At 60.8% G+C, this 115343-nt stretch carries 89 protein-coding genes and 2 pseudogenes (1 of these 91 only partly in view); 23 read left to right on the top strand and 68 right to left on the bottom strand.

The window, feature by feature from the left end:
* Window positions 1-31: 31 nt before the first annotated feature.
* The 4 genes from L6R21_15645 (at window position 32) to L6R21_15630 (ending at window position 3245) form a co-directional block, all read left to right on the top strand.
* Window positions 32-1639 carry a polyamine aminopropyltransferase gene (locus L6R21_15645; GenBank protein ID MCK6560626.1) on the top strand — a complete coding sequence of 536 codons (1608 nt, stop codon included), beginning with the start codon at window positions 32-34 and terminating at the stop codon, window positions 1637-1639.
* A 12-nt stretch (window positions 1640-1651) separates the two neighbouring features.
* Window positions 1652-2002, top strand: a complete 351-nt coding sequence (locus L6R21_15640; GenBank protein MCK6560625.1) for a DnaJ domain-containing protein — start codon at window positions 1652-1654, stop codon at window positions 2000-2002.
* A 60-nt stretch (window positions 2003-2062) separates the two neighbouring features.
* Entirely contained in the window at window positions 2063-2458 is a 396-nt protein-coding gene (locus L6R21_15635) for a YbjN domain-containing protein (protein MCK6560624.1), read from the top strand.
* A gap of 73 nt (window positions 2459-2531) precedes the next feature.
* Entirely contained in the window at window positions 2532-3245 is a 714-nt protein-coding gene (locus L6R21_15630; protein MCK6560623.1) for a PspA/IM30 family protein, read from the top strand.
* Window positions 3246-3401: 156 nt separating this feature from the next.
* On the opposite strand, the gene L6R21_15625 is transcribed toward L6R21_15630, so the two are convergent.
* The 4 genes from L6R21_15625 to L6R21_15610 form a co-directional block, all read right to left on the bottom strand.
* Window positions 3402-5144, bottom strand: coding sequence for an SAM-dependent methyltransferase (locus L6R21_15625; GenBank protein ID MCK6560622.1), 1743 nt, complete (start codon window positions 5142-5144; stop codon window positions 3402-3404).
* A 1-nt stretch (window position 5145) separates the two neighbouring features.
* Complete coding sequence (locus tag L6R21_15620; protein ID MCK6560621.1) at window positions 5146-5748, bottom strand: restriction endonuclease subunit S; 603 nt, start codon at window positions 5746-5748, stop codon at window positions 5146-5148.
* A 62-nt stretch (window positions 5749-5810) separates the two neighbouring features.
* Window positions 5811-6089, bottom strand: a complete 279-nt coding sequence (locus L6R21_15615; GenBank protein MCK6560620.1) for a hypothetical protein — start codon at window positions 6087-6089, stop codon at window positions 5811-5813.
* A gap of 654 nt (window positions 6090-6743) precedes the next feature.
* The gene (locus L6R21_15610) at window positions 6744-9098 is read right to left on the bottom strand and encodes a DNA internalization-related competence protein ComEC/Rec2 (protein ID MCK6560619.1); all 2355 of its coding nucleotides are present in this window, start codon (window positions 9096-9098) and stop codon (window positions 6744-6746) included.
* A 388-nt stretch (window positions 9099-9486) separates the two neighbouring features.
* Here L6R21_15610 and L6R21_15605 point away from each other — a divergent pair, with 388 nt between their 5' ends.
* Genes L6R21_15605 through L6R21_15595 form a run of 3 tightly spaced genes read left to right on the top strand, consistent with a single transcriptional unit; the run spans window position 9487 to window position 18094 of the window.
* Window positions 9487-10257 (top strand): hypothetical protein, encoded by a 771-nt coding sequence (locus L6R21_15605; GenBank protein MCK6560618.1) that lies wholly within the window; start codon window positions 9487-9489, stop codon window positions 10255-10257.
* Window positions 10258-10313: 56 nt separating this feature from the next.
* Window positions 10314-15410 (top strand): putative Ig domain-containing protein, encoded by a 5097-nt coding sequence (locus tag L6R21_15600; GenBank protein ID MCK6560617.1) that lies wholly within the window; start codon window positions 10314-10316, stop codon window positions 15408-15410.
* Between the two features lie 29 nt (window positions 15411-15439).
* Complete coding sequence (locus L6R21_15595) at window positions 15440-18094, top strand: protein kinase (GenBank protein ID MCK6560616.1); 2655 nt, start codon at window positions 15440-15442, stop codon at window positions 18092-18094.
* Window positions 18095-18131: 37 nt separating this feature from the next.
* Here the strand turns inward: L6R21_15595 and L6R21_15590 are convergent, their stop codons facing one another.
* From L6R21_15590 to modA, 6 genes are all read right to left on the bottom strand, one after another.
* Window positions 18132-18521 (bottom strand): hypothetical protein, encoded by a 390-nt coding sequence (locus L6R21_15590; protein ID MCK6560615.1) that lies wholly within the window; start codon window positions 18519-18521, stop codon window positions 18132-18134.
* An 80-nt stretch (window positions 18522-18601) separates the two neighbouring features.
* A complete protein-coding gene (locus L6R21_15585) occupies window positions 18602-20116 on the bottom strand; it encodes a sigma-54 dependent transcriptional regulator (GenBank protein MCK6560614.1) in 1515 nt (504 codons plus the stop codon).
* Between the two features lie 324 nt (window positions 20117-20440).
* On the bottom strand, window positions 20441-21934 hold the full coding sequence (locus tag L6R21_15580; protein MCK6560613.1) for a hypothetical protein: 1494 nt from the start codon (window positions 21932-21934) through the stop codon (window positions 20441-20443).
* A gap of 87 nt (window positions 21935-22021) precedes the next feature.
* Entirely contained in the window at window positions 22022-22519 is a 498-nt protein-coding gene (locus L6R21_15575) for an SRPBCC domain-containing protein (protein ID MCK6560612.1), read from the bottom strand.
* 81 nt (window positions 22520-22600) lie between these two features.
* Complete coding sequence (gene modB / locus L6R21_15570) at window positions 22601-23293, bottom strand: molybdate ABC transporter permease subunit (protein MCK6560611.1); 693 nt, start codon at window positions 23291-23293, stop codon at window positions 22601-22603.
* Between the two features lie 12 nt (window positions 23294-23305).
* Window positions 23306-24085: a molybdate ABC transporter substrate-binding protein gene (gene modA / locus L6R21_15565; protein ID MCK6560610.1), complete on the bottom strand. Its 780-nt coding sequence runs from the start codon at window positions 24083-24085 to the stop codon at window positions 23306-23308.
* A 643-nt stretch (window positions 24086-24728) separates the two neighbouring features.
* On the opposite strand from modA, the gene L6R21_15560 reads away from it, so the two are divergent.
* Both L6R21_15560 and L6R21_15555 read left to right on the top strand, forming a co-directional pair.
* The gene (locus L6R21_15560; GenBank protein ID MCK6560609.1) at window positions 24729-25988 is read left to right on the top strand and encodes an adenylate/guanylate cyclase domain-containing protein; all 1260 of its coding nucleotides are present in this window, start codon (window positions 24729-24731) and stop codon (window positions 25986-25988) included.
* Between the two features lie 429 nt (window positions 25989-26417).
* Window positions 26418-27968 (top strand): hypothetical protein, encoded by a 1551-nt coding sequence (locus L6R21_15555; protein ID MCK6560608.1) that lies wholly within the window; start codon window positions 26418-26420, stop codon window positions 27966-27968.
* A gap of 54 nt (window positions 27969-28022) precedes the next feature.
* Here the strand turns inward: L6R21_15555 and L6R21_15550 are convergent, their stop codons facing one another.
* From L6R21_15550 to L6R21_15450, 21 genes are all read right to left on the bottom strand, one after another.
* Window positions 28023-30344, bottom strand: a complete 2322-nt coding sequence (locus L6R21_15550; protein MCK6560607.1) for a M28 family metallopeptidase — start codon at window positions 30342-30344, stop codon at window positions 28023-28025.
* Between the two features lie 148 nt (window positions 30345-30492).
* A complete protein-coding gene (gene gmhB / locus L6R21_15545) occupies window positions 30493-31047 on the bottom strand; it encodes a D-glycero-beta-D-manno-heptose 1,7-bisphosphate 7-phosphatase (GenBank protein ID MCK6560606.1) in 555 nt (184 codons plus the stop codon).
* Window positions 31040-31636 carry an SIS domain-containing protein gene (locus L6R21_15540; protein ID MCK6560605.1) on the bottom strand — a complete coding sequence of 199 codons (597 nt, stop codon included), beginning with the start codon at window positions 31634-31636 and terminating at the stop codon, window positions 31040-31042. The genes gmhB and L6R21_15540 overlap by 8 nt, the downstream gene beginning before the upstream one ends.
* 180 nt (window positions 31637-31816) lie before the next feature.
* Window positions 31817-33388 (bottom strand): capsule assembly Wzi family protein, encoded by a 1572-nt coding sequence (locus L6R21_15535; GenBank protein ID MCK6560604.1) that lies wholly within the window; start codon window positions 33386-33388, stop codon window positions 31817-31819.
* 212 nt (window positions 33389-33600) lie between these two features.
* A complete protein-coding gene (locus L6R21_15530) occupies window positions 33601-34980 on the bottom strand; it encodes a glycosyltransferase family 4 protein (protein ID MCK6560603.1) in 1380 nt (459 codons plus the stop codon).
* 42 nt (window positions 34981-35022) lie between these two features.
* Window positions 35023-35763: a class I SAM-dependent methyltransferase gene (locus L6R21_15525; GenBank protein ID MCK6560602.1), complete on the bottom strand. Its 741-nt coding sequence runs from the start codon at window positions 35761-35763 to the stop codon at window positions 35023-35025.
* A 104-nt stretch (window positions 35764-35867) separates the two neighbouring features.
* Window positions 35868-37271, bottom strand: coding sequence for an undecaprenyl-phosphate glucose phosphotransferase (locus L6R21_15520; GenBank protein MCK6560601.1), 1404 nt, complete (start codon window positions 37269-37271; stop codon window positions 35868-35870).
* Between the two features lie 81 nt (window positions 37272-37352).
* Window positions 37353-38726: a glycosyltransferase family 4 protein gene (locus L6R21_15515; protein ID MCK6560600.1), complete on the bottom strand. Its 1374-nt coding sequence runs from the start codon at window positions 38724-38726 to the stop codon at window positions 37353-37355.
* Window positions 38727-38809: 83 nt separating this feature from the next.
* Complete coding sequence (locus L6R21_15510) at window positions 38810-40270, bottom strand: undecaprenyl-phosphate glucose phosphotransferase (protein MCK6560599.1); 1461 nt, start codon at window positions 40268-40270, stop codon at window positions 38810-38812.
* Between the two features lie 218 nt (window positions 40271-40488).
* On the bottom strand, window positions 40489-42594 hold the full coding sequence (locus L6R21_15505) for a hypothetical protein (protein MCK6560598.1): 2106 nt from the start codon (window positions 42592-42594) through the stop codon (window positions 40489-40491).
* A gap of 73 nt (window positions 42595-42667) precedes the next feature.
* Window positions 42668-43414, bottom strand: a complete 747-nt coding sequence (locus tag L6R21_15500; protein ID MCK6560597.1) for an FkbM family methyltransferase — start codon at window positions 43412-43414, stop codon at window positions 42668-42670.
* Between the two features lie 61 nt (window positions 43415-43475).
* Complete coding sequence (locus L6R21_15495; protein MCK6560596.1) at window positions 43476-45815, bottom strand: DUF3604 domain-containing protein; 2340 nt, start codon at window positions 45813-45815, stop codon at window positions 43476-43478.
* Window positions 45816-45920: 105 nt separating this feature from the next.
* Entirely contained in the window at window positions 45921-47447 is a 1527-nt protein-coding gene (locus L6R21_15490; GenBank protein MCK6560595.1) for an alkaline phosphatase family protein, read from the bottom strand.
* A gap of 97 nt (window positions 47448-47544) precedes the next feature.
* Window positions 47545-49215: an alkaline phosphatase family protein gene (locus L6R21_15485; GenBank protein ID MCK6560594.1), complete on the bottom strand. Its 1671-nt coding sequence runs from the start codon at window positions 49213-49215 to the stop codon at window positions 47545-47547.
* A 25-nt stretch (window positions 49216-49240) separates the two neighbouring features.
* Complete coding sequence (locus L6R21_15480; protein MCK6560593.1) at window positions 49241-50440, bottom strand: glycosyltransferase family 4 protein; 1200 nt, start codon at window positions 50438-50440, stop codon at window positions 49241-49243.
* A gap of 144 nt (window positions 50441-50584) precedes the next feature.
* Window positions 50585-51820: a glycosyltransferase family 4 protein gene (locus L6R21_15475; protein ID MCK6560592.1), complete on the bottom strand. Its 1236-nt coding sequence runs from the start codon at window positions 51818-51820 to the stop codon at window positions 50585-50587.
* Window positions 51817-53181 carry an O-antigen ligase family protein gene (locus L6R21_15470; GenBank protein MCK6560591.1) on the bottom strand — a complete coding sequence of 455 codons (1365 nt, stop codon included), beginning with the start codon at window positions 53179-53181 and terminating at the stop codon, window positions 51817-51819. The genes L6R21_15475 and L6R21_15470 overlap by 4 nt, the downstream gene beginning before the upstream one ends.
* Window positions 53182-53271: 90 nt before the next feature.
* Window positions 53272-54225 carry a glycosyltransferase gene (locus L6R21_15465; GenBank protein ID MCK6560590.1) on the bottom strand — a complete coding sequence of 318 codons (954 nt, stop codon included), beginning with the start codon at window positions 54223-54225 and terminating at the stop codon, window positions 53272-53274.
* An 89-nt stretch (window positions 54226-54314) separates the two neighbouring features.
* Window positions 54315-55958, bottom strand: coding sequence for a sulfatase-like hydrolase/transferase (locus tag L6R21_15460; protein ID MCK6560589.1), 1644 nt, complete (start codon window positions 55956-55958; stop codon window positions 54315-54317).
* Window positions 55959-56006: 48 nt separating this feature from the next.
* The gene (locus L6R21_15455; protein MCK6560588.1) at window positions 56007-58049 is read right to left on the bottom strand and encodes a metallophosphoesterase; all 2043 of its coding nucleotides are present in this window, start codon (window positions 58047-58049) and stop codon (window positions 56007-56009) included.
* 4 nt (window positions 58050-58053) lie between these two features.
* Entirely contained in the window at window positions 58054-59673 is a 1620-nt protein-coding gene (locus tag L6R21_15450; GenBank protein ID MCK6560587.1) for an alkaline phosphatase family protein, read from the bottom strand.
* Between the two features lie 104 nt (window positions 59674-59777).
* Between L6R21_15450 and L6R21_15445 the strand changes: the two are divergent.
* Window positions 59778-60068: pseudogene (locus L6R21_15445) on the top strand (DUF433 domain-containing protein).
* A gap of 73 nt (window positions 60069-60141) precedes the next feature.
* Here L6R21_15445 and L6R21_15440 read toward each other — a convergent pair.
* From L6R21_15440 to L6R21_15380, 13 genes are all read right to left on the bottom strand, one after another.
* Entirely contained in the window at window positions 60142-61683 is a 1542-nt protein-coding gene (locus L6R21_15440; protein MCK6560586.1) for a flippase, read from the bottom strand.
* Window positions 61680-62645 (bottom strand): GDP-L-fucose synthase, encoded by a 966-nt coding sequence (locus tag L6R21_15435; GenBank protein MCK6560585.1) that lies wholly within the window; start codon window positions 62643-62645, stop codon window positions 61680-61682. The genes L6R21_15440 and L6R21_15435 overlap by 4 nt, the downstream gene beginning before the upstream one ends.
* Window positions 62646-62869: 224 nt before the next feature.
* Window positions 62870-63796 carry a sulfotransferase gene (locus L6R21_15430; GenBank protein ID MCK6560584.1) on the bottom strand — a complete coding sequence of 309 codons (927 nt, stop codon included), beginning with the start codon at window positions 63794-63796 and terminating at the stop codon, window positions 62870-62872.
* Entirely contained in the window at window positions 63796-64725 is a 930-nt protein-coding gene (locus tag L6R21_15425; GenBank protein ID MCK6560583.1) for an NAD(P)-dependent oxidoreductase, read from the bottom strand. The genes L6R21_15430 and L6R21_15425 overlap by 1 nt, the downstream gene beginning before the upstream one ends.
* Window positions 64726-64907: 182 nt before the next feature.
* A complete protein-coding gene (locus tag L6R21_15420) occupies window positions 64908-66254 on the bottom strand; it encodes an alkaline phosphatase family protein (protein ID MCK6560582.1) in 1347 nt (448 codons plus the stop codon).
* A gap of 199 nt (window positions 66255-66453) precedes the next feature.
* Window positions 66454-67170: a sulfotransferase domain-containing protein gene (locus L6R21_15415; GenBank protein ID MCK6560581.1), complete on the bottom strand. Its 717-nt coding sequence runs from the start codon at window positions 67168-67170 to the stop codon at window positions 66454-66456.
* 165 nt (window positions 67171-67335) lie between these two features.
* Window positions 67336-67950 (bottom strand): adenylyl-sulfate kinase, encoded by a 615-nt coding sequence (cysC, locus tag L6R21_15410; protein MCK6560580.1) that lies wholly within the window; start codon window positions 67948-67950, stop codon window positions 67336-67338.
* A gap of 73 nt (window positions 67951-68023) precedes the next feature.
* On the bottom strand, window positions 68024-69418 hold the full coding sequence (locus tag L6R21_15405; GenBank protein ID MCK6560579.1) for an alkaline phosphatase family protein: 1395 nt from the start codon (window positions 69416-69418) through the stop codon (window positions 68024-68026).
* A 133-nt stretch (window positions 69419-69551) separates the two neighbouring features.
* Window positions 69552-70718 (bottom strand): sulfate adenylyltransferase, encoded by a 1167-nt coding sequence (gene sat, locus L6R21_15400; protein MCK6560578.1) that lies wholly within the window; start codon window positions 70716-70718, stop codon window positions 69552-69554.
* Window positions 70719-70870: 152 nt separating this feature from the next.
* Complete coding sequence (locus L6R21_15395; protein MCK6560577.1) at window positions 70871-73210, bottom strand: polysaccharide biosynthesis tyrosine autokinase; 2340 nt, start codon at window positions 73208-73210, stop codon at window positions 70871-70873.
* Window positions 73211-73341: 131 nt separating this feature from the next.
* Window positions 73342-73941, bottom strand: coding sequence for a hypothetical protein (locus L6R21_15390; GenBank protein MCK6560576.1), 600 nt, complete (start codon window positions 73939-73941; stop codon window positions 73342-73344).
* A 422-nt stretch (window positions 73942-74363) separates the two neighbouring features.
* Complete coding sequence (gene csrA, locus L6R21_15385; GenBank protein MCK6560575.1) at window positions 74364-74648, bottom strand: carbon storage regulator CsrA; 285 nt, start codon at window positions 74646-74648, stop codon at window positions 74364-74366.
* Between the two features lie 27 nt (window positions 74649-74675).
* A complete protein-coding gene (locus L6R21_15380; GenBank protein MCK6560574.1) occupies window positions 74676-75101 on the bottom strand; it encodes a flagellar assembly protein FliW in 426 nt (141 codons plus the stop codon).
* A gap of 464 nt (window positions 75102-75565) precedes the next feature.
* On the opposite strand from L6R21_15380, the gene L6R21_15375 reads away from it, so the two are divergent.
* Window positions 75566-76222, top strand: coding sequence for an HAD-IA family hydrolase (locus L6R21_15375; protein ID MCK6560573.1), 657 nt, complete (start codon window positions 75566-75568; stop codon window positions 76220-76222).
* 150 nt (window positions 76223-76372) lie between these two features.
* On the opposite strand, the pseudogene L6R21_15370 reads toward L6R21_15375, so the two are convergent.
* From L6R21_15370 to L6R21_15335, 8 genes and pseudogenes are all read right to left on the bottom strand, one after another.
* Window positions 76373-76465 (bottom strand): annotated as a pseudogene (locus L6R21_15370) (cyclase family protein).
* A gap of 262 nt (window positions 76466-76727) precedes the next feature.
* The gene (locus L6R21_15365; protein MCK6560572.1) at window positions 76728-77576 is read right to left on the bottom strand and encodes an HAD family hydrolase; all 849 of its coding nucleotides are present in this window, start codon (window positions 77574-77576) and stop codon (window positions 76728-76730) included.
* 195 nt (window positions 77577-77771) lie between these two features.
* A complete protein-coding gene (gene pruA, locus L6R21_15360) occupies window positions 77772-79319 on the bottom strand; it encodes an L-glutamate gamma-semialdehyde dehydrogenase (protein MCK6560571.1) in 1548 nt (515 codons plus the stop codon).
* Between the two features lie 122 nt (window positions 79320-79441).
* Entirely contained in the window at window positions 79442-80356 is a 915-nt protein-coding gene (gene thrB, locus L6R21_15355; protein MCK6560570.1) for a homoserine kinase, read from the bottom strand.
* 70 nt (window positions 80357-80426) lie between these two features.
* Window positions 80427-81203, bottom strand: a complete 777-nt coding sequence (locus L6R21_15350; protein MCK6560569.1) for an SDR family oxidoreductase — start codon at window positions 81201-81203, stop codon at window positions 80427-80429.
* A gap of 117 nt (window positions 81204-81320) precedes the next feature.
* Complete coding sequence (locus L6R21_15345; protein ID MCK6560568.1) at window positions 81321-82037, bottom strand: hypothetical protein; 717 nt, start codon at window positions 82035-82037, stop codon at window positions 81321-81323.
* A gap of 74 nt (window positions 82038-82111) precedes the next feature.
* Entirely contained in the window at window positions 82112-83269 is a 1158-nt protein-coding gene (locus L6R21_15340; protein MCK6560567.1) for a CsgG/HfaB family protein, read from the bottom strand.
* A gap of 455 nt (window positions 83270-83724) precedes the next feature.
* Window positions 83725-83970 carry a hypothetical protein gene (locus tag L6R21_15335; protein MCK6560566.1) on the bottom strand — a complete coding sequence of 82 codons (246 nt, stop codon included), beginning with the start codon at window positions 83968-83970 and terminating at the stop codon, window positions 83725-83727.
* Window positions 83971-84086: 116 nt separating this feature from the next.
* On the opposite strand from L6R21_15335, the gene L6R21_15330 reads away from it, so the two are divergent.
* Entirely contained in the window at window positions 84087-84278 is a 192-nt protein-coding gene (locus L6R21_15330) for a hypothetical protein (protein ID MCK6560565.1), read from the top strand.
* 418 nt (window positions 84279-84696) lie between these two features.
* Here the strand turns inward: L6R21_15330 and L6R21_15325 are convergent, their stop codons facing one another.
* Window positions 84697-85485: a hypothetical protein gene (locus L6R21_15325; protein MCK6560564.1), complete on the bottom strand. Its 789-nt coding sequence runs from the start codon at window positions 85483-85485 to the stop codon at window positions 84697-84699.
* A gap of 388 nt (window positions 85486-85873) precedes the next feature.
* Here L6R21_15325 and L6R21_15320 point away from each other — a divergent pair, with 388 nt between their 5' ends.
* The 4 genes from L6R21_15320 (at window position 85874) to L6R21_15305 (ending at window position 89499) form a co-directional block, all read left to right on the top strand.
* Window positions 85874-86401, top strand: a complete 528-nt coding sequence (locus L6R21_15320) for a MarR family transcriptional regulator (GenBank protein ID MCK6560563.1) — start codon at window positions 85874-85876, stop codon at window positions 86399-86401.
* A complete protein-coding gene (arsM, locus tag L6R21_15315) occupies window positions 86394-87752 on the top strand; it encodes an arsenite methyltransferase (protein ID MCK6560562.1) in 1359 nt (452 codons plus the stop codon). The genes L6R21_15320 and arsM overlap by 8 nt, the downstream gene beginning before the upstream one ends.
* A gap of 265 nt (window positions 87753-88017) precedes the next feature.
* Window positions 88018-88530, top strand: coding sequence for a hypothetical protein (locus tag L6R21_15310; protein MCK6560561.1), 513 nt, complete (start codon window positions 88018-88020; stop codon window positions 88528-88530).
* A gap of 3 nt (window positions 88531-88533) precedes the next feature.
* Complete coding sequence (locus tag L6R21_15305; protein ID MCK6560560.1) at window positions 88534-89499, top strand: prolipoprotein diacylglyceryl transferase; 966 nt, start codon at window positions 88534-88536, stop codon at window positions 89497-89499.
* A gap of 90 nt (window positions 89500-89589) precedes the next feature.
* Here L6R21_15305 and L6R21_15300 read toward each other — a convergent pair whose 3' ends face one another.
* The 7 genes from L6R21_15300 to L6R21_15270 all read right to left on the bottom strand — a co-directional run bounded on the left by L6R21_15300 (window position 89590) and on the right by L6R21_15270 (window position 96490).
* Window positions 89590-90390 carry an alpha/beta fold hydrolase gene (locus L6R21_15300; GenBank protein MCK6560559.1) on the bottom strand — a complete coding sequence of 267 codons (801 nt, stop codon included), beginning with the start codon at window positions 90388-90390 and terminating at the stop codon, window positions 89590-89592.
* A gap of 90 nt (window positions 90391-90480) precedes the next feature.
* The gene (locus tag L6R21_15295) at window positions 90481-90936 is read right to left on the bottom strand and encodes a porin family protein (GenBank protein MCK6560558.1); all 456 of its coding nucleotides are present in this window, start codon (window positions 90934-90936) and stop codon (window positions 90481-90483) included.
* A 16-nt stretch (window positions 90937-90952) separates the two neighbouring features.
* Complete coding sequence (locus L6R21_15290; protein ID MCK6560557.1) at window positions 90953-91615, bottom strand: phosphoribosylanthranilate isomerase; 663 nt, start codon at window positions 91613-91615, stop codon at window positions 90953-90955.
* Window positions 91616-92502: 887 nt separating this feature from the next.
* A complete protein-coding gene (locus tag L6R21_15285) occupies window positions 92503-93381 on the bottom strand; it encodes an alkaline phosphatase family protein (GenBank protein MCK6560556.1) in 879 nt (292 codons plus the stop codon).
* Between the two features lie 8 nt (window positions 93382-93389).
* Window positions 93390-94901 (bottom strand): MFS transporter, encoded by a 1512-nt coding sequence (locus tag L6R21_15280; GenBank protein ID MCK6560555.1) that lies wholly within the window; start codon window positions 94899-94901, stop codon window positions 93390-93392.
* 1 nt (window position 94902) lies between these two features.
* Entirely contained in the window at window positions 94903-96012 is a 1110-nt protein-coding gene (locus tag L6R21_15275; protein MCK6560554.1) for a flippase-like domain-containing protein, read from the bottom strand.
* Window positions 96013-96106: 94 nt separating this feature from the next.
* Window positions 96107-96490 (bottom strand): heavy-metal-associated domain-containing protein, encoded by a 384-nt coding sequence (locus L6R21_15270; GenBank protein ID MCK6560553.1) that lies wholly within the window; start codon window positions 96488-96490, stop codon window positions 96107-96109.
* 210 nt (window positions 96491-96700) lie between these two features.
* Between L6R21_15270 and L6R21_15265 the strand changes: the two genes are divergently transcribed.
* A complete protein-coding gene (locus L6R21_15265; GenBank protein MCK6560552.1) occupies window positions 96701-97159 on the top strand; it encodes a hypothetical protein in 459 nt (152 codons plus the stop codon).
* A gap of 174 nt (window positions 97160-97333) precedes the next feature.
* Here L6R21_15265 and L6R21_15260 read toward each other — a convergent pair whose 3' ends face one another.
* The 3 genes from L6R21_15260 to L6R21_15250 all read right to left on the bottom strand — a co-directional run bounded on the left by L6R21_15260 (window position 97334) and on the right by L6R21_15250 (window position 100212).
* Entirely contained in the window at window positions 97334-97783 is a 450-nt protein-coding gene (locus L6R21_15260; GenBank protein MCK6560551.1) for an SPOR domain-containing protein, read from the bottom strand.
* A gap of 189 nt (window positions 97784-97972) precedes the next feature.
* Window positions 97973-98878 carry a lipoyl synthase gene (lipA, locus tag L6R21_15255; GenBank protein MCK6560550.1) on the bottom strand — a complete coding sequence of 302 codons (906 nt, stop codon included), beginning with the start codon at window positions 98876-98878 and terminating at the stop codon, window positions 97973-97975.
* A complete protein-coding gene (locus L6R21_15250) occupies window positions 98875-100212 on the bottom strand; it encodes a 2-oxo acid dehydrogenase subunit E2 (GenBank protein ID MCK6560549.1) in 1338 nt (445 codons plus the stop codon). Before L6R21_15250 ends, lipA begins: the two co-directional genes overlap by 4 nt.
* A 234-nt stretch (window positions 100213-100446) precedes the next feature.
* Here L6R21_15250 and L6R21_15245 point away from each other — a divergent pair, with 234 nt between their 5' ends.
* The gene (locus L6R21_15245) at window positions 100447-100845 is read left to right on the top strand and encodes a hypothetical protein (GenBank protein ID MCK6560548.1); all 399 of its coding nucleotides are present in this window, start codon (window positions 100447-100449) and stop codon (window positions 100843-100845) included.
* A gap of 224 nt (window positions 100846-101069) precedes the next feature.
* Here the strand turns inward: L6R21_15245 and L6R21_15240 are convergent, their stop codons facing one another.
* Window positions 101070-102209: a 4Fe-4S binding protein gene (locus tag L6R21_15240; protein MCK6560547.1), complete on the bottom strand. Its 1140-nt coding sequence runs from the start codon at window positions 102207-102209 to the stop codon at window positions 101070-101072.
* A 564-nt stretch (window positions 102210-102773) separates the two neighbouring features.
* Here L6R21_15240 and L6R21_15235 point away from each other — a divergent pair.
* Window positions 102774-105686 carry an insulinase family protein gene (locus tag L6R21_15235; GenBank protein ID MCK6560546.1) on the top strand — a complete coding sequence of 971 codons (2913 nt, stop codon included), beginning with the start codon at window positions 102774-102776 and terminating at the stop codon, window positions 105684-105686.
* Between the two features lie 92 nt (window positions 105687-105778).
* A complete protein-coding gene (locus L6R21_15230) occupies window positions 105779-107245 on the top strand; it encodes a T9SS type A sorting domain-containing protein (GenBank protein MCK6560545.1) in 1467 nt (488 codons plus the stop codon).
* Between the two features lie 332 nt (window positions 107246-107577).
* Here the strand turns inward: L6R21_15230 and aroE are convergent, their stop codons facing one another.
* The 4 genes from aroE to L6R21_15210 form a co-directional block, all read right to left on the bottom strand.
* Complete coding sequence (aroE, locus tag L6R21_15225) at window positions 107578-108453, bottom strand: shikimate dehydrogenase (GenBank protein ID MCK6560544.1); 876 nt, start codon at window positions 108451-108453, stop codon at window positions 107578-107580.
* 50 nt (window positions 108454-108503) lie between these two features.
* Complete coding sequence (locus tag L6R21_15220) at window positions 108504-108941, bottom strand: OsmC family protein (protein MCK6560543.1); 438 nt, start codon at window positions 108939-108941, stop codon at window positions 108504-108506.
* A gap of 369 nt (window positions 108942-109310) precedes the next feature.
* Window positions 109311-109904, bottom strand: a complete 594-nt coding sequence (locus L6R21_15215) for a hypothetical protein (GenBank protein MCK6560542.1) — start codon at window positions 109902-109904, stop codon at window positions 109311-109313.
* 1229 nt (window positions 109905-111133) lie between these two features.
* Window positions 111134-111385: a DUF433 domain-containing protein gene (locus tag L6R21_15210; protein MCK6560541.1), complete on the bottom strand. Its 252-nt coding sequence runs from the start codon at window positions 111383-111385 to the stop codon at window positions 111134-111136.
* A gap of 653 nt (window positions 111386-112038) precedes the next feature.
* Here L6R21_15210 and L6R21_15205 point away from each other — a divergent pair.
* From L6R21_15205 to L6R21_15195, 3 genes are all read left to right on the top strand, one after another.
* Window positions 112039-112530 carry a hypothetical protein gene (locus tag L6R21_15205; protein MCK6560540.1) on the top strand — a complete coding sequence of 164 codons (492 nt, stop codon included), beginning with the start codon at window positions 112039-112041 and terminating at the stop codon, window positions 112528-112530.
* Between the two features lie 112 nt (window positions 112531-112642).
* On the top strand, window positions 112643-114931 hold the full coding sequence (locus L6R21_15200) for a TonB-dependent receptor (protein MCK6560539.1): 2289 nt from the start codon (window positions 112643-112645) through the stop codon (window positions 114929-114931).
* Between the two features lie 154 nt (window positions 114932-115085).
* Window positions 115086-115343, top strand: partial view of a hypothetical protein gene (locus tag L6R21_15195; GenBank protein MCK6560538.1) — the beginning only. Its footprint extends 468 nt past the window's final position; the window shows 258 of its 726 coding nt (coding positions 1-258); the start codon lies at window positions 115086-115088; its stop codon lies off the right edge, out of view.

The following is a 115343-nucleotide window of genomic DNA, read 5'->3' as shown; positions in this document are numbered from 1 at the left end:
ACAAATTTGACTAAGGCACTACTAAGGCATTATGAGCCTCTCCCGCCCCGCCGTTGCATCTGAAACGGCGCAACGCGCTTCATCACCCGAATCCAAAGACGGCCGCCGGCGCCGCAGCCTGCTGTTGAAGGCCTGCATCTTCGCCACCGGCCTGGCGGGCATCGTGGCGGAATATGCCATGTCCACCCTGGCGAGCTATCTGCTGGGGAACTCGGTGCGGCAATGGGCGCTGACGATATCGCTCATGCTGTTCGCGATGGGACTGGGCAGCCGCCTGAGCAAGCACATCCATCACCGGCTGCTGGAGGCGTTTCTGGTGGTGGAACTGGCCCTGTCGGTGTTGTGCGCGGTCAGCGCGCTGCTCGCTTATCTGCTGTCGGCTTATATCACGGAAGTCGGGCTGTTCATCTATCTCATGTCGGCTGCCATCGGCGTGCTCATCGGGCTGGAGATTCCGCTGGTGGCGCGCCTCAATGATTTCTTCGAAGAGTTGCGCGTCAATCTCAGCGCGGTGCTGGAGAAGGACTACTACGGCGCGCTGCTGGGCGGCTTGCTGTTTGCGTTCGTGGCATTGCCTTATTGGGGACTCACGTACACGCCGATTGCCGTCGGTGCGGTGAACTTTGCGGTAGCCGCCATGCTGTTTTGGAGCAATCGCAAGCTGCTGCACTTTCGCCGGCGGCTGATGTTCGCTTTTGCAGCCGTGCCGGTTCTGCTCGCCGGCCTGGCCCTCGGCGCGCAGCCCATCGTGCTGTTCGGCGAACAAGCGAAATATCGCGACCGCATCATCTATCAAGAGCAGACGCCCTATCAAAAAATCGTGCTCACGCAATGGCGCGACCACTTCTGGCTCTATCTCGACGGCAATGAGCAATTCAGCAGCTACGATGAGGAGAAATATCACGAGCCGCTGGTGCACCCGGCGATGAGCGTGGGACCGGCGGCGCGGGTGTTGATTCTCGGCGGCGGCGATGGCCTGGCGCTGCGCGAGGTATTGAAACACCGCAGCGTGCAGCAGGTGACGCTGGTGGACATCGACCCGGCCATTACCGCGCTGGCAGCCAGCCATCCGCTTTTTCTCAAGCTCAATCAGGGCGCGCTGCAGGACGGCCGCGTGCAGCTCGTGCCTCAGGATGCGTATCGTTTTCTGCAGGACGACAGCCGTATCTATGACGTCATCATCATCGACTTGCCGGATCCCAAGACGATCGAGCTTGCCCGGCTTTACACGCGCGAGTTCTACGCGCTGGCGGCGCGGCATCTGGCGGTGGGCGGGAGAATGGTGACCCAGGCCACCAGCCCGTTTTTCTCCAAGCTGGCCTTTCTTTCGATTCTCAAGACCATGCGCGCCGCCGGCCTGACCGCGGTCGCGTATCACAATCACATTCCCACGATGGGCGAATGGGGTTGGGTGCTGGGCCTGAAAGCGGCACCGGCCAATGAAGCGGCATTGCAGACAGCGCTGCTGGCTGCTGACTTCGCGGCAGTGCCCACCAAGTTTCTCAATCGCGCGGCCATGGTGCACATGCTGCATTTCGGCAAGGGCGTGCTGGATCAGCTCGACGCGGTGGCCGTGACAAACGAGCTTGACTTGACGGTTTATCATTATTATCGTCAGGGTGACTGGGACATTTACTGAAATCGGCCATTCATGCAACTTCTCGCACGCATTGCGCGCCTGGTGCGCGCCCATTGGAACAGCCATGCCGGCACGCAATCCGCGCCGCACGAGCAGTGGCGCGATTTTGCCGGCGGCGACCGGACAGCAGGATCGGCATCATCCCGCGGCGATCAGGATCCGGAGCTGGCACGCTATTACGCCAATTTGGAAGTTCCCTACGGCGCGGACTTGGCCACGGTGCGGCAGGCCTGGAAAAAACTACTGCGCAAATATCATCCGGATTTGCATTCCCGCGACCCCGAGAAACGCCAGCTCGCCACTGAGCTGACCAAGGGTTTGAATCGCGCTTATGAAGAGCTTGAAAAACGGCTGTCAAAATGAGCCGCAGCCCGGCGGCGCCGGAGCCGCCGGCCGGACAACATTTCAACCGAGGAGGTTTTCATGTCATCGCATTTGGATTTGATCAAGGGCTATTTGCTGGATCTCGATTTGGAGATCGTCAAAGAGGATCGCGCGAAAGAGCTGGTGGTGGTGGAAGATGAAGCGGAGGGCATCAAAAACCTGGTGGTGGATTGCGAGCCGCCATTGGTGATTTTGGAGCAATTGATCATGCCGGTGCCGAAACAACCGGGCGATCTTTTCAAACGGCTGCTGCAAATGAACAACACCCTGGTGCACGGTGCCTTTGCGCTGGACGATCAGGGGAAGAACGTTTTCTTCCGCGACACGCTCGAATTGGAAAATCTCGACCGCAACGAGCTGGAAGCCTCGATCCGCGCGCTCTCACTCGCGATGGCGGAACATGCCAGTGAGTTGCTGGCATTTGCCCAGAAGTAGCACGCTCGCCCCGGCCGGGCCGGTTCCGGCCGAGCCAGGATTATTGCCATTCATACTGACTGGAGGATTTACCATGCCAAGCATTTTTCAACGTTTTTTCAAGATCGCGCAATCGGAAGCCCATGCCGCGATCGACAAACTCGAAGATCCGATCAAACTCACCGAGCAGGGCATTCGCGATTTGAAGAACGATTTGCAGGCCTCGATGACCAGCCTGGCGCAGGTGAAAGCGCTGGCGATCCGCATGAAAAAAGACGCCGAAGATCAACAACGTCAGGCGGCCGACTACGAGCGCAAGGCCATGCTGCTGCTGCAGCGCGGCCAGGGCGGCGAGTTGGATGCCACGCAAGCCGACCAACTTGCCACCGAAGCGCTCACCAAAAAGGAAGAAGCCGCGCAACGCGCCGGCTCGTTGATGACCGATTATCAAGCGCAACAGAAGATGGCCGATCAACTGCAGGTGAAGGTCGAAAAACTCAAACAGACCATCACCCGCTATGAGAATGAGCTGGTTACCTTGAAGGCGCGGGCGCGCACCGCCACCTCGATGCGCAAGATCAACCAGCAGCTCGCCAATGTCGATGCGTCCAGCACGCTCCACATGTTGGAACGGATGAAGGACAAAGTCACCGAGGAAGAAACGCTGGCCGAGGCGTACGGCGAAGTGGTTGCGGGCAGCACCAGCCTGGATGAAAAGATCGACAAGGCGCTGGCCACGCCGGCGGCGGCCAAAGCGGCGGATTCGCTGGCCGAGTTGAAAAAGAAAATGGGAATCACCGCCGGCTGAGGCCGCGCGGCACCTTGCTGAATCGGCGCATGGCGGGTGTTGCGATCCTCTGTTTGCGTTCTTTCTGCCGAACAAACCCTGTGGCGGCCTCGCTTGCGCCGCCGCGCGAACTGCCAAGCCGCCGGGCGAAATGCCCGTGCGGCTTTTTCTTTTACCTCACTCCCTGCCCGGTCCCCACTCTGCCAGCAAGCGGTCCATTTCGTTTTCCGCCTCGTTGCGTTGCGCTTCCAGCTCATGCAAATCCTGCCATTCGGCCGTCAAATCGAAGGCGGGCTGATAACGCCGGCCGCCGACGTAGCGGGTGAAATTGAGATTGCAGTGCTGCAGGTTTTCGATGTCCGCCAGCGTGGCGGTGGCCGCGAATCCGGCGAGGGTGGGATTGCGCGCCAGCCAGGCGCGGGCGCGTTCGGCGGCCTGTTGCAGAACTTGGCGGCGCAGGTGAAAGTGCGCAGCAATTTTTTCCCGAGCGCTGCTCTCCGCTGGCCAGCGGCCGCGGGCGGCGTGGTAGGCAATCTCCAATTGTGCCTGCCATTCGGCGATGAGCTCCTCGAGCGCGGCTGGCAGGGTGGCGGCCTCACCGCCGGCACGGTATGCGGCTACAATTTTCAAGATATCGGCCTCCTGCAATCCCTCCTCCAGACTTTCCGGCTCGAGGTGAGCAGTCGCGTCGAGGAACAACACTTTGCCGCGGCGGGATTCGGGTTTGTGGCGCCGCAGCAGAAGAATGGCAAAAGCCAGGCTGGCACCATAGCCCAAGCCACGCGGCAAGCCGATGACGGCTTCGATGGCATCGCAGTCCGGCTGCAACAACGCCCGGCGAATATCCTGCTCGGGGCCGGTGCGAAAGAGCACGCCATGCGCCACCATGATCGCAGCGCGGCCGGAGGGCGTGAGGCTGGCCAGCGCGTGCTGCACCAGGGCAAGGTCGCCGCGTTTCTCCGTAGGCACGCCCGCCCGAAACCGCTGCCAGGGATCATTGAGCGCCACGGAGCGTTGCCAGTTGGCAATTGAAAACGGCGGATGGGCGATGAGACGATCGCAGGTCAGCAGGCTGCCCTCAGCGGCGAGCAAGGGATGGCTGATGGCATCGCCAAGCTCGAGTTGAAAATCCGTGACCCCGTGCAGCAGCAAATTCAAGCGGCCGAGCACCCAGGTTTCCGGATCAAGCTCTTCGCCGTGCAGGGAGAGATTTTGCGGCCGGCCGCCGGCGCGCGCCACATACGCGCGACAAGCCAGCAGGCTGCGCGCGGCGCCGCACACCGGATCAGCGATGCGCATGCCGTCCGCCGGCTGCAACAGCTCCGCGAGCAGACGCATGACCGTGCGCGGGCTGGCAAAATCGCCGGCTTTGCGGCCGGCACGGTGGAGGAAAGCTTCCAGAAGATTGTCGACCGCCAAGCCAAAGACTTCGCCGGTCAAAAGATCTTGATCCGCGAGGCTGATGCCGCTGAAATGCTGCAACAGACGGTACCACAGCTCGTTGGCCGCTGCCGGCCCCAATTCGGCGCCAAGTGTTTCGAATGAGAGGCGGTCGAGCACGCCGGCCAGCGCGCCGGGATTGCCGGCGGCGAGCAGGGAGCAGGCGTGCGCCAGCGCCGGCAGGCTGCGCTCGGGTGCGCTGAGCAACGCCGGCCAGCGCGCCTCCCGCGGCAGGAAGATGGGATGCTCGTCGGGATCTTCCGCGATGGCGGCGGCTTCGGCTTCCGAGCTGCCGTGGCGGCGCTCGCGTTCAATCAGCGCAGTACAGCGTTCTTGAAACTGATCGTGGAGACGCTTCAGTAGAATGAGTGCGAAGAAATGATTACGCACCGGCAGCGGGTCGGTGACTGCGCTGACGAGTTCGAGCGCTTCTTCGAAATGCGCGCTCAGTCCTTCGAGCGTCAAAGGTTCCCGGTCCATGTCACTCTCCGTTTTCCAGCAGCGTGTGCACCACCAGATTCTGCGCCAGCGCCAGCCGTTGCGCGGCGGCGGCCAGGGCCAGATTGTGTTGCCGGTCGGCGGCGCGGAGCAGCGCCACCATCTGTTCCTGCTTGGGCAGCGGCGGCACCGGCAGCATGATGCGGCGCACGGCTTTGAGGGTCAGGTTCTTCTGGCGCGTGGTTGATTGCGAGGCGCGCTCCAGGATTTCACGGCCGGCGGGATAGCGGAAGAAGGCGGCAAGCAATTCGGGTTGCATTTGCGGGCCACAGCGGACGGCGATGAGATTGGAATCGATGAGCATGCCCGTGGCGCGCTCGGGCAGCAGCGCCACGCGCACCGCCGTGCCGCGACAGGTGAGCACCACGTCGCCGGCGGCAACTTGCGACGAGGCCACGTCTGCCTCGGGCGCGAGATTCACTGTTTCAATGGCCTCCCAATCCACACCCGATTCGCCGATGGCTTTCATGCCGATCAGACTCACTTGCAGGCCGTACTTTTGCGAGCCCAAAACATTGCCGTGCCGCGCCAGCCCGACGAAGACCGCCGCGATCGCTTCCAGGGGATAATGAGAGTAGGCAGACATGAATGATTCCCGCGGTTTGAGGTGAGGAGGCCCGGGCCCGCAGCCCGGGCGTTCGTTATCATTCACTCGCGCACGGTGACGTCGCAGTACAGGTGGCCTTCCTGCGCGCGCGCTCTCACGTAGCAGCGCACGGTCCTGCCGGCCAGGTGTGCTTCTAGCTGTTGCTTGGCTTGCTCGCCGGCTGCGGTGCCCGGCGGTGGCGCGCTTTGTTCCAGGCGAATCACTTCAATGGGATGGTAGGGATAATCATTCCCCGCGCCCGCGAGCGTGACTTGCATCTCGAAGGTGTCGCCATCGATGATGCGCAGCACAGGTCCCTCGATCCAATCTTCCATTCGCATGATCTTGCCTTTCTGTGGCTGGGCCACGATTGCTGGTTGGATTTTCCGGCAAAATCAGCTATCTTCGCCTGCCGACCTTTCGAGCTGGCTTTTGCCGGCTTGATTGAGTCCACGCCGTGTTCATGGCGATGAACACGGCGTTTTCTTTCTTGGCTTGCTGAGACCGGGAAGGGAATCCTGCCGTTGGCGCGCGGGTGGTTTGATCATCAAGAGAAGTTGCCCTCCCATTGGCGCGCGATTGTAAGAGAATTTTTCAAATTTGTCAACAACTTTTTACACAAAATCTTATTACATATATTGTATTTAGTAATTAGATTATCAAAATTTTATAAGTGATCTTATTTCAACATAAAAGACAAATATGCTCGTGAAACATCTCAAAAGAACCGTCCTCGGATGAATCTTTAAGTTGATTAATAATATATTATTGTCATATGATACATCCGGGGCCACGTGGTGAACACGGATGGTCAAACCGAAAAAGCCCGCGCCGGCTCTATAAAATCAAAAGAGTGATGACCTTCCATTCACTGTGACGGAACGCCGCGCGACTCTTGCCGGGCGGCGTTTTCTTTTTGAACAACGACTCTTCACGCAAAGGAAAGGCGCAAGAAGCTGCCATCGCCAGCACTTGTGCTTGCCAGGAGCGGCGCCTCAGCGCACGCGCCACAGCGTGCGGCCGTCGCTCTCGAACACGATCGCGCCGGAAAGATCGGTGCGCAACAGCGGAATGCCGAGCGAATCAAAGCGCGCCAGGATCGATGAATCCGGATGGCCGAAGGAATTGCGCCGGCCTGCTGAGATCACCGCCCAGCGGGGAACAACCGCGTCCAAAAATGGCGGTGTGCTGGAAGTGCGGCTGCCGTGATGTCCCACCTTCAGCAAATCACTGGCAAGCGCCGGCGCGTGCGCCAGCAGCCGGCTTTCACTCCAGCTCTCCGCATCCCCGGTAAAAAGCAGCGTCACCTCGCCGAACAAGACCTTGAGCACGACCGAGGCGTCGTTGAGCGTTGGCACGGCATCCGCCGTCACGCCGGAGTGCAAGACGGTGAGTTGCGCCGCCGGAAAAGCGGTGAGGCGATCACCCACCCGCAACACGCGCTGCGGAATTTTCAGACTATCCAACAGACGCTCGCAGGTTTGTTCCAGCTCGGCAGCGGTGGTGCTGCCGCAGGAGTAAACGGAATCGATGGCAAGCTCGCGCAACAAGGCGGGGAGGCCGGCGAGATGATCGGCATGAGGATGAGAAATGAGCACCGCTTCCAACCGGCGAATGCCCTGCCGCTGCAAATAAGGCAACAGCGCGGTTTCCGCCGCGGTGGTGAATTCGTTCGCAGGCCCGGTATCGATCAACATCTCCTTGCCGCGCGGAAACTCCAACAGCACGGCATCGCCCTGGCCGACGTCGAAGAAAGTGATGCGCAGCTTCGGCGCTGCGCCAAAGGCCGAGAGCCAAACGAAGGCGTTCAGCGCCAGCAAACCGAGCGGAAGCAACAGGCGGCGCGGCCGGCGCCGCCATTCGATCACCGCGGCCACGAACAGCGCATACGCCAGCCAGAAGAGAACCGGCATGGCGACGCCGTCGAGGTAGGCGAGCGGCACGCCCGCCAGCCAGCGCGTGAAAACGATCATGCCTGCTGCCATGAGTTGCGCCACGGTGCCGAAAGCAAGCGCAACGAAGTCGTTGAGCAATGCCGCCAGGCAGGCCACGGCGCTGGTTGCCACCAGCACAAAGGCCGCGGGAATGACCGCCAGATTCCCTAAAATCGCCAGCAGCGGCAGTCGCCCGAATGCCATGGCCGTGAGCGGCAAAGTCGCGAGTTGCGCGGCCAGCGAAACGGCCAGCAAGGCCACGGCCCAGCGCATGCCGGGACGGCGGCTGCCCGGCAGTCTCGCGAGCTGGAAGCACAGCGGCCGGTAGAGATAGGCAATGCCCAACACCGCGACGAAAGAGAGCTGAAAGCCGATTTGAAAAAGCTGCAGCGGCTGCCCGAGCAAAATCACCAGGCCGGCGAGGCCGAGGCTGTTGTAGATCGAGGCCGTGCGTTGCAGCGCACGGCCGAGCAGAATCACCGCGGCCATCAGCGTGGCGCGCAGCACCGGCGGCTGCAAACCGGTAAGCGCCGCGTAGAACGCCAGCCCCGCGAGCACCACCGGCCACTGCCGGCGTTTGGGCACGCGGCACAGCTCCACCAGCATGACCAGGATCAGTGCGACAAAACCGACATGCAATCCCGAAACCGCCAGCACGTGAATCAAGCCGGTGCGGGCGAAGTTTTCGATTACCTCGTGCTGCAATTCTGCGCGGCTGCCCAACAACAGCGCCTTGAGCAGGGCCAGGTCCTGCCCGGCTGCAAAGCGGGCCAGCCGTGCTTCGGTCCAGAGTTGGACGCCGGCGATGAGGCGGTCGACCGAAAATCTCTCCGGCTTGCCCGAATGCCACGCCAGCGAATCCGAGGCATAGAAGATCGCATTGATGCCGGCTGCCCGGAGATAGGCGCGATAATCAAACGCGCCGGGATTGCGGCTGGCGTCCGGCAGCACCAGGCGGCCCGGCATGATGACGGTCTCCGAGACTGTCACCGGCGCCGGCGATTTGACATAGGCCAGCACCTCACCACGGATGCGCTGCACCGCGCTTCCCTCCCACACAGCGTACACCCGGCATCGAAAGCGCCAGGAATTCGCGCGCGCTTCCGGCACACTGGCGACAGCGCCGAACAGCCAAATCTCACGCGTGTCATCGACCCACGCACCTACTTCACCCACGCGTGGCCGTTGCTCGAAATGCAGCCGCAGCATGCCGGCCAGCAGGCAAGCCAGCAACAGCAATTGCGTGTTGAATTGCAGCGCGTTGCTGCCGCGGCCAAAGCGCAGCAGCAGGCACGCGGCCAGCAGACAAAGTGCAAAGGCAGAGAGCAGGAAGGCGGCGGGGAAAGCACAGCGCGATTGGATGAAGATGCCGAGACTGAAAGCAAGCGCGAGGAAGAAGACCGGGCGTCTGGCCATGACACTGCCTCCTCCGGCGAAAGATCTGGCAATGATCCGCGAGCGGAAGCACTCGCTCAGGAAGCAGCGGCGCGACTGGTGGCGTGAGCGGATACGGCCGGTCCCCGAACGCGCGCCGCGGCCGCGGATGCGGCACGGCGGCAATCTATCAAATCGCGGGCTGGGTTGCAATCGCAATCTCGCCGGCGTGCCAACCGCGGCAGCGGCCCGGGCAATTCACCACCACGTAATAAACCGCAATCGGCAGATCTGCGGGTATGTTTAAAGTTGAACAATCGAATGCCTTCTGCAAAGTAACAGATCGTTAACAAGCGCGGGGAGAGCTGAGGAAAGGCCACGGCTTGCACAACTGCAAACACAGAAACTCATGCGCCGGATTGAGGGATCAATGCGCTTCCGTTACCTACAGTTGATCCTGCCCCTTGCCCGGTTGTCGTTCATCCTGCCGGTGATCCTGTGCGCCCAGCCGCACACAGCGCGAATCCAACTGACGGTCGGGATGTATCCCGTTGTCGCCGTTGCAGACAACGCCGTGGTGCCGGGTGATTCGTTGTTTGACGAACGCGCCCGCGAGTTGGGCCAGTTGCTGGCCACGGCCTTGCATCAGCATGAAGAATTGATCGTGCTCTTCCCTGATTTGATCATTGCGCAAGTGCCGCAGCCCACGGCGTTCGATCCCCTGGAAGCCGGCGTGGTGCAGCAGCTTTGTGCGGAGCTGTCTCTGCAACGGCTGCTCGTGCCGACCGTGGAAGTTCCAACCGGCGCGCAGGACAGCAAACAGCGCTGGCGCTTGCTGCTGCGCTGGCTGAAAGCGGACACCGGCGAAATGGCCAAATCACACCTGGTGGAGTTCGAGATCGTACCGTCGCAGCATTATGATGCCAACCAGCCGCCCTCCGGATTCAATGCCGCGCAGATGATCGCCGCCCTGCTGAGCAAGCCCGAATTGAGCCAGTCCCCACCGGCCGTGACCGTGTTGCCGGAGATGCCGGCGCCACCCCAGCTCAGCTCACCTCCTGCAAACAAGCAACGTTGGTTGTGGTATGTCGCCGGCGCTGCTGCCGTTGGTGGCTCCGCCTACTGGATCTTCGGACGAGAAGCCAGGACAACCAGCCAGCCACAACTATTGCCCGAGCCGCCCGCACCGCCGCGGCAGTAACCTTCGGCACCTCGCGATTTCTGCTCCTGCAAGAGCCGTTTGTGGAGACCAGTACCATGCAAAAAAGGATGGCAAGCACGAAGACTCCCTGGTTTTGGAGATTTGTTTTTCTTCCCTCGAACGGCAGTCATTCCCTGTCCGCCAGTGAAAGCCGCCGGCAGCCGGCCTCCTGTCCCGCCTTTCTTATCGTGCTGTTGCTCGCCGGCGCTGCCACGCCTTCGCTCAAAGCCCAACAGAATCTTCCCATCGTCATGGTCGCCGGGCGGCAACACGTTTCGGCGGTGGCCGCGCTGCCCACTGCCGGCGCCGTGATTGCCTGGCGGGATGAACGCAGCAGCCCGGCCGCGTTGTATGCGCAACGCTTGAATGAGAAATGGCATCCGCTGTGGGCGGCCAACGGCCTGCAAGTTTCCAGCTCTTCCAGCAAGGTGGAGGCTTATTCCGGCATCGTGCCGGGTGATGGCAGTGGCGATCTCATCCTCGCCTGGCAAAGCAGCCAGGATGATGACGGCGACATCTACGCGCAACGGTTGAATCCCCAGGGCGTGCGGCAATGGGGGGAAAATGGCATCATCGTCTACCAAGGCAGCCGCGAGCAGGGTCTGCCAATCGTGGTCAGCGATGGCGGCGGCGGCGCTCTTGTCATCTGGCAGGATGAGCGCCAGGGCGGCAAAGACATCTATGCCCAGCGTCTCGCTGCCAACGGCGCGAAACTCTGGCCTGAAACCGGAGTTGCCATTGGGCAAACGCGGCGCGAGCAGATTTTGGGAGACGCAGCAGCAACGCCTGACGGCGGCTTCGTCGTGGCGTGGAGTGATGAAAGGTACAACCCCTATCGCGTCTTTGTTCAGCGCGTCGACAACAGCGGACGGAATGTCTGGGGCACTGGCGCGCTGGTCGCCAATCCGGTTCGTCACCAGCGCGCGCCCCGGCTGGCAGTCGTTCCCGGCGCGGCACAGGATTTCACCGTGCGCGTGGCCTGGCTGGAAGGCAGGCTGTTGAGCTCACCCAATGTACAAGTGCAAAGCCTGAACGCCAATGGCGCCACGTTGTGGAGCAGCGCGGTGACAGCCGGCCGTACCAGCGCCGACCAGTCCGCGACGCAACTGCTGGCAAGCATGGACGGCAGCGTGCTGTTGGTTTGGCAGGATGGCCGCAACGATCCGGCGGATATCTATGGACAACGTGTGGCCGCCAGCGGCAGCTTGCTCTGGACCAATGAAGGGCTGGCCATCGCGCGCGTGACCAAATCACAAACGCTTCCCCGCCTCGCCAGCGATGGCGCCGGTGGCTTGATCTGCGCCTGGCTCGATGACCGCAGCGGCGCGAATGTCGCAGTGCAGCGCATCACGCCGGAGGGCAAAGCCGCCTGGACTGCCAATGGTGTGCTGATCAAAGCTGAAGACGGCAAGGCAACTCAGCCGGCCATTGCGGCAATGTCAGCAGGTGGCGTGTTGGTTTCATGGACGGATTCGCGCAAGGGCAATGAGGACGTTTTTGCGCAACCCGTTACTGCTGCCGGCGTGGCGGAAAACATTGTTCCGCTGATAACTTCCACCCCGGTTACCGCAGCGCGGGTGGGCAGTCTTTACGATTATCATGTGACTGCCACGGATTTTGATTCAGAGACTGCGCCGGAAGTGCGGCTGCAAGCCGGGCCGGCGTGGCTGCGCCTGGAAACCGGCACGCAAACACTCTCCGGCACGCCGGCAGCAGCGGACACGGGCAAGAGCACCGTGACGATTCTGGTTGTCGATGAAGCCGGCGGCAGCGCCGCGCAAACGTATCAGTTGCATGTGGCCGCGGATCCCAGTGTGCCGCGCATCATTTCCAAGCCTGATACCGTGGCGCGCGAGGATCAAAAATACGTTTATCAAATCCAGGTTGCCGCGGCGGCCAGCGATCCGGGCTTGCGTTATGAGTTGAAAACCGACGCTAGCTGGCTGGCGCTGTCGGCGCAGGGTGAGCTTTCCGGCGTGCCGCGCAACGAGCACGTCGGCACTTATGCCGTCACGCTCACGGTCACCAATTCGCAAAACAAATCCGACCAGCAGGCTTTCAAGCTGCGCGTGGAAAACACCAATGACGCGCCTGCCCTCACCAGCGGTTCGCCGCCGGCAGCGATCGAAGACTCGGTTTACCAGTTTCACTTCGAAGCCCGCGACCCGGACGTGGGCGATACGCTCACGTTCACCGCTCCGCTCAAACCGGCCTGGCTGCAACTGAGCGCCCGCGGCGAGTTGACCGGCACACCCCGGCGCGCCCATCTGAACGATACTCTGATCACCGTTGTGGTCGCCGATCGTGCCGGCGCGCGCGATCAACAGACGTATGCAATTCCAATCCGCCACGTCAATCATCCGCCCCGCATCACTTCGACACCGCCGGCCACCGCGCTCGAAGATGCCCTTTGGCAATATCAAATCACTGCCTCCGACAGCGATGCCAACGAGAGTCTGAGCTTTGTTGCCCTTCAGATCCCAGGCTGGCTCTCCTTGAATTCCAGCACCGGCTTGCTGCAGGGCACGCCCGCCAACGAACACGTCGGCGATCACAGCGTGCAGATGCAAGTGCGGGACAAAGCCGGCGCCAGCGATCAACAGAGCTTCAGCGTGCGCGTGATCAACACCAATGATCCGCCTGTTTTCACGAGCCGGCCCGACACGATCGCGCTGGTCGATTCCCTGTACCGCTACACGGTTTCCGTGCAGGAAATCGACGCCGGTGATCGCGTACAAATCGCCGCGACGGCCAAGCCGGCCTGGCTCATCTGGGAGAATGCCAACAGCGAGCTGCGCGGCGTGCCCAGCGCGGGTGACACCGGCAGCGTGAGCGTCACGCTGCAGGCAAGTGATCAGGCCGGCGGCATTGCCACGCAGCAGTTTCGCATCAAAGTATTCAGCCTGGCTGCGCCGGACCAGAACGCGCCGGCAGCGCCGCAAAACCTGACCGTGCTGCCCAGCCAGTGGAGCCGCGCCACGCAAATCACCGTGCGTTGGCAGAATCCCTTTGATCCGAGCCAGATCAGCGGCGCGTATTATCGGTTTGGCGCGGCGCCAACTCACGACAGCGACGGTTCATTCGTCGCGGCGCCGCAGGTGCAGGAACTGCGGCTGCCGATCACGCTCGAGGGCCGGGTGCCGGTTTACATTTGGCTGGTGGATGGCCGCGGCAACGTCGATTACCGCAACAACGCGCGGGCCGAATATCGCCACGACCTGACGCCGCCTTCTTCAGCCAGTGAGCTGCGTTTGATCACGGAGAACGGCAGCACTTGGACGAAAGCCGACTCTCTGGCCTTCACCTGGCAGCCGGCCAGCGACCAGCTCAGCGGCGTGGCAGCCTATGAATTCCGGCTCAACAGCGAACCCATTCTCAAGCTGCCGAGCAACGTCACCCGGCTGGTGCAAAGCTCACTGCTCAGCGAGGGCACTCAGCGCTGGCAGGTGACCCCGCTCGACAGCGCCGGCAACCGCGGACCAGTGGCTTTTGCCTCGTTTGGCGTCGATCGCACCAAGCCCAATCTGGCGCACGTGCCGGTTGACACGGCCGTGAGCGGCCAGCCGCTGTTGCTGCGCGCGACTGCCAACGACGCACTGTCCGGCGTCGCAGGCTTGCGCGTGTGGCAGCGCAGCGCCGGCGCCGCCACTTTTGTGTCCCAGGCGATGATTCGTGAGAGCAATGAATTCGTCGTCACGATCGGCGGTGAGGCTTTGCGTTCGGCCGGCTTGGAATATTTCCTCGAGGCGGCCGATTCCGCCGGCAACGTGGCGCTTTCCGCGCCCAGCGCCACGCTCCCCTGGCACGCGGTGGTGACGCGCAGCAGTCAAATCGCCGCGCCTTATCCGACGCAAGCCGGCTACTATCAAATCGTGGCTCTGCCCTATCGCTTGACCGCTCCGGCGGTGGAGGCCGCGCTCGCAGATGATTTCGGCGCGTATGATCCGGTGCGCTGGCGCTTGTTTGCTTATGATCCGGCGCAGGGCAATGTCGAATTCGGCAATTTCGATTTTCGCAATCTCGAGCCCGGCAAAGGTTACTGGCTGATCACGGCAACCGGCCGGAATTACACTCTTGGCGAGAGCTATTCCCTCACCACCGGCGAGGATTTTCTCCTGACCTTGCAGCCCGGCTGGAATCTCATCGGCTCGCCGTGGGATTTTCCCATTGATTGGAGTGCGGTGCAAAAGCCCGCCGGCGTGGAAGCGCAACTCTGGGCATTTGACGGCCGGCAATACCTCGCCGCCGGCAATGAGATGCAGCCCTGGCAGGGCTACTTCAGCAACAATCTCACGGCGCAACCGCAGACCCTGCGGCTGCATCGGCGCAGCGCTGTAAATTTGACGAAAGCGGCGCGGTCGAGCCTTTATCAGCCTGCCGGCAGCGTCACGTGGTGGTTGCAGTTGCGGGTGAGTGATGGCGAATTTCATGACGACCAAAACTGGCTGGGCGTGGCGCCGAATGCAGAGCAAGAATGGGACGCGCTCGATTTGAGCGAGCCGCCGGCGGCGTTGGGCAACTTTGTGTCGCTGCGTTTCAATCGCCATCATTGGCAGATGTTCGGCGGTGACTATGCTGCCGACTTCCGGCCGCCGTCTGAGGGCGTGCAGAGTTGGCCGTTTGAAATCGCCACCAGCGCCGCGGGCAAGACCTTGCAGCTTTCATTGTTGGCCGCGGCTGAGTTTCCGGAAAACTGGCAGGTGCTGCTCACGGACGAGAACGGTGAAATGGTGCACCAATTCGATTTGGCCACCGGTGCCCGCCTGGCCTTGCGCAGCAGCAGCAGTGTGCGGCGATTGATCTTGTGGGCCGGGCCTGCTGCCGAGATGGCTGATGCCGGGCTGATCACGCCAACCGGCTTCGCGCTGGCGCCGGGCTATCCCAATCCGGCGCGGCTGCGCAGCGGGCAAAATGCCGTGAGTGTAATTCGTTTCAACCTGCCGGCGGCGGCGCCGGTCACGCTGGAAATCTTCGATGTGTTGGGCCGCAAGATTCGCGCATTGGCAACCGGCAGGCATTTTGCAGCCGGTCCGCATGAGTTGGTGTGGGATGGCAGGGATCAGGCGGGGGGTGAGGTGGCGGTGGGAGTATACATTTATCGTTTGGGGACTCCCCAATTCACCGCAAGTCAAAAAGTGATCGTGATCAAGTGAAGGCAGCCCACTCAAATGCATCGTTGCGATTGCTGATATGGTTCCTTCTCTTCGCCTGCGCCGGCCTGCAGGCGCAAAGCAAAGATCAGCAGCGCGCGCAGAGCCTCTATCAAGAAGCGCTCAAAGCCAGAAACGCGAATGATCGTCTCAAGCTGTTGCGCGAGGCGCTGGTGTTGGACCCCTACGCCGCCCGCATCGAATATGCCCTGGGTCGCGAGTTCTATCAGCAATCGCGCCTGGATTCGGCCGTGGCGCATTTCGAACAAGTGATCGTGCTGGATCCAGCGCTCGCCGATCAAGCGGGTTTGCGCACGCTCTTGCCGCCGGCCTACAACGCGCTCGCCAACCGGCATCTCAGCAAAGGCAACCTCGAAGCCGGCCTGGCCGCCGCGGCCGCGGCCCTGCGGCACAACGAAAACTTCGCGCCCGCGCTGGCCACGGCAGCGCAAGCCAGCTTTCAGCTCAATCGCTTCACGGCCGCCGCGAAGTACGGTGAACGCTTGGTGCGGGTGCAGCCCACGGCGCGCAACCACTACCAGCTCGGCGCGGCCTACGAGGCCAGTCAGGAGGTTGCTGCGGCCGCACAGCACTATCGCCAGGCGCTCGGCCTCGATCCCGGCTTGACAGCAGCCAGGCAGAAACTCGAACAATTGGAAAAGGCGGCAAGTCCGGTTGAGGCGGTTCACCCCCAGGTCGCGCCAGCCCTCACTCCCAACGATAAACGTAATCAGGCTCGCAGCCAAAAGATTGCTGCCGATGCAAGCACGCGCCAGCCGAAAGCAGACCTCGCCTCCCGCCGCAAAAGCGAGAGCAAGCCGCAAAAAGCCGTGCGTAACCGCAAACAGCCGCCTTCTGTCATTCGGGACGTGACTTACGAAATCGGCGTTTTGCGACTGGCCAAACCCCCACTGGAGATCATTCCGTTTCTCGACTCGGTGCACCATCGCAATCTGCAGCGTGAACTGGCGGAACGGGAACAAAACCGCGGCGACCACTGGCTCCGACTGTTGATTTTGGCCCTGCCCGCCGGACTGTTGTGGTACTATCTCAAACGCCGGCCGCTCTCCCGGCAGGCAGTCCTTGCCGATCTCAAACACGCGCGCAACTGTATCGCAGCAGGAGCCGGCCGGGTTGTCATGCGGATGAAGACGGCGCTGCGCCGCAGCCTTCCTCGGCCCACGCCCGCGCATGCTTTGGCTTTGCCGGGGCTGGCCGAACCGGCGAACCTCGAAATGGCCGCGCCGCACGGCCCCACGGAAAGTGAAGACGAAAGATCCTCACCGCTGCCCGAACCCGTCGAGCAGCGCAGTGAACCAACCGGAAAGAGTATCATGGACGAGCAAACAGCGGCGGGAGCAGCCGCCACCGGCTTTGGCCTGCAAACCGAAATCCTCTTTGCCGAGATGATTGCGGCCTCGCCCGGCCAGATTGATGCAGAAGAAGCCGAGCAGGAGGAAAAACCGGTCGTCGCCGTCGCGCAGTCGCTGGCTGCGGACGAAACATCAGACGGGAGCACGCCTGCCACAATTACCACCGGAGAACTTACCGCCAACGGCGCGACGACCGCAGCGCCGGAGCCTGAGCCTCTCGAGTTTCTCGCTGCTTCCTCCTGGCAAAAAGGGGAGCGTGCGGATGGCGCCCAACAGGACACCGCCGTGTCGCTGCTGCATGAGCTGGAGGAAGAGGCCCCGCTCGATATTGTCGAGCCGTATCTCAGCTTCGAGCATGACAGCGCGGTGGCCGCCGCCCAGGCGCTGCTCAACGGCGCGGCACGGCAGCCGGCCAATGCCGAAGCGACCGCACCGGCGGCAAAGGGGAATGACAACGGTGAGCGCACCACTCAGGCGCCGGTGCCGCCGCACAAGATCAGCCGCTACGTCATCGATCGGGAAATTTCGAAAGGCGCGACCGGCCGCATCTACAAAGCGTGGGATCCCAAACTCGGCCGCGCCGTGGTGCTGAAGATCGTGCACTACGGTTTTGGCGCCTCCGCGCACGAGATTCATGTTTTGAAGGACCGCATCTACCGGGAAGCGCGCGCCATCGCGAAGCTCAATCATCCCAACATCGTGGTGGTATATGACATCGACGACGAGCCGGGATTCTCCTACATCGTGATGGAGCATCTCGAAGGCCGGGATCTCGGGCAAATTCTGCAGAACGGCCAGCGCCTAGGCAGCAGCCGCGCGCTGGATATCGTCATGCAAGTTTGCAGCGCGCTGGAGTATGCCCACCAAGCCGGCGTATTTCACCGCGACATCAAGCCCTCCAACATCATGCTGCTCGCCAATGAAGAAGCCAAGGTGATGGATTTCGGCATCGCCAAGATCAACGACTATCTCTCCCTCACGCAGACCGGCCGCGTGCTGGGCACCCCCAGTTACATGGCGCCGGAACAAATCGAAGGGCACGACACCGATGGTCGCGCTGATCTGTTTTCACTCGGGGTGGTGTTGTATGAATTGCTGGCCGGCAAGCGCCCCTTCCTGGCGGATACGCTGGCGTCGCTGGCTTACAAGATCGTGCACACGCCGCATCAGCCATTGCGCCGGGAGAACAGTGAATTGCCGCCGGAATTGGATGACGTGCTCGAGCGCGTACTGGCTAAGCAACCGGCGGCGCGTTATCAAACTGCCGCGGCGTTTCGCCAGGCGTTGCTGCAGGTGCGCCGCAAGCTGGCGTGAGGGTTGGAGGAAAGGCAGGAACAGCGCAGGCGCACGCCTAGAAGATGTACTGCCGAATGTCGAAATTGGGATCGGCTTCCATCAATTTGCGGATCGCGTCGGCGGGGCGGTCGAGCACGCGAAAGCCGTTCAGTTCGTAGCCGGCGAACATCAACTCGCTGCGGATGTGAAGAAAGGCTTCGTACCACGCCACCAGCGCGCGCGTGGAGAGTTGTTGCAGCTCGGCGGCGATTTCGCGCGTGTCCAAATCGACGACGCCGCGGTTGAGCGCGGCTTGATAATCGACCTGATTGAGGATATCCTGAATGACGTTTTTCTTGAACGCATAATCCTCGCCCGGTGCCGCCTGGCCGGCGCGGCGATGGTCGTCACGGCGCGGGCGGTCAGCGAAACGCGGGCGGTCGGCGGCGGGCGATTGTGCATACATGGGGCCTTCCCTGGGCGGTTGGTGCATTCTCTGCTTTCGTAAGATGAGATGAAACTCGGTTCGGCTGCGGCGCCGCGGGATTATTGCGCCCGGCGCGGCGAGAGCGTGATGTCGTAATGCTTGAGCATGCGATAGATCGTCATGCGGTGCACGCCGGCCTTGCGGGCGACGCGGCTGATGTTGCCGTTGCAGCGGTTCATCAGCTCGATGAGGTAGTCCCGTTCGAATTTTTCCACCCATTGCTGGCGCGCCTCGCGCAGCGGCAAATCCGCGGCGTGCGCTGCCGGTGCTTTGTCCTCGCCGTGGCTCTGTCCCTGCGCGGTCTCGCGCAGATAGCCCGGCAAATCAGCGGCTTCCAGGCGCGGGCCGCTGGCCAGCGAGGCGACTCTTTCCATCACGTTTTGCAGTTCCCGCACATTCCCTGGCCACGAATATCCCACCAAACAAGCGAGCGCGTCCGGCGAAATCTCCAGCACTTTGGTGCCGCCGGCGCCGGCGAATTTTTCGAGAAAGCTCTGACACAGAAGCGGAATGTCGTCCTTGCGCTCGCGCAGCGGCGGCAAGGCGATCGGGATGACGTTCAGGCGATAGTACAAATCGTGCCGCAGGGCGCGGTCTTTCACCGCGGCAAAGGGCTCGCGATTGGTCGCGGAGATGACGCGCATGTCGACTTCGATCAAGTCCTTGCCGCCCAACCGGCGAAATTGGCGCTCCTGCAGCACGCGCAACAGCTTGGCCTGCAAATCGAGATTGAGTTCGGTGATTTCGTCCAAAAAGAAAGTGCCGCCGTGTGCCAGCTCCAACAGGCCGCGCTTCGCCGCTACTGCGCCGGTAAACGCGCCCTTCTCATAGCCGAATAATTCGCTTTCCAGCAGATTGCCGGGCAGCGCCACGCAATCCACCGCGATGAACGGCCCTTTGGCGCGGTGGCTGTGCGCGTGAATGCTGCGCGCGATCAACTCCTTGCCGGTGCCGCTTTCGCCATAGATCAGAATGTTGGCGTCGGTCTTCGCCACTTTGCGAATGCGCTCGAAGATTTCGCGCATGCGTTGATTTTTGCCGACGATGCTTTCGAAGCCGAAGCTGGCATTGAGCGGCGCGCGGCCCGCCCGCCCCGTTTCCCCGGCCGGGCTTGACGGCCGGTCACGATGATTGTGCGCTGCAAACGCATGTTCGATCGCCCGCAGCAAATCCGGCCCGGCAAACGGTTTCTGCAACTGCAGGCCCGCACCCGCTTCCGCAGCGTCTTTGCCGCGGCCCGCTGCAGCGGAGGGCGCAGCCAGCATGATCACCGGCACTTGCCGCATGTGCGCGTATTCGGCGTTGCCGGTCAATTCCTGGTAAACGGCATAGCCGTCGCGATCGGGCAACATCAAGTCCAACAGCACCAAATCGGCTTTGCCGCGGCGCAGCAGTTCCAAACCTTCGCTGCCGTCGCGGGCCGCGAGAAAATCATAGCCGGCCCTCGTCACCAGCGTGCGACACAGATCATGCAGGGCGAGATCATTGTCAATCAAAAGGACGGTGCGTCTGGTGCCGTTGGTTTTGGCTGCGGGAATCACAGGCTCCGGTGAAGTCTGGCTGGGTTGAATCATACGCTCGCCTGATGGATGAAATGAAGTTTTTCGCGTCGCGCCGGATTTCGCATCGTAAGTCTGTTCATGTCACATGTGTGTTGCAATCATACTGGGGCAGGTGGCTGCTGCAATTTGCAATAAATTTGACAAATTTGATGCCACCACACTGTGACAGCAACGCCGCTGCTGCCGCAGCGAATAATTGCTGGTTAATTCTTCAAATATATCGCAGGCAGGTGCTGACGCGACGGACGTGAAACTGCTTCAGCATGAAACAATTGTCCGCGCCTAAACAGAATCACTGCGTTTCGTGTGGGTAAAATGGCAGGTGCACAGCACAATTCAACGTGACGGTGTGCGCTGCGGCAGAAGACGCACCACGCCAAAGGCCAGCAGCGCGGCCAGCAAGCCCCAGAGAATGTAACCCAGCTCGGTTTGCGCCAGCCAACCCGGCTCGAATTGTCGCAACGGGCCGCGTGTTTCGAGAAAATAGAACAGCAGCGTCCCTGCGAAACCGGCGATGATGGCGGCATGCACCTGACGTGGTTTGGTGTTGGGCAGAAAGAGGGCGGCCATGGGCAGGAAAATCGTGGTGGTCAGCACACCCGAGGAGAGATAGAAAATGTCCCACAATGATTCGATGAACAGTGCATAGACAAACGCCGCTGCGATGGCGACCACCGAGATGTAACGCGGCAGCCTTTGCCACAGCGCCGGCGGCCAGCGCGACTGCAGCGCCGGCTCGAGCATGTCATAAGAAAGTGACAATGCCATGACATTGCCGGTGGTGTCAATGGTGGACATGGCAGCGGCCGCCAATCCCACCACCAACACCACGCTCAACACCGGCGGCGCGAAATCCTGCATCATCACCGCGAAGATGGCCGCGCCCTCGGCCAGCCGCGCCGGAATCACGCTGCCGTGCGGCGGATACAAATACAACGCGGTCAAGCCAATGAGCAATGGCCCCAGCGTCACGAAGATGAATGAATTCAGCGCCGCGATCGCGACGCCGCGGCGGGACTCGGCGAGCGAGCGCGCCGCCTGCAAACGAATCCACACATCAGTGGTGACCAGCCAGCCCGGCAAGTAGGCGATGAAGGTCATGAGAATCAACGCCGGCCCGGCCGACCACAACGACACCGCCGGCGCGCTGGTTTTCGGAGGCGTCGCCAGGCTGGCAAGAAAAGCCGGAAGGCTGCTCTGCTGCAACACGGCTCGCGCGCCCAGCGCCGCGATCATGGCGATGAAGAACGCCACCAGCGCGAACTGAATCTGATCGGTGATGACGTCCGCTTCGAAACCGCCGAGCGCGGAGTAGGTGGCCACCACCAGCGCGATCAAAAACATCATCAACTGCGGCGAGGTTTGCAGCAGCGGCGCGGTGAGGTGAGCGGCGGCATGGATCTCCGCGCCGCACCAGATGAGATAAACAAAGGCGAGCGGCAAGGCGAGCAACTGCCGGCTGCGGACGCCGAAACGCCGGCCCACCATTTCCGGTTGCGAGAAGGCTTGCAGCCGGCGCAAGCGCGGCGCCAGCAGAAAAAACCCCAGCATCGCCAGCAGCCACGGAATAGCCAGCAGCCAGAGCGCGCCCAAGCCATACCAGTAGAAAAGCTGCACGCCATAGACGCAAGACCAACTGATCGACATCATGCTCGCGGAGATCGACAAACCGGAGGCCCAGCCGCTGAGGCGCTGGCCGGCCGTCCAAAATTCCTGCGAACTGTCTTTTTTGCCGGTGGCCGCAGCCCGGCGAAGACTGCGAATACCGACGACCACCACCACGACGGCGTAAAGCGAAAACCCGATCCAGTTCAACACGTGCACAGGCATGGCAGGCGGCTCGCGGGAGATCAGTTGGTCTTTTTGGTTTTGGAAAATGGCGAATGCGCGGGCGTGTGGTCGCACCCGCCGCAAGGCCTACTTGCCTTCACACTTGGCTTTCAATCGCGCCAACGCTTCGTTGTAGGCCTTCACTTGGGCGGCAATATCGGCCTCCGATTGCGGGCCGGATTCGGTGTAGCGTTCTTCGATGCTGACTTTGGTGGTGCTGCCCGCCGGCGTCAGCCGCCAGCGTTGCTGGCAAATGTAGGTGGCATTGTCCGGCTCCCACACGAAACGCAACTCGCTGGCGGGTTTTTGGTGGATCAAGATGAACGTGCCGGTATCGCCCCAGACTTTCATGGCGACGCCATCACCGGGCTTGGCCAGCGTCTTGGCCGGGCCGGTGTAGCCGAAGTTCATCACGCCGCTGAGCTTCTGCAGATCGGTCAACACCGCCCACACGGCCTGTGGCGTGGCATTGATCGTGATTTCGCCGACAAAGCTCTGGCCGGTCAGTTTCTTGTTGGTGGTTTGCGCGAAGCCGGCGGCACACAACATGAACAACGCGCACAGCAGAGGAAGGACACGACGCATACGGACCTCCGTGAAAGGTTAGTGATGAGGGGCGCGGGCAGAGCCGGCCCGCCTGCAACATGGTAAGAAGCGCTCACGCCCTCAGCCATCTTCATCCATTTTGCGCTGAATCACCGTCATCGCCAACAACATCACAAATGAGATCACCAACAGAATCAGGGCGTATTGATGAGCGGCATCGTAATTGAGCTTTTGCACTTCATCATAAAGCGCAATCGAAGCCACTTTGGTTTTGCCGGGTATGCTTCCGCCCAGCATGACGACCACGCCGAATTCACCCAGGGTGTGCGCAAAGCCGAGAATCGTCGCGACGCCCAAGCCGCGCCGGGAAAGCGGCAGCATGACATGGCGGAAGGCCTGCCAGCCGCTGGCGCCCAGCGTGCGTGCCGCCTCCAGCAGCTCCGGCGGCACGGACTTGAACGCGCTCAGAATCGGCTGCACCGCGTAGGGCAGGCTGTAAATGATCGAGCCGATCACCAAACCTTCGAAGGTGAAGGTGAGCGTTTGGCCGGTCAGTTTCAACCAAAATTTCCCAAACGGCTGTTGCGGTGAGAACAACATCAGCAAGTAGAAACCAATCACCGTGGGTGGCAGCACGATGGGAAGGCTCACGATGGTTTCCACGGCCAGCAGGGCGCGCCGCCGGCTGCGGCTCAAGCCGAAAGCCAGCGGCATGCCCACCAGCAACAGCAGTATCGTCACCACGAAAGCCAGGCGCAAGGTCAGCAGCAAGGCTTCCCACAGTTCGGGCGGCAGCCCGCTCAAAACTCGCAAACAGTCTCCCGGTCAGTTGGGCAGGCGAAAGCCATAGCGGTCAAAGATGGCCCGCGCGCCCGCCGAACGCAAAAACTCGATGTACTTGCGCGCGGCGGGATTGCCCGCGCCGCGCTGGGTCAAAACCGCGCCCTGCTCCAAACGCGGGTGGCTGGTTTCAGGAATTTCGAAATAGGTTCCGACTTTCTCCAGCCGGGGTGAGAGAACCAAAGACAGGGCAACGATGCCGGCTGCAACGCTCCCGCTCTGCACGAATTGCGCGGCCTGCGCAATGTTTTCTCCGATCACCAGCTTCGGCTGCATCTCGCGCCAGAGCTGCGCGTGCTCCAACGCGGCTTTCGCGGCGCGGCCATAGGGCGCGTGTTCGGGATTGGCAATGGCCAGCTTGCGGACTTGGTCTTCGCGCAACACAGCCAAGCCGCGCTTGACTTCGATTTCCGGCCGCACCGTCCACAGCACCAGCCGGCCAATGGCATACTTCGTCAAGCTGCTGGAGTCAGCCAGGCCGGCGCGCACCAACGCTTTGGGGTAATCCAAATCCGCGGACAAGAAGACATCGAAGGGCGCGCCGTGTTTGATCTGCGCGAGAAAATTGCCGGAGGAACCGGTGGCGACTTGCAGCGACACGCCGGGATTTTCCCGCCTAAAGGCCGCGTTCAAATCTTCCAGGCAATAGATCAAATCCGAGGCGGCCGCGAGGGCCAGGGTCTCTTTCGTTTGTGCCTGCGCCGGAAACAGCAAGCCAAGAACCGGCAGAACAGCGGCGAGACAACCAAGCTTCCTCAGCGACATCTGTGCTCTGCTCCCGAAGATTGTGCCGGCCCGGATCATTCCATGCGGCGACCAAGCCTGCAGCCCTCGAAAAAAATTGTCCAGATTTTTTTGGCGAAAAGTGCGGGCTGATTTGTGTCTGGTCAATTTGCCACGCACATTGACAAAAGTCAAATCAAAACTTGTCCGCGGCAGGAGGCCACGCTACTGTAGCGACTTTTTGCGAGCCGGTTTCCGCGGGATGGCCGCGGGCTGGTTTCAGATTCAGAGGAGTTCTGCTCAGGCCTAAGCTCAGTCGCGGCTGAGCATTTCGCAACCGGATGCAAGTACAGAACAGCGACTGTCTCAGGTGGCTTGGCCGTCTCAAAAGCAGACAAAATGCAAGGTCAGATCGACAGTACAAGCTTCTGATTTTATTGAGACGTAGAGGGTGGCACAGGCCTTGCAAAAGAGGGTGGCGGTTTGTGAGCAGGGATTGCGCGACCGCGCCTGCTGTAAGAACGCCGGTATCCCTCCACTCTTCGCAAGCGCTGTGAGCCAATCCGTCGCATCCGCATTCACCGAAATCATAGCAGAGAGAGCATTCATGGACTCGAATCACAACTCTCAGCCCGTTCAGCAAATGTCCGCATTCAAGAACAACTCATGCAAGCTTTCGGCGATCATGTTCACCGACATCAAGGGCTTCAGCCGGCGCATGGGAGAGAACGAACGCTTCACGCTCAAGCTGCTGCGCGACCACAATCGCATCATGCGCTTTCTGGTGCGCAAGCATCGCGGCCGCATCGTGAAAAGCACGGGCGACGGTTACTTGATGGACTTTGACAGCGCGGTGGAAGCGGTGCAGTGCGCCATCGAAGCGCAGGAACGCTTCACGCGCTACAATTTCGACAAGCCCGAATCCGATCAGATTCACGTGCGCATCGGCATCAGCCTGGGCGAAGTGCGCATCGTGGACGGCGATCTGTTCGGCGACGAGGTCAACATCGCGGCCCGGCTGCAAACGCTGGCGGAGCCCAGCGGCATCTGCCTCACGCGCGAAGTCTACGAGATGGTCAAAACCAAGCTCACCTTCGTGGCCATCAACTTCGGGCCGCAGGAATTGAAAAACATCTGCCAAAAAGTTGAAGTCTTCAAAATTCCGGTGAAGCCGCTGGGCCAGGCCGCCATCGAAATCGCCTCCAACCGGCAGGACACACTGCACGTGAGCGAGACGCAAACCTTCGAGCCTTATCTGCTGCCGCAATCCAACCCCCAGGCGGCGCAACGGCCGGCGGCGATCAGAGCGAAATTCTGGCAGCCGCGGCAATTCCTGAAACCGCTGGTTTCACGGCACAGCCTGCGCCGCGCCCTGCCGTTGGTGGCGCTCAGCATGTTGGTGCCGGCGCTGTTCATCCAGCCGGGCCACTCGCCACGCGGATTGTCCTCCGCAACGCTGGCCTCGGTTCAGCACATCGCAACAGATTCGCTGGCGCAGCCGGCGCACGCGCTTGCGGAAAAAACCTTGTTGGTGGCCTATTTTGAAAATCGCACCGGCCATGCCGGCGATGCCTGGCTGGTTACCGGCCTGCCCGACATGATCATCACCGATCTGCAAGGCACGCCTGGCGTGCAGGTGTTTGGCCGCACGATTCTCGAGGAGGCGCAGCAAATCACCGGAACGCACAAAACAGCCCGCAACAATCTCCAAAACGCGCGCGCCCTGGCGCGGCAGACGGCGGCGGATCTGCTGCTGTTCGGCGGTGTAGTGCGCGAAGGCAACCGCCTGCGCGTCGATGTCCAAGTATTCGACTCACAATCCGGTACGCTGCTGTTGGCGGAGAAAGCCAGCAGCGAAAGCGTGCTGGCCGTGATGAACGAATTGACCGCCAATCTCAAAAACAAACTCGCGCAGCCGCTGGCACTGCCGCACACGCAGAATTGACCGCACGGCGCCTGCACGGTTGCTTGAACTGCTGCGAGCAGCTCGATTGCAGTGTGATGTGAGGAATCTGGTGAATTGCTCGACGCGACAACTAACGACGCGAGTTTGTTGGACCGGCCAATAGCTTGCGCCCTGCGGACCGCACGGATTTTTTTTCAACAAGTAGAAACAGCCCCAGGGAGGTAGAAAATTTCCGCTGAGTTGTTTCCATCTGTTAGAAAACGATGACGGCGAAAACTCATTGCAGGCATTGTACGCCGTTTCGAAGTCCTCTTGCCTGAATAGCACTAGAAATCTGCCGATCCCGCCTCTCCTGCCCACTTCTGCCGTGCAGCGGCCGACTTGCTTTTGTGCCTCGCAATTTGCACCTTGCCCGCGAAAAATTCTTCCAACTCAAACTCCGCTCCACCCACAGAAAGTGACACGGCTATGACTTCGACTTCCGCCACCGGCAGCCGAAAGCGCCGGCTCATTGCCTCCGTTGCCCTCGCGCTGGGCGTGCTTTACTTGCTGCTGCTCATTCCTGCCGCCGAAGTGCCGCCCCCGGTGGCCAGCGACAAGGCGCCCTTCGTGTGGAACAAAGATGCCTATTGGCAGGCGCTGGAAGAACGCTTCCAACAGGCGAGAACAGCAGGCTGCGCCGCGCTCGAGCCAATAATCAACCAGGAACTGGCCCGCACGCAGCAGCGCCTCGACTCGCTCAGCGCCCATTCGTTCCCTCCCGAGCATCAACTCTTTGCGGGCCTCGAACACGACATTTTCGAATTGGCGCCGCAGGTGGCAGCCTGCCCGGAGAAGCTGGCCGTTTATGAACGTTTGCAGGCCCGCGTGCGCACGCTGGTGAAAGCGCAATCCCAGCAGTGGGACATCAAGTCGCCGGCGACCCGCGACCGGCTCTATCGCCTGCTCTATGGCAGCCGCGCGGCGCTGGAAGAAGTGATGCTGCAGGCGCCACCGCAAGCGCTGCCGGCGCTGACGCGCGGCGAAGAGGAACCTTCCCAAACGCCTTCCACCAAGATTCTCGGGGTCACCATTCACAGCGGCGACATTCTGGTCTCGCGCGGGGGCGCGCCCACCTCGGCGCTGATCGCGCGCGGCAACGATTATCCCGGAAACTTTTCCCACATTGCCCTGGTGCACGTCGATGAAAAAACCAGCCTGGCCTCGATCATCGAGGCGCACATCGAGCGGGGCGTGGCAGTGGCAACGCTGGAGGAATATCTGCGCGACAAAAAGCTCCGGGTAATGGTTTTGCGGCTGCGCGCCGATCTGCCGGCGCTCACCGCCAATCCCCATCTGCCGCACGAAGCCGCCAGCGCCGCGCTGGCGCAGGCGCAAGCACAACACATTCCCTATGATTTCGAAATGGATTATCAGGATGCCGGCAAGTTGTTCTGCTCGGAAGTGGCCTCGGCGGCCTATCGCCAGTTCGGCCTCGAGTTGTGGATGGGCATCTCACACATCTCCTCGGCGGGGGTGAGCGCGTGGCTGGCGGCTTTCGGGGTGAAGCATTTCCAAACGCAGGAGCCCGCGGATCTCGAATACGATCCGCAATTGCGCGTGGTGGCGGAATGGCGCGATCCGGAAACGCTGTATCAAGATCACGTTGACAACGCGGTGATCGATGCCATGCTGGAGGGCGCGGAAGCGGGCGACCGTCTCGATTACGCGTGGCATCTGCTGCCGCTGGCGCGCGTACTGAAAGGCTACAGCTTGCTTCGCAACGCGCTGGGCAAAGTCGGGCCGGTGCCCGAGGGCATGAGTGCCGCGGCCGCGCTGCGGCACCGGCAATTCAACCAGCGGCATCTGGCGATCAAAGCCAGGGTGCTGCAGCAGGCGGAGCAGTTTGCGCAAACGCGCGGCTATCGCCCGCCTTACTGGGAATTGGTGGCGCTGGCGCGCGCTGCCGCGGCGGTGCAGGCAGCAGCGACGCACCCGCATGAATTCTGTGAATGCTTCGCCGGTGTGCCTCGAACGTGAAGCAAACGCCACCGCAGGAGAAGGGCCAAGGCCGCAGCCCCAATGCCGCGGCGCTCACAATCCCGCCTCAGTCGGCGGCGGCATGACCACCAGCGTGTCGCGGCGGGTGACTTCGGTGCGGTAGGTCACGTCGGCGTATTGTGCCGTGACCGTGAGCGGTAACGGCGGTTCCGCATAGATCGCGGTCACCTGCCGAATCAGCCGGCTGCCCGGTGAAAGCTTGAAACTCGCCTGCGCGCGCAGTGTGTCGTCCGGGTCGGCATACCAGCGAAACAGGAAGCGCTCGGCGTCTGCACGGCGGCGCTTGCTGTATTTCAAATTCGTGTCCATGACAACGAGCGCCAGGGTGTCGCTCTGCACCTGCACGCGAACTTCGTTCCAGGGCTTGGCACTGGTGAGCAGCCAATCGACCTGGATCAGCGTCGAGTCGCGCGCGTCGCCAGTCTGACTGCCGGCAACCGACAGCCAATCCGCGCGAAACGGCAGGGCCAGTTCCGCGCGATGAATTGCCTCATCGTAGGTCTGCTGCAGATCACCCGCCTTCACTTCCACCCCGCGAAAATACTCATCGCCCGTCAGCCGCAGCCGGCTGTCTTGCGTGTTCTGATCATACTGCGCGACCACGCGCAAGTTGGCGTGCCACTGCTCGTTGTAAGCGGGAAATGCATACAAATACCCGCCATATGCAAATACCGCCAGCAGAATCAACAAACCGAACAGCGGTTGTCGAAAAATGCGCAGCCAGGCCAGGTGTCTGTGTCCGTGCGCGAAGGTGTAGGCGAGCAGGTAAAAAGAGGGCAGATACCAAATAATCAGCAGCAGGGTGAGCGCGGCGCTGTAGATCAACGACGGCGTGAAGCCGTGATAGGATGCCAGCGCGCGCGGCATGGAGCGGGCCCCGAATTCGAACAACTCGAAGAACATCAGCATGAACATGGGAACCGGCGCCGCGAGTGCAAACAGCAGTTTCAACAACGTTCCCGGCAGATAAACGGCCAGGCTGCAGCACACCAGCGTGAGCGCCGGATACAGCGCCAGGCGCGGGCTTGCCAGCCAGGCCAGGATCACCAGCAGCCACAGCGGCACCAGGCCGCGCTTGAGATAGAGATAGGGATCGGGACTGAAGCGCCAGTTTCGGCTGAGCCACAGCGCCAGCCAGAAACCGGCGAGGGCAAACAGCGCGGCGAGGGTGAGATACTCATCACTGTGCACAAACCAGGGATAGCGCAGGCCTTTGACGAACTGCATCGCCGCTTCGCCGAGCTGCGCGAACACCGCAATCACGAGCAGCAGCAGAAACACCTTGGCGCCGGAGAAATGGACGCGCTGCGCCTTGTCGATTTGCAGCCGCTGGGCGCGGCCGCGCGTGAACGCCAGCACACCGAGCAGAAGCGCAAGGCCGACAACGGCATAAATCGCCCATTGCGGCACGAACAACACTCCGCCGAACAGTTGCCAGAGCATGTAATTGCCGGTGCGGGCAGCCGGAATGCCTTGTGCTTGATACTTGCGCAACAAGCCATCGACCAGGCGCGCACTGCGCTCCAGTGCCGCTTTGCTCACAAATTCAATGCGATCGTTGGCTGTATGAATCGGTGAAGTTCCCACGCCGGCCGTGAAGTCAATGGCGGGAATCCCGCGGAGAAGAAAGGGCTCGTGATCCGAGCCGGCGACGCCGCCGAGCGCCGCATTGAGGGTGAAGAATTGCGTGGGATACTTCAGGCTGTTGTAGCCCAGGCTGCGGTCGATGGCATAGGCATCCTTCACCAGCCAGGCGGGCGCCTGATGGCCACGACTGTCGATAAAGGGAATCAGCGGGCCGTCGCTGCCAGCCATGTCGATCTGCAGCATGAGCGCCACGCGCTCAATTTCAGGGAAATGATCGACAAACCAGCGCGAGCCGGCCAGGTTGCCCTCTTCACCGCCGAACGCCGCAAACAGCAGGGTGTAGCGCCGCTCGGCGTCGCGCCAGACGCGCGCCAGTTCCATCATCACGGCGGTGCCGGAGGCGTTGTCATTCGCGCCCGGATTTTCGCGCACGTCGGAATCGAGGTGGCCGCCGATGACAATGAGGCTGTCGCTGCGGCCGCGAAAGAGGCCGACGGCAACGCCCGAGCTGGTGTTGATGCGCTCGCTGTACGGCACGGGCATGACATAGGCCGTGTCTGCGCCCCAGCCGGCGAATCGCCGTGCCGCCCACTGCAGCGCCGCGCGTTCATTCGCCGAGCCCATCGGGCGCGGGCCGATGGTCACGGCAAGATGATACACGCCGGCATGAATGCTGTCGGCCGCGATCGCAGCCGGCTGCGCGCCAGTGCGAGCGGCGCTGCTCAGGCTGAGCAGAAGCAGGATGACAGCGGCTTGGGGCTTGAGCATTCTTCCTCCGTGGTTATGTCGACGATGGCGCAAGCATAGCAAAAAAGCCCCAGAGAAGCAACTCCCAGTCAAAAAGAAAAAGCCCTCGCCGAATCATTCGTTGAGGGCTTCTTCTATGGGTGGAAGCGGAGAGGTGATCTCCGTCTTTTCAATTCGACTGCTGCAAGATCCAATCCACTGCGGCGGCGAGATCGTCCGCGACGAAATCGGGCTGGCACTCGCCGCGGTCGGCGGTTTCGCTACCATAGCCGGTGCGCACCAGCACGGTCCACAGACCGGCATTGCGCCCGGTTGCGATGTCGCTGGCACGGTCGCCGATCATGAAACCGGTGAGTTCGCACTCGAAATCGCGCGCGGCCTGTGCGAGCATGCCCAGGCGCGGTTTGCGGCAGTCGCAATTGGCTTCCGGCGCATGCGGGCAAAAGTAGAAGCCGTCGATCCAGGCGCCGTGCCGGGCGAGGTGCTGTTGCAGCACGCGATGGGTTTCCTGCACGAACGCCTCGGTGAAGTAGCCGCGCGCCACGCCGGATTGATTGCTGATCACGACGACGCGCCAGCCCGCGCGCCGCAACCGCGCAATGGCGGCTGCGCTGCCGGGCAGGAAGGCAATGTCCTCCAGCCGGCGGAGATAATTCTTCTCCTCGATCAGCGTGCCGTCGCGATCGAGAAAAACGAACGCGGCCTGTCGGGTCGGCTCAGCCAAAGAGTTCGTGCTCCACCATTTCCATCCAGATGTGTCCCACCAAAATGTGGCACTCCTGAATGCGCTGGGTGTCGTTATCCGGCACGATCACGGCATGATCGACGGCGCTGGCGATGGCGCCGCCGTCCTGGCCGAGCAGGCCGATGGTGAGCACGTTTTTCTGGCGCGCCGCCTCCACCGCCGCCAGAACATTGGCGGAGTTTCCCGAGGTGCTGATGGCGATCAGAGCATCGCCGCTGGCGCCCAGGGCAATGATCTGCCGGGCATACACATCGCGAAACGAGAAATCATTGCTGGTGGCGGTGAGCGTCGAGGTGTCGGTGGTGAGCGCCAGCCCGGCCAGCGGGGGCCGGTCACTGCGCAACTTGCAAACCAGCTCGGCCGCGAGATGCTGCGCATCTGCGGCGCTGCCGCCGTTGCCGCAAAAGAGAATTTTGCCGCCGCCGCGCAAGATGTTGACCAGTTTGTGCCCGACCGAAAGAATCTCGGCCGCCTGCTGTTCCATCAATTTGGTCTTGACCGCAATGCTGTTTTGGATACGCTCCTGCACGAAGGTCTTGTCGCTTCTCATCCGCGAAGCCATGGCCATGATCATCTCCCGTAATAAGTGTCATCCGGCGGCGGTCCGCCGCCACTGCCTGCAAGCAGGAAGACTTGAATTCCAACAATCGCAATCTTCACTGGGTGCCGTCAGGTTCTCATGATGCCGAGGGCATCACGCCTGCACGAGTTGTTTATCGCTGCCACACCGCCAGCCCGGCTCCGCGCCTCACTCCAAACCCAGCCACCAGAATCGCTCGAGCCAAAGTCGTACACGCACGCTCGTTTCCTGCCGGCGGCGGCCCGCTTGATTGGCGAAATCGCGATAGCGCGCGTGTCCGGCGGCAATTGCCAAAAAGAAACCCGCACGCGCCTGCCAGCGCGCCTCGAGCGCGAGATGCGTGCTGCGTTCCACCACGCCGCTGGGGAATTTCTCGCGGTAGCCCTGATTCAGATCGGCGTTCACCCACGGCATGTCGAACGGCCGCTCCAGGCGGCCTTCGCCGTGGCGGCGGGCTTCGTAAGAATAGAAGAGCTGCACATTGCCGCCGGTGTAGGCGCGGCCGTGCACCAGCCAGCGGTCGAAATCATTGCCGAGAAAGTGCGCCAGCGGCCGGTTGCGGTGCATGAACTTCTCCCACACGGTGATGGCATTGTAAGTGCGATTGGCAATCCGGGTGTATTCCAGACCCAGCGCGGCGCCCTGCCACCCGAAAGGATCCGCCACTTCACCGCCGAGGAGATAGGCGATCTCGTTCGGCTCCAGATCGCCGCGGCGCGTCTTCTCGACTTGCACGTCGTCGATGAGTAACTGTGCGTAGAGTTCCAGCCCGTCGCGCGGCCGCACCACGGCGTCGAGCGCGCCAAAGGTGTTGCTCTTTTGCTGTTCATTGAGCTGCTCGCCGTGAAACGCCAGGAACGGATTGAGGTAGTACAGCTCGAAGCCGCGGCCCGGCCCGCCGTACAGCGCCATCTGCGTGACCGCGAGCGTGAGCAAGTTCGATTTCAGCCGGATTTCCGCGCGCGCCGCCGCGAGATAGCGTTCACTCACGTCGGTGGCGTAGCGCGCGCGCAGGGAATCCGGCAGATACTCCGAGTTCAACTTCGCCGCGAGATAATCAAAGCGAAAGCGCTGCAACTCGAGGCGGCCGGAAAAATGGTCCAGCGGCCGCGAATAATCCGAGAGCAACAGCGTGGCGTCAACGCCGCGCCCCCAGCGCACAAAATCGCGGCCCAATTTAGCGACATACTTGCCGAAATGCAAGGAGAGGTAGGCTTGCTCGGTGTAGCCCGCGAAACCGCGCCAGCGCTTGCCCAGGTAATTGGGGTCCTCGCGCAACTCTTCATCCAGGCGAATGGCATTCACGAAAGCAACATGCCGGTCTGGAAACAGCGCGAGCTGCGTGCGCAAACCGGCGCGTGAGCGAGTGGTCTCGCCAAAATCACCGGCGTTTTCGCTCACGCGGCCGCCGAACTGCAGCCACGCTTTCGGTTCGAGCGGCGTGCGGGAAAACTGCTGCAGGCGCGTCTGCCAAAATCGTTCTGATGAATATGCCATGGCACCGCCGGCCGCATCGGCCAATTGCGCCATTTCACCCATTGTCAGCGGCCAGTTGGCAGAAGAGAAATCCAAATGGCGATGGCGCAGGCTCAACTCGCGCGCATAGGTGTAAGACCAGTGATAGGTCGGCACGGTCATGATTTCCTGCGCACCGGCATGCGCAGCGAGCAGGAACAACATCATCACCCATCCGCGGGCGGGCGACACGCCGCCCGGCCTACCGTTTATTCGATCAACCATCGTGCGAACCTTCCTGTTCATTTGGCCGTGTCCTCCATTCGATTCATCCGCTGAATCGCTTCACTCGCAAAAAATCGGCACCACGCAGACTGACTGGACCAGATTCACCGCAGAGCAGCGGAGTTTGCCGACAATTCCGGCAGTCTCGCCCGGCGAGCTTCGTGAGGCGGCGGCAAATCCTGGAATGTGACATTATCAAGGCAACAGTTTGATCAATGTTCCTGCACCGGCTTGGATGTCGTCTCCAAGACCCGAGATTCATCGTGATTACCAGGTTCGGCAAACCGCAGGCGCGGCCGCGCCCTTCGTGCCCGGAAACGCACCACTCGTTGCCACCAGCTCGGCGCCGGCCCGCTCTCACATTGCCGCTGGATCAAATCGAGATACTTGCGCGCGATGATCGGCAGCGTGAAATTCTCTTCGAACGCCTGGCGGCCGCGCCGGCCGGCGGCGTGACACGCTTGCGGCGCCTGCATGAGCCGGCGCAACAGCGCCACAATCGCGTCCTTGTCATGATCTTCATCAAAGAGCCAGCCGCATTTGAACTTCTTCACCATGTCGCTCAACTCGCACGGCTGGCTCGCCAGGCCGAGCAGCGCGCGGCCGGCAGCCATGTAGGTGTAGATCTTACTCGGCACGCCGTAGCCGATGACTTCGCGCTCTTGCGACACCACGCACACATCCGCGGCTGCCAGCGAATGCTCCATCGTGGCACGCGGCTGATACGGAAAGAAGTGAACGTTTTGCAAGTTCCTGGCGGCCGCTATTTCACGGAGCTTCTCCTTTTTCGCGCCTTCGCCGATGAAAACGAAGCGGACTGGCGTGTCCTGGAGATCGGCCGCGGCCGCGAGCAGGATTTCCAGCCGCTGCCGCCAGCCCATGTTGCCGGAGAACAGCACCACGAATTTATCCAACAACCCATGCGCCTGCGCAAAACGGCTCTCTGCTTTGGGCAGGCAGCGCACCACCGCGGGATCACACCAATTGTCGATGATCACGGTGGGCGCCGGCGCATGACGCGCCAGCACGGAGCGCTCCATGTAGTGTCCAAGGCAAATGGCGGCGTCAGCCTGACGCAAGATCCACGCATTGAGGCGACGCCACATGCAGTCGATCAGGCTGCCGTGCCGCAACATGCCGACTGCGCAAGACAGCTCGGGGTGCAGGTCATAGAACAACGCAATGAAGCGCTGGCCCCGCAGCCATTTCATCACGGCGCCCACGAGATGCAGCATGGGCGGATTCGTTCCCACCAGCAGGGGAATGTGCCGTGGCACCCGCAGCGCCAGCAGCGCCAGGCCCAGAGTCGCCCACGCCCAGTTCAAGGCCTCGCCCTTGCGATTGGTGCGGCGGAAAGGCAACCGCGGCAGCCGCCACACGCGCACGCCGTTGCGGGTTTCACGCCAGGGCGCAGCCGGAGCGTCTTCGACGTAACCCGGCTGCAAAGCGCACACTTGAATCTCGACACCATGCCGCGCCAGCTCTCGCGTCAGCTCTGCAAAAAGCTGTGCGGTGGAGCCGGCATCCGGCGCAAATTGCTCGCTCAGCAGTGCCACCCCTCGCTTACCGCTTTGGCCTCTCTTTGCTCCCATGTTTCCACTCCCATCAGTTTCGCCCTAAAACGCCCGTGCCGGTCACCCCGCCGCCGGCTTGCGGAACCAGCCGAGGTGAAATTGCCGGAGAAAACTCAACGCCTCCACGCGATTGAGAAAGTTGGTGACCACCGCCAGCATCTGATGCAAACCCGGCAAGATGTCGAAATAGTCGCACGAGGCGTCGAGCTGCCGCAATTGCACCAATTCAAAGCCGGCGCGATCAAAGTGACGCCGGATTGCCGCACCGGTATTCAGCCGGTAGTAAGTCGGAAAAATGTCTTCCGCCTGCCGGCCGCGCAGAAAACCATACAGCCGGTGAAACCAAAACGGCGTGGCCCGGGAAATCAGAAACGGATAAGCCAGCAAGTTCGGCGTGATGAAGATGAGGCTGCCGCCGCTTTTCAGGCTGCGAAAGAACTCCCGGACCACACGGCCGGGATGCGCGAGATGCTCGAAGACCATTTCGCATACGATCAGGTCGAACGCATTGTCCGGCACCGGCAGCTCTTCGAGATTGCCCAGCACGCGCAGGCCGGCGGTGCGGTCCTGCGCCAGCGTGACGGCATCCAAGTCGACGTTGATCCGCCGCACGTGTTGCTGCTGGAACAAATTGTGTTTGTTGCGGCCGCCGCCGGCGTGCAACACGCACCAGCCCGGCTGCGCCGCGGCCTCCGCCAACGATTTGTAATGCGCCTTGGGAGCCGGCGCGTTGGGCCACAGTTTTCTTTTGACGGCGTAATTGAATTGTTTGACCTTCAGAATTGCGTTGTGCCGGGACATTTGGCATGACTCTGCAAAAACGATCACGCAGCGGTGGTCGCGCCGTCCGGCAGCCTGCCCGCGTATGCAGGCGGGCCGCCGGCGTTGCGCGAGTTGATTTGCAATCAATAGGCGTTTTTATTGAGAAGGCCGTGTACGATCGTCAGCAAGATAATCTTGAGATCAAAACCAAACGACCAGTTCTCGATGTAGTACAAATCGTGCTCGACGCGATTGCGGATGGGCGTGTCGCCGCGCCAGCCGTTCACTTGCGCCCAGCCGGTGATGCCGGTCTTGACTTGATGGCGCACCATGTAGCGCGGCACCTCGCTCTTGAATTGATTGGCAAAGAACGGCCGCTCCGGCCGCGGACCGACCACGCTCATGTCGCCTCTCAAGACGTTGAGGAATTGCGGCAGCTCGTCCAAACTGGTGCGCCGCAGAAAAGCGCCCAGCGGCGTGACGCGCTGGTCGTCGCGTTTGGTCCACGTCGTGTCACTGCTGTTTTGCGACTGCGGGCGCATGGTGCGAAACTTGAGCATGCGAAACGGCCGGCGGTTGGTGCCATAGCGCACTTGCGAGAAGAACACCTCGCCGGGCGAGGTCAGTTTCACCAGCAGCGCGATCAGCGCCAGCAACGGCGCCGTGAGCATCAGCACGGCGGCGGCAAAGGCGATATCGAAAGCGCGCTTGGCCACCCGGTATTTCCAGGATTCCACCGGCGTGAAGCGCACGCCCACCAGCGGCAGGCCGGCGAAATCGCGCACGCTCGTGCGCGGCTGGATGAATTTGAAAAAATCCGGCACGATGTCGATCTCCACGCCCTCCTGCTCACAGGCTTGCACCACGCGCGAGATCTTGCGCAGGGCGCGGCCGGGCAGCGCCACGATCACCTTGTCGATGCGTTGCTCCTCGATGATCTCCCGCAACTCCGTGGTGCGGCCCAGCACCTCCAGGCTGTACTCTTCCTTGTAGAGGCCGTTGCTTTCCTGATCATCGCAGAAGCCGACGACACGATGGCTCAATTCCGGATGGCGTTTTGCCTGCTGGGCGACGCGCCGGCCCAACTCGCCGGCGCCGACGATGAGCACCCGGCGCAAGTGGTAACCGCGCCGGTGCGCCTGCTGCAGCAGCCAGCGCACCAGCACGCGCTCGCACAACAACAACCCGAAATTCAACACCCCGAACAGCACGAAGGTCAACCGCGAATAGGAAACTTCGCGATAGAAGAACGTGAACGAGGAGAGGAACAGCACGCCGGCGGCGAGGCTGAACAGCAGGCCGCGCCCGTCGGCCAGGAGGTGCGCCCGCCGCCGGAAATCATACAGGCCGAAGAAGGAAAACAGCCCCAGCCACAACGGCAGAATGCCTCCCAGAATGATCAGGTACTGATCGATCTCCGGGCCGCCGTGCGGCCAATAGCCGCTTTCAAAGCGCAGCCAAAAGGCGACATAGAACGAAAAGGTAGTGACGAGCAGATCGCAGCAGGCGATCGCGAGCTCGAGCAGACGACGACGTTGTTGTGACATGGCAAAAGCGCTGCAGTTGACCTGGGACAATTTACCGGGCCAGCGATTGAACCGCAACGGCGGAGCCGTTACCGTGTCATTTCACATGAATTGAGCAGTTTCGTGCTGAGCAGCCCTGGTTCGGTGTTCTCTGGTTGTGTTTTTTTCATCCGCCGCGCGCCGCCGGCGCCGCGGCAGGCGGAATATTCTCTCCAGCAGCGCGGGCGCCGGTCCCGCCTGGCATTGCTGCCGGATCAACTCCTGGTATTGGCGCGCCACCAGCGGCAGCGTAAAGTGGCGCTCGAAATGCTGGCGCGCGCGCTGGCCCGCATGCCGGCTGAGCGGCGGCGCCTGCAGCAGTTGCTGGAGCAAAGCCGCGATCGCGTCGCGGTCGTGATCTTCATCAAACACCCAACCGCACTGGCATTCGCGCACCATGTCGATCAGCTCACAAGGCTTGCTCGCCAGCCCCAGAATGGCGCGGCCGGCGGCCAGGTAGGTGTAGATCTTGCTCGGCACGCCAAACCCGATGGCCTCGCGCTCATGCGAGACCACCGCCAAATCCGCGGCCGCGAGCGAGTGTTCCATCAAATGCCGCGGCTGGTAGGGAAAGAACAAAACGTTGTTCAAGCCGCGCGCTTGTACCATTTCCTGCAGTTTGGGCTTTTTCACGCCCTCGCCGATGAACACGAATCGAATCGGCAGGTTGGTGAGCAACGCGGCGACTTCGATCAGGATTTCGAGGCGTTGGCGCCAGCCCAGGTTGCCGGAGAACAGGACCACGAACTGATCGAGCAGGCCATGCTCGCGGGCAAATAGGCTCGCCTCCTTGGGCAGGCAGCGCACCACGCGCGGGTCGCACCAATTGTGAATGATGGAGGTGGCGGCAGCGGCATAACGGCCTTTGATCACCCGCTCCATGTACGCGCCGATGGCCACCGCCACGTCGGTGTGGCGCAACGCCCAACGATTGATCCGGCGCCACAGCCGGTCGAGCAAACTGCCTTCCCGCAACAGGCCCACCGCGCAGGACAATTCCGGATGCAAATCATAAAACAGCGCAATGAAACGCTGCCCTCGCATGATCTTCAGGAACGCGCCCACAACATGCGCCATGGGCGGATTAGTGCTGATCAGAAGCGGTGCCTGCCGTGGCGTGCGCCAGGCCAGCAGCGCCAGCGCAAACGTGCCCCACACCCAGTTGAGGGCCTCGCCCACGCGGTTGCTGCGGCGGAACGGCAGGCGCGGCAGCCGGCGCACCGTCACGCCGTGGCGCACTTCGCGCAGCGGGACTTTGCCCTCTTTGACGTAACCGTGATAGCCGGGGGTGAGCGTGCACACCCGCACGGCCACGCCCTGCTGCTGCAGCTCGATCATCAGCTCTTCGAACAACTGCGCGGTGGAAGACAGATCCGGCGCATATTGCTCGCTGACCAGCGTGACGCTCGGCGGTTGTTTGTCGTTATTCCTTCTCAATCAATCCTCGCATGGCAGGAGGTGCCGTTCCTGAGCAACGTGAAAGTTGCCGGTCATGAATCTTCGCTTTCCGGCGGCCGGCCTCACAGTGCGCGCGCTTTCTTGCTGATGACACCGCCGAACAAAGTCAGCAGGATGATCTTGAGATCAAGGCTGAGCGACCAGTTTTCGATGTAATACAGATCATGCTCGATGCGCCGGTCGATCGAGGTATCGCCGCGCCAGCCGTTGACTTGCGCCCAGCCGGTCATGCCGGTCCTGACCTGGTGGCGGATCATGTAATTCGGCACCATGGTTTTCAACTGGCGCACCTGGTAGGTCCGCTCCGGCCGCGGTCCGACCACGCTCATGTCGCCCATGAGCACATTCCAAAACTGGGGCAGCTCATCCAGGCTCCATTCCCGCAGAAACCTTCCCAGGCGGGTGACGCGCGGATCGTTGCGCAGCCCCAGGCCGATTTCGTGATCGATCGTCTCCGCGCCCGCTTTCATCGAGCGGAATTTGAGCATGTAAAACGGCCGGCGGTTGATGCCGATGCGCTCCTGCTTGAAGAACACCGGGCCGGGTGAGGTCAGCTTCACGGCAAGCGCGAGCAACAGCATCAACGGCGCGAACACCAGCAGCGCCAGGCCGGCAAACACCGCGTCAAACAGGCGTTTGGCGATGCGATATTTCCAGGAATCCACCGGCGTGAAGCGCACGCTCACCAGCGGCAGGCCGGCGAAGTCATGCACTTTGGTGCGCGGCTGAATGAATTTGAAGAAGTCGGGCACGATGTCGGTTTCCACGCCTTCCAGCTCGCAGGTTTCGACGATGCGCGAAATCTTGCGGATGGCACGGCCCGGCAGCGCCACGATCACCTTGTCGATGCGGTATTTTTCGATGATCTCGTTGAGATTGGCGGTGCGGCCCAGCACTTCCAGACCATATTCTTTCTTGTAGATGCCGTTGGTTTCAAAATCATCGCAGAAGCCCACCACGCGATACCCCAGCTCGGGGTGGCGTTTGGCCTGCTCCGCCACGCGCAAACCTAGTTCGCCCGCGCCGACGATGAGCACGTGGCGCAGGTGATAACCGTGGCGGTGGGCCTGCCGCAGGCTCAGCCGGAGGAGCACGCGCCCGCTCAGCGTCAGCAGGAAATTCAGCGCGCCAAACAGCACGAAGATGAGGCGCGAAAAGGTAAACTCGCGGTAGAAAAACGTGAATGCCGAAATGAACACCACGCCCGCGGCGATGCTGTAAAGCAGCGGCCGGAGATCCGCGTACAAATGCGTCAGCCGCCGAAAGTCATACAAACCGAAGAACGAAAACAATCCCAGCCAGAGCGGCAAAATGCCGCCGAGCATGATGAGATAGTCGCCGGGATCGGGATTGGCATGCGGCAGAAAGCCGGCCTGAAAGCGCAGCCAAAAGGCGGCGTAGAAGGCCAGCGCCGTGGTCCCCAAATCAATCACAGCCCCGGTGATTTCCCAATAGCGATTATGTTTCTTGGACATGGCAAAGACGATGGTGTTGAGCAAAGATGAGTTTGCCGAGTCAACCATTACTGTTTTCCCGCGCGGCTGTAGCGATGGCTGGCCGCGACCCCATGTCCCCGCGCTCCGGCTCCCGCTGCTGGTGCGCTGCACCTTGACAGGCATATCGCCACAAATGTCATTCTGCAAGGACCCGGTGAGGATTCAAAAGTAACACCGTGAGCATCACCGGATTCATCTGAATGAAGTCCCGATCGTGTACGCCTGCAAATCGCAATGGCAGTGCACTACTGCAGAAAATAAACCGGCCGTGTCTGAATCGGCAGTTTGCCTGCAGCCGGGGTCAGGCGATTGCCGAAGAAATCCCAAGCTTCGGCGCGCTGCACCGAGGCCGGCAGCGCCACCGTCGCCGTTCCCTCGCTTTGCCACAGCGCGGAGAAGCGCCGGCCATCGGCACGGCGATAGTGCATGAGATATTGCCCGGGATTGGCCAGTTCTTCGCGGCGCTCGAACACTGCGTCGCCGCACAATTGCGCGAGCGTGACATAGGCCAGCAACGCCGGCTTTACGCTGGCCTCCGCATCATGGTCGAGCAAGCCGTGCACGTCCGGGCCGCTGCGGCTGCGCTCACTGTCCATCGAATAGCAGAAATAATACTTCACCCCCGCGGCTTTGGCGAGCAGCGCATGGCGCACGAGATATTCCGCTTGCGTCATCTCATCCACGGTGGCGGGCCGCGGCGGCGAATAGTAGGGGATGGCGGCGTTGATGGAATCGCGGCCGCGATAGCCGGTTTCCGTGGCCCACAGTTCCGGCACATAGCCGCATAATTCCCGCACCTGCAGCCGCAGTTGTTCGATCTTCTCCATCAGCGCCTGCTCCGGCGCAATCTTCTCATAAGGGTGAAAGGAGACGGCTTGCGGCCGCGCCTGGGAAGGCGCCAGCGCTTGCTGCACGAACCCCGCGAGATTGTCATCCGACCAGGCCAGGCTCAAGCCGGCGAGTTGCGCCTGCGGCTGCAATTGCGCGAAGGCACGCACTGCCGCCGCCAGCACTGCGCCATAGTCGCCGGGCGTGCCGTCGAAATAGCGTGGCAAGTTGGGCTCGTTCCAGATTTCCCAGCGGGTGATTTGGCGGCCGTAGCGCCCCGTCACTTCCCTCAAATAGTTGCGAAACTCTTCCATTGAGCGCGGCATTTTGTTCTGCAAATCCGGGGCGCCGGGTGTCGCCGGGGCGCTGGCCCAGCGCGGCGGGAATCCCAGAATCGGCAGGAATTGAAAACCCTGCTCTTGCAAATAGGCAATCAACTCATCGGGCCATTGCCATTTGCCGGGCTTGGGCTCGACCTGGCTCCAATAGAGCTGCAGCACGTTGCGCAGATAAGTCACGTGCGCCTGGCGCAACAGCGGCAGCGTGATCTCCAGATTCATGGCGTTGAGATGCATGCCCCACACCGCTTCGCCGGCGGTCGCGGCGGGCAATTGGGCGTTGTGTGCGGCCAGGCGCAGCACGCCCTGCGCGACCAGCGGCCCGGCGGTCTCGCGCAGCGTCCACTCCAGGCGATAGTCATCGGCGTGCGCCAGCGGAATGGTGAAGACGTGGCGCCGCGACGTTTGCCCTGCCAGCGTCACGGCTTGCGCCGGTAAATCCTGCCCGGCGTGCAAACGGCTGGCGAGATGAAGCTGGAGTTTGAGATCGCGCGGCCGCTCCGCGCGGTTGGCAAGCCAGAGTTGCAGCGCAATCTGTGCCGGCGCAGCAGAGAGTTTGGTTTTGCGATCGACGGGCTGCAATCCGGCAGTCAGTTCGGCCTCGGCGCAGATACTTTGGCCGCGGTGGCGGAATTCGATTTGATCGATCCAATAAACCCCGGGCGCTTCGAACTCCAACGCCAGCCGGTACGCGTCTTTTTCCGCAACCGGCAGAGTGCCGCTGAACGCCACGGGAGTCCAGGCCGTGCTGATTGCTTCATGATCGGCGGCACCGCCGCGCCGCTGCTTGCCGCTGCGCAAGGCTTGCTTGGCAACACCGTTGATCACGCGCAACGCCACTTTGCGGCCGGCGCTGGCAGCTTTCACCTGCGCGGAGAATTCGAATTCGCCGCCGCCCGGCAGGGTGAGCCACGGACTGACGAGGCGGAAGGTGCCCTCGCCGAACACCCGGCTGCGGCTCAAATCGATTTTCAATGACCGCCGGCCCGCGGTGGCCTCCAGGGAATCGGAGGTGATTTCGAAGCCCACGAGATTTTCGGCCAGGGGCTTCCAGGCCACGGCGCCCAGCTCGAAGCCGGCATTGGCCAGGGTGAGCTGCGGCCGGTTGTAGCGCACGACTTCGCCTCCGCCGGCGGGTGCGCTGGTGCAGGAGAACAGCACAGAACAGCACGCGACGGTGCGCAAGCACAGTCTGCGCGAAACTCGGTGAATTCGCATTCTCAGAGATGTTTTTGGTATCCGAGCCATCTGCCATCAGTCATGATTGAGAAGTCCTCACGAACAGCGCATCCATCTGCAACACTTCGCCGGTCTTGGGCGCGGCCAGCCAGCCCACCGGCCGGCTGAAACACATGCCCCGGGCTTCCATCAGCCGCACCACATCCATGAACAGCAGCTCGCCGTTGTACAACGGCTTGAAGGAAGTTTCCAGCACGGCGTACTCGATCTGCGGCAGCGTGGCGGTTGCGCCTCGCAGGGTTTGCGCTTCATAGCCTTGCACGTCGATCTTGAGCAATACCGGCGGCGGCAGCGCGAGGCCGGCAAGCATCTGATCCAAAGTGGCAACGCGCACGGTGATTTCGCGCTGTTCCTGCGCGGCCGGAAACGCTTCGCGATGCGCCGGCGCCAGCGGCAATACCGAACTGGCGCGGCTTTGGGCGTTCACCCGCATGGTCACTTCGCCCTCGCGTTCGCCCAGCGCCACCGGATGGACCGTGATGTTGCCCAGGCGCGCCGCATGTTTGCGCAGATGCGCCACACAATCCGGCAGCGGCTCGAACGAGTGCACGTGCACGCCGGGAAACAGCCGCGCCGCCGCCACGGCAAACTGGCCGACGTTGGCGCCGACGTCCAAGATCGTGCGCGGCCGCAGACCCTGCTTCACCAGCGCAGAAACCATGTGGTAAGAGGTGACGGAAAACTGCGGCCACGTCAGCATGGCTTTGAGCGCGGCCGGACTTTCCAAAAGCGAGAGAAGTTGTTGCATGTTGTGCAGCAGACCCATGTCGAGCTGAGTTGTCAGATAACCAATTGCCGATCGCTTTTGCGTCCCGCCCCCGGTCCCTTCATTTCATCACCACCAGCCGCCGCACCAGCACACTGCCGCCGGCCTGCAATCTCAAAAAGTAAAGTCCATTGGCCAGCGCCTGCGTGTCCAGGCGGGTGGAATACCATCCTTCTGCTTCGAAACCGTCGAATACCACCGCGACTTCCCGGCCGAGCGTGTCGAACAGGCGCAGGGTCGCGCGGCCGCCGGCCGGCAGATAGAAATTGACCTGCGCCTGGCCGTGATTAGGATTGGGATAGCTCACGCCGAGCTGCAATTCCCGCGGCGGCGCCTGGTGCTCCGTGGTATCGAGCGGATTGGGCGCCATCACCCAAACCGGGCTGGACCACGCCCACACCGGACGGTACAGCCGCCGGGCGACATCATAGATCTCATTCCGCTGCTGGACGCGCAGATAGTATATCGCCTCGCCGGTATAGCTCGAGTCCACGAACGTGCGCTGCATTTGCAAACCCTCACCGGGCCAGTGCCGGATCACTTCGAAAAGCGGATGGCCGTCGTGCCAGCGGCCGTTCTTCATGTTCCATTTGAGAACTTCCATAAACGCGATGCTGTCCGTGCCGGCGACTTCAGCGGCAATCGCGGGAAAGGTTCCGAGCGGCATTTCCAGCCGCGCGCCCATCATGTGGCCGGCCACGGTGAAATCGAGCAGCATGCGCTGGCCGGTGGTGGCGTAGACGCGACGTTGGCGCAGTGCCTGGAAGACCGCGTCGCGCGTCAGTTCGCCGGCCAGGACGGCCGTCAGGCCGCGAAAGGGCAGCCCCGGCCGGGCGCTGTGATCATCACTGGAGGCGATGGTGCCCAGCACTTCGCCGGCGGCCCAGGCATCTTGCGCGTAGTGCGGGCCCGGCGTGCTGAAGCGGCCTTCCTCCTGCAGCCGGTCATAGGACAGGGGATGATCCGGCGCGTAGATCTCACTCTGGCCGTGCGACGAATAGATCTCGATGAGCGGCCGGTAGAAACGGTGGCCGTACCCCGGGCCAAAACTGATCGCCGAATTCGAGGTGGTCGACCACATGATGCCGGTGTGATGCGGCACGGTCAGAAACTCCACCGCCGGCGGCAGCATGCTTTCGAGGCGGCGCCACAAATCTTGAATCTCGCCGCGCATCTGGTCGCGATAGAGCGGGAGCTGCGCCAAGGCTTCATCCGAGCCGTTGAAATAGACATTGTGATGCCCGGAGGGCGCGAGCCGGCTGTACTCATAGCCGAGCAAAGTGACGAACGTTCCCGGCTGGTTGTAGTTGACCACCTGCGCCTTGATCTCCTGCCATTCCGCCGCCGTGATGCCGCCCTGCTCGCCAAAATCACTGCTGGTGTGCTCGGTGAGCGCGTAGAAATCCAAGGCGGCGACGTCGCGCGCCTTGGCGAACGAGCCGGTACCGTGGCCGTCGTGACTGATGCGCGTGTGACTGTGCAGATCGCCCCAAAAAATGCGGTAGGGCGGTGCCATCGCCGTGACCCGCACGGGATTGCTCTCCGCTGCCAGTTGCGCGCCGCTATGCAACACTTGCGCGCGCACGGCGACGCGATGCGTGCCGGCGCTCATGAACGTCAACGGAATGTCCAAGCGGCCGCTGTCCGTGAGCGTGAGGCTGACGCTGTTGAGCAGATTGGCTTCCGGATCATCGGTGGACAGGAACAGCTTGGCCATGGTCTCCGGCACGAGATTGAAGTTTTCGTCCAAAATCACCACGCGCAGCCGCGCCGGTTCGCCGGCCATGATCTGCGAGGGCAGATAGGCGGCAATCTGCTGCGGCTCGCCCGGCGTCACGCGCAGCGCGGGCGGCGCCAGCACTTCTTGGAAGACGCCGCTGCCGGTCAAGTCATATGCAATGCTCATCGTGTCAACGAATGTCGAGGGCGGCGCAAGCATGCGGCCGCGCGGCGGATTGGCGCCGTAGAGCAGCTCGATGGTGTCCCCGCGCCGCAACGTGCCCGCCAGGACTTTGACAGTGATGATCCAGGCGTTGCGATCCCAATCCCAGGTGATGGCGGCATCGCTGCGCTCCAGGCCGGTGATGGCGACTTGCGCGCGCGGGTTGTCGGTGCGAGCGGCGACGAAATTCTGCCTGAGCGAATCGCTATTCTGCGGCTCACCGAATCCCTTGATGAAGCGATATTTGATCGTGGCGCCGGTGCTCAAACTGTCGGCCTCGACCGTGAGCCGGACAGTCCAGGTGCCGTGCGTACGCGCCGTGGCCACCGCCGGCTCCACCGTGGCAGTGAAATCACGGCGCCCGCCGCGGCCCGTGGTCGACATTCCGATCCAAAGCGCCAGCATCGCCAGCAGCGCGCAGAATCGCATCCCCCAAAGGTATGTGCGTTGACGAGTCATGGCAATTCTCCCCAAAGGATTCTTTTCAGAGTGACACAGCGGGATTGCCGCAGGGTCTCTGGCCGGCTTTGTCTTCCTGCCGTGATGACTTGATTGCATCCGGCGTTACAAATAGCCCAGACTGCGCAAATGTTCTTTCAAGGTTTCATCCGCGGAGGCAGTGTCTTCTTCGTAGCTCCAATCGGGCTGCTCCCAGGATTCGCGATACTGCACTGGGGTGGCGCTCAAAAATCCCGGTGTCAACATCTCGGTCAGCACACGGCCGTCCATGTCGCGGCCGACCGGCAATCCCAGCAGCGCGAGCAGCGTGGGCGTGACGTCCAGGACGCTGGCCTGTTGCAGGGTTGCGCCGCGGCGAATCGCTGGGCCGGCGGCGATGAGGATGCCCTCGAGCTGGTGATCTCCCGAAATCGTGCCGAGGTCGCCGGCCACGATGCGCTCGGCCGGAATCACGCGGCCATTCGGCAGCTTCACTTGCAGGCCGTGCAAATCGCCGATGGCCGGACTGAGCGAAAGTTCGAGATTGCCGTAGGGATCGGGCTTGACCTCGAACAGCGGCATATCTGCCGGCGTGAGGTGAATCGCCGCCAGATCGGCGCGCATCTTTTCCACTTGCACGGCCTCCTCCTGGCGGTGGCGAAAGAAAGTCGCGCCGCGAATGTTGAAGGAACGCACCTGCGCCGGCGGCCAGCCGAGCAATTCGATCAGCGCCTCCGGCAGGATGCGCACCGTGCGATCGGGCGTGCGGCCCTGCGCTTCCGGCACCGACTGAAAGCCGTGGTCCGACACCACAATCACATTGGTTTCGCCGCGGTCGAGCGCGGCCAGCGTGCGGCCGATCATGCGATCCACCGCCTCATAGGCCCGGTGAATCTTGTCGCCGTGTCGCCGGATTTCCGATGCGGCCACGTCATTGAAGCGCTCCGGTTCCATGAACTTCCAATAGTTGTGCGAGGTGCTGTCCACCAGCGTGAAAACATACATGGCCAATTCCGGCTGATACTGCTGCACCTGCCGGAGAAAGACATCGGAATAGACTGCGAAGCCGATGCGGCGCATCTGGTAGAACTTTTCGAGATAGCCGCGCTGCAGCCGCGTGCACGCCAGCGTCCAGGCTGCATCGAGAAAAGTGGCCGGCCGCACGCCCAAGCGGTGGCTTTGCCAGGCGCGGCGCAAATGATCAGCGAGCGAGCGCTTGCTGTCCGAGCGTTGCGTCATATCCAGCTCGCGAATCACCTGCAGCGAGGCGGGATGCGTCTCCGGGCCGCGCGAAAAAGATCCGGGGATGACGAAGCCCGGTAGCGGCGGCGGCGGCCAGGTGACCATGTAGCCGCACAACCCGGTGCGCAAGCCGGATTCCGTTGCCATGTCCCAAATGCGCTTGCAGCGCACGCTTTTGGAGGAGACCACGAAGTCCCACACGCCGTGCTTGTCCGGCGTCTTGCCCGAGGCGATGCTGGTCCAAATTGCCGGCGAGACCATCGGCTCGAGCGAATGCAACACACTGGAGGAGCCGGCTTCGCACAAACGCTGCAAATTGGGAAGCCGGCCTTGCGCCAGCATCGGTTTGAGAATGCGCCACGTCGCGCCGTCCATCCCGAAGAATAAAATCCGCGGTGCTCTAGCTGTCACTCTATCTCCTACTCCTACTCTTACTCTTACTCCTACTCCTACTCCTACTCGCTGCGCATGGCGTGAGCACTCAATATCACGCCATTTTCATGATGGCTCACAAATACCCCAGGCTGCGTAACCGCGCTTCGACCTCGGCGCGATCTTCCTCGCTGTACACCATCTGCTCGCCGTTGCGGTTGAAATCGAATTCCATGCGGTCGACCGGCCGGTTACGCAGCACTGGCTCATGGAAGCCGGCCGTGAGCACTTCGCCGTCCATGTCGTTGGGAACCGGATAGCCCATTAAATACAGCGCGGTGGGCGCCACGTCGATGATGCGCGCATTTTCCAGCCGCTGGCCTTGCTTCACGCCGGCGCCGTGCATCAGAAAAATTCCATCCATGCGATGCTGGCCGGTGATGTAAGGTCCGGGGTCGCGAATCACCCGGTGCGAGGAAAAGGAAAAGCTGCTGAAAACGATGTAGCGCGGATCCTTGGGAAAATACACCAGATCCGGCGCGCGCTCGAAATACGGCCCGTCGAACAGCTCCTCGCGTTTGTAGATTTCACCGATGAGCAATTCGCCGGATTGGGGATCGCGGAACTCACGCAGGCGCGCGATGATTTCCGCGCGCGTCGCCTCATACTCCGCGCCGGGCTGCACCACGCCCTCCGGCTCGCGGCCGGCCAGGTTGATGAAGATCAAACCCGCGATGCCGCCGCCGATGGAATAAGCGCGCGAGCGGCGCCAATCGATGTCGGGAAAGGAGAAGAAAACCTTTTCCGCCGCCCGGTAGCCCTGCTGCGTGCCTTTGACTTTGCGCTTGACCTTGCTCAAGCCCAACCGGTTGATCAGCGCGAACAGGTTGCTCGGGCTGAGGCCGGCTTGAAACGCGCGGTATTTGAGCTGTGCCGCCAGCGTGCGTTTGGGCGCGAGAAAGCCCTCACGCAACAACCAGGTGTTGCTGTAGAGATAATACTCCAACGGCCCGAAGCCATGATCGGAAAGCAACAGCAGCGGCACCGCGGGAAAGCGCCGGCGCACCTCGCCGATAAAATCATCAATCAGCCGGTACACCTGCAGAATCGCGTCGCCGTGGCGGTGGTGATCCTGCGCGTTGAATTTCGAATGCGTACGGTCGTAATGGCGCCAGAAGGAGTGCATCGCAAAATCGGTCTCGCTGAACACTTGCACAAAGAGCTGCCACGGCTTGTTTTCCAGGCAGTGGCGCGCCACGCTGATCTTGTTGCGCAGGGTCGCGAGCAAATCATCGAGATATTCCTGCTCGTTCTTGCCGGAAAAACTCACCGACGGCAACGGCTGGTAGCCCGGCGCGAGTTTGCGGAACTCTTCGATGAGATTTTCGGGATGGCAGCGCTGCGGACCGGAGGCCGGTACCGGCAGGCCGGCCACCATCAAGCCGTGGAGCGGCCGCACCGGATAGGTGATCGGCAAATTGAGTATGATCGAAGGCTGACCGTGAAACGCCATGATCTCCCACAAGCGCGCGCTTTCCACTTCGTCGGAGTTGACCGGCTCGAGGCGATAGGAATTCGGCCGGCGCCGCATGAACTCGAACAAGCCGTGCCGCCCCGGCCCCTTGCCCGAGGCAAACGAGTTCCACGCCACAGCGGTGCTCGGCGGGATCACCGTGCGCAGCGGGCCCCAACTGCCTTCCTTCATCAAAGCCGCGAGATTGGGCAGATGGCCCTGGCCGGCCCACGGCGAAATCAAATCAAAAGTCGCGCCATCCAGGCCGAGAATGATCAAGCGGGAATGTTGCATCGCTGAATTCACCTGTCGATTGTCCTCATTGGTTTGCAATCCGTTCCACGGTCACTGCCGCCAGGTCAAGCCGGCCCAAACCAGCGGGGGCGCTCCGCCGGTGCTGCTGCGAATCGCCGGCGGCCAGCGTCTCATACAAGCGCCTGAACTCGTTCATGAACTTTTCAAAGTTGAATCGGCAGGCGAGGTTTTTCACCGCCGCGTGCCCCAGTTTCTGTTTCAGCGCCGGATCCGCCAGCACTTCGTTTACATGTTGCGCCAGCTCGGCTGCGTCACCCATGCGGAACAGCAAACCGTCTTCGCCGTGGCGGATTTGCTTGGGCACGCCGCCGGCTTTGGTTGCCACCACCACTTTGCCCATTGCCATTGCCTCCAACACCACGCCGGGAAACGGATCATCGTAGGTCGAACATTGCACGATCACGTCGCTCGCGGCCATGAGTTGCGGAATGTCGCTGCGTTCGCCGGTGAAGCGCAACACGCCTGCCTGCTCCAGCGGCTCCGCTTGTTGGCGCAGTTCCCGCGCGTAACGTTCGTGGCCGGGCAGTTCTCCGCCGACGATCAAGAAGCGCGCTTGCGGGAATTTCTCCCGAATCAAGGGAATCGCCTGCAGCAGCACGCGATGGCCCTTGCGCCGCGAGAGCTTGGCAATCAGCGTGATCACCGGCGTGTCAGCCGGCAGGCTGAATTCCCGGCGCACCGCCGTGCCTTCCACGCCGGGATGAAACTGCTCGCGATACGGTCCGGGATCATAAATCACCGTCACCTTGTTTTGCGCGAAGCTGCGCCGCAGCGCCATCTGCCGTGCGGTGCACTGCGAGACCGCCACAATGCGGGTGGCGAGCAGGTGCATCATCGCCGCCACCGGATAGCGCGTCAGCGGATTCGGCCGGCTGGCGCGCAGATGCCAGACCACCGGAATGCCGCAGCTCCACGCCGCCAGCGGCGCGTGAAAGTCGCGCAGATCATTGGCATGCACCACGTCGATCTCGAGCTGGCGCAGCAACCGCCGGATCGACAGCACGCTGGTAATCGCCCGGCCGAGGAAGCGCAGCAAGTCAACCGGATTGAGCAGCCTGCGGCAGATGCGATCGAGCGTGAGATAGGTGAAGTGCCGCGCCAGCTCCGGCGCGAGCTGCAAGCGCGCCACCTGTGCTTGCGCCTCTTTCGGCAAAATCGCGTGAGCGACGAAGCCCCGGCGGTTGAAAGTCTCAAGCAACTTCAAGAAACAGAGAGAAGCTCCGCCCTGCGCAACAAAGAATGAACTAAAAAACAGAATACGCACGCCCGGCTTTCCCATAGCATGCCTCCCATATTTTGATCCCCAAAGCGGGTGCGCGGGGTGAGGTGCAACTGCCCCAGATCAAGCTCATTTCAGCGTGGCGGCAGCCGTCATGCTCGTTCCCCGCCGCGACGGCCTGCGGGCCGCCAGCGTCTGATAAAGGTTTCTGAACTCTTCGATAAACCTCTCGAAATTGAATTTGCGGTCGAGATTCTTGCTCACGGCCTGCTCGAACCTGCGCCGGCGCGCCGGATCCGCCAGCACCGTGATCACCTTCTCCGCCAAGTCACTGGCATCCCCCTTGTCGAACAGCAAACCGTCTTCACCGTGGCGGATTTGCTCGGGCATGCCGCCGGCATTGGCCGCCACTACCACTTTACCGATTGCCATCGCCTCCAGCACCACGCCGGGAAACGGGTCATCGTAGGTCGAACATTGCACGATCACGTCGCTCGCGGCCATGAGTTGCGGAATGTCGCTGCGTTCGCCGGTGAAGCGCAACACGCCTGCCTGCTCCAGTGGCTCCGCTTGTTGGCGCAATTCCCGCGCATAACGTTCGTGACCGGGCAATTCCCCACCGACGATCAAGAAGCGCGCTTGCGGGAATTTCTCCCGAATCAAGGGAATCGCCTGCAGCAGCACACCATGGCCCTTGCGCCGCGAGAGCTTGGCAATCAGCGTGATCACCGGCGCGTCAGCCGGCAGGCTGAATTCCCGCCGCACCGCCGTGCCTTCCACGCCGGCATGAAACCGCTCGCGATATGGCCCGGGGTTGTAAATCACCATCACTTTGTTTTGCGCGAAACTGCGCCGCAACACCATTTGCCGCGCGGTGCAGCGCGAGACCGCCACGATGCGCGTGGCCAGCAGGTGCATCATCGTCGCCACCGGATAGCGCGTCAGCGGATTCGGCCGGCTGGCGCGCAGATGCCAGACCACCGGAATGCCGCAGGTCCACGCCGCCAGCGGCGCGTGAAAATCGCGCACGTCGTTGGCATGCACCAGGTCGATCTGTTCCTGCCGCAGCAACCGCCGAAGCAACAGCACGCTGGTGACCGCCCGGCCGAGGAAGCGCAAGAGATAATAGGGATTGAGCAGCTTGCGGCAGATGCGATCGAGCGTGAGATAGGTGATGTGCCGCACCAGCTCCGGCGGCAGGTGCAGGCGCGCCACCTGCGCTTGTGCCTCTTTCGGCAAAACCGCCCAGGCGGCGAAACGATGGTCGTTGAAAATTTCCATCAGTTTCAGAAAGCTGAGCGAAGCACCGCCTTGCGCGACAAAGAACGAACTGAAGTAGAGAATGCGAATGCGTTGACCTTTCATAGTGACACCGGCGGTGCGAGACGCCACCTGTCTTCAGGAGGCAGCACGAGCGCCGCGCTTGCCGCAGGAACAGGCTTTTCGGCACGCATGCCGAGCGCCAGGTGAAAAAAGGTCAGGATCAGCGGCAGTTCCGCCTGCTCGACCATGCCGGTGTACCACAACATCGCGAAGAGAATCGCGCTGTAGCCGCCGACGATGCCGGCCGCCACCACGCCCACCACCTCCGCCGCGCCTTCCCGTTTGGCCTTGGCCAGACGGTAAACATGCCGGAACGGCTGCCAAACCGCGAGCAGAAAAAGCACGCAGGCGAACAGCCCGCCCTCGGTGGCAATAATCATGAAAATGTTGTGCACCGTGGCGCTGAAGCGGTCGCGGATTTCATACTCGGTGTAATGCAGCAGCTCGTTGGAACGCCCCAGCCCCACCCCGAGAACGGGATTCTCCACGATCAGCTCGGAAGAGGCCAGCAGCAAATTGTAGCGCGTGGTTTCGCTGCGGCTGCCGGGCAGCATCTCGATGCGCTGGGTCAGGGCGTCGGAAAAAAGCGCAATCTCCGCGGCATACGTAAAAATCAGGGTCATCAAAAAGACAGCGGCCAGCAGTGAGCTGAAAACCAGGCGCGACCAGTTCACCCGTTTCAGGGTGAGCACGCCGGTGGCGTTGAACATCACCAGCATGCCGAAAACCGCCGCGCCCCAGTTGCCGCGCGACAGCGTGAGCACCAAAGCGATGCCGGCGATGGCCGCGCAAATCCAGTAGAACAGCCGGGCGCGGCTGGTGCTCATCAACGCCTTGGCCACAATCAACGGCAGCAGCATGACGATCCAGTTGCCGAGGATGTTGGCGTGCTTGAACGTGCCCTGCACCCGCACGAGATTCATCACCCCGGCTTTGTAGATGGAAATATGCTCCATCTCCTGGCCGAAATACTGCTGTACCGCGCCGATACTGGACTGGGTGATGCCCTGCAGCAGGCCCAACGCCGATTGCAGCGAGATCATCACCACCAGGAACGCCACGAGCGCCGACAGCGGGTACAGGCGGCTCAGGTTATGGCGGAGATAAAATCCGACCAGGAAAGACTTGATCCAGAACCACCAGTTGTTGGCGCCGACGTCCCACGCATTGTTGTAAGCGATCGACACCAGCAGCCATACCATGAACAGGGCGAAATAGAAGTCAAACTTGGTAAGCCGCAGGCGCTGATCGCGCAGACCGAGGCGAAAGGCCCAAAAAAAGTAAACGGCCCACAGCGGCACTTCGAAAAGGTACAGGCGGTAGCCGTTGTCCAGACGCATGGCCAGCGGGAAGGCGAAGGTCGTCAGGGTGATCCAGAAAGCCAGTTTTTCCAGTTTGAGCATAGATCGTGTTTGCGAATCATGTGAGCGCTGCGTCAACTTGACGCGGTTCGCCTGCAATTGCCAGCCCCGGCACTGCAACCGGCGATGGGATCACCGTGCCGTCACAAACAGCCGGCGTCGCCGCGGGGTTTCGTGAAAGTGAACCTGCCAGCTCGCCGGCAGCGCGGCGGTCAACCAAGCCAGGCCGGACTTGAGGCCGGGCTGCGTGCGCAGACTGGCGAGAAAATGCCGCCGCGCGCTGCGCCGGTCGCCTTGCTTTTGAAATCGCCGGCCGATTTGAAAGTGCATCTTCGCGGTCAGCGCCGGCAGATGATCCCGCAAGTAGGGGAAGTGCTGCACCGCCACCGCCATGAATTGCTGAAACTCGACTTGCATTGCCGCCGGCGTGCCGGACTTGGAATGGCTCGCGGGCACGACCCAGCGATCAACCAACAGTTCCGGCAGATAGACCACTTCATGATCAGCGGCGATTTTCATGAACAGCAGATGGTCTTCGCCTATGCGCAGCCGTTCGTCGAAGCCGCCGGCGCGATCATAGACGCGCCGCGGCAAAAACATGGTCGGCGTCAACATGTTCAGTCGAAACAGAAACGAGGCAATGACGCGACGGCGCCGGTCGCGCGGAAATTCGTGCCACACTTCGCGCAGCTTGCGGCCATGAACATCACGCTCCTGCAGCGCGGTAAAGACCAGCCCGGTATCCGGCCGGGCCTGCACAATGGCCATTTGTTTTTCGAGTTTGTCTGGCGCCCAGGTGTCATCGGCATCGAGAAACGCGAGCAACGCGCCCCGGCTCACGGCCACGCCGCGGCTGCGCGCGGCCGCCGGTCCGCTGTTGCGGAGTTGCTGAAACACGCGCACGTTCGCCTGACGGGCGGCGAGCCGCTCGGCTACGGCAACTGTATCATCACGCGAGCCGTCATCCACGATGATGATCTCAGTCGCCGGCAGGGTTTGCGCCAGGCAACTCGCCACGGCGCGGCGCAGCCAGCGGCCGGCATTGTAAGCCGGGATGATGACGCTGATGGTCTGATCACTTGCCATTGTCGGGCTGTAAGTGGGCGCTGCGCTTCCGGCGCTGTTCGCCGGCGCCGGAGATGCAGCGCGTTTTGAATCAATCTTGTTGGCTCAGTTCACGGCAGCAGCACGATTTTCTGCACCGCGAATTGCCTGGCCGTTTGCAAGCGCAAGAAATAAACGCCGGCAGCGAGCTGTACCGGGGTGACCGGCAGTTGGTGCCGCCCGGCCGCCAGCGCGCCTTGAAAGATGGTGGCGACCTCCTGGCCCGCGAGATTATAGAGGCGCAGCGTCACCGTCGAGGGCCGCGCCAAGGTGAATTGCGCCGACGTCGTTCCCCGAAACGGATTCGGCATGGCATATTCCAACCGGTCTCTGAGGCCCTCTTCCTCATGCGGCGAACTCACACCCTGCGGAAAGGGATCATTGAATCGCCGCTGCCACTGCTGCAAAACACCGCGCAGGGAATCGCGCAGCGCCGCATGAATCGGATCGTCCACGAGATTGTGTGACTGGTACGGATCCGTGAGATTGTCATACAAGAGCCAGTGGCCGGTATCGGCGAGCGCATAAGTGTAGCGCTTGGTCACCACGCCTTCCCACGGTCGAATGAACTGGTCCGCATTCGGAAAAGGCTGGGGATTGTAAAGGTATGCACTCGCCGGCTGCTCTCCGGTCTCGCCGCGCAAGAAGGCGGAATGATCCGCGCCGTCAACCGTCGCCGGAATTGGGATGCCGGCCAGACCCAGCAGGGTCGGCATGAAATCCGGCGTGTTGAACAACAAGTCGGTCTCGCGATTTGCCTGCACAACACCGGGATAGCGAATGATCAGCGGCACATGCGTGCTCTCGTGCCAGGGCCGCTGCTTGAACTCATGCCCCTGGGAGCCGAGCATGTCGCCGTGATCCGAGGTGAAGACCAGAATGGTGTTCTCTGCCAGTCCCAAAGAATCGAGACCGGCCATGATTCTGCCGACATTCCAGTCGAGGTTGCTAGTGAGTGCATAGTAGCCCGCGATTCGCCGCTGATACTCGGCGACGAAATGCGCGAAGTTGGGGCGCAACTCGATCTGCGCAGGCGTGTACAATTTCTTCCACATGTCCGGGACGTCGAGATACGGGTTGTGCGGCGGCGCCCACGCCACCACCAGCGCAAACGGCCGGTCTTTGTGCTCGGCCATGAACTGCAGCGCATAGTCCGTGAAACCGTCGGCGGAGTGTCCGGGCATGACGCGCACTTGTGGGTCGTCGCCCAACAGGTAGTTTTGCGCGCTGTGCACATCACCGTAGTTGTAGGCCGCCCAAAACTCGTCCCAGCCCTGGCGCAGCGGTCCCGGCGGAATGAAATCGAACTTTTCCTCACCCGCCAGATGCCACTTGCCCAAGAAGCCGCAGGCATAGCCCTGCGCGCGCAGCACCTCGGCCAGGCTCAATTCCTCCGCCGGCAGCCAGGCGTGATTTCCGAAAATGCCGAGTGTGTGCGAATACCGCCCCGTCATCAGCATCGCCCGGTAGGGCGTACACAGCGTGAGGTTCGACACGCAATTCATGACGCGCGTGCTCTGCAGCACGAGCCGGTCGAGGTTGGGCGTGATAATCTGCGCATTGCCGGCATAGCGCATCGAACACTGCCGCAACTGGTCGGCGATCAAGAGAACGAGGTTCGGCTTCGCCCGCGGTGTTGGCGTCCCGCCGTTGGCCGCGCCACTGAGCGGCAGCAGCCCGAGAACCACTGCCAGGCAAATTCTTCCCCATGACATGACAGCACTCCTGCAGTTCTTTTGAGGTGACTACTCGAGTTGGTTACGCTACGGACGCGGCTGCGAGCCTCTCAGCCGCAACATCTTTTTCAACGCCACTTCCTCATCCGCAGCGAGCATGAATAGATACACGCCGTCCGCCACTTCTTCCCCCGGTTGCCAAGTGAGGGAATGCGAGCCGGATGCCATCCTGCCCTCCTGCAGACTGGCCACCAACCTGCCGGTCAAATCAAAAATCTTAATCCGCACGGTGGCGGCGCGCCGCAACTCGAAGGCAATCCGGGTGGCGGGAGAAAACGGATTCGGATGGTTTTGGCGCAGCGTAAAGCTCACCGGATGGGAAACCTGCTCGGCATTCACACCCGCGGTGGGCGGCGTCGGCACACTGACCGTGGTCCAGTTGACCGCATCGAACGCGACACCGATTTCTGCCGGCGCTTGCGCGTTGGAGTAATTGTCGTTGTGTACCCCCAGCGTCACCACCACCCGGTCGATCGCGAGCTTCTCCCAATTCTTCTCCGGAAAGAACCGTGCAAAGTCGGAGCGGGGATAAAGCGTCAGCTCCCGCCAGTCGTCGAAAACCGGTGCCAGCTCCAGGCAGGCATACGGCCCGCGCACGCCGAAAAAGCTGAAGGCCTTGCCCAGCGCGTATGCCACCGCAAAACGATAGACCCGCTCGCCGGTTTGGTATCCCGCCACCATCACATAAGGGCTGCAAGCCTCGGGATTGACATACTCCGCCGCTGGAATATTGTAGTGCAGCTTCAACACCGGCCACTGGCCGGCTGCTGGAACGCTTGCCGCCTGCCGTACTTCCGCGGTGAGATAACTTTGCGTGTCATTGCCGGAGGCACGGGCTTTGGTGTAAAGATAGAGAAAGCGGCTGCCTTCGAATGCGCCGCCGGTCACCAACCGGCGCTTCTGCTGCGGCGGATTCTCATAGGGCAGCAGATGATTGACGAACCACCCGGCAAGCGCGGTCTCTTCAAAACCGCCATTGCGCAGCGCCGGCGCGGCAGGCCACGCCCATTCGGGCTGCAGATAGCCATAGACCTGGTCGTCATATTCTTCGAGGCTGTCCGGATTGATGGCAATGGTTTCGCTGGCGAGCGTGTGAAACGTGATGGCTTCACAGACCTGACCATTGAGCTTCACCAGCCCCACACCCCATGACGATTGCGCGGTTTCGTGGTAGTCCGCGGTTCGGGCGAAATTGGCGGCGTTCGGCATGACGAGAAAAGCTGTGCCGCGGTAGCGCCAGGAGATCAACGGCACGGCGGCAACCGTGTTGTGCACGTGGCCAAAGAAGGCATACTTGACGTTGCCATGGCGGGTGAGCACTTCGACAAATCTGGCGCGGTGTGCCGCGCCCGGGCCGTATTGATCGAATTGCGCGCGGCCCACCGGCAGCAGCGGATGATGCGTGAAGAACATCGTCGGCCGGTCGCGATGGGCGGCCAGGTCCGCCTCCAGCCAGGCGAGAAATTCGGGATGGCGCTCGAGATAGGCATCGATGCCATAGCCATGTCCACCAGGCTGCGAGAAGAGGATGAAATGCCAGTCCCCGGCATCGAAAGAATAATTCACCTTGTCCAGTCCGTTGATCTGCTGCTGCGCCCAGAGAAAGTTGGCAAACTCACGGCGGCCGAGGGGATTGCCGGGGAGCGTGTCCGCGGCTGGCACGTGATCGTGATTGCCCATCAGCAGATAGAGCGGCATTTGCAGCGGCTTGACGGCCTGCACGAAGACGTTGAAATTTTCCCATTCGCCGGTGTTGTGAATGTTGTCACCCAGCGTGATGACGAACGCCGGCGCGAGCCGATTGGTCAGCGCCACGGTTTGCTGCAGCCGCGGCACAACGGTCTGCGCGTTGACTTTGTTGTCCTCGCTGTCGAAGCGGGTGCCGGGCGCATAATAGGCGACCTGCGGATCGCCCCAAATGCCAAAGGTGAAAGCCTGCGCGCGGGTGCCGAGGCCGGGCACGTAGCCGCAAAGCGAGGCTTGCGCCAGCACCGGGGCCACACCGCCGAGCAGCAGAACCGCGGCCAGCCAGCGCCAGCGCGGCAGATTCCTTTTGATGACACGTGACATGATGCTACATGTACCCCAGAGTTTGCAGCCGCCGCTGCAGCTCACGCTCTTCCTCATCACTGAATGCGACTTCTTCCTGCACCGCTGCCGCGGGCTGGTGATACGCGATCGCGACTGCTGGCCGGTCGAACCATTCCGACCGCACGCGGCCGTCGCAATGCGCCGGCACCGGCAGACCCAGCCAGTGCAGCAAAGTCGGCATCACATCTTGCAGCGCGGCTTCGTGCGACTGCCCCGGCGCGCCCTGCACCACCCCCGCGCCATTGAGAACAAAAATGCCCCGGCTTTCATGCGTGCCGGCGTGAAAGTCCTCCGGCGTCACCGGCGCCAGCAGCGTGCCGTTTTGAAAAAACGTTTTGGAGGAAAACGTGCAGCCCGGTGCCGGCTCGACGATGAGATCCGGCAGCCGCTCGCACGCCGGCCCGCTGAAGATTTCCTCGCGGCGAAATACCTTGCGCACCACCGGCTGCTGCGTGGCGGGATCGCGCCAGGCATACAACTTCTCGATCAAGTCGGCGACTTGCGACACGCTGGCGCCGGGGCCGAGATACAAATATCCCCAAAATGAACTGACCGCATAGGCGAGCGAGCGTTGATGATCGATGCTGTGCAGCCGCAGCCTGGTGCCCAGCGCCTGGCGCCGCGATTTGGGCAGCAGCCGCTTGCGCAGTTGCAGCACGTCCAGCCGGCGAATCAAGCCGGCATGGCGCATCCAGCGCGAAGGCGCTTCCGTCTGCGGCACGAGAAAGCCGTTGGCATGCAGCCAGTGATTCAGCTCGGCGCGCACGCGATGGCGCTGAAAGCCGTGATCGGAGAGTACCAGCATCAGCGTTTGTTCGCCCATGCTGTGGCGGGCAGCCGCCACCAGTTCGCCCACCGCCTGATCGAGGGGCGCAAAGAAATCCCGGAGGATCCGCTGCTGGCGCTCGCGCTGAAAATCGGGATGCCCGGCTTCGAGATGCGGCCAGAGCGCATGCTGCAGGAAATCCACGCACTGCAGTTGCAGAAAAGCGAAGTCCCAGGGCGCGCGCCGCAAGAGATAAAGCATGGCCTGCACGCGGCTGTCGAGAAACAGCCGCATCTTTTTAAGGAAAGCGCTGAAGTCCGCGTGCAGGCGTCCACTCTCATCTTCTTCTTTCAACAGCGGCCATTCATAACCCAACTGCGCTTCCAGCTCCGCCAGCAAGGTCGCGGGATGCGTGAACGTCGATTCGCGGCTGGGCGTCATCAGTCCGCTGACGATCACGCCGTTGACCGCCGGCGGCGGATAGGTTACCGGCAAATCCACCACGGCCACGCGCTTGCCGTGCTGGCTGAGGAGCTGCCAGAGCGTGGGCACACGCAACGAAGTCGCGTTCACGAGATAAGCCTGATTCGAGCGGCGGTCATAGCCTTGAAAATCGAAAATGCCGTGCTTGCCGGGATTGCAGCCGGTCATGAAAGTGCTCCACGCCGCCGGGGTGATCGGCGGAATAGTGGAATGCAACACGCCGCTCAGGCCGTCGTTCGCCAGCGCCAGGAGATTGGGCAGATGACCGGCTTGCAGGAGTGGTTGCAGCACGGTCCAGGTGCCGCCATCGAGGCCGAGGCAAAAGACGCGCGGTGGTGGCTGCAGGTTCTTCATGGGCGTCAAACTCAGTCTGGCAATTTTGGCGTAGGTTGATAACTTCTGACGGTTAATTCGGGCTATTCTTCACTCAGAACAACGCAAACGGACGGTGACTTGCCATGAATTCCACTTGCGTTGAAAAGCGCGACAACGGTTATTGGGTCGGGTCCACCCGCGTCTCGCTCGATTCCATCGTTTACGCCTTCCTGAACGGCCAATCCGCGGAGAGCATTGCCCAGTCTTTTCCCGTTCTCACGGTGGAGCAGGTTTATGGTACCATCACCGATTACCTGGCTCATCGTGAAGAGATTGGCCGTTACCTCGCTGCCCAGCGTGAAGATTACGCCACCCAGCGCCAGGCAGCCCGCGCAGCGGACCCCATGTTCTACCTGAAAATTGCCGCGGCCAGAGAACGATTGAAAAGATACCAGGGCCACCAACCTGCCTGCTGCTCTGATTTTTCTTCCCGACTTCCCCCCCACTTCAGCTCCGGCTTCTCAATCGCTGTCGAAAGCGTTGCAGCATTGCGCGATCTTCCGGATGCAAACAAAAAAGCAGACTGCCCGCGGCGAGAATCACGGCCATGACAAGGCCCTGCACCCATGTGCCCGCGGCACTGACCACCCAGGCCGCCAGCAGCGCCAGCACGCACAGCGCGAGCAGACGCACGGTCAACGCAGTGTAAGGATAGATGCCCAGGAGCTTGCGCAATGCAAACAACCGGCTGAGGTTCAAACCTACGATCGCCACGCCGCTGCCGAGCGCAGCGCCCACCGCGCCGTAGCCGGGAATGAGAATGGCATTCAGCGCCAGCGCCGCCACTGCCGCGCCGAACATGAAGCGCATTTCCCATTTCTCGCGGCCCATCATCTGCAGAAACTGGCCGGCGGGGCCGACGCCGGCATCCACCAGCGAAGCCAGCGCGATCAGGCGCAACACCGGCACGCCCGCGGCAAACTCTTCACCGAACAGACGCAAGATCGGCTCGGCAAAGACCCAACAGGCCAGGCAAATCGGCAGCGTGACGAGCAACGACCAGCGCACCACCATGCGGTAATAGTTGACGATGGCGGGTTGATCGTGGCGGCCGTGGGCCTCGGCAATCACGGTGCTGAACATCGGCACGAAGGAGCCCATGGCCAGCGTTTGAAAATCCGCGATGCGAAATGCGGCGTGGTAGATGCCGACCTGCGACATGCTCGACAGCGAGCCGATCATCAGCCGGTCCGCCTGACTCAAAACCAGGCCGGAGAAACGCGAGAACCATACCCGCCGCGTGAAGCGCAACATTTCACTGGTGGAGACAGTGGCAGGCGCTGCCGTTGCCGGGGGCACGTGCGGCCGCAATCTGAGCAGACCGAGCACGGCCGCCAACGCGGTGCTCGCCAGCACCGCGGCCATGGCCCAGTGCACGTTCATGGTTGCCACCAACGAAACGCCGCCGGCGAACAGCAGTAAACCCACGGGCTGCAGATTACGCCGGATCAGCGCTTCCATCGCGACTTCGCGAAACGCGCGCAGCGCAAAGCCCAGCCAGGAAAGCAGCGCCAGCACCGGCAGGATCACCGCCAGCCACGGCAGCACCGCCGCCATTTCCGGCTGGCCGATCCAGTGATTCGCGATTTGCTCGCGCCACCCAAACAAGACGGCGCTGGTGAGCAGCGAGAACACCATGATCACCAGCAACGCCACGCGCATCACCCGGCGAATGTCCGCAGGCCGGTCTTGCGCACGCGCCACGGCGATGTAACGCACGGTGGTTTGCGAGAAGCCGCCCAAACAAATGCCGTCGAGAAAACTCAGCAGCGAGTTGCTGTACGTAAACAGGCCGAAATCTTTCAGACCGAGCAGTTTGGACAGAACGACCTGCGCGATGAAATTGATGCCGCGGCCGGCGAAAGTGCCGATCAAAACAATGCCGCTGTGGCGCGCCATCGCCTCTGGCCGCGGGTGTTTCACCCGGCCATTGGTAGAGGCTGCCGGCGCCGTGACGGCCGCCTGCGTGTCTTTGTCCAAGGCACTCACAGGCGTTGATCGGCCTCCGCTTTGTTCGCAGTGTACCAGGCCACGGTGTGGGCCAGCCCTTCACGCAGCGGGGTCGGCGGCTGCCATTGCAGCGCGGCCCGCATGCGCGTCACGTCGAGGATTTTTTTCGCCTGGCCGTCGGGCTTGGAGGTGTTCCAGTGAATGGCGCCGGTGTAGCCCGAGACTTCCTGCATGGTTTCCGCCAACTCGCGGATCGAGGTGCCCACGCCGGTGCCGAGGTTCAGCGGTTCCGTGTCATCGTAGAGTTCCGCGGCGCGCAGAATGCCCTCGGCGCAATCCTCGACGTAGAGAAACTCGCGAATCGGCCGGCCCGTGCCCCACACTTCCACTGCGGGGGCACCGGCTTGCTGCGCCTCGACAAACTTACGGATCAGTGCCGCCGCCACGTGTGAACGATCGGGATGAAAAGTGTCGCGCGGGCCGTAGAGATTCGTGAGAATCAGATGAATGCTGTGAAAGCCGTATTGCTTCCGGTAGGCCAGGCCTTGAATCGCGAGAATCTTCTTGGTCATGCCGTAGTTCACCACGGTTTCATGAGGCAGGCCCTGCCACAGATCTCTCTCAGCCAGCTCGTTCTCGAGGTAACCGGGATACGAGCAGGCAGTGCCGATCTGCACGTATTTTTCCACGCCCGCCTGGCGTGCCGCTTCCATCAGGTTCGCGCCCATCACCAGGTTCTCGTAGAAGATCCGGCCGGGATACAACTGGTTGATCCAGATGCCGCCGTAGTAGGCCGCACAGTGAATCACCACCTGCGGCTGATGCCGGGTGAGACACGCCTGCGCCGCTTCCAGGCGGGTGAAGTCATATTCGCGTTTGCGCGGCACGATCACTTCGCAGCCCAACGGCCGCAGCCGGTCCACGAGGTGACTACCGAGAAAGCCAGCGCCACCGGTGACCAGCACGCGCTTGTTTTGCCAAAAGGAATTCGCTGAGATCATGATTCGTTTCTGTTGTCTGTCTCCGGCGGCTGCCCGGGAAAATGTGGCCGCCGGTGGTGCAGTCGTTTCGTGAAAGCCATCCCCGCGAGCCGGGTCATCCAGACGGGAGTTGGTGAGGGGCTTCGCCTCATACCCGCGATTTCACCGGCTTCCCCGTGACGACATGGCGATGACGAACGACTTTTGCCGCCGGCGGCGTCCCAATCCCGCGTCCGCCGTCGCGATCAAATTTCATATCCCAATTCACGCAACACCTCTCCGGCTTCCGCCTGCATGCGCGCCACGATTTCCACAGGCAGCTTGCGGTAATTGCCCACGCTCGGCGTGAAGCCGCGGCTCGTCGCAGCGATGGGATCCTCGAGGCCCGGCGCGGAAGTGTGCTCCTGCTGGTGAAACTGCAGCACCTGCTCTTCCCACGGCTCGCCAAGAAACGCGAACAAGGCGCGGCACTGGTTTTCCGGCTCGGCAACCAGTGCTTCATAGCGCATGCTGAAGACGCGGTTCGCATGCTGCGCCTGGAAGGCGAGCATCTTGCGGCATTGCTCCGCCCAGTAGCGCGCACCGCCGGCGTAGGGATCACCGCAGGCTTGCTTCATCGCCTCGGCCTGGCGAATCACTTTCTCGCCCACCGAGCAGGCCACGTCCAGGCCGTGGCGATAGATGAAAACATACTGGCACTGCGGGCCGTAAAGCCGCTCGACGAAATCGAGACAATCGATGTAATGCGGACTCTTGTCGGCCCAGCGCTGTTTGCCACGCGCGCCGGCATACGAGGAAAAATAGTAGCTGCTGAATTCGCGCAGCTTCGCCAGCACGTGTTCTTCATCGAAGCCCATCGCGCGCAAACCCGCCATCGCCTTGCCGTCGCGCCACAGCGTGCTCAGTGGCAAGAGAAAGATCGATTCGGTCGGGCAGGCCAGGCGCGAATGGCTGTCCAGGATCAAACGCAGCAGGGTGGTGCCGGAGCGGTGCACGCCGATCACAAAAACCGGCGGCGCGGCCAGTGGCGCCACGGCGGCCGGGGCCAGCAGCACGGGCGTACGCGCGCGCCGGAGCTTGCGGCGTAAACGCGCGAGCACGTTCATCTGGCGGGCGGCACGGCGCGGCGCGCCGTTGCGTGCCGCTGCGGTTGGCTTCGCGATTTCAGCCATCACACGTTGCTGAGCGGGTTGCGGAGGTCGATGGTTTCATAAGCACGGATCAGCTCGTCCACGCCGTCTTCAACGGAAATGGTGGTGTAGAAGCCGAGGTTGTGAATCTTGGCGTATGAAACCTCATAATTGCGCTGGTCTTCATCCTTGCCGACGTCGGCGTAATGCAGATAGAAATCGACCTTGCGGCGCACGAGGTCGGCAATCTGCTCCTTGCTGTAATTCATCTTCTCCGAGCCGACGTTGTAGACCTGGCCGATCATGCGGCCGGCGTTCTCCAGCGCAAACATGAAGCTGCGCGCCATGTCGATCACGTGGATGAATGTGCGCTTGAAGGTGCGCTCATAAATGATGAGGTTGCGCACTTTCACCGCCTGATAGACGAAGTCATTGATCAGCAAATCGAGGCGCATGCGCGGTGACACGCCGAAGGCCGTGGCGTAGCGGTAGCAAATCGTGTTGGGCGAATCGAGCAGATGCTGCTCGGCCTCGGTCTTGGTGGTGCCGTAAATGGTGAGCGGATTGAGCGCGGTTTCCTCGGTGCAAACCTGGCCGACCACGGCGCCGTAGTTGGAGCCGGTGGAGGCGTAGAGCAGCAACTGGTTGCGGTCACGATTCTTTTCGACGATTTTGGTGCCGATGTAATTGACGTCGTGCGCGAGCTGTTCATTCTTCTTGCAGGCGGGATAGCCGACAATGGCCGCGAGATGGATGATGGCATCGACGCCGCGGGTGGCGGCACGCACGCGCGCCTCATCCAGAATATTGCCTTTGATGAACTCGAATTTGGGATCGCTGAAATGCGGCAGCAGGCTGGCGCCGCCGTACATCAAATTGTCCAGCACGCGCACGTGATGCCCGGCATTGAGCAGGCGTGGAATCAGGACGGAGCCGACATAGCCGGCGCCGCCGGTGACGAGTAGTTTCATCCTGAGCTTTCCTTATAATATATCCAAAACCAAGACGGTTACTCCTACTCGTACTCCTACTCGTACTCCTACTCTGGCTCGCTTTTGCGAACATCTAAACAGCGAGTACGAGTACGAGTAAGAGTACGAGTACGAGTATGAGTATGAGTAAGAGCAAAGGTATGAACCCTGTTCAAATAACTTCAAACAACCGCAACCCCATCCATATCCTGCGGGATCGGCAGCTTCATCATCTTCAAGATCGTGGGCGCGAGATCACCGACCCACAGCTCATTGTGCCCGCGCTGAATCTCACGATCGCGAATGAAGAGCAAAGAATCCTCGAACGTGTGCATCCCCACCAGCGCGGTCTTTTCGCCGGGGATGGTCTTGCGCAGATCGCCCTTCAAATCATAACCGTCATGCGGCACCGCGATCAAATCTGCGGCCTGGTTGCGGTTTTGCCCATCATAGATCTCCTCGCGTTTGATCACCTGGCGGATGATGGGCGCCTGGTTGTCAGGATCAACGAAGCCTAACAGCGCCGCGGTGAGCTGCTCGCGCGCCGCCTCATACTGCGCCGGCGGCACCGTGCCCTGCGGCTCGCGGCCCTGCAAATTCACGAACACGCGGCCCGGAATCAGGCTGTAACCCAGCGATTCGGGATGGAGATCAGCCAGGGAAGCCGGCGGCGTCTTCTTGAACTTCAGCAGGCCGGCCTCGGCGAGATACCAGTTAAGGTAGATTTCCTTCTTGATGGTGCAGAAGCCGTGATCCGAGAGGATGATCAGCTCGGCGTCATCGCCGATTTTGCGGTCAACTTCGCCGAGCACTTCGTCCACGCGTTGGTAAAAGTCGAAAAAGGTTTTGGCATACACCGGATCATCCTTTTCCATGTGCTCCCAGAAAAAGTGATTCATCCGGTCGGTTTCCATGATGTGGCACTGAAAGAAATCCCACGGTTCCTGCGCCAGATAATGAAACATGGCCTGCACGCGCTTGTCCAGCGCATCGTTGCATTCCTCGAGGAAGCGATCGCGGTTCTCGCGGCCGATCGCGGCGTCGGCATCGATCTTGTAGCCCATCGCCTTCAGTTCCTTGCCGATGTGGGCGGGATAGGCAATTTTTTCGATTTGCGTGCAAAGGAAACATCCCACCAAAATGCCGTTGACCTGGCGCGGGGGATAAGTCACCGGCACGTTCATGACGAAGACGCGCTTGCCGGCGCGGCTCATCATCTCCCAAATGGTTTCACTGGTCATGTGCGCCGACGTCGGCACGAACAGGTCATAGGTGCCGGGCTTGCGGTCGACGAAGCCGAAGATGTTGTGCTTGGCCGGGTTCTTGCCGGTCATGTAACTCGACCAGGCAATCGAGGAAATACAGGGCTGCACCGAATTCATGCGGCGGAACGAGCCTTTTTCCGTGAGTTTTTTGAAATGGGGAAAATCGCCGGCCGCAATGTGTTTCTGCATGAAGTCGTAGGGCACGCCATCGATCGAGACGACGACGACGCGGCGGGCACGGTCTTTTTTGAGAAATTCAAACATGATCAATCCATGAGGTCATCGGAGTCAACATCATTGTCAAGCTGGCTGGTGCTTTGTTACTTTGATTTGTTTGCGTGCTTCCGCGTGACATTCAGAGGGAGTCCGGTAAGATACCTGGCGCCGTGCTCAGATCTTCACAGGATCCTTGCAGAATGACAGTGGTGGTGGCGGTACTTTTCAAAGCACCAGATCATTCGCCTCAAGCGACGCGGGCTTCGGCCAACACTTCGGCAAACAGCCGGTTTTCGTCTTCGCTCAAATGATTCTGCCAGTCGCCGGCGCCGCCGCGGCGGAAGAAACTTTTCTCTTCCATGGTCGCGCCCATCTCGCGGCCGCTCATCTTCTCGAAGCGGAAACATTCCAGCGCCTGCTCGGCGCGGCCGAGCGGCACTGCGAAACCGGCCAGGCGCAGAGCCTCGGCCAGGTGGCCGGCGCCCTCTTCCAGCAGCGCTTCATAGTGGATCGTGGCCTGCACGTGTTCGCGCCAGGCGGCAACGTGACGGCGCCAATCCGCGATGAACCAACGCACTTGCGCGCTGCGGCCGCCGAGGCCCAGCAGCTTGTAGTGGTATTTCTTCACTGCGCTGGTCATCCGGTGTTGCAGATAGTAAGAGTGGCTGACGAAGACGTCGCGCGGGTCGCGCTGCACGTAAATGACGCACCCGGACTGCAGCGGCAATTCTGCGGGCAACTTGTGGGTCTTATTCACGCCGGCAAAGCCGGGCGGCGCAGGCCAGGCATGGCGGCCGGCAACCGCCTGCCGCACCCACTCCTGCTTGGGCTGCTTGCTGTCATCATCAAAGTCCTTAAAGGGCAGATTCAGACAGTAAGCGCAGAGATAATTGACCCAGGTGTTGCCGCTGCGCGGATAGCCGGCAACCCACACTTCGCGTGCGCTGCGAGTTTCAGCGTTCATGCCAGTCCTCGCGCCTGTCGGCGCGCCATACTCGAGAGGTTCTGCGGGAAAAACTCTGTTTCGCGCCCGGACACGGTCACGCGAAACAGAGTATGAATTGGAATTTTGGACAAAAACCCGGGCACCGGCCGCGCGGCCGCTGCCGTTGCCCGCGCTCCCCTGCCATCACAAATAACCCAGGTCCGTCAGCCGTTGCTTCACGACTTCTTCTTCCTGGCCGCTGTAGCCGTCGCCGTTGTTGCTGGCGGGCACGAGATAGCCCAGCTCTTCCAACCGCCGCATGATTTTGAGCGCGGATTCCTGCGGACTTTCCATTTCGGTTTCGCAGATGACTTCCGGATTGTCCGGCGGTTCGTAGGGGTCGCTGACGCCGGTGAATTCTTTGATTTCGCCGGCGAGCGCCTTTTTATAGAGGCCCTTCACGTCACGCTGAATGCAGGTTTCGAGCGAGGCCTTGACGTAGACTTCGACAAAATCTTTGATCAGAGCGCGGTTCTCGTTGCGAATCGCCTTATAGGGCGAGATGGCCGCAGAAACGGCAAACACGCCGTTGCGCGTGAGCAGGTTGCAGACAAATCCAATGCGGCGGATGTTGGTGTCCCGGTCTTCTTTGGAAAAGCCCAGGCCTTTGCTGAGGTTGGTGCGGACGACGTCACCGTCCAGCACTTCGACCTTGCAGCCGCGTTCCTTGAGCAGGGGTACAAGTTGTTCCGTGATCGTGGATTTGCCCGCGCCGGACAATCCCGTAAACCAAATAGTGCAGCCTCGTTCGTGTGCCATTATGCGGTTTCCTCGTTGGTCGTCAATAACAAATCGTTGATTAACTCACCCGCCGCGCGGGCCGGTGAGATGTTCAGGCAATAATTTTGCCGATCATGTGAGGTGGCGGCGTCTGGCCGAACAGATGAAGAATCGTGGGCGCGACATCATACAGGCTCATGCCCTTGATCTCGCGGCCGCCGCCGGGTTGGGCTGGATCATACATGATCAAAATGCCCTGCTGGGCGTGATTGGCATCGTCCGGTCCGGTGTCGTTGTCGAAAGTGTGAATCGCGCCCGTGCCCAGCGTGCCGACACTGCGCCAGTACAAGTCGCCGAAATAGATCAACAAGTCCGGCGGAATGTTGGTCGTCGCGCGATAGAGCGCCTGCGGCCGGTGCACCTTGGTGCCGAGCGGCCGGCCCTGATGGTCCGGAATGGCCGCGATTTCTGCGGCAAGCTCGTCGCGCACCCGTTCATAGTCACGCGGTTCGATCACGCCCTGCGGTTCGCGGCCTTTCACGTTGAGAAAAAGGCGCGCGTAGTAACCGCCTTCCGACCAAGCCAGCGTCTTCGACCAGTCCACGGCGCATTTGTCAATGGCGGTTGGCGTGCGGGGCGGCTCCCGCAAAGCGAGATAGCCGTTTTGCAACAGCCACTCGTTGATGCAAATGCCGCCGTCCATTTTCTTGGCGCCGTGATCCGATACCACCAGCACCACCGTGTCCTGATCGATCATCGCCAGCAATTCGCCCAGCTCGCGGTCGAGATAGCGATAGTAGTCGCGTATCGCCTGCTCGTGACGATTGCCGGGTTCGTAGCCGCGATGGCTGGGGTCGATGAATTTCCAAAAGCCGTGATGAATGCGGTCGGTGCCCATTTCCACGAACATAAAGAAGTCCCACGGCTTGGTGCGCAGAAAATGCCGCACCAAGCGAAAGCGCTTCTCGGTCATTTCGTAGATTTGGCGCAGCAGCCAGTCTTTGTCTTCGGTGCGGAAGCCCTTGACGTCGACCATGTACTCGCCCACCAGCCCGGCGATTTCATCGCGCAAGCCGGCGGGATGGGTGTACTGGTTTGCGATCGAGGGCGTCAGAAAACAAGAGACCATCAGGCCATTGACCGGCCGCGGCGGATACGTGCCGGGAACGCCCACCACCGCGACTTTCTTGTCCGCGCGCGACAACAGGTCCCACACGCGTTCCGCTTTCACCGCGTTACCGGTGGCGATACTGAGCTTGTCGTAGCTGTAATCCGCGCGGTTGCGAAATCCGTAGATGCCGAGCTGGCCGGGATCCTGGCTCGCCATCATGCACGACCACGCGGGCACGGTAATCGGCGGATGACAGCTTTCCAATTCGCCCCACAGGCCGCGCGCCATCAATGCGTTGAAGTGCGGCAGCTCGTCGCGATATTGCCCGAACAACAATTCCGGCGGAACACAATCGAGTCCCACGACCAGAACTTTACGGCGATGGTTGCCAATCATGAGAGGAGGTTTCCTTTCTGGTACTGCCTGCTCCCGAACTCCGTTCGCGAGCATGAGCAACAATGCTCCGGTTCTCACACAAGCCACGCGCCCGGCGCACCGGCCGGAGGCGGACGCCGGGCGGAGAAGAAGCTCAGGCCGCCGCTTGCTGGCGCAGGCCTTCGATCAAGACCTTCACGACTTCCGCGCGGCTGAATTCCGGCGGGGGCAGCTCGCCCTTCGCCAGCATCGTGCGCACCTGCGTGCCGGAGAGCGTGACGTGATGCGCCGGCGGGTGCGGGCACGTCTTGCTTGTCACCACCGCCTGGCAAGTGCGGCAGAAGAACGAGTGTTCGAACTTCAGCGGCGTGATGCCCAATTCCTCGGGCCGGAATTGCTCGAAGATGAGCTGGGCATCATAAGTGCCGTAGTAGTTGCCGACGCCGGCGTGATCACGGCCGATGATGATGTGCGTGCAGCCGAAATTCTTGCGGCACATGGCGTGAAAGATGGCCTCGCGCGGGCCGGCGTAGCGCATCGCCGCGGGAAACACGCTGAGCACGACGCGGTTCTGCGGATAGTATTCGCGAATCAGCACCTCGTAGCTGCGCATGCGAATATCGGCGGGGATGTCGTCCTGCTTGGTGGCGCCCACCAGCGGATGCAGCAGCAGCCCGTCGACGATTTCGAGCGCGCACTTCTGAATGTATTCATGCGCGCGGTGCACGGGATTGCGGGTTTGAAAACCGACCACGGTTTTCCAACCGCGCTCTTCGAATTGCTGGCGCAATTGCGCCGGCGTGAAATGGTGGTCGACAAAAGACAGCTCGGCGGGATCGTCCAACTGCCAAATCTCACCGCCGAGACACGTGTTGCCCTGCGCCAGCAGGCGCGCCACGCCGGGGTGCGCGGCATCGGTGGTGCGGTACACTTCCTTCGCTTCCACGGTTTTGTCGGGCGTGAACTTGTCCGCAATCCTGAGCGTGCCCAGAATTCTTCCGCTCATCTCGATCAACGCGACTTCCTCGCCGACGTGCACGCTGCCGGCGATTTCATCCGGCACCGGCAAGGTGACCGGAATCGACCAGACGTAGCCGCTTTTCAGATGCATGGTGTGCACCACGCTGTCGTAGTCTTCCTTGTTCAAGAAACCGGTGAGCGGGCTCATCGCGCCCATCGCAATCATTTGCAGATCGGAGATCGCCACTTCGCCCAGCGGGATCTTCTTCATCTTCTGCGCGCGTTTGAGCGCTTCTTCCTTCTCATGGCCACGCAACACGCGATCAACGAGAGTGCCGCCGTGGGGGATGCTGGTTGGCATGCTGAATTGACTCCTCTTCAGATTTCGGTTGATGTATCGGGCTGTAGTCTTCCCGCCGGCGCGGGCTCCTCCTGCCTAAGGCGCATACGCCGCTAAGCGTTGCTACATCCGGTGAATTGACGATGATTGGCTGCCGCCGGCCTCGGGCCGCGTCAGGCACTGCTGCGGCTGTGGCTGCTGCGCCGGCTCTTGCGCTTTTTCTCGCCGTCCTTGCCGTAGTAGTAGTAGTGATAGTAGTAGTAGTAGCTGCCGTACATGCTCTCGATATGCACGCCGTTGAGCAGCGAGCCCAGCAGGCGGGCATTGACGTTCTTGAGCAGCGAGTAGGCGCGGAAGGCGGCATCGCGATCAGTCTGGCCGGATTTCAACACCAGAATCACACCGTCCAGCCGCGGCCCGAGCACCGCCGCATCGGTGACCGCGATAATGGGCGGGCTGTCGAACAGCACGATGTCATACATTTGCTTCATCTCCTCCAGCGCGCGTGTCATGGCGCTCGAGGCGAGCAGCTCGGAGGGGTTGGGCGGCAGCGTGCCGCAGGGCAGCACGAAGAGATTGTCGATTTCGGTGCGCTGCACCGCTTCCGCGATCGTGGCCTTGCCGACCAGAATGTTCGACAGGCCGATCCGGCGGTCCACTTTGAAAATGGTGTGCAGCACCGGCCGGCGCAAATCCGAGTCGATCAGCAAGACCCGGCTGCCCATTTGCGCCATGGTGATGGCGAGATTGGAAACCGACGTTGATTTGCCTTCGCCCGGACCAGGGCTGGTCACCAGAATTGCTTTCAGCTCGCGGTCGAGCTTGGTGTATTGCAGATTGGTGCGGAAGGTGCGGTAGGCTTCCGAGATCGGCGACTTGGGCGCGAAATGCGTGATCAGGCGGGCGGCAATCTTGCGGGCTTCCTCGCTGTCCAGCGAGCCGTTCATGCCCGGCAGGATTTTCAGCCGCTTCACCGCTTCTTCCTGCTTGATCACCGGAATCGAGCCGAGCACGGTGATGCCCAGGCGTTCGACTTCTTCGATCGAACGCACGGAATTGTCGACATACTCGAACATGAAGGTGAGCGCCAATCCCAGCCCCAGACCGATCAACGCGCCCACCACGAGATAGAGTTTCTTGCGCGGCTTGATCGGCTCCTTGGGCGCCCGCGCGGTGTCGATGATGCGCACCTGACCGAGCTGACCGACTTCGGTAATGCGCGATTCTTCATACTTCTCCTGCATCATCAAGTAGATCTTTTCGTCCACCGTCGCGGCGCGTTCCAACCGCGCCAGTTGCAGGCTCTTCTCCGGCAACGACTCGAGCTCACGGCTGTATTGCCTGGTAATGCTCTGCAGCGCCTCGAGCTTGGGCTGCAGTGCTTGCAGGTTCGCCTCGATTTCCACCTTGCGGCCGATCAGGTTCGAGCCGAACGAAACCGGATCGAGCACGTCGAGCTTGGTGAACTTCAGGATTTCTTCGCGCAATTGTTTGTTGAGCAAATCGATTTGATCATCGAACTTACGGAGCTGCGGGTCATCCTCGCGGTAGACGCCCTGATTGATGAGATTGGCCAGATACAGCGCACGCTTGCCCTGCAACTCGCCGATCTGCTTCTTCAGGCCCTCGAAGTAAGGCGTCACCGAGACGTTGTCGAGATCGAAGTTCTGCTTGTTGGCCTCGAGTTGCCGGTCGACATACTGCAGCCGCTGTTGATTGGAGTTGAATTCGGTGAGCGCCTCGTTGTAGAGGCCTTCGAACTCGGCGAGCTTGCGGATGAGTTCCTGGGTTTCATTGGGCAGCGCCACGACTTTCTGCGTTTCCTTGAAAGTCTTGAGTTCTTCCTCGGAGCGCGCCAGTTGCCGTTCGATGTTCTGCAGTTGCTCTTCCAGGAAGTTCTTCACCTGCCGCACTTCCTCCTGGCTGTTCAGGCGGTTGCGCTCGCTGTAGGATTGCACCAGTGTGTTGGTGATGTACGCGGCTTCTTCCGGCGATGCGGCGCCCACCTTGATCTCGATCATGTCGGTGTCGCGGATGGGCGTGATGGTGATGCGATTGCGCAACTCTTCCACGATGTCGTCCAGCGCCACGCCCTCGCTGGAATCCACTGCGGCGCCGAACAAGCCGATGAACCAGCGGCCGATATCGGCGAGAAAATTGCTGTCCGACTCCACCTCGGGGTTGAGCAACTCGAGCTGGTCGGCGAATTGTGACTTTTGCAGGCGATTGATCGTGGTCTCGGCGAGGCTGTGGCTTTTCAAGATTTCGACCTGATTGTTGATCATGGTCTCTTTCTTGATGAAGCCGCCGATGTCGAAGATCTCATCTTCCACGCCGCCCTTCTCTTCGATCATGAGTTTGGCGCTGGCTTCGAACACGGGCCTGGTGGTGAAGGTGATATAGCCGGTGATCAGCATCACCGCGGCGAAGGCGGTGAGAATGATCCAGCGCCCGCGATACAAAATCCGCACGTAGTCATTGAAGGAGATTTGTCGCTCCCGCAGTTCTTCCATGGCAGAATATTCCTGAATGAGTGCGATTGTGAGGACCCGGGCCGCCGGTTCGCAGGCCGGGCAGGCTGCCGGCCGCAGTCATCGCGTGCACGATGCATGGCCGCGCCGCCCGGGCATGCCGGGGCGCCGCGTCAGCGATTCAGCCAAAAATAGAGCTGGCCGAGAATGGCGACGCGCGTGACCAGATCCAGAACTTTCCGGATGTTGGTGTAAGAGTTGCCGGACACGACGATGGTGTCGCCCGGCTGCAGCGCCGGAATCAAGCTGGCCTCACCGGTCTGAATGAACTTCTTCACATCGACGGTGAGCACCTTCATTGTCGTTCCGTTGTCATCTGCGCCGTGGGCGGATCGTGCGGCCGGGCGGGCCTGGTTGATTTGCCCGTTCATCGCCGGCACCAGGCTGGTGGTGTTGGCAGCCGCCGGGTTGACGGCACGAACAATTCGGATCGATTTGATCTTGGCTTCTTCGATCGGGCCACCGGCAAATGACATCAGCGCAATCAGATCCGTGTCAGTCGGCACCATGTACTGCCCGGGTTTGCGGACGAATCCCCAAATATTGACTTTCATCAGCAATTCGTCGGTGTCGCCCAGGTAATATTGCGCGCCGCGATAGGGCGTGGGGCTGGCGGGCTTCGTTTCTTCTTCCTGTGCGAAGCCCGGGGTTGGCAGAAAAGACCAAATGGCAGGAAAGAGCAGGCACACTGCTCGCAGTACAAAACGTCGCATTGCTTCACCCATAGAATTTGGTTCGTGGCGCCTGTCCCATCCCGGGGAAAGGCAAGTCAACGGCCGGTTACGTTCCCTGTAACAGACCGCATGACCCAGGCGGCCGCCCGCGCGCCAGGCCGAAAATCCGGCACAGACTCAGGGCACTGCGGCTGCCGAAATCCACTTCGAAAAATTTACAAGCTTACAATATCGACCAAGGCAGTGAATCAGCGAAAAAAGTTACGCAGATTTCACAACTGGAACCGGTGGGAACCACAAAGGGAAGGCGAAGCGGAGTGATATGGTGGCGTTGCCGGTACGGTCCGGCAGCAGGCCCGGGCAGGCATAAAAAAGGCCGGGGAAGAAGCGAGAGGTCGATTCAGTTCCCGGCCGTTGAACACGTGCCCATCATGAAAAAGAGCGGCGGCTGAGGCCTCGTCCTAGGTGACGGACGACTTGGAATCATCGGAGTGGCCAACGACAGGTTGGCTGGACATCAACTCTTTCAGACCGTCAGTCATGGTCTTGACATCCCCTAATGCGGCTTCGACGGCAGCCTTGTTTTCCAACATAATCCGTTCGTAGATCTCCCCCCGATAGACACTGATCTCGGCAGGCGCTTCGATGCCAACACGGATTTGTTTCCCATGAATGTCCACGATCTTGATTACGATATCATCACCGATGACGATTGTCTCACCCAACCTCCTTGTCAAGACCAGCATGTCATCTCCTTCATCGTGTCTGCGCGTCTAAGATTGAATAATGCGGTGCTTGGTCGAGTAGCGATCGTCAAGGAGCACCAATTGTTTGCCGATCTTCATCGGCTTGTTGACGAGAATCGGGCCACTCAGGTTTACGGTGGCCAAGCGGGGATCAAGATTCATAGTTACAATAGAGTACATCTCCAAGCTTTGCGGATTCTCGGCGGACAATTCGTTGAGATCGCGGCGGGTAATGTTGGGGCTGTAATCCGTGCAGCAGGTGAGAGGATTCATCAGCATGAAACTCACTTCCGGATTCTCAATGCTGATCATCCATCGAAACGGCAAGTACTCTGACGGTTGCAAAAAGACGTACTTCTTGAACCGCAGAAAACCAAGCAATCCTTGGGGAAAGGTGACGACCTCGTCCTCCGAGTAGGTCACCCCGCCCAGGTGGCGATGCTGGATTTCCATATGCTTTTTTCCTCCTCCGTATGAATTGCCTGCCAGTCCGGTCCAGCCCGGCGCAGACAATATGGCAAAAGTTCTGCAACTTTTGTTGGTCACATTATAGAATTTCTGCACCAAACCGCAAGCACAAAATTAGCCGGCGGCATTCCTTGCCGTGATCGCAGTTGCCGCAGCTCTCCTGTCTGCGGCCAACTCCGGAACTATCCCCGACGGCCGCCCGGCTCCTCTGCCTCCCGCATGCTTGCATCCGACTTGCGGCCTGCGTACTTTCCGCCACTACCCCCGACGAGTCGCAACCGCAATGTACTCCAGCACAATCGTCCAGACGCAATAGAGAAGAGCTGCTTTGCGGGTGGAACTCTGCGCTCTCCGCGTCGCCACGGTTCAACTGCTTGTTTTGTGGTGAAGGATCTTTCAGAATTTCATTCTGCCGGTGAAACGCCAGACGCTTAGCTACGGAGAAGAAATTGCCAAGCCCATCATTTCAACCTGCGCTGCTCGTTTTCGATCTCGACGGCACCCTGGTCGATACCCGCCAGGATTTGGCCAATGCTGTGAATCATGCCTTACATTCCCTGGGACGCGAACCCCTGCCGCTCTCACAGTTGACCGCCTACGTGGGCGACGGCGCCCGCACGTTGATGCAGCGCGCCCTGGCCATCGGCAGCGCCGCGGAAGTGGAAGCCGGCCTGCGCAGCTTTCGCGCGTTCTATGCCGATCATCTCCTCGATCATTCGCGCTTGTATCCCGGCGTGAGGGAGACCCTGCACCATTTTGCCGGCAGGAAAAAAGCCCTGCTCTCCAACAAACCGCAGGAATTCGTGGACGCCATAATGCAGCGGCTGCAGCTTGCTGACCATTTTGACCTGATCATCGGCGGCCATCCCTCCCGCCAGCTCAAACCCGATCCCCAACCGCTGCAGTTCATCCTGGAGCATCTCAACACACCCACCGCAGGCGCGCTCATCATCGGTGACGGCGAGAATGATCTGCTCGCCGGCCATGCCGCCGGCATCGCCACGTGCGCCGCACTCTACGGCTACCGGCCAGCCGCGATGCTGCTCGCGCTGCGGCCGGATTACACCGTGCAGGCGCTGCCCGAGCTGATCCATCTCATCACCTGAAGCGGTGCTGCGCGCTGGCGCGTGAGGGGTTGGTTTGATTTGGGGAGGGCGGTGGAAAGGGACGTCGGGCTGATCGTGGCGGGAAGTTACCTCGCGTCTCTCGCGTTCCGGCCAGTATTTGCCATAGCCGGTGCGGAGCAGTACGATGGCTTTCACGGGCAGACGGCCGTGCGGCTTTTCCCATGCTTCGAAATCTGCAACCTGGATTTGATAATCGCGCTCGCCGGCAGCCGCTGCCGCCACATCCACGACCACGGCGCGGCCCACCAATCGTTCCAGCGGGATTTCATCGGTGCATTTGTGCCTCTGTTTTGATTTCCCAAACTGTTGGGTCTCTCCGCAATCGCGGCCCTTTGAGAAAATGTTCCTGCGACGGCTTGGCCGTTGCCTCAAAACCTTCAGAGTATCCTCGACACTCGAAGTTTTGGAACCTCGGTTCAGCCCAGGTTGGAAAATTATCGGACGAATACGAATAGGCAGGAATCGCAACAAAGGCCGTGGGCGTTCAGCGATGGGATTGATGATCCCAGGGTTGGTCCAGCAATAGATGCGCAAGCTGCGCCACGCCGGAAACGGTCAGGTCAGGCGCATGATCATCCTGTTCCCGGCCGGCGTAGATGGGACGGTAAATCCAGGCGGTGTGCATGCCCAGCGCCTTGGCACCGGCCACATCGGTGCGCTGCAGATCACCGAGGTGCAGGCAATGCTCGGGCGCGAGCCGCAGCCCAGAGAGCGCGCGTTGAAACATCTCGGGGTGCGGCTTGGTGTGGCCGACTTCACCGGAAAAAACGAACACCTTGAAACAGTGCAGCAAATCATAGCCGGCCAGAATGCGGCGCAGCACCCGGCCGGGCGTCCAGGCCGTGTCGGAGATCAGCGCCAGCGGATATTTTTGCGCAAGCTGCATCACGCCGTCACGCACGCCCGGCAGCAACGGCGGCTGGGTGTTGAAATTCTCGAAGAACTCCACGGTGCGGGCGTGACTCTCCGGCGGCAGCTCCGCTTCGAGCTGGCGCAGCATGGCCGCGAGCCCGTCCTGGGCGGCGAAGGCGATTTGCTGAAACCACAAGCTGTCGAAATAGTCCCAGGCATGCTGATACGCCGCGCGCACCTGTTCTGCGGTTCTCTCGATGCCGTGGCGCCGCAATTCTTCCAGGAGAAATTGCTGGCGCTGCTCGCTGAACACGACGGTGTCGGTCGGCGCCGGATGATCGTCGAGAAGGGTGCCCCAGAGATCGAGCGTGATACCGCGAATCTCGCTGCCGAGCCGGCGCAAGCGTTCCTGCGCCGCAGCCGGAAGCTGCTGCCAGTGCGCGGTGGTGGTGTGATTGAAATTGTGCAGCTCGATGGTCATGGGATTACCGGTTCTATCTCGGCGCCGCCGATGAGAGGCCGCCGTCAATTGAGCGCTCGCCCCAGGGTTTGCGCCACAGGGTTCTACGGTCACGAAAGCCGGGCAGGATTCACTTCCTGACATTCGGAAAAATCTTGTCAAGCACGCGGCATAACGCCCGCGTTCCGAGCGGATTGCGTACCGCGTGCGCGTCTCTTACAGCTTCTCCGCAATCGCCTTGGCCTGCAGGAACAGCAGCAGATAATCACGGCCGCCGGCTTTGGAATCGGTGCCGCTCATGTTGAAACCGCCGAAGGGATGGCCGCCCACCAGCGCGCCGGTGCACTTGCGGTTCACGTAGAGGTTGCCGCAGTGAAAATCGCGCTTGGCGCGGGCAATCTTGTCGCGGTTGCGCGTGAACACCGCGCCGGTCAAACCGTACTCGCTGGCGTTCGCAACCTCAAGGGCCTGATCGAAGTCCCGCACCTTAATGAGCGCCAACACCGGCGCAAAAATCTCTTCACCAGCAAGGCGCGCATTGGGCGCCACTTCGCCAAAGATGGTCGGCTGGACGAAATAGCCGTCGGCCGGGCCTTTCTCGCCGCCACAAATCAGCTTGCCTTCCTGCTTGCCGATCGCAATATACTGCAGCGTTTTCTCCTGCGCGGCGGCATTGATGACGGCGCCCATCCAATTGCGCGGGTCCTGCACCGGGCCAACGGTGATCTGGCGCGTGCGCGCCACCAGCCGCTCGGCGAATTCCTCATACAACTTGCTGTGAATGATCGCGCGCGAACAGGCGCTGCACTTTTGTCCTTGGAACCCAAAGGCGCTCGCTGCCACAGCTTCCACCGCCGCGGCCAAATCGGCCTCATCGTCGACGATGATGGCATCTTTGCCACCCATTTCCGCCACCACGCGCTTCACCCAAATCTGCCCCTTCTGCAGCTTGGCCGCCAGCTCGATGATGTGCAATCCCACCTCTTTCGATCCCGTGAATGAAATGAACCGGGTTTGCGGATGCGCCACGAGATAGTCGCCGATCTCGCTGCCGCTGCCCGGAATATAGTTCAGCACTCCGGGTGGCAGACCGGCCTCACGGAAAATCTCAACCAAGCGATAGCCGATGGCGGGCGTATCGCTGGCAGGCTTCAGCAAAACAGTATTGCCGGTGACGATGGCTGCACTGGTCATGCCGGTGAGAATGGCGAGCGGAAAATTCCACGGCGGAATCACTACGCCCACACCGAGCGGAATGTAGACCAGTTCGTTGTATTCACCCGCCACCGTCGTCACCGGTTGGCGTTCGGAGTAGCGCAGCATCTCGCGGCCATAGAACTCCAGGAAATCGATGGCCTCCGCGGTGTCGCCGTCGGCTTCACTCCAGTTCTTCCCGGCTTCCAACACCATCAAGGCCGACAATTCGTGACGCCGCCGGCGCATGATCTCTGCCGCTTTGAACAGCACAATGGCGCGCTCTTTGGGATCGACGTGCTGCCAGGACTCGAACGCGCGCAGCGCCGCGGCCATGGCGAGATCCACTTCCTTGATTCCCGCCTGATGAAACATGCCGACCAGCTTCGTCTTCTCGCAGGGATTGTGGGAAGGTTTGAGCTTGCCGGTTTTCACCTCTTCGCCGTCGATGAACAGCGCGCATTCCCGGGAGCTTTGTGCTTCCACCTCGCGCAACGCTTGCAGCATGGCCTGGTGATGTGCGGCCTCGGAGTAACTCAGCAGGGCAGTATTCTTGAATTCAGCAATCATGGGAGCTCCTCATCAAGTTAGCGATTCGAGCGTTGATTTCATTCTATGGTGCGACTCTGGAAAAAGCAGCGCGACCGCGAAGTTTTTTCCAGCTTGGTTGGTTTGCAGTCTGGCAGACGGCGCTACGTGATCTTGGCCACGGCGCCGTTTGCCGCGAGCGCAAGCAGTAACGGCCGGCCCGGCACCTGCTGCGCCAGCGCGGCGCCGGCCATGGCTGCCGTGACCCGGGGCGCGATGCCGCCATCGCAGAGCGCCAGCATGGTCGAGCCGGAGCCGCTCAGGAAACTGCAAAATGCGCCAGCCTGCAGCGCTGCGCCGGTGATTTCTTCAAACGCGGGAATGAGCGGCCGGCGATAGGGCTGGTGCAATGTGTCGCGCGCCGCGAGGCGCAGCAACTCCGGCTTGTGTTGCGCAAAGGCAGCGACCATGAGCGCAACGCTCTGCAAATTGGCAACAGCCTCCTGACGCGGCACGGCGACCGGCAGCACACGCCGTGCGGCTTCCGTTGTTACCTCGCGCGCCGGCACGAAGCAGGCGGCAACCCAGCCCGGCGGCGGCGCGAAGCGCGCGCACACCACCCGGCCCTGCTCGACGCCATTCACCGTCATCCCGCCGAGCAGTGCCGCCGAAGCATTCTCGGGATGGCCTTCCAACTCGCAGGCGAGATCCAGAATGCCGGAAGGCGCGAGCGGATTGCCGAAATAGGCCTCGGCAGCCAGCAAACCCGCTACAATCGCAGCGCCGCTGCTGCCCAAGCCGCGGCGCAACGGGATGTGATTGTCGATTTCGAGCGCGAGCGGCGGTACCGGCTGCTGCCGTCTCCGGCAGGCGAAAGCAAACGCACGCAGGATGAGATTGTCCCGCGCTGCGGCGATTTCTTCCGCGCCTTCACCGCCGGCAGACAACACGCCGCTGCGGCCGCCCTCGATATGGCAAATCACGCGCAAGGGCAACTCGACCGCGAGGCCGAGCGTGTCAAAGCCCGCGCCCAGGTTGGAGGTCGAGCCATTGACCTGCAGTTGAATGGTTGTCGCCATGGTGCTCACTGAATTCAACCACGGGGAGAGCGATGGGAGACTCGTGATGGAATCATGGCCTTTGCTTCTGCTAGATCAAAGAACGTGATTGGCAGCCATCGACATTCAAGCAGGCACCGGTGACCAGGCTGGCGCGCTCGGAGACCAGGAACGTCACGACATCGGCGACTTCCTCCACCGTTCCAAATCTTCCCAATGGCATTTCGCGTTGCACGAACTCCGCCATGCCCTGCGGATCCTGCTGGCAGCGTTTGTCCCAACTGCCGCCCGGAAAGCGAATCGAGCCGGGCGCCACGCTGTTGACGCGAATGTTGTGGGGCGCAAGCTCGACCGCCATGATCTTGGCCAGGCTGATCACCGCGGATTTCGTGGTGTTGTAGATCGACAAGCCCCGGCCGCCGGATTCGCGGCCGAAAATCGAGGAGATGAAAATGATGGCGCCACCGCCCTGCCGGCGCATGTGCGGCACCACGGCCCGGCTGAGGCGAACCTGCGCCAGCAGATTCAAGTCGATGATGTCCTGCCAATCCTGATCGGTCGTGGCCGCGAATTCGCCGCGGCGGTTGCCGCCGACGTTGTTGATCAGGATATCGATGCGCCCAAACTGCTGCAGGGTTTCCTCCACCAACGGTGTCACCTGGTCGGCGCGCGACAAATCCAGCGCCAGAGGCAAAACCGTGACGTGGCGTGAGCGTATCTCTTCGGCAGCATGTTGCAGTGCTTCATTGTTGCGCGCGCAAATGGCCAGGTGGCAGCCTTCCTGCGCCAGCGCCAGCGCAATGCCCTTGCCCAAGCCGCGGCTGCCGCCGGTGACGATCGCCACTTTGTGCTGTAAGCCCAAATTCATGGTCATCTTTTCCTTAAATGCGACAGCCGATTGTGCTGTCGCGCAATCGGCTGTCGCAAGGATTGAGTCGACGTATTCGAAATCATAGCGGAATACGTGGGCGGCCTCAACGCTTCCTTAGAAAACCAAACCTGCCGTCACGCCGATGAAGGAGGTGCTCTCATCCTTGGTGAAGAGGATGTTGAACAATCCCTGCACCACGATGTTCAACGATGAACCCGCGGGCATCTCGAAGCCGGCGCCGGCGCCGATGCCGAACACCTGGTCGTCGTTGTCTTCGCCGGTTTGATCTTCAAACTGTTTGTCATCGAAGGAAAGCACGGTGAGTTGGCCGGTGAGCTCGTCATAGAAAGCCGGCAGGTTGGTCGCCTTATAGTCATTGGTGATGAGATTGAAGTTGGCCTGCCCCAACAGAAAGAACTGCGTGTTGGCTTCCGGCGCGGTCAGATAGGGCCGCACGCCGGCGCCCAAGCGCAACAGATTGGCCTTGATTTCGGCACTCGGCCGCGGAGTGATGTTGAAGCCGGCGTCGACCCATTCCTGCGCGGTCAGGCCGGTCAGCTCCTTGCTCAGCGCATCGGTGAACTTGGCATTGTCGGTGGAAAAGAATTCATAGCCGACATTGAAGGTGACGCCAAAACGCGGCGAGGGGAAAATCACATACTGGGCATTGCCGCTCAGGCCGACTTTGGCGTAGTCTTTGAAATCAGCCGGGCTCAACGGAAACGCGGCACCGCCATAGAACTCAATCTGGCTGCGGCGATTCTGCGCCAGAGCCGTGCTCACGGAACCTGCCACCAGCACCACGATCAGCACCAGTTTCAAAACTTTCATGCTTGAGTCTCCTTATGTTGGATCTTTCGGACAGCCCGTGCCGCTTGCAACAAACTTGAGTGAAGCAGGCATACCTATTTCGTCACCACGCGATCACTCATTTTCACCACGCCGCCCTTCGCCTTGATGACCGTTGCCAGCGAGTAAGCGTCGAAAACATCGGTGATCTGCGCTTCACACAACTCGTCGATGGCTTTGCCGATCACCTCGTTGGTGACGGGATGGACAATCGGCGCACCTTCGCGGTAGACGTGGCATTTCATGCCTTTGCGCACACCGAGGCTGCGGCCGAGGTCAAGCGTTAGCCGCTCCGGCTCGGTCTTGATGACATAACCGGTGACCAGCGGCAGATCCCGTTTCATTTTCTGGGCGGCTTCCTGGATCATCTGCGTGAGCGCCTGCAAGTTGAGGCCATTGGCAAAGGCATCTTGCGCGGTGATGATGGCCGCGGTTTCGGTGTCAATCAAGCGGGCATCGATGCTGGCGGCATTGCCGGTGCGGGCAATGCTGCCGCACACCACGGCATCGACGCCAATGCCCTTGCCGATTTGCGCGGCGGTGGAGACATCAATCACGCCGGTCATGCCCAGTTGCTGCTCCGACAGGATTTTCTCCAGTTGCGCGCGCTCGATGACTTTGAAGCGATGCAAATTGAAAAAGACCGTGGTGATCTTGTCGAGTAGATCGATCTCGCCCAGCTCGCTGCCGATGCCTTTGGTTTCAAACGGCAAAATCGCAATGCTCAAGCGATCACCCACGATGGCGGCAGCCGGTTCAGGACCAGGCGTGGGCGCGGGCTTGGCGACGGATTTGGCGGGCCCGGGTTGGGCCGGCGGCGGCGCAGTGGCCTGCGGGCCGATGCCATCCCTGATTTTGTTGAGATATTCCTGCGCGCGCGGCGAAGACGACTGGCTGATTGAGAGCTCGAGGTATTGACGGGCGCGTTCGAGATCGCCGAGATGATAATAGCAAATGCCCAACTCACGATTGGGGTAATACTGAATGAATACCGTGCCATAGGCGCGGATCTTGTTGGTGTCTTTGCTTTTTTGCGCCAGTGCCGCCGCAAAGTAGGAAGCGGCGCTGGACCAGTCTCCCCGTTCGATGGCCTGCTTGCCGTTTTCATAAGATTTGTGCCAAACTTCATCTGCCGCGGTCAGGGACACCATGAGCAGCATGAAGAGCAGGGAGAGAAGGAGTTTGGGGATCATAAAGGCGTGACGTGGCAACATGGGTGTGATCAGACCTCCATCCGGTGAAGCACAGCGCGGGCCTGCTGCGGCGAACCATTGCCCGAGCCTCCGAGGTCGCTTCCTCTGCAACACGGCTCGGAAGGCCGTAGCCGGCAAGTCATGTGGTTTGAACAGGCGAACGACGGAATCAATAACGGCGACACTGCTTGTGCAGCGCAAGCATCGCCCCGCGTGGCCGTGAACTGCAATGTGATCGGCAAGACAATTTCTGAAATGCAGCCCGGCATGCCGCACAGCCAAAAGCCGGCGCCGGCTGCGGCCACGCTTCGCCACCCGCGTTGGAGCGCGGCGATTGAAGCGGCAAAACCTAACGAACTTTGGCTAAAAAGTCAAGCTGTTGTTCGAGGGACGGAGGAATCCTCCTCGTGGAACAGGCGGGGAAATGCCGGAACGCCGGTGTCAAACCGCTGTTGGCAAACGGCACTGTGTCGCTGTCATCTGGGCTCTTTCACAGCAAGAGCGCGTTTGGTGGCGGGGTGAGATTCAAGCGAGGAGGGGGCAGCCACGAAAGGCTCGGGCGTGTGATTGGGCCGTAGATGCAGCGCGACGATGAGTGAGGCTGCGAGCAGCGCAATGGCCAGGTAGCCGATGATTTCCATGACATTGGGATCGCCCGCAAAGGAGCGGATGAGGCTGGCGACGCAGAGGATTGCCAATACAATGTCAACGGGCCGCTTCATAGGTTATTCCTCCAGCAGAGTGTGTGGGCCACCATCATGGCCGACCCTTTCTCACGGTGGGAATTGCGCGTGATGCGAAACAGCGGTGCAGTGCATTGGCTTAGCCGGCGACGATAATGCAAATTAACCGCTACAAAGTCAAGCAAAAATTGCCGCGCTACGAATTCGAGCTTGACAATCTGCACCAGTCGCGCTACATTGCGCCGTCTTTCCATCGCGCGACATCCTTCGTTTATCATGCCATCATGCTCGTTGCGCTCAGTGCAGCACCGGGCTTTTGGGTTCGCCGGCCCGCGAGCGGCACCTGAATCGGCCGGCGCCGCTGGCAATCTGTCGTGAAAGAGATTGTCTCTGAGGGTGACATTCATGGATGAAGAATAGGACGCTTCCCGGCCACGGGCACTCCTGTGCACCACTGCTGTGAAGCCCGCCCCTCCCCCTGGCACCGTCTCTCCGGCGGACAAACCGCACACTAAAACACCTCGCCGGGATGTTAAGATTTGGCAACAAAAAGGCGATCCCGCCCGCTGCAGCCGCGAGCCAGGATCGCCGATGACAATTGGAGGCAATTGCAAAGGCGGCGGCGGTCTCTATTCCTCAAACATATCCTCGACCCTGTCTTAATTCGAAGTTCCTGCGTGGTTCATTCTTCCGCCCTACAGTATCACAACTCTGCGGCAAATGCGGAAGCGCGTGGACGATTTTACCCGCGCCCGGCGCCGCCGTTCAGCGCTCCTGCCACTCCAACGAATAGCGCATGCCAGGCTCAGGCTTGATTTCCGCCCGGTATTCATTATCGTCGGGATCGATGCCGATAGGCAGGCCCTTCTGCACCACCCAGTCGGCATCATAGTGGATGAGATAAACGTCGCGCATGGCCTCGTTCTGTGGAAACATCAGGCGAAAGAGCAGCGCGCTACAGCCGGCCACGTGGCCGTAGGAGACGCAATGATAAGGCTCGGATTCGCCGCCGCGGTCGGGCAGCTCGTAGCTGAGCAGCACCGTCTTCTTCTCTCCGGCTTTGAGCGTTTCCTTGAAGCGGACTTCGTACCGGTGCCAGCTCTTCTGCACCTTGGGACCGGTGATCTTGATCAGGGCGTCATCAGTCGCCTCCAGCGTCACCTTGACGTGCTCCGATCCCGACCAGCGGAATTTGAAGCGATAGCGTTCGGTGCGCTTGAGCGCTTTGAATTCGTAGCGCCGCTTGACCACGCGGCGATCCGGGTAAACCGCCACGCTGACCTCATCGCGGTCGATCCACAAGGTGGGATTGACGAACGTCTGCATGCGCTCCTGCATGCGGTTGCGCATGAGAAACGCCACGCCAAAAGAAATGATGGCGACGCCCAACGCGATGATCGCCCATTGGTTGACGCCGCTGACATAGGCCACCAGAATCGCCACCACCGCGCTGATGAAAGGCACCAATTGGATGATACCCAAAATCAACTGCAGCGTCTTCTGGCCGACCTCGATCCATCCGAACCATTTATTTTCGCGAGGGTCGATCGTCATCGCATTCTCCCTGGTTGCAGTAAGGCGCTCTCGCTCAGATCGCAAAGCACAGCCGAAAATCCCGTCCCGCCTGTAGGGCCGCCGTGCAGGTGCTTATCCCATCCTGCGGAGGTTGTGCTGCCCTTGGCGCTTCGACTGAGTGGCAACCTCTTCGCCCTGTAAACGCGCGAACGGCCCATTTATTCCATGCCGATGTGAACAAAAGTGTTCCCACTAAAACAGAAAAATAACAATTGTATAGGCTGTCAGACGTTTGCCGCAAATATAAACAAACTTCACTCCACAGCCTAAGCAAATTTTCCCCAAAATATCGCTTGCGTCTGAGGCTAAAATTGATAATTTAGTTGTGTATTGCAACAATTGTTAATCACAATCGTATTTTGTGCCCATGAAAACTGAATCCAACCTGGAACAACAAGTCGAGCGCCTGCAGCGCGTCACCCAGGAGTTGCTGCGCAAATACCAAATGCGCGACCGCAACGAGATCTCCTGCTGCGGGGTTACGGTTTCGCAATGCTACGCCCTCGACGCCCTCAGCGAGAACGGCGAGCTGACCATGGTGCAGCTCGCGAAGCACCTGTTCCTCGACAAAAGCACTGCCACGCGCGTGATTGATCCGCTGGTGCAGCGTGGCCTGGTCGAGCGGCAGAGCAGCAGCCGCGACCGGCGCGAGATCATTGTGCGGTTGACCGCGACCGGTGCCAAGCTGCAGCAGCGCATCCGCGCGGAATTGCACACGAGCCAGCGCCAAATCATGGAGCGCCTGCCCGTGGACAAACGCGAACAAATTTTGGAAAGTCTGGAATTACTGTCCCTCGCCGTGCACGACTGGCTGGCCACCTGTTGCTGCCCGGAGAAGGTCGAACAACCACTAAACCTGCAACGACTCAACCCAAAAGGAAGAAACCATGCCTGATACAACGACAACACGCAAACTCAAGTTGGCACCGGCCGCCGGCGGATGCTGTGGCAGCACGCCCCAGCAGAGCCAGCCGGCACAAACCGACGTCAAGACGCTGGTGAAGGATTACTATGCCAAGGCCGTAACCGGCCAGCGCAGCGGCTGCTGCAGCAAAGGGCAAGCGGGCAGCCTGACGATTCCGCGGCTGGCAGGCTATCGCGAGGACGTACTCACCACGCTGCCCGCCGAGGCGGCCGAAAAAAGCTTCGGATGCGGCGATCCCCTCGCTTTCGCCGAAGTCAAATCCGGCGAAACCGTGCTCGACATCGGCTCAGGCGCCGGCATCGATTGCTTCATCGCCGCGCAGAAAGTGGGGCCGACCGGCAAGGTGATCGGTCTCGACATGACGCCGGCGATGCTGGAGGCTGCACGCCGCAACGCCGCAGAAGGCGGTTACACCAATGTTGAATTCCGCCAGGGCGAAGCCGAGAACATGCCGGTGGCCGACAACAGCGTCGATTGGGTCATCTCCAATTGCGTCATCAATCTCTCGCCCGAAAAACCCAGAGTCTTCTCCGAAATCCAGCGGGTGCTCAAACCCGGCGGCCGCGTCGCCATCAGCGATATTGTGGCGGAAGCGCTGCCCGACTTCATCAAGAACGACAACGAATCCTACTGCGGCTGCGTCGGCGGTGCCATCCCCACCGCGGATTACCTGCGGTTGCTGACCCAGGCGGGGCTGGCCGAGGTTCGCGTCGACGCGCGGCTGGACTATGATGAAGCCATGATTCGCGGCCTGGTGTTGGGCGATGATCAGCTCAACGCCAGGTACGGCAGCCTCGTTGCATCGCATCCACAGTTGCTCCAGCAAATCAGACTGGCGAGCGTCAAGGTCGTAGGCCGCAAGCCGCTGCCTCATGAGCAACCGGCGGTAACGGTGCGCGTTGCCACGGCCGGAGATCATGACGCCATTGCCGGACTTTTGGCTGTGAGCGGATTGCCAGAAAATGGTTTGCCGGAAGCGCTGGCCAACGCCGTGGTGGCCGAGCACAACGGCCACCTCATCGGCGTGTTTGCGATGGAACGCTTCGGTAGCGATGGTTTGCTGCGTTCCTTTGCGGTGGCGCCGGCATGGCGCGGCAGAGGGATCGGGAAGATGCTCTGGCAGACACTGCTCACCCAGGCACAACAAGCCGGGGTCAGGGATTTCTATCTGCTCACCACAACCATTGCCGACCTGGCGGCGCGGGCGGGCTTCGAGCTGATCTTACGCGAGCAAGTGCCGGCAGCCGTGCGCCGTTCGTCGGAATTCGAGCTGAGCGCCTGTGCCACGGCAACTTGCATGCGGCTGCGAACCGCGGCGTAGTGTGCCGTCAAGTCGATTTGTTGGGACAGCTCATCTGGCTGGTCATTCCGGAGCGACCTTGTGAAGAACTTGGGACTTTGCCCAGTTCCTCACACAGGATCCTGCCGCACAGCCTGGCGAGTGTCGGAGTCAGCCGCGGCCCGTGAGACATGGCCGGCGGGCCGAGGCGCTGCTTGCATTTGTTCTCTGACTTTGCTATGCTGTGCGGCAAACTTGCAGAAAATGCTCTGCAATCATGCTGAATGACTGGAGTTTGAACCTCGCCATGAAATGCTCATCTTGTGGACACCGCGTCACACGCCGCGCCAAGTTTTGCGATGCCTGCGGCGCGCTGATCATCCCCCGCGCCAAAACTGCCGCGCCGGCGCCGGCAGATTCGCGTACCTGGTTTTTCGGCGCGCTTTTGCTGGCTGCCGGCCTCGCCGCCGGCGCACTGCTGATGTACCTTGCCAACCGGCCGTCGTCAGCCGGCCACACGCACAACGGTTTTGATTCCAGCTTGCGCGGCGAAGCGCTGGCCGCGCAATATCCGCAAGTCTACGAAGTCGCTGCCCAATTCATCTGCCCCTGCGGCTCCTGCACCGACGGCTTGGAAGTCTGCGATTGCGACATGAAAAACGGCTCGTTTCAGGTTCGCAATGAAATCTATCAGCTCCTGCAGGTGCACGAAGTGCCGCACGTCGTCGCGCTGATTGCTGAGCGCCATGGCCATCGTAAAGCTGGGGCCACTTCACCCGCGCCGCCGTGGGAAAAACCCGGCGCCCCCTCACCGCAATAACGCATGTATCCTGATCTCTTCAGTCTCGGCCCAATTACGATTCACAGCTTCGGCTTGATGGCGATGCTCGGCTTTTTGGTGGGCACGCTGCTGATGCGCGGCGAATTCCGCCATCTCGGCCTCGATCCCGACCTGGCCGTGACGATCGCCACCGCGGCGTTGATCGGCGGATTTGTGGGCGCGCGGATCTACTACATGATCGAGCATTGGCATGAATTCGCCGTCCCCTTGGGCGATGTCTTTTGGCGCGGTGGCTTGAGCTGGTACGGTGGCCTGCTCGGCGTGATGCTGCCGTGGGCCTGGCGGCTGGCGGCAATCAAAACAAGAAAAAGCACGGCGCCGCCGTTCAGCAAACCTGCGGTGTTTCTCTCGCTGCTCATGGGCTATCTCGGCGCGCGATTGCCGATCGTGGTTCACTATTGGCGCAATGTGGATGAGTCATTTGCGACCGTTTTCAACGGCGCGGGGCTGGTGTGGTATGGCGGTTTGTTCGGCGGTGCCGCAGCGGTGATGTGGACAATCCAGCATTTCAAAATGCCGTTTTGGCCGACGGTCGATGTGGTGGCCGTGCAACTGCTCGTCGGTCAGAGTTTCGGCCGCATGGGTTGCTTTCTCTCCGCCGACGGTGATTACGGCCCGCCTTCGGACGTGCCCTGGGCCATGGCTTTTCCGCACGGCGTGGTGCCAACCACCGAACGCGTGCATCCGACTCCGCTTTATGACATCGTGTTGTTGCTGACGGCGTTCACCCTCATCTGGAAAGTCCGGCGCAGGGGATTTGTGCCCGGAACATTGTCGGGCTTCTACCTCATTGCCGCGGGCAGCGAGCGTTTCATTACGGAATTTTGGCGGCGCACGCCCAAGATCGCCTTTGGTTGGATGACGCTCGCGCAGATCATCAGCCTGGCGATGATTCTCGCCGGCGCGGTTTTGGTTTTACTCATGCGCCGGCAAAAGCCGAAGCCTTGACTTGGGGGAATGATGACGAAGAAGCAAAGTGCTCACTTTGAGAAGAATGCGCTCCTCCTGCCCCAATGATTTGGCCAGGGGCATTCCCCCTCAAGGCGTGTCGCCCTGAAAAGCCACCAGGCCGGATTCCAGAAATTGCCGCACCGCTGCGGTGAACGCCTCGCGCGCTTCGAAGTGAATCCAATGGCCGGCGCCGGGAATCATGACCAACTGGCTGTTGGGAAAGTGGGAAAGCAGGAGGGCCTGTTCGTGATCGAGATGATACTCGGAAGTGGCGCCGCCGAGAAACAGGGTTTCGCCGGAGAAACGCGCATGCGGCGAAGCGGCATAAGAAGCCATCTCCCGCTGAAAGGCCTGCAGTGTGGCGAGATTGACGCGCCACGCCAACGTGTTGTCGTCGGTGCGCACGAGGTTGGTCAACACAAACTGGCGGATGACCGGATTGGGAATGCGCGGGGCGAGCGCCGCCTCGATTTCCTGGCGAGCAGTGACGCCCTCCAGCCGCAGCGCTGACAGCGCTTCCAAAATGCCGGCCGCAGAGCTGTGATAAGGCCGCGGCGCAATATCCTCGATGAGCAATCCCCGCAGGCGCTCAGGATAATGAAAGGCGAACTCCATCGCCGCCACCCCTCCCATGGAATGCCCCAAGAGATATGCCTGCGGCAATCCCCGCTGATCGAAAAAATCCTTGACGTCTTCTCGCAACGCCGCAAAGCTGTGATCGGAATGGTGCGGTGATTCGCCGTGATTGCGCTGATCCACCGCCAGCACGCGGTATTTTTCACCCAGCTCTTTGGCCACGCGCTGCCAATTCTGCGCGGAGCCCAGCAGGCCATGCAGAATGACGAGGGTCTTTTCGCCGCGGCCATACTCGCGAAAGGCGAGTTTCATCGATCTTCATCCCGGTTGGCTGCGAGGCGAGGCCGTCCGGCCTCGAAATCGCGGAGGTGAGAAAGCCGGCGCATTGGCACGGCGGCCTGCTTAAAAGGTGACGCCGCCGCCGATCACCAACTCGCTGTCGGCGAACAGCAGCAGCTTGATGAATGCAAACGGCAGGGTTTCGCCGCGGCCGAACTCGGCTCCAAAGATGCCGCTCAAACCGATGTCCGTGTCGTTGAAATCGCGATACGAACGGTGACTGATGCCGAGGCCGCCACCGGCATACCAGCGCGGGCTGTGGCTCGCGGGAAAGCGATGGCAGAAATCACCATTGATGGAAAACAGCGAGCCGCGTTCCACTAAAACCAGTTCGAAATTGGGCATGGCGCGCCAGCGCGGCGCCACCGGGTGGGTGAGTTGTGCGCCCACAAACAACGCGTCATGATCGAGATAGAATCCCCCGCGCAAGCCGAAACGGGTCTGGGCTTGTGCTGCACTGGCCGGCAAAACGATCGCCAAAATGAGCAGCAGGCCACTGGCAGTGGTGAGCTTCATCATCGAATCGCAATTTGAATCAGGTAAGCGAGAGGAACCCCTTGGGCAGGCGGCTGTCTGAGTATTCGAGCTTGCGGACCGCGGCGAAAAAATGCCGCAGCTTGGCCGAATCCTTGACGCCCGAACGGCTTTCCACCGAACTGGAGAGATCGATGGCATCGGGCTGCGCCAAGCGAACCGCGGCCGCAATGTTGTCTGCCGAGAGGCCGCCCGCCAGCACGGTAAACTTGCTCTCGCGCAGTTTGGCGCAAAACTCCCAATCGCTCCTGCCGCTCACACTGCCCAACTCGCCGGGCTTGCTGCCATCCACCAGAAAAGCCGCCGCTGGAAAGTTGCGCAATTCGCCGGCGGGCGCGACCGCGGCCGCGCGCATGTTCTTGATCACCGGCAACGGCGAGTGCCGGCACAAATACGGGCTTTCGTCACCGTGCAGTTGAATGTGGGTCAGCCCGGCGACTTCCGCGGTGAAGTGCAGCGTCTCCGGATCCGGATTGACGAACACCCCCACGCGCGCAATGCCGGCGGGCAATTGCTGGCCGATGCGATGCGCCGTTTCGGCATCCATACAGCGCGAGCTTTTGGGATAGAAGACGAATCCGACGGCGGCGGCTCCCAGCTCGACCGCGAGCAGGGCATCTTCCATCCGGGTGATCCCACAAATCTTTACGGGAAGCATAGTCATGATACTCCTCATCATGGTTGCACAACAAACCAGCACAGCGTCTTCTATACCGGCAATCGCTGCCGCCTGCGAGAAAGCATTTTCGATTTCGCCGGAGAAAAACACCGCGGCACCGCGACGGTGTTTTTTTGTTCCTCAACAAGGGCTGCGCCGTATCTGGCCTGAGGTTCCCCCCTCTTGCTTACCCACCCTTTTGGCATGAGGTCGCGTTACGCTGGTCACGCCGGCACCCATGCTCACTGCGAGGAGGAGTGCAGGCAGGCGTGGCCCGATGGGTAGTATCACCAAAAAATGGACGCGCAATATATGGAACCGCATGCGCGAAGTCAAGCGCGGAATCGTGAGCATCAATTCTCTTGATTATCCCCAATACGATCAAGGCACAACCCCAGCCCGAACGAACCGGAATCCAAGAAGACAAAAGCGATCGCCAAGTCGCAAAGGCACGCCAAGTTAAGAATCGAGTTTTGTCTTTCCTGATTGCCGGCAAAAAATGATTGAGACATCTTTGCGACTTTGCGGTGTTGCGTTTCTGCGGTGAGCTTGTGATTTGAATGACACGGCCGTGTCATTCGCATCAAAGGCTCTACGCGAAGACGCCAGGAACGCGGAGAAGGACTCTCTTGATTTTGAAACTCTACGTTCTCCACGGCTCCGCGGTGCAGGCGTTTGTTTTGTGGTCCAGGATCTTTCAGAATTCTATTCTGACTTTGAGCGCCTCATGGCTTCGCCGGAGAAAGCAGAGAAAACGGAGTTTATGAGTCAGATGAAGACTTTGACCGCGACCCTCTTTGTCTACTCTGTCTTCTCTTCGTCGAAGATCTTCTGCTTCTCTTTCAACGATCGGGCTTCACATGGAATGAACGCGGGCAGGCGCAGAACAAAAATCAAAACGCGAGCAGTTCGAGCAGCAGCGGGGCAACGGCTTCGATGCGCAGGGTGGCGGGCAGCGGAAATGCCGGCGGCACACCCCAAAAAATGGAGGGAACCAGATTGGTGGTATGCGTTTTCACGGAGAGATCTTCGAAATTGCCGTGATCGCTGGTGAGTACCACGACGGTTTCAGCGGGATTGATATCAGCCAGCACGGTGTCCAGCAGCAGGTCCAACCGCTCAACCACCAGCCGGGCTTCCTCAAGGTCGCGGCTGTGGCCTACCATATCCGTCAGAAAGAATTCAAAGAGGGTGAAGTCTGCTTGTTGCGCGATGGCGGTGAGGATGCGGCCGCTTTCAACGGGCGTGCGCAGCGGAACGTGATCGCCCAGGTCGCGCAGGAATTGGTTGGTGAGATCATGCGATACCGCGCGGCCGGCGCGCAGATCATCGAGGCTCAGCCAGGGGAAACCGCCGGCGAGCAACGCCCGCGTGCTGGCGGAGATGTGCTCACGCCGGCGCTCGAAGTATTCCTGAGAGAGGGCGTTGGCAAACACGCCGCGTTTGCCCAGCGCCGCCACGGTCTTGAAGAGGCTCGATTCATCCAACAGGCGGCGCAGCGTCGGCGTGGGCAGCGCGGAAACGTGATGGCCGACTTCGGCAGCGGCATTGCGGCCGGTGAACAACGCGGTTTGCCCGGTGGCGCTTTGCGGCAGCCCGGCAACGCCCATATCGACATGCGTGGGCACGACAATGCCGCCGCCAGGCACACGTGCCGCCGGCTCATCCTGGAAGATCTGCAGCCAGCGGGAATGATAGCGCGCGAGCGGATTCTTTTGCGGGTCGCGCTCGCCAATCCCAAGGCCGTCGATGAAAAGGAGAAGAATGCGCATGGCGCAAGCTAATGAACGGTTGAATGAAGGGTCTTGCTCTCCTCGTGCGGCCGCCGCGCCGAAACCCGCAAGGTCACCAGGAATGCGGCGAGCGAAAGCACACCACAAACGGCAAACACGGTGTGCAGGCCTTCGGCCAGGCCATGCTGCAAATGCACGAACGATTCCGGCGGAATCTGCGCGCGTGTCTCCGGCAGCAGCAGGGCGCGAATCTCCGCCAAGCCGCCATTGGCGCCGCCGGCCGCCGGGCCGCCGACCAGCGCAGCCACGCGACCGGCCAGAATCGCGCCGAGCATACTGACGCCCACCGCGCCGCCGAGTGCGCGGGAGAAAATCGTCGACGACGTGGCGGTACCGATGTGTTGCGGCGCGGCACTGTTCTGCACGGCCACAGTGATCACATTGGTGGCCAAACCCATGCCGGTGCCGATCACGAAACCCACCGTGGCAATCCCGGCGAAAGTGGGCGAATGCATGGCAAAACTCAGGTAGCCGAATCCGGCGATCATGAACAACGCGCCCAGCATGGCCACCGGCCGGTAGCCCACGCGATTCAGAAAGTGCGCCGAAGAAAAGCTGCCTCCTCCCCAGCCGATGCTGAGCGGTATCAACACCAATCCCGCCGCGGTGGCAGTGCCGGACAACACGCCCTGCACAAACAGCGGCGCGAAAACGATGAAGCCGAACGTACAAATGCCGGTGACAAATGTGGTCAGATTAGCGGCGGCGATATCGCCCTGGCGCAACAATGCCAGCGGCATGATGGGCGCCGCCGCGCGCCGCTCGATGCGCACCAATACCAGCAGCAGCGCCACCAAGGCCGCGCCAGACAGCAACAACGCCAGGCGGGAGAAGGCTTGCAGATTGTTCGATAAAACCATCACGCCCGCCACCAGCGTGGTGAGCACTGCAGCGCCGGCATAATCGATGGAGGCCTGCCGGCCGGCGGTGGCGGGATCATGCAGAAAACGATGAATGAAAGCCATCGCCAGAATGCCGACCGGCAGGTTGAGATAAAACGCCCAGCGCCAGGAAAGATGCTGCACGACGTAGCCGCCGAGCGGGGGGCCGATCATGCTGGCAATCGCCCACAAGGAGCTGATGATGCCCTGAATCTTGCCGCGTTCGTGCGGGGCATAAAGCACCGCGACCAGGCTCAATGAAATCGCGAACATCGTGCCGCCGGCCAAGCCCTGCAGCGCGCGGCAGACAATGAGCCAGATCATGCTGGGCGCCACGCCGCACAGCATCGAAGTCGCCAAAAACGCGGTGATGCTCGCCAGGTACATCTTCTTACGGTTGAATTGATCGGAGAGCTTGCCGGCAATGGGAGTGGCGATGGTGCTGGCGATCATGTAAGCCGAAAACACGCCGCTGTACAAGTGCATGCCGCCAAGCGCCGCGGCGACCGTGGGCATGGCGGTGCTGACAATGGTGGTGTCCAGCGCCGCCAGCAGCACCTGCAGAAAAATGGCAAGGGTGACCAGCAGAACCGCGCGGGATTGATCGGCGAGAGGCATGTCAGATGCGGGTTGAATTCTCTTGGGATTGTGGTTGGCGGTCGACGGTTTGTACCTCGGTCGGGAGAGGAGGCGCCGTCCCGTTGGAAGCCAAATCGCCGGCAGAGGCAACGGCTACTGCCTCGCGCAGATGCAGATGCTGGTGATAGTAGTAATAAAAACCCAGGATCGTGATCGGAATGAAATTCACCACGTGGGAAACCACGGCAAAGCCCAGTGATTCACTGGCGGAGACACCGAAGAGCACCAGCGCTTGCTGGCAAACCCAGTGAAACGAGCCGACGTAACCGGGGGCGGCCGGCACCATGATCGCGATGCTGGTCATCACCAGGATGACCAAACTGGCGCCCGGCGGCATTTGATACTGGCGGTTGAGGTCGAAGGCCTCGAGCGTCACGAACACAATCGCGGCATAGCAGAGCCAGATGGCGAACGATTGCCAGACCACCGACCAGTAATGCTCCGTCTTCTTGAAAATGCCAAAGCCTTCCAAAAATGAGCCGAGCAGTTTGCGCACCGAGGCTTGCACCTTCGCGGGGAAAAAGCGCATGAGCCGGGTGACGAAGGCGAGTGTCTTTTCCGTGCGTTCCATCAGGAAGACGATGAACACGGTGCAGGCCACCGTGACGCTGAGCAGTAGTGCACCGCCGCGTTCGATCCAGGCGGGATAGTCGTGAAACAGCAACGACACGCCGAGCAGCAGCAGCAGGGAAATGACATCAATGATGCGCTCGACGAAGATCGTCGCGAAGGAGGCCATGCGCGACACGCCTGCGGACTTGCCGACCGCGTAGGCGCGCAACACTTCTCCCAACCGGAAGGGAAAGACGTTGTTGCCGTAGTAGCCGATCATCATGGCCGCAAACAGTTGCTTCACCGCAACCGGTTTGATCGGCTTCATGAAGTAGCCCCAACGCACGGCACGCAGCCATAAGCTGGCGTACATGAACAGCAAGGTCGGCGCCAGCAGCCAGTAGTTGGCTTGTTGCAGGGTGCGCCACATCAGCGTGAAATCGATCCCGCGAAAAGCGAGATACGTGAAGATCACGCTGATCAGCAGACTGGCAATCAGCTTGAGTCGCATGGTCACGACGGTAACCGCAAGAGTCATTCAAAACGAAGCCCCGCCACTTCATCGCCGCTGCCGACAGCACAGCGTTTTTTCGAGGCGGGGCTCCAGTGCACAAAACAGGTTGAGGCAAGAATCAGGTGTTGGAAGGCTTGGCCTTGGAGGTGCAGCAACCGCCGGTGGCGGCCTGGTCGCCCGGCTCACAGGCGGCGGGCGGCGTGCTGGTGTTGGACGCGCCGGCCTGATATCCCAGTTTCGTGATCGCGCCCGCGATCGCGGTTTCTGAAATCACCGCCGGATTGAACTGCACACTCGCTGCGCGCTTGGCAAAGCTCACTTCCGCGGCGGTAACGCCGTCCAATTCTTCGAGCGCTTGCGTGATGCGCGTGGCGCAACCATCACACGTCATTCCCGACACCGGAATCACTGCACTTTGCACCGTGCCGTGTTTCGGCAACAGCAGAAAACCCACCAACACCATGGCGAGCATGGCAGCACCGCCGAGCACGACTTTTTTCACCTGAGCCTCCATTACGTTCTTGAGAGATTCAAAAGACCGGGCAATATAAGTTCTGCCTGGTGGAATGTCAAGGATGTTTTCGCTTGACATTCGCGGCCTGCCGGCCTATTTTGGCCGGCGCTGCCGCGCGCTTGACTTGCTGAAATCTCAGGTGCAGCAGTTGCCGGCGGCGGCCTCAGTTCGATTGTCATGGCAACCGGAGTTTTGGCAATGCCCTGGTGCAGCGCAAGACGCGGAGGGAAGAACGTGCTGGGAAAAATGCGAACGGTGTGGGCCGGCCTCGCGGTGCTGCTGGCCGCGTGCGGGCCGGGCAACGATCCGCGCGAAATCGCCGAGACATTCTGCTACCGCTATCTCATCGAACTCGATCAGACGCACGCTTTGGAAATTGCCAGCGGTCTGGCGGCGGACAAGCTGCGCCGGGAAATCGAGTCACTCAAAGGCGGGGCGCGGCGGTTCGAAGAAGGCGAGCGGGAATTTCACCAACTGAAGCCGTTTCTGGACTATGAACTGAAAGCGCGCACCGACAACGATGCCGAACACGTTTCCTTCGTCTATCACCTCACCATCGAGCCGCGCCAGGGCGGCGCGAAAATGCAGCGCGAAATTCTCATCAACACCACCCGCGCCGACGGCCGCTGGACGGTGAGCAATTATGCTTTCGAGTAGCCAGCCCGCGCGCGCCATGGCGCAGATTCACGCAGGCAACTTGTGAATTATGTAGCACAACGCCAAACGGCAGCATACCGCCGTAAGCCTTCCTCCACCACGGCGCAGGCAGATCGTCTCAGGCACTGCCAGCGCTCTTCTCCTCAACCGCGACGATTACGTTGTAACAGGCTCTCACTGCGGGCCGGTTGGCTGCAGGTAAGCCTCGTTGAAGCCGGCCCGGCGCACCGATCGCAGCGCCGTTTGCGCAGTGCCTTTGGTATAGAATGGCCCAACGTAGACATGGTAGCGGGATTCCTCAACAAAAAAGTAGTTGGCCCTGATTCGCTTCTGCCGAAGCTTGGCTCCGTAACCCATCGCTTCCTTTTCTCTGTCAACAACCTTGGCAATCACGATATAGCCACCAACCTGTGCGGGAGGCACATTTTCGGGCCAGGGTTCTTCCGCATGCGGGGTTGCAGCTTCTTTGTTAGAAATCCGCTCTTCAGGCTTTGCGAGAGGTGTGTCTTGGGCAGGAATTTCGCTGGAGGGATTCGCGGTGAATTGACCGAACAAATTTTGAATCTGTACATCGAACAGCCTCAGCGTCACCAAAGAAAATGTCAATGAGATACTGAGTTGCAAACGAAACCGTGATGAAATTCCTCACAGTTATTATCTTTACCGGTTCCTTGGCTGGCGCACCGGTGATTTTGCCGGTGCCCGTGAACTTGCTTTGCGTGGTCTCGCAAACTGTGTTTTGGACTGTCCCGCTGAATTCCACCTTTTGTTCTGACATGGCTGCACCCCACTTTCGGCATTGAGAAAAACTGTTCAGCGACCCATCACCGGCTCCGCTTGTTCATCCGCATGATAAGAGCTGCGCACCAGCGGCCCGGATTCCACGTGGCGCAGGCCGAGCGCCAAGCCAAACGCCTTCAACTCCTGGAACTCTGCCGGCGGCACGAACCGCTCCACCGGCAGATGCGCGGGCGTCGGCTGCAGATACTGGCCGATGGTCGCAATGTCCAGCCCGGTGCCGTGCAGATCAGCCAGCAATTCCTTGGCCTCCTCGAGGGTCTCCCCCAACCCCAGCATGAAACCTGATTTCGTGAGCGCGCCCGCCTTTTTCGCGCGCTGTAACAATTCCAGCGACTGGCGGTAATCCGCCTGCGGCCGCACGCGGCGATACAAGCGCGCAATGGTTTCGACGTTGTGATTGAGAATCTCCGGCTGCGCTTCCAGCACCGTGTGCAGCGCCGCTTCGTTGCCCTTGAAATCCGGAATCAACACCTCGAGGCTGCAGGTCGGCACTTGGACGCGCACGGCGCGAATGGTGGCCGCGAAGATGGCGGCGCCGCCGTCGGGCAATTCATCGCGATTGACCGAAGTAATGACGGCATGCCGCAGATTCAGCCGTGCCACGGCTTCCGCCACGCGCCTCGGCTCATCCCAGTCCAAGCCCGACGGCCGGCCGGTCTTAACCGCACAAAAGCCGCAACTGCGCGTGCAGATGTCGCCGAGAATCATGAAGGTCGCGCTGCGCCGACTCCAGCATTCCGCAATGTTCGGGCAGCGCGCCTCCTCACATACCGTGTGCAGGCGATGCTGATCGACGAGTTGCTTGATGTCGTGGTAGCCTTCGCCGCCCGGAATTTTGACCTTGAGCCATGACGGCCGCGGCGCCACCCGCAACGGCGAGGGCTGGCCGGAATTGATGATGGGAAGAACTGTGCTCATTGGGGCAGATCGAATGATTCCAGATGTTCCACGATGCGCTGCAGGAATTGCCCGCCATAGGCGCCGTCAATCAGACGATGATCATACGAGAGCGACAAATAGACAATGTCGCGAATCGCGATGCCTTCACCGACCACCACCGGCGTCTTGCGAATCGCGCCGATGCCGAGAATCGCGACTTGCGGCTGGTTGATCACCGGGATGCCGAACAGGTTGCCGAAGCTGCCCATGTTGGTGATGCTGAAGGTGCCGCCCTGCACTTCATCGGGCTTCAATTGCTTGTTGCGGGCGCGATTGGCAAGATCGTTGGTGGCGCGCGCCAGGCCCACCAGGTTGAGCGCGTCGGCATTCTTGATCACCGGCACGATCAGCCCGTTGTCCAGTGCCACCGCCACGCCCAGGTTGATCGCCTTTTTCATGATGATATTGCTGCCGTCGAGGCTGGCGTTGATCAACGGAAACTCGCGAATGGCGCGCACGCAGGCCTCCAGAAAGAAGGGCGTGTAGGTGAGCTTGGTGCCTTCACGCTGCTCGAATTCGTTTTTGACGCGCTCGCGGTATTTCACAATCTTGGTCAGGTCGCACACTGAAACCGAGTACACGTGGGGCGAGGTTTGTTTGCTCATCACCATGTGCTCGGCGATGCGGCGGCGCATGTTGTCCATCGGCACGACCTCGACACGATCCTGATCGTAGGGCGTCACGGCCGGCGCGGGTGCCGGAGCCGGGCGCGGCGCTGCCGGCGCGGGAGCAGCCACAGGCGCCGCCGGTTTCGCCGGCGCCACCGCAGGTGCGGGAGCGGTAGCCGCGGGCTTGGCCTTGCGCTGTTCCACGTAAGCGAGAATATCTTTCTTGGTGACGCGGCCGCCCTCACCCGAACCGGGAATGGCCTCCAGTTCCGCCATCGAAATATTTTCCTGCTTGGCAATCTCGCGCACCAGCGGCGAGTAGAAGCGCGTGCCGGCGCGCACCACTTCGCCGCCGGCTGCGGGTGCCGGTGCGGGTGCTTCCGCCGTCATTGCCGGGGCGGGCGCGGCCGCTGCCGGCGCCGCCGCTTGTTCCGCTTTGCCGTTGCCACCGGCTGCTGCGGCAGCGTCGGTTTCGATCACAGCGATGGGCGTGCCCACGCCCACGGTTTTGCCTTCTTCCACGAGGATTTTCGCCAGCACACCCGTGGCGGGCGCGGGTATTTCAGAATCGACTTTGTCCGTGCTGATTTCAAGAATCGTCTCGTCGCGCTCGATCTTGTCGCCGACGTTCTTGAGCCACTTGAGGATCGTGCCTTCGGCGATGCTCTCGCCCATTTGCGGCATGACCATGTCTATCTTTGCCATGAGCAACCCTTTTTCAGTTGAATAGGAGCAGTGAAGAAAACGGCGGTGAAAGCAGATTGACGGCGGCAAAGATACGAAAACCGGCATCGTTTGTCAAATTTCTTCTCGGGAAAAAACACTTGCCTTTGGGACGCACATTGTGCAGCATGCCCTTCCACATTGACAGCATATGCCCCTGTTTTTCACAACCCACGCTATTGCATCAATGCCGCCACAACCAGAGAGGGAAGAAAAATGCTGCGAACCAAGCCCGCCCAAGCTTCCGCTACAGGAAAGGCAGATTTCCCGGAAGTGTTCGAGCAGTTGAAGGCCATCCTGCTGCCGTTTGCAACGCGTTTGCTGGTGAAAGTAGACAAGCCCGGCAACTACTGTTTGAACACGCCCTACACCGAGAAGTACAAGAAGGAACTGTTCTTCGGCGCCGCTCAAATCAACAAGAATTACGTCAGCTTTCATCTCTTCGCGGTCTACATGTTTCCCGATCTGCTCGAAGGGATTTCCAGCGAACTGAAGAAGCGAATGCAGGGCAAGTCCTGTTTCAACTTTGCCGCGGCTGATCGCAAACTCCTCACCGAGCTGCGGCGATTGACGAAGAAAGGCTTTGACCGATTCAAGAAGGAGAAACTGTTATAAGGCGGGCGGGCGGCGAGTTTGCGCTGGCCTGAGCGGTCATTTGCCTTCTCCCGCGGGAGGCAAGAGCGCGGATTGCGCGGCTCCAACTGGAAGGCTTCAAATTCGCGCTCGCGAGGGATCCCACCCATGCGGTCATGCAAGCGCCGAACGGCCAGATGTTGTTTGTGTTCCTCCTGCCCCCAGCCCAGCCGGTGTGAACAGCCTGCCGGTGGCCGCCCACCATTTCATCTTCCCGGATGTCCGTAGGACTCGATGCGCGGCATGTGCCGCAAGTATTCTTCATGGCTGATCGAGTTCTGCCAGAGCTTGGCGAGCATGGCGGCGCCGGTGATGGCGACAAACACGCCAGCGATCAACGCCGCCAGCACCGGCGCCGGCACCCGCCGCGCGGGCACGCGGGTGCGCAAATCGAGCGTGTCTTTCACCGGGCACACCTGGGCGCAGGCCAGGCATGCCATGCACTCATCGGAGTGCACGCGCTTTGCTTGATGGACCTTGATATTCGCAGGGCAGGCTTTGGTGCACAGCTCGCAGTCGATGCAGCGTTGGGCATTGCGCGTGATTTTCACCGGACTGATCAAGCTGCCGGCGCCGAGCAGCGCGCCATAGGGGCACAGATAGCGGCACCAGAAATTCTTGATCGGCAGCGACAGCAGCGCGATCACCGCGATGATCCACAATCCGGTGCGATCGAGATGCTGGAAGAATTGGAGCATCTTGATATCCGCCACTTGATTGTAGGCACTATTGATGAAGGCATCGAGCGCGGGCAATCCCATCTGCCAGAGGATGGCATACAGAAAGAAATAGAGCAGCAAATACTTGAGCGAGCGCAGCGGCCAATCCAGCCACTTCGGCACCCGCCAATTGCCACCAAACAGCCAGCGGCCCAGCTTCCAGTGCAGCTCGGAAAGGAAGCCGATGGGGCAGAGCCAGCCGCAGAATGATTTTTTCAACAGCACACCCAGCACGACAATGGCGATCAGGATGAACAGCGCCGCCGGGTGAATCAGATTGACGGTGCCGGTGAGCCACCAGTGCTTCAGGGAGATCAAACCGCTCAACGGCAGAAAGCCTTCCACGCCGGGCGGCCGCTCAGGGGCGGGTCCGAGGCCGCCGTTCTCCAGCCATTTGACGAAGAGCACGAATTCCACACCGATCCAAATCACCAGTGCAGCAAAGGCGACTTGCACGTGCAGGCGCAGGAATTGTGAATCATTCTTGATGCGCCACCACCAGCGGGCCCACCGGCCGAGCTGGGCGGGCGCGCGGAGCAGGCGCCGCTCTCCCGGCGGAATTTTCTTGCGCGCCACCTGCGGGCGGGATTTTGCGGTCTCGCTCATCGGCTGCATTGTCTCCGGCATTTCCGCTCTCCGAACGAAAAGAAGGTTTGTCTCTGCTGGCGTTTGACAAATGCCGTGCCGGAAAACGCCGCAAAGATCACCTTGGACCGCGGCGAAACGAAGCAAAATTAACAGAAGCTTAGTTGGAAGGTGAGGAGGCAGACGCCGCGGGCGGGCGGCGGAGCTTTCGCAAGGTCGGGAAAATTTGCCGGCCGAATTCCGAGAATTGTGAATTCCGCGCCGCGCCAATGCTGCTGCTATTTTCGGATTTTTTTATCTTTTTCATCAGACTTGGAAATGGCCCGAAACTTGTTAGATTAACCGGTCAGCGTACCGATGCTGCGGGCGGCAGCCGCCCGGCGGCGCTCACTGGCGCGCGGCCAGTCAGCTAGTGATCTGGCAGCTTGATTTGCGGCAGTGGCCTTTCGTCATTCCGACGAATCTTGTAGAATACTTGGCACGGTGCCCAAAGCTTCACAGGATTCCGGCAGAATGACAATGAGGTGGATTACACTTTTCAGTGCACGAGATCGCTTTCATCAGCCGGTCGAATACTCACGCTGTACATCATCGCAAGAGGAATGCATGACCATCACCCATGGCTTCGAATTGCTGCGGGACCAGGAAATTCCCGAATTGAAAACCCGGGCCTTGCTGTTCCGCCACCTCCAAACCGGCGCAGAACTGCTGGCCCTCGAAAACGATGACGAAAACAAAGTCTTCGGCATCACCTTTCGCACGCCGCCGCCGGATTCCACCGGCATTGCTCACATCATGGAGCATGCCGTGCTGTGCGGCTCGCGCAAATACCGCGTCAAAGAGCCGTTCGTCGAGCTGGTGAAAGGCTCGCTCAATACTTTTCTCAATGCCTTCACCTATCCCGACAAAACCTGCTACCCGGTGGCGAGCCAGAACTTGCAGGACTTCTACAATCTCATCGAAGTCTATCTCGATGCGGTGTTCCATCCGCTCATTCCGCCGCAAACACTGCAGCAGGAGGGCTGGCATCTCGAAATGGACAACGGCGCGCTGCTTTACAAAGGCGTGGTCTTCAATGAAATGAAGGGCAGCTACTCCTCGCCCGAACGTTTGCTGGGAGAATACACGCAGCAATCGCTTTTTCCCGGCCATGTCTACGGCCTGGATTCCGGCGGCCACCCGCGCCACATCCCCGCGCTGACCTACGAGCAGTTCAAAGCCTTTCATGAAACCTACTATCATCCCTCCAACGCGCGCCTCTTCTTCTATGGCGATGATCCCACGCCCGAGCGGTTGCGCTTGGTGAATGAATATCTGCAAGACTTCACGCGCAGGCCCGTGGCTTCGGAAATTCCGCCGCTGCCGCGCTGGCAGTCGCCGCGGCGCCTGGTGCATGCCTATGACGCCGGCCAGGAAGCCGACCCCAGTCGCAAGGGCATGGTGACGGTGAATTGGCTGCTCACCGAAACCAAAGACCCGGAAACCACGCTGGCGCTGAGCATTCTCACGCACGTGTTGGTGGGCACGCCGGCGGCACCGTTGTACAAGGCCCTGATCGATTCCGGTCTCGGCGAAGACGTTGCCGGTGCCGGCCTGGAAGCGGAGCTGCGCGACATGTACCTCTCCACCGGTTTGAAAGGCATCGCGCCCGCGGAGGCGGACAAGGTGGAAGAATTGATTTTGGCCACGCTGCAAGGCCTGGTGCGGGAGGGCATCGATCCCCACACCATCGAGGCCTCGCTCAACACCATCGAGTTCAGCCTGCGGGAGAAGAACACCGGCTCGTATCCGCGCGGCCTGGTGGTGATGTTGAGCGCGCTGACCACGTGGCTCTATGACGGCGATCCGCTCGCGCCGCTCGGCTTCGAGCAGCCGCTGGCGGCGATCAAGGCCAAGCTGGCGGCCAATCCGCGCCACTTCGAAGAATTGCTGCAACGCTATTTGCTGGAGAATCCCCACCGCAGCACCGTGATTCTGCAGCCGCAACCGGGGCTGGCGGAGCAGGAGGAAGCCGCAGAGCGGGAACGCCTGGCAGTGATACAAGCGCAATTGTCCGCGGCCGAAATGGCGGGCATCGTCGCGCAGGCGGAGGACCTCAAGCGCCGCCAGGAAACTCCGGACCCACCGGAAGAGCTGATCAAGCTGCCCTTCTTGCAGCGGGAAGATCTCGACCGCGAGATCCGCACGATTCCCCAGGCAACGCTCGCTGACCGCGGCACGCCGGTGCTGTATCATGATCTATTCACCAACGGCATCATCTACTTCGATCTCGGCTTCAATCTTCACCTGCTGCCGCCGCATTTGCTGCCTTATGTTTCGCTGTTCAGCCGCACGCTGCTGGAGATGGGAACCGAGCAGGAAGATTTCGTGAAGCTGATGCAGCGCATCGGCCGCAAGACCGGCGGCATTCGCGCCTCGTCCTTTACCTCGATGCGCCAGCATCAGCCCGGCAGCCTGTCCTGGCTGTTCCTGCGCGGCAAAGCCATGCGCTCCCAGTGCGATGATCTGCTCGCCATCCTGCGCGATGTGTTGCTCACCGTGCGCCTGGACAACTACGAACGCTTCCGCCAAATGGTGCTGGATGAAAAGGCCAGCCAGGAAGCCGGACTGGTGCCCGCCGGCCACAGCGTGGTCAGCTCGCGGCTGCAGGCGTGCTTCAATGAGGCCGGTTGGGCCAACGAACAAATGGGCGGGGTCAATTATCTTTTCTTCCTGCGGCAGCTCGCGCAGGAAGTCGACGCCAACTGGCCGGCGGTGCACGCGCGCCTCGAAGAAATCCGGCGCATTCTGGTGAATCGCAACAGCATGTTGTGCAATCTCACGCTCGAGGACAACGACTGGCGCGACTTCGAACCGCGGCTGCAGGCCTTTCTCGACAGTCTGCCGCAAGGCCCGGCAGCGCCGGCGGATTGGTCCCCGCAACTCAACGGCGGGTTCGAAGGCTTGACCATTCCGGCGCAGGTGAACTATGTCGGCAAGGCCGCGAATCTCTATCGCCTGGGCTATGCGTTTCACGGCTCGGTTTTGGTGATCACCAACTTCCTGCGCACGACCTGGCTGTGGGAACGCGTGCGCATGCAGGGCGGCGCGTACGGCGGTTTCTGCAGTTTCGGCCGGCATTCCGGCGTGTTCAGCTTTTTGTCATATCGCGATCCCAACCTGCTCAAGACCATCGAGAACTACGATCTGGCCAGCCAGTTTCTCGCGCAAGTTTCGCTGCCGCCGGAGGAATTGACCAAAAGCATCATCGGCACCATCGGCGATCTCGACGCCTACCAACTGCCCGATGCCAAAGGCTACACCGCGATGATCCGCCATCTGCTCGGCGACAGCGATGCGCTGCGCCAACGCACGCGCGACCAAGTGCTGGCCACAACCGAAAAAGATTTCCGCGCCTTTGCCGAAGTGCTGGCGGCGGTGCAGGAGAATGGCCTGGTGGTGGTGCTGGGCTCGCCGGCAGCCATCAACGAAGCGAATGCCGCGCGCAACAACTGGCTGAAGGTGACCAAAGTTCTCTGATCATGCCTTTTACTTCGCGATCTCGGTCAGAAAAATTTTGCCCATGAACGCTCCGCGTGCAGAGCGCGGCAGCCAACTGCAGCAGGCCAAGCATGAAGAAACTCAGTTGCATGGCGGTTTTGCTGCTCTTGATGCAGCACGCCGCTGCCCAAACTTTTCAGGATTTTCTCACCCGCGTCAACAACGCGCCGGCGGCGCAGCACGAGGCCTTGATCGACAGCCTGCTCGCGGCGCAGCCGGTGCTGCCGCTGCGGGAAGATACACTCGCGCATTTCCTCTACCGCGGCGCGGCCAGCCGGGTCACCGTGCCCGGCGATGCCAACGGCTGGAACCCGGACGCTTTCCCGATGACCCGGCTGGCAGCGACGACGCTGTGGTATCACAGCCGCGCGTTCGAAGCCGACGCCCGTCTCGACTACAAGTTCGTGCTCAACAACAGCACTTGGATTCTCGATCCCCGTAATCCGTATCAAGTTTCCGGCGGCTTCGGGCCAAATTCCGAGCTGCGCATGCCGGGGTTTGTGCCGCCGCCGGAGATTCAATATTCTCCCACCATTCCACACGGCAGCTTGCGCGACACGACGTTCTTCAGCGTCAATCTCAACAACAGCCGCGTGATTCGGGTCTACACGCCGCCGAATTACGCCGCCTCCAGCGCGCGCTATCCCGTGGTGTTGTTGCACGACGGACTGGAGTACATCACGCTGGCGCAAGCGAACAACGTGATTGACTATCTCATTGCGCACAACCGGATCGTGCCGATCATCGCGGTGTTCGTGCCGCCCAATCCCGGCAGACGAGCGGATGAGTACGCCGGCAACCTGCAGGCTCAGTTCACCACTTTCATTGTCAACGAAGTCATGCCGTGGGTGGATCGCCGCTACCGCACGCGCACGGAGGCAAGCAGCCGCGCCACCCTGGGCGCCTCCAACGGCGGCAACATCGCGCTCTGGCTGGGCTACAAACACCCTGAAGTGTTCGGGAATATCGCGGCGCATTCCAGTAACGTGGAAAACAACATTCGCACGGGATTCGAAAGCAGTCCGCGCCTCGACCTGCAGCTCTATCTCGACATGGGCACGTATGACCAGAGCATCTTGATCACGCGCGTCGGCAACTTCCTGCCGATTCTGCAGGCCAAGGGCTACACCTACCAATACCTCGAGTTTCATGAAGGACACAGTTGGGGCAATTGGCGGGCGCACCTCGACAACGCACTGGAGATGTTCTTTCCGGGCAGCGCCGTGGCGGTGCAGGCACAGCCGGCGAATCAACCGGTGGGATTCGAACTGCAGCAGAATTTTCCCAATCCTTTCAATCCCGTTACGACGATCAGCTACCGTCTCAGCCGGCCGGCGCACGTACGGCTGGAAATCTACAACCTGCAGGGCCGGTTCGTGCAGCGATTGGTGGATTCCGTGCAAGCGGCAGGAGGGCATGCCGCTCGTTGGGAAGGCATTGATCAAAACGGCAAGCCGCAGGCCAGCGGCATCTATCTCTATCGCGTACAACTCAACGGCAACACCGCGGCGACCAAACGCATGGTGCTGATTCACTGAAGCCGTGCGTGGAGCGATTCTTATCCGTCCGAAAACACCACCGCCCGGGCGCTTCGTCTTGAACCGTAGCACGTTCTGTTCGACGTGGGTACGCTTCGAGGCCGGCGCCCGGGCGGTTTCTTCATAATGGCGATGGGTAGGTGGCCGGGCTTCGCGGGTTTCGCAATGAGGTAGTGCAGTTCACCTCGCGGAGAGATCGCAACTCAACGGAACTCGCCGGCGGAGAGAAACAACCTTGCAGATAAAAACGCTCTTTCTCAGTTGGTTTGATTCTATCCGCGGGAGCAAATCATTTCTTTTGGATGAGAATCTCCTGGAAATCCAATTCCACCTTATGATTTGATTTGCAGCGCAGCTTTCAGCTTCTGCTCCAACTCTGCTTCGATATCTGCAATATCCAACCGCTGTCCACTCCACAACTCCAGCGCGGCCACGCCTTGATAGATCAGCATCGGCAAGCCGGAAAGCGTTCGGGCGCCGGCTGCGCGTGCTTCGCGCAGCAGCTTCGTTTCGTGGGGATTGTAGACAAGATCGACGACGCTGAGATCAGCGCGATGCAGGCCGGCCGGCATGGGAGAAACCTCGATCGCGGGCGACATGCCGGCGCTGGTGGCATTGATCAAGAGCGTGACGGTGGGCATTTGCAGCAGCTCCAGCCGCTCCGGCCACGTGACGAGACGGACTTTGGCTTGATCTGCCGGCGCGAGGCGGGCAAGCAGGCGCTGCGTCCGCGCCGGTTCGCGGTTGCTGAGATAGATCAAATCGACTCCGGCAACGAGCAACGCGAACAGCACCGCGGCGGCAGCGCCCCCGGCGCCCAGCAGCAGCACGGTTTCCTGCGCCACGGCAATGCCGGCGGCTTGCAGACTGCGGGCGAACCCCGGGGCATCGGTGTTGTATCCCAACAACAGGCCGGCCTCGCACACCACTGTGTTGACCGCGGCGATGCGATCGGCGGGCGCCACCAAATCGTCGAGCAGGGGAACGATCGCCTGCTTGTGCGGCAATGTGACATTCACGCCCGCCAGCTCGCCGGCGCGCATACGCGCCACCAGCGCCAGTAGTCCGGCGGCGGTGACGCGCAGCGCCTCATAGCGGAACGGCAAAGCAAAATGTTCGATCAAATGACGCTGCAGCACCGGCGAGAGTGAATGCGCGATGGGATCGCCGATCACCGCCAGCCGGCGTGCGGGTTGAGCAGTAGGCATGGGCAAGCAGGCGACCGCGCCGGCAGAAGGCACGGCGCGGCCGCCGGTTCTCAAGTTTGTGATTCGGGCGGCAAAATCTCGTAGCGATAGTTGATTTCCGCGCCGGGCCGTAATTGCGCGCTCACCGAGCAATACGTTTCGCGCGAAAGATCGATGGCGCGCTGCAGCTTGTCTGCGGGAATATCGCGGCCGCGCACCCGATACACCACGGTGATTTTGGTGAAACGCTTGGGATAATTCTCCGCCACCTCGGCATCGATGGCGATCTCAAAGGCGTCGAACGCCACCCGCATTTTCTTGAGCAAAGACACGACGTCCATGCCGGTGCAACCGGCGAGCGCCAGCAAAACCATCTCCCCGGGACGCAGCCCGGACTCACCGCCGCCGACCTCGGCCACCGCATCCATCACGATCGCATGATTCGAATATGCTTTGCCAACAAAACGCAACCCATCAACCCATTTGACCAAAGCCTGTTTCGTCACCATTTGATTCTCCGATCATTGTCCAATGTTGCAATTGCTACAGTCATCCATTGCACTGAGCAACAGCGAATCTTCAGAAGTCTATTCCGTGCTCAAAGAGCAGTGCGCCTGGTACTGCGATATTATGCTGCTCAGCACATCCCATGCTTTGCCGTCATTCTGCCGAAATTTTCTTCAGCATTGCCGCCATGCCCATGCTGAGGAAGGCCCTCGGCAGGATGACATGAAACGGGGCAGATGCACGACGGCTGGCGTTACCCGCTTGGGGTAGGAGGGTGGACTCGCCCTCAAAACGGGATTCAGTCCGAGCCAGAAAAATGCTCAAAAACGCGCCGCGTACCCCAAGTCGGGTGCACGCTGTGTTGGGCGGCTTTATTCTTTGGCAAGCCGAAAAACCTTGGCTGGAATAAGGAGCTCAGCTTTCGCTTCTACGCCTTGATGCCCCAAGGCTTCCACATATTCAGGATTGAAATGAAAACCTCCATTGCGGAACACTTCGCGATCCCAAGGATTCAATAAGAGTTCGTCTGTAATAATCCCTACATAGTCTGGCACATGGACAGCTTTGGTATGAGCATAGAGAACAGCACTCTTCACCATGGAAGCTCCCAGCGCTAGACACTTTTCCTTAACCTTGATGATGGTTTCACCACTGTCACAGATTTCATCTACAACAACCACTCGCTGGTGAGCAATTTCTGCGGGTGGGTTCACGAACCATTGTGGCTCTTTGAACTTTACGATGCCATTTATGCGCCGTGAAACACGTACCGGATAAATTTCGATTTGCAGTAGATGAGCTAACAGGGTTCCAGGATAATAACCGCCGCGTCCGATCGGCACAATGACTTCAGGCTGGAAATGTGATACTGACACAGCAAAGGCTTTACAGATCCCGTGAAAGTCCTCCCACGAAATGGGGTGAACTCCTGTGCGTGTTGAGTAATCATAGGAATTTTCTGACATCTTGAAGCCTTTCCACATGGACCGTATTGAGCCGCCCAACACTTAGGATTTTATGCGGCGTTGAGCAGGGGAGATGCTCAGTAGAATCACAAACCTGATCCTGCCCCACGGCGCCCAATACGTGCACGGCTCAATGCCGCATAAAATCGGGTTGAACGATGCCGGTTCCGGGCACGCGGATATGGGTATTCAATCCGCGCCTTTATCTATTCACCTGAGTCTTTTCGGGCGATATTTGCAGGCCATTCCGTAGATTCGCTCGCACAGCATGAAATCGACCCTATTCGTGAACCTGATTTTCGGTGCGAATGCCAGTTTTTTCAAAACAGAGCGTACTTCTCCTGTTTCCCCCGCTTGGCTTTTTGAAAATAGGTTTTGCCTTCGATTCACACATTATTCCGCTCACGGAGTCAGGATGAGTTCGATCCGTCAGCGGATCAAACTCTACCCGGTCTTCGGTACAACTTTGACCGCCGGCAGAATCTCTCTGCTCACCATCCGGCCTTTGCCACACTTGGGACACAGGCGCGGATCAATGCCCGTCAACTCAAAAAGCCACTCTTCCCAATTGAACGCCGGCGTTGATGGCGCCTGCTGAGCCGTTGCCGCTCCCGCTAATCCTCTTCCGCCACGATCAACTCAACGGTCTTGAAGCGTTGCTTGCTCTCGGCGTCAAAAAGAGTCCAATCACTGCACAAAAGCAAAGATATTCACGCAAAGGCGTAAAACCGCAAAGAAAAGACTTGCTGCAACTTTGTGTTTTGGCAACTCGGCGTGCGTTTATGGTTTTTTCGGTTCCAGCCCGATGGGTTGGGTACAGGTGCTGGCAATTCAACACCAGCGAGCCTGCGCGCTGAAGAGTGTGCGATATGATCCAATTCGCGCCGGGGAGCCGGCGGAGAGCGGCTTTGATCTCTGCGCGCGCGGAACGGCCGTGATTTTTGGAAGGGGAGTAAGCGACTTTTCCCGAAGGCAACGATGGAGCATTCATGCTCAAACTCCTCGTTTCTGCCAGCGTCCCGGGTGGTTGCGTGGAGCAGCCGCCCCAATTTGACTGGCGCAATTATGCAAATCGGGGGCACATTTTCAAGAAGATTTTTCTGGAATTTGCAGTTTTTTGATACTCGCTGTCCTCATGACCCGCGGCCCTCAGGTCCTGAACCATGCTTACGCCGAGGTTGACCTCAAAAAGATTCTTGCAGAATGACATCCCCCACCGATGGCTGCCGTCATGCCATTTTCGCATAGGCCAGACAGGCGCGGAGGTCGTCCCTTTCCAATGCCGGAAAATCTTCCAGCAGTTCGTCGCTTGTCGCACCCTGGCTCAGCAAATCCAAAATCATTTCGACCGAAATCCGCATGCCGCGGATGACGGGTTTGCCGCCAAAGATGTTGGGGTTGAACGTGATTCGCTTCAATAGATCGTTCCTCTGGCCTCTCCCTGGAGTTGCGCTATTCAGTGACAGGGGTTTTTTCGGCATTTCGAGTCCTCCACCGCCCAATACCGATGAAAAAGCATGGCAAGAATTCTTGTGCACAAGAAAACATTCCCAAACCACATTCGCAAGAAAATTTCCCCGTCGCCGCCAAGGCGCAACCCTAAGAGATCAACAGGAGAAAACTGAGCAAGCAGAGAGTGTGGCGTTTGGAAAATCTTCTTCAAACCCAATCCGAACGAGCCGAAACCACAGCTTACCCCCAAGACACGAAGGCACCAAGCTTTTTGCTTGGCGTATTGGTGCCTTGGTGGTGAGAGAATTCTTGCTCCTTTTGCAACAAATGAATTTTGCAAAGACCACAAACTCCGCTTTCTCCGTTTTTACTTGGTTGAAAATCTTTGCCCTTTTGCAGCGATTGAACTTTCAGCGGTTGCCCCTCCGGATTTCCACAGCGAAACTCCGCTTTTCATTTTGAAAAGCCGCTCTTGCAAAAATGACAATTCGCCGCTTCCCCAAGAGATGCAAGCCCCGGCCGGAGCCTCCGGATGCAATTGTTTGATTTCATAACAGTTGGGGCGCAGAAAGCCGGCCCGACTCGCCGGCGGGCTGCGGCTGGCATGTGGTTTGAAAATAACAGCGGCGAGCTATAGCCAAAGCCAATTCGGATTCTTGCCATTCTCCAAGGAGTTTTTGCAATGCAGCGCAGATTTCTCTTAGCGATTCTCTTGCTCGCGGCCCTTTCCGTTTTCCTGGTTGCCTGCGGCGGAGATGATAACCCCGTCACTCCCACGCAACAATATGGTTCGGTTTCCGGCACCGTGACCTTCGTGGGAAACTGGCCGGCCACCGGCGAAGTGCAAATCTCAATTTGGCCCTCGTGGCCGCCGGCGGGTCCCCCTTCCGCAGCCACGCTGCCCATCGCCAGCACGGCGACGTTCAACTATAAAATCGAAGGTTTGAATCGCGGCACCTACAAAGCGATCACGGCCGGCTGGCGTGATCCCGCCAACCCCGCGGGTGCACGGGTGCTCGGCATCTATATCAACGATCCCAACAACAGCGGCGTGTCCATCGATACGGGCACCGGCCGGCCGACCTACGCCACGCCGGCGCCGATCGTGATTGCCGACGCCAAAATGGATCACACCGGTTTGAACCTCAAGGCGGATTTTGCGTTCGCGCCCTGAGGCCGGCTGAGCAGTTTGAGCGCAGTGGAAGCCGCCAAGGTTGAATGCTGCAGCCGCCGGCACGCGGAGGAGTAGCAGCAAGGGTCGAGGCCAACTGACGAAAGTGATTGCCATGCCAAAAGTCTTCATCAAGCCGGGCGTGATTGCCGGTGTTCTCATTCTGAGCAGCCTGTTGTCCGGCGCGTGGGCGCAACCCGCGGGCAACGGCACCGCAGCGCGGGCCGGAGAAATTCACGGCCGCGTGCTCGATGCCGAAAAGCAAGTGCCGCTGGCGTGGGTGAATGTGGTGGTGGAAGGAACCTCGCTGGGCACCGCCACCGGCACCGACGGCAGCTTTGTCATCTCGGGCGTGCCCGAGGGCGAGTACCGGCTGATCTTGTCCCGCCTGGGCTATGAGGCTCTGGCGGTGCCGAATCTCGTGCTGGCGGCGGGGCAGCGGCTCGCGCGCGAGTTTTATCTGCGGGAAAGCTATCTCCAGGGTGATGAAATCACCGTGACCGCGGCGCGCAAGGAGCAGACCGCGCACATGGCGCCCGCGAGCGTGGCCACGCTGGATGCGCTGCAGATTCGCCAGCGCAATGTGACCACCTTCGATCAGGCCCTGGCCTCGACGCAGGGCATCTCGGTGTTTCGCTCGGCCGGCACCACCGTGCAGTCGGTTTCGATTCGCGGCTCCTCGGACGTGGCCGGCGGCGGGGTGGGCAACCGCGTGTTGTTGTTGATCGACGGCCGGCCGGCGCTGACTTCGGATTCCGGCGGCGCGTTGTGGAGTCTGGTGCCGTTGAATTTCGTCGACCGCATCGAGATCGTGAAAGGCGCGTTTTCTTCGCTCTACGGCAGCACGGCCATGGGCGGCGTGGTCAACGTGATCACGCGCCGGCCCAACTACGCCCGCAAGACGCACGTGGAGGCGAGCTACGGCTTTTATGAATTGCCGCCGGCGGGGCTGCGCCACACGGACACGCCCGGCACGCTCAGCGCGCTGGCTTTCAATCACAGCGGCCGCTACAAGCGCGTATCCTATTTGCTCAATCTCAGCCGCAAACAATCCGACGGCTTTCGTGAGCGCAGCGCCTACGAGTTCTATGATCTCTACAGCAAGCTGTTGGTGGATTTCCGGCAGAACCGCAACTTCGAAGTGAGCATGGGCGGCACGCTTTCCAAAAACGATTATCCCCACACCTGGCTGAGCAATCTGCAGCCGTTCCGCGTGGCGCCGCACTTTCAGGATAACCGGCAGGTCAAACGCGCGCTCAACGCCGACTTTTACTATTGGGCAGTGCCCAGTGCCCGGGTGAAATACGGCTCACGGTTCTATTTCTATCGCAACGCGGCGCGCAGCTACTTCAATGAAAATGACCCGTTCCAGCAGATTCCCCGCAACGAGCCTTACGGTTTGCACACCATCGTGGACGCCGACAAGTTCGGCAACCTTACCCAGGTAGATTGGCAGGTGAGCGAGAGCCATGATCTCATTCTCGGCCTGGATGCTCAAATCGATCACGTGGTCAGCTCGCCGGACAGCATCATGTACGGCGACCAGCAGGTCAATAACTTCGCGGTGTATGCCCAGGATGAGGTGCGCGTGACCCCGCGCCTGACGCTCACCACCGGCGCGCGGCTGGATTACAACATTCTGGTGGGCGGCAAGCGCCAAAACCAGGTGAGTCCGAAGATCGGCTTGGTATATCATCTCACCGAGCACACCTCGCTGCGCGGCCTCGCGGGCCAGGCGTTTCGCGCGCCTTCGATTGCCGAGCGTTTCTTCCGCAAGGAAATCAGCGGCGGCACCTCGTTCGTGCCCAACCCCAATCTGCAGGCCGAGCGCGTGAATTCCTTCGAAGTCGGCGGCCGCAGCCAGTTCGGCACCTGGCTGGATGTCGATCTCGCCCTGTTTCACTACCGCTATCGCGACATGATCTACTGGGTGTCGCTGCCGCAGCAGCCCGGCCAGTTCGAGCCGATGTTCCAAGTGCGCAATTTGAACCGCGCGCTGATGCAGGGCGTGGAAGTGGGCGCAAATTTCTATCTGCAGCGCCGGCTGCGGCTGCGCGCCGGCTACACCTATCTCGATGCGGTGGACCGTTCCGCGGACCGCAGCGATGACTTGCTGGCCTATCGTGTGCGCCACGCGCTCAATTTCGGCGGCACGTTCAGTTGGAAGAAGTACGAGCTCAATCTCGACGGCCGCTACAACGGCCGGGTCGAAGAGGTTTTTCTCTATCCCAACGACGAGCCTAAGGCCTACTGGCTGTTGAACACCAAGCTGGTGGCGGGACTGATGAAAGGCGCCGCGGTTTCGCTGAGCTGCAACAATCTGTTGAATTCGCAATTTGAAGAACTCGCGCGCTATCGCATGCCGGGCCGCCATTGGATTGCCGGCCTGAGCTATGAGTTTTAGCGCGCTTTTGGAATTGCAAACCCCCTCTGGTTAGAACGCTCAGGCCGCGGGCATCTTCCCGGGCGGCGGCGACCGGCATTGCCGGATGCCGGTGCTGTGCCGGGGAAGATCCCGCGGAATGACGTTTGCGACCGAAATCATCCGATACTGCTGCATGCACTCACCCGTCCTTTATCTCCCCATTTTCACCACCCTCATCGCCCTGGCGTTTTCCGGGATCGTTTGGCAGCGTTACCGCCAAAAGGGCAAAGGCGCGCATTTGCTGTGGTGGGCGGCCGGCATTCTGCTTTACGGCGTGGGAACTTTCACGGAAGGCTTCACGACGTTGTACGGCTGGCGCGAAGGGGTTTTTCGGGCCTGGTATATTGCCGGCGCTTTGCTGGGCGGCGCGCCCCTGGCGCAGGGCACGGTC

It is taken from the genome of bacterium, from assembly GCA_023150945.1.
In the GTDB taxonomy this organism is placed as follows: domain Bacteria; phylum Zhuqueibacterota; class Zhuqueibacteria; order Zhuqueibacterales; family Zhuqueibacteraceae; genus Coneutiohabitans.
Note: the sequence above shows the minus strand (reverse complement) of the source record. Positions and strands in the feature narration are given on the sequence as shown.

Bases quoted from the DNA above. Each gene is read 5' to 3' on its own strand.
- L6R21_15645 (MCK6560626.1), top strand. From the start codon at position 32: ATGAGCCTCTCCCGCCCCGCCGTTGCATCTGAAACGGCGCAACGCGCT.
- L6R21_15640 (MCK6560625.1), top strand. From the start codon at position 1,652: ATGCAACTTCTCGCACGCATTGCGCGCCTGGTGCGCGCCCATTGGAAC.
- L6R21_15635 (MCK6560624.1), top strand. From the start codon at position 2,063: ATGTCATCGCATTTGGATTTGATCAAGGGCTATTTGCTGGATCTCGAT.
- L6R21_15630 (MCK6560623.1), top strand. From the start codon at position 2,532: ATGCCAAGCATTTTTCAACGTTTTTTCAAGATCGCGCAATCGGAAGCC.
- L6R21_15625 (MCK6560622.1), bottom strand. From the start codon at position 5,144: ATGGACCGGGAACCTTTGACGCTCGAAGGACTGAGCGCGCATTTCGAA.
- L6R21_15620 (MCK6560621.1), bottom strand. From the start codon at position 5,748: ATGTCTGCCTACTCTCATTATCCCCTGGAAGCGATCGCGGCGGTCTTC.
- L6R21_15615 (MCK6560620.1), bottom strand. From the start codon at position 6,089: ATGCGAATGGAAGATTGGATCGAGGGACCTGTGCTGCGCATCATCGAT.
- L6R21_15610 (MCK6560619.1), bottom strand. From the start codon at position 9,098: ATGGCCAGACGCCCGGTCTTCTTCCTCGCGCTTGCTTTCAGTCTCGGC.
- L6R21_15605 (MCK6560618.1), top strand. From the start codon at position 9,487: ATGCGCTTCCGTTACCTACAGTTGATCCTGCCCCTTGCCCGGTTGTCG.
- L6R21_15600 (MCK6560617.1), top strand. From the start codon at position 10,314: ATGCAAAAAAGGATGGCAAGCACGAAGACTCCCTGGTTTTGGAGATTT.
- L6R21_15590 (MCK6560615.1), bottom strand. From the start codon at position 18,521: ATGTATGCACAATCGCCCGCCGCCGACCGCCCGCGTTTCGCTGACCGC.
- L6R21_15585 (MCK6560614.1), bottom strand. From the start codon at position 20,116: ATGATTCAACCCAGCCAGACTTCACCGGAGCCTGTGATTCCCGCAGCC.
- L6R21_15580 (MCK6560613.1), bottom strand. From the start codon at position 21,934: ATGCCTGTGCACGTGTTGAACTGGATCGGGTTTTCGCTTTACGCCGTC.
- L6R21_15575 (MCK6560612.1), bottom strand. From the start codon at position 22,519: ATGCGTCGTGTCCTTCCTCTGCTGTGCGCGTTGTTCATGTTGTGTGCC.
- modA (MCK6560610.1), bottom strand. From the start codon at position 24,085: ATGTCGCTGAGGAAGCTTGGTTGTCTCGCCGCTGTTCTGCCGGTTCTT.
- L6R21_15560 (MCK6560609.1), top strand. From the start codon at position 24,729: ATGTTCACCGACATCAAGGGCTTCAGCCGGCGCATGGGAGAGAACGAA.
- L6R21_15555 (MCK6560608.1), top strand. From the start codon at position 26,418: ATGACTTCGACTTCCGCCACCGGCAGCCGAAAGCGCCGGCTCATTGCC.
- L6R21_15550 (MCK6560607.1), bottom strand. From the start codon at position 30,344: ATGCTCAAGCCCCAAGCCGCTGTCATCCTGCTTCTGCTCAGCCTGAGC.
- L6R21_15540 (MCK6560605.1), bottom strand. From the start codon at position 31,636: ATGGCCATGGCTTCGCGGATGAGAAGCGACAAGACCTTCGTGCAGGAG.
- L6R21_15535 (MCK6560604.1), bottom strand. From the start codon at position 33,388: ATGGTTGATCGAATAAACGGTAGGCCGGGCGGCGTGTCGCCCGCCCGC.
- L6R21_15530 (MCK6560603.1), bottom strand. From the start codon at position 34,980: ATGGGAGCAAAGAGAGGCCAAAGCGGTAAGCGAGGGGTGGCACTGCTG.
- L6R21_15525 (MCK6560602.1), bottom strand. From the start codon at position 35,763: ATGTCCCGGCACAACGCAATTCTGAAGGTCAAACAATTCAATTACGCC.
- L6R21_15520 (MCK6560601.1), bottom strand. From the start codon at position 37,271: ATGTCACAACAACGTCGTCGTCTGCTCGAGCTCGCGATCGCCTGCTGC.
- L6R21_15510 (MCK6560599.1), bottom strand. From the start codon at position 40,270: ATGGTTGACTCGGCAAACTCATCTTTGCTCAACACCATCGTCTTTGCC.
- L6R21_15500 (MCK6560597.1), bottom strand. From the start codon at position 43,414: ATGGGTCTGCTGCACAACATGCAACAACTTCTCTCGCTTTTGGAAAGT.
- L6R21_15495 (MCK6560596.1), bottom strand. From the start codon at position 45,815: ATGACTCGTCAACGCACATACCTTTGGGGGATGCGATTCTGCGCGCTG.
- L6R21_15485 (MCK6560594.1), bottom strand. From the start codon at position 49,215: ATGCAACATTCCCGCTTGATCATTCTCGGCCTGGATGGCGCGACTTTT.
- L6R21_15475 (MCK6560592.1), bottom strand. From the start codon at position 51,820: ATGAAAGGTCAACGCATTCGCATTCTCTACTTCAGTTCGTTCTTTGTC.
- L6R21_15470 (MCK6560591.1), bottom strand. From the start codon at position 53,181: ATGCTCAAACTGGAAAAACTGGCTTTCTGGATCACCCTGACGACCTTC.
- L6R21_15465 (MCK6560590.1), bottom strand. From the start codon at position 54,225: ATGGCAAGTGATCAGACCATCAGCGTCATCATCCCGGCTTACAATGCC.
- L6R21_15460 (MCK6560589.1), bottom strand. From the start codon at position 55,958: ATGTCATGGGGAAGAATTTGCCTGGCAGTGGTTCTCGGGCTGCTGCCG.
- L6R21_15455 (MCK6560588.1), bottom strand. From the start codon at position 58,049: ATGTCACGTGTCATCAAAAGGAATCTGCCGCGCTGGCGCTGGCTGGCC.
- L6R21_15450 (MCK6560587.1), bottom strand. From the start codon at position 59,673: ATGAAGAACCTGCAGCCACCACCGCGCGTCTTTTGCCTCGGCCTCGAT.
- L6R21_15435 (MCK6560585.1), bottom strand. From the start codon at position 62,645: ATGATCTCAGCGAATTCCTTTTGGCAAAACAAGCGCGTGCTGGTCACC.
- L6R21_15430 (MCK6560584.1), bottom strand. From the start codon at position 63,796: ATGGCTGAAATCGCGAAGCCAACCGCAGCGGCACGCAACGGCGCGCCG.
- L6R21_15425 (MCK6560583.1), bottom strand. From the start codon at position 64,725: ATGAAACTACTCGTCACCGGCGGCGCCGGCTATGTCGGCTCCGTCCTG.
- L6R21_15420 (MCK6560582.1), bottom strand. From the start codon at position 66,254: ATGTTTGAATTTCTCAAAAAAGACCGTGCCCGCCGCGTCGTCGTCGTC.
- L6R21_15415 (MCK6560581.1), bottom strand. From the start codon at position 67,170: ATGAACGCTGAAACTCGCAGCGCACGCGAAGTGTGGGTTGCCGGCTAT.
- cysC (MCK6560580.1), bottom strand. From the start codon at position 67,950: ATGGCACACGAACGAGGCTGCACTATTTGGTTTACGGGATTGTCCGGC.
- L6R21_15405 (MCK6560579.1), bottom strand. From the start codon at position 69,418: ATGATTGGCAACCATCGCCGTAAAGTTCTGGTCGTGGGACTCGATTGT.
- sat (MCK6560578.1), bottom strand. From the start codon at position 70,718: ATGCCAACCAGCATCCCCCACGGCGGCACTCTCGTTGATCGCGTGTTG.
- L6R21_15395 (MCK6560577.1), bottom strand. From the start codon at position 73,210: ATGGAAGAACTGCGGGAGCGACAAATCTCCTTCAATGACTACGTGCGG.
- L6R21_15390 (MCK6560576.1), bottom strand. From the start codon at position 73,941: ATGCGACGTTTTGTACTGCGAGCAGTGTGCCTGCTCTTTCCTGCCATT.
- csrA (MCK6560575.1), bottom strand. From the start codon at position 74,648: ATGCTGGTCTTGACAAGGAGGTTGGGTGAGACAATCGTCATCGGTGAT.
- L6R21_15380 (MCK6560574.1), bottom strand. From the start codon at position 75,101: ATGGAAATCCAGCATCGCCACCTGGGCGGGGTGACCTACTCGGAGGAC.
- L6R21_15365 (MCK6560572.1), bottom strand. From the start codon at position 77,576: ATGACCATCGAGCTGCACAATTTCAATCACACCACCACCGCGCACTGG.
- pruA (MCK6560571.1), bottom strand. From the start codon at position 79,319: ATGATTGCTGAATTCAAGAATACTGCCCTGCTGAGTTACTCCGAGGCC.
- thrB (MCK6560570.1), bottom strand. From the start codon at position 80,356: ATGGCGACAACCATTCAACTGCAGGTCAATGGCTCGACCTCCAACCTG.
- L6R21_15350 (MCK6560569.1), bottom strand. From the start codon at position 81,203: ATGAATTTGGGCTTACAGCACAAAGTGGCGATCGTCACCGGCGGCAGC.
- L6R21_15345 (MCK6560568.1), bottom strand. From the start codon at position 82,037: ATGAAAGTTTTGAAACTGGTGCTGATCGTGGTGCTGGTGGCAGGTTCC.
- L6R21_15340 (MCK6560567.1), bottom strand. From the start codon at position 83,269: ATGTTGCCACGTCACGCCTTTATGATCCCCAAACTCCTTCTCTCCCTG.
- L6R21_15335 (MCK6560566.1), bottom strand. From the start codon at position 83,970: ATGAAGCGGCCCGTTGACATTGTATTGGCAATCCTCTGCGTCGCCAGC.
- L6R21_15330 (MCK6560565.1), top strand. From the start codon at position 84,087: ATGCAAATTAACCGCTACAAAGTCAAGCAAAAATTGCCGCGCTACGAA.
- L6R21_15325 (MCK6560564.1), bottom strand. From the start codon at position 85,485: ATGACGATCGACCCTCGCGAAAATAAATGGTTCGGATGGATCGAGGTC.
- L6R21_15320 (MCK6560563.1), top strand. From the start codon at position 85,874: ATGAAAACTGAATCCAACCTGGAACAACAAGTCGAGCGCCTGCAGCGC.
- arsM (MCK6560562.1), top strand. From the start codon at position 86,394: ATGCCTGATACAACGACAACACGCAAACTCAAGTTGGCACCGGCCGCC.
- L6R21_15310 (MCK6560561.1), top strand. From the start codon at position 88,018: ATGAAATGCTCATCTTGTGGACACCGCGTCACACGCCGCGCCAAGTTT.
- L6R21_15305 (MCK6560560.1), top strand. From the start codon at position 88,534: ATGTATCCTGATCTCTTCAGTCTCGGCCCAATTACGATTCACAGCTTC.
- L6R21_15300 (MCK6560559.1), bottom strand. From the start codon at position 90,390: ATGAAACTCGCCTTTCGCGAGTATGGCCGCGGCGAAAAGACCCTCGTC.
- L6R21_15295 (MCK6560558.1), bottom strand. From the start codon at position 90,936: ATGATGAAGCTCACCACTGCCAGTGGCCTGCTGCTCATTTTGGCGATC.
- L6R21_15290 (MCK6560557.1), bottom strand. From the start codon at position 91,615: ATGACTATGCTTCCCGTAAAGATTTGTGGGATCACCCGGATGGAAGAT.
- L6R21_15285 (MCK6560556.1), bottom strand. From the start codon at position 93,381: ATGCGCATTCTTCTCCTTTTCATCGACGGCCTTGGGATTGGCGAGCGC.
- L6R21_15280 (MCK6560555.1), bottom strand. From the start codon at position 94,901: ATGCCTCTCGCCGATCAATCCCGCGCGGTTCTGCTGGTCACCCTTGCC.
- L6R21_15275 (MCK6560554.1), bottom strand. From the start codon at position 96,012: ATGACTCTTGCGGTTACCGTCGTGACCATGCGACTCAAGCTGATTGCC.
- L6R21_15265 (MCK6560552.1), top strand. From the start codon at position 96,701: ATGCCCTGGTGCAGCGCAAGACGCGGAGGGAAGAACGTGCTGGGAAAA.
- lipA (MCK6560550.1), bottom strand. From the start codon at position 98,878: ATGAGCACAGTTCTTCCCATCATCAATTCCGGCCAGCCCTCGCCGTTG.
- L6R21_15250 (MCK6560549.1), bottom strand. From the start codon at position 100,212: ATGGCAAAGATAGACATGGTCATGCCGCAAATGGGCGAGAGCATCGCC.
- L6R21_15245 (MCK6560548.1), top strand. From the start codon at position 100,447: ATGCTGCGAACCAAGCCCGCCCAAGCTTCCGCTACAGGAAAGGCAGAT.
- L6R21_15240 (MCK6560547.1), bottom strand. From the start codon at position 102,209: ATGCCGGAGACAATGCAGCCGATGAGCGAGACCGCAAAATCCCGCCCG.
- L6R21_15235 (MCK6560546.1), top strand. From the start codon at position 102,774: ATGACCATCACCCATGGCTTCGAATTGCTGCGGGACCAGGAAATTCCC.
- L6R21_15230 (MCK6560545.1), top strand. From the start codon at position 105,779: ATGAAGAAACTCAGTTGCATGGCGGTTTTGCTGCTCTTGATGCAGCAC.
- aroE (MCK6560544.1), bottom strand. From the start codon at position 108,453: ATGCCTACTGCTCAACCCGCACGCCGGCTGGCGGTGATCGGCGATCCC.
- L6R21_15220 (MCK6560543.1), bottom strand. From the start codon at position 108,941: ATGGTGACGAAACAGGCTTTGGTCAAATGGGTTGATGGGTTGCGTTTT.
- L6R21_15215 (MCK6560542.1), bottom strand. From the start codon at position 109,904: ATGTCAGAAAATTCCTATGATTACTCAACACGCACAGGAGTTCACCCC.
- L6R21_15210 (MCK6560541.1), bottom strand. From the start codon at position 111,385: ATGCCGAAAAAACCCCTGTCACTGAATAGCGCAACTCCAGGGAGAGGC.
- L6R21_15205 (MCK6560540.1), top strand. From the start codon at position 112,039: ATGCAGCGCAGATTTCTCTTAGCGATTCTCTTGCTCGCGGCCCTTTCC.
- L6R21_15200 (MCK6560539.1), top strand. From the start codon at position 112,643: ATGCCAAAAGTCTTCATCAAGCCGGGCGTGATTGCCGGTGTTCTCATT.